Origin of the sequence: Staphylococcus sp. EG-SA-17, assembly GCF_017151845.1 — a bacterium.
Lineage (GTDB): Bacteria > Bacillota > Bacilli > Staphylococcales > Staphylococcaceae > Staphylococcus > Staphylococcus aureus.
Genome location: NZ_JACVZO010000006.1, coordinates 1 through 115,343 on the forward strand (window position 1 = coordinate 1; position 115,343 = coordinate 115,343).

General features: G+C 32.4%; 112 protein-coding genes, 3 pseudogenes and 1 riboswitch (1 of these 116 running past the window's edge). Of the genes and pseudogenes, 39 read left to right on the forward strand and 76 right to left on the reverse strand.

Annotation, left to right across the window (positions count from 1 at the left end; translation table 11 throughout):
- Positions 1–126: 126 nt before the first annotated feature.
- Together IDG65_RS04205 and IDG65_RS04210 are read right to left on the reverse strand one after the other, a co-directional pair.
- Positions 127–228 (reverse strand): annotated as a pseudogene (locus tag IDG65_RS04205) (fibrinogen-binding protein); the annotation flags it as partial.
- 258 nt (positions 229–486) lie between these two features.
- A complete protein-coding gene (locus IDG65_RS04210; protein WP_000584398.1) occupies positions 487–993 on the reverse strand; it encodes an SA1002 family membrane protein in 507 nt (168 codons plus the stop codon).
- A gap of 672 nt (positions 994–1,665) precedes the next feature.
- Here IDG65_RS04210 and IDG65_RS04215 point away from each other — a divergent pair.
- Together IDG65_RS04215 and IDG65_RS04220 are read left to right on the forward strand one after the other, a co-directional pair.
- A complete protein-coding gene (locus IDG65_RS04215) occupies positions 1,666–2,061 on the forward strand; it encodes an FPRL1 inhibitory protein FLIPr (RefSeq protein WP_000739573.1) in 396 nt (131 codons plus the stop codon).
- Positions 2,042–2,113: a hypothetical protein gene (locus tag IDG65_RS04220; RefSeq protein WP_031789496.1), complete on the forward strand. Its 72-nt coding sequence runs from the start codon at positions 2,042–2,044 to the stop codon at positions 2,111–2,113. Before IDG65_RS04215 ends, IDG65_RS04220 begins: the two co-directional genes overlap by 20 nt.
- A gap of 307 nt (positions 2,114–2,420) precedes the next feature.
- On the opposite strand, the gene ecb is transcribed toward IDG65_RS04220, so the two are convergent.
- The 9 genes from ecb to uvrC form a co-directional block, all read right to left on the reverse strand.
- On the reverse strand, positions 2,421–2,750 hold the full coding sequence (gene ecb / locus IDG65_RS04225; RefSeq protein ID WP_000739208.1) for a complement convertase inhibitor Ecb: 330 nt from the start codon (positions 2,748–2,750) through the stop codon (positions 2,421–2,423).
- Positions 2,751–2,943: 193 nt separating this feature from the next.
- On the reverse strand, positions 2,944–3,111 hold the full coding sequence (locus tag IDG65_RS04230) for a hypothetical protein (RefSeq protein WP_014667694.1): 168 nt from the start codon (positions 3,109–3,111) through the stop codon (positions 2,944–2,946).
- A gap of 128 nt (positions 3,112–3,239) precedes the next feature.
- Positions 3,240–3,743: a YfcE family phosphodiesterase gene (locus tag IDG65_RS04235; RefSeq protein ID WP_000049480.1), complete on the reverse strand. Its 504-nt coding sequence runs from the start codon at positions 3,741–3,743 to the stop codon at positions 3,240–3,242.
- On the reverse strand, positions 3,736–4,323 hold the full coding sequence (locus IDG65_RS04240) for an XTP/dITP diphosphatase (RefSeq protein ID WP_000659315.1): 588 nt from the start codon (positions 4,321–4,323) through the stop codon (positions 3,736–3,738). Before IDG65_RS04240 ends, IDG65_RS04235 begins: the two co-directional genes overlap by 8 nt.
- An 11-nt stretch (positions 4,324–4,334) precedes the next feature.
- The gene (gene racE / locus IDG65_RS04245; protein WP_001039659.1) at positions 4,335–5,135 is read right to left on the reverse strand and encodes a glutamate racemase; all 801 of its coding nucleotides are present in this window, start codon (positions 5,133–5,135) and stop codon (positions 4,335–4,337) included.
- A gap of 235 nt (positions 5,136–5,370) precedes the next feature.
- Positions 5,371–6,186, reverse strand: coding sequence for a succinate dehydrogenase iron-sulfur subunit (sdhB, locus tag IDG65_RS04250; RefSeq protein ID WP_000132055.1), 816 nt, complete (start codon positions 6,184–6,186; stop codon positions 5,371–5,373).
- Positions 6,186–7,952: a succinate dehydrogenase flavoprotein subunit gene (gene sdhA / locus IDG65_RS04255; protein ID WP_000818277.1), complete on the reverse strand. Its 1,767-nt coding sequence runs from the start codon at positions 7,950–7,952 to the stop codon at positions 6,186–6,188. Before sdhA ends, sdhB begins: the two co-directional genes overlap by 1 nt.
- A 51-nt stretch (positions 7,953–8,003) precedes the next feature.
- The gene (locus tag IDG65_RS04260) at positions 8,004–8,618 is read right to left on the reverse strand and encodes a succinate dehydrogenase cytochrome b558 subunit (protein WP_000079317.1); all 615 of its coding nucleotides are present in this window, start codon (positions 8,616–8,618) and stop codon (positions 8,004–8,006) included.
- 323 nt (positions 8,619–8,941) lie between these two features.
- Positions 8,942–10,723, reverse strand: a complete 1,782-nt coding sequence (gene uvrC, locus IDG65_RS04265) for an excinuclease ABC subunit UvrC (RefSeq protein WP_052997648.1) — start codon at positions 10,721–10,723, stop codon at positions 8,942–8,944.
- 165 nt (positions 10,724–10,888) lie between these two features.
- Between uvrC and IDG65_RS04270 the strand changes: the two genes are divergently transcribed.
- On the forward strand, positions 10,889–10,984 hold the full coding sequence (locus tag IDG65_RS04270; protein ID WP_001788625.1) for a hypothetical protein: 96 nt from the start codon (positions 10,889–10,891) through the stop codon (positions 10,982–10,984).
- Between the two features lie 62 nt (positions 10,985–11,046).
- Here the strand turns inward: IDG65_RS04270 and trxA are convergent, their stop codons facing one another.
- From trxA to zapA, 5 genes and pseudogenes are all read right to left on the reverse strand, one after another.
- Complete coding sequence (gene trxA / locus IDG65_RS04275; RefSeq protein ID WP_001018928.1) at positions 11,047–11,361, reverse strand: thioredoxin; 315 nt, start codon at positions 11,359–11,361, stop codon at positions 11,047–11,049.
- A gap of 172 nt (positions 11,362–11,533) precedes the next feature.
- Complete coding sequence (locus IDG65_RS04280; protein WP_001249288.1) at positions 11,534–13,882, reverse strand: endonuclease MutS2; 2,349 nt, start codon at positions 13,880–13,882, stop codon at positions 11,534–11,536.
- A gap of 9 nt (positions 13,883–13,891) precedes the next feature.
- Positions 13,892–15,604 (reverse strand): DNA polymerase/3'-5' exonuclease PolX, encoded by a 1,713-nt coding sequence (gene polX / locus IDG65_RS04285; RefSeq protein WP_052997647.1) that lies wholly within the window; start codon positions 15,602–15,604, stop codon positions 13,892–13,894.
- 72 nt (positions 15,605–15,676) lie between these two features.
- Positions 15,677–16,198 (reverse strand): CvpA family protein, encoded by a 522-nt coding sequence (locus IDG65_RS04290; RefSeq protein WP_052997646.1) that lies wholly within the window; start codon positions 16,196–16,198, stop codon positions 15,677–15,679.
- Positions 16,199–16,205: 7 nt separating this feature from the next.
- Positions 16,206–16,465: pseudogene (gene zapA, locus IDG65_RS04295) on the reverse strand (cell division protein ZapA).
- Between the two features lie 374 nt (positions 16,466–16,839).
- Between zapA and rnhC the strand changes: the two are divergent.
- Positions 16,840–17,778 carry a ribonuclease HIII gene (gene rnhC, locus IDG65_RS04300; RefSeq protein ID WP_001284270.1) on the forward strand — a complete coding sequence of 313 codons (939 nt, stop codon included), beginning with the start codon at positions 16,840–16,842 and terminating at the stop codon, positions 17,776–17,778.
- A gap of 434 nt (positions 17,779–18,212) precedes the next feature.
- Here rnhC and pheT read toward each other — a convergent pair whose 3' ends face one another.
- From pheT to isdC, 10 genes are all read right to left on the reverse strand, one after another.
- Positions 18,213–20,615 (reverse strand): phenylalanine--tRNA ligase subunit beta, encoded by a 2,403-nt coding sequence (gene pheT, locus IDG65_RS04305; RefSeq protein ID WP_000909001.1) that lies wholly within the window; start codon positions 20,613–20,615, stop codon positions 18,213–18,215.
- Positions 20,615–21,673, reverse strand: coding sequence for a phenylalanine--tRNA ligase subunit alpha (gene pheS, locus IDG65_RS04310; protein ID WP_000003566.1), 1,059 nt, complete (start codon positions 21,671–21,673; stop codon positions 20,615–20,617). The genes pheT and pheS overlap by 1 nt, the downstream gene beginning before the upstream one ends.
- 380 nt (positions 21,674–22,053) lie before the next feature.
- Complete coding sequence (locus tag IDG65_RS04315) at positions 22,054–22,794, reverse strand: TrmH family RNA methyltransferase (protein ID WP_000435380.1); 741 nt, start codon at positions 22,792–22,794, stop codon at positions 22,054–22,056.
- 239 nt (positions 22,795–23,033) lie between these two features.
- Complete coding sequence (locus IDG65_RS04320; protein WP_010956599.1) at positions 23,034–23,141, reverse strand: hypothetical protein; 108 nt, start codon at positions 23,139–23,141, stop codon at positions 23,034–23,036.
- A gap of 36 nt (positions 23,142–23,177) precedes the next feature.
- Positions 23,178–23,501: a staphylobilin-forming heme oxygenase IsdG gene (gene isdG / locus IDG65_RS04325; protein ID WP_000670950.1), complete on the reverse strand. Its 324-nt coding sequence runs from the start codon at positions 23,499–23,501 to the stop codon at positions 23,178–23,180.
- Positions 23,502–23,519: 18 nt separating this feature from the next.
- Positions 23,520–24,254 (reverse strand): class B sortase, encoded by a 735-nt coding sequence (srtB, locus tag IDG65_RS04330; RefSeq protein WP_001242418.1) that lies wholly within the window; start codon positions 24,252–24,254, stop codon positions 23,520–23,522.
- Between the two features lie 61 nt (positions 24,255–24,315).
- A complete protein-coding gene (gene isdF / locus IDG65_RS04335) occupies positions 24,316–25,281 on the reverse strand; it encodes a hemin ABC transporter permease protein IsdF (protein ID WP_206174028.1) in 966 nt (321 codons plus the stop codon).
- Positions 25,282–25,293: 12 nt separating this feature from the next.
- Positions 25,294–26,172, reverse strand: coding sequence for a heme ABC transporter substrate-binding protein IsdE (isdE, locus tag IDG65_RS04340; protein WP_001220197.1), 879 nt, complete (start codon positions 26,170–26,172; stop codon positions 25,294–25,296).
- Positions 26,169–27,245: an iron-regulated surface determinant protein IsdD gene (gene isdD / locus IDG65_RS04345; RefSeq protein ID WP_001246704.1), complete on the reverse strand. Its 1,077-nt coding sequence runs from the start codon at positions 27,243–27,245 to the stop codon at positions 26,169–26,171. Before isdD ends, isdE begins: the two co-directional genes overlap by 4 nt.
- On the reverse strand, positions 27,245–27,928 hold the full coding sequence (gene isdC, locus IDG65_RS04350; RefSeq protein ID WP_000789821.1) for a heme uptake protein IsdC: 684 nt from the start codon (positions 27,926–27,928) through the stop codon (positions 27,245–27,247). The genes isdD and isdC overlap by 1 nt, the downstream gene beginning before the upstream one ends.
- Positions 27,929–28,136: 208 nt before the next feature.
- Here isdC and isdA point away from each other — a divergent pair, with 208 nt between their 5' ends.
- Both isdA and isdB read left to right on the forward strand, forming a co-directional pair.
- A complete protein-coding gene (gene isdA / locus IDG65_RS04355) occupies positions 28,137–29,189 on the forward strand; it encodes an LPXTG-anchored heme-scavenging protein IsdA (RefSeq protein WP_000160858.1) in 1,053 nt (350 codons plus the stop codon).
- Between the two features lie 202 nt (positions 29,190–29,391).
- On the forward strand, positions 29,392–31,326 hold the full coding sequence (gene isdB / locus IDG65_RS04360) for a heme uptake protein IsdB (protein ID WP_001041590.1): 1,935 nt from the start codon (positions 29,392–29,394) through the stop codon (positions 31,324–31,326).
- A 153-nt stretch (positions 31,327–31,479) separates the two neighbouring features.
- On the opposite strand, the gene rpmF is transcribed toward isdB, so the two are convergent.
- Positions 31,480–31,653 (reverse strand): 50S ribosomal protein L32, encoded by a 174-nt coding sequence (gene rpmF, locus IDG65_RS04365; RefSeq protein WP_000290472.1) that lies wholly within the window; start codon positions 31,651–31,653, stop codon positions 31,480–31,482.
- Between the two features lie 79 nt (positions 31,654–31,732).
- Complete coding sequence (locus IDG65_RS04370; protein ID WP_000872158.1) at positions 31,733–32,290, reverse strand: YceD family protein; 558 nt, start codon at positions 32,288–32,290, stop codon at positions 31,733–31,735.
- A gap of 126 nt (positions 32,291–32,416) precedes the next feature.
- Between IDG65_RS04370 and IDG65_RS04375 the strand changes: the two genes are divergently transcribed.
- Positions 32,417–33,556 (forward strand): nucleotidyltransferase, encoded by a 1,140-nt coding sequence (locus tag IDG65_RS04375; protein WP_000843618.1) that lies wholly within the window; start codon positions 32,417–32,419, stop codon positions 33,554–33,556.
- A 61-nt stretch (positions 33,557–33,617) separates the two neighbouring features.
- Here IDG65_RS04375 and coaD read toward each other — a convergent pair whose 3' ends face one another.
- Positions 33,618–34,100 carry a pantetheine-phosphate adenylyltransferase gene (coaD, locus tag IDG65_RS04380; protein ID WP_000401377.1) on the reverse strand — a complete coding sequence of 161 codons (483 nt, stop codon included), beginning with the start codon at positions 34,098–34,100 and terminating at the stop codon, positions 33,618–33,620.
- 1 nt (position 34,101) lies between these two features.
- A complete protein-coding gene (gene rsmD / locus IDG65_RS04385; protein ID WP_001263796.1) occupies positions 34,102–34,644 on the reverse strand; it encodes a 16S rRNA (guanine(966)-N(2))-methyltransferase RsmD in 543 nt (180 codons plus the stop codon).
- 69 nt (positions 34,645–34,713) lie between these two features.
- Between rsmD and IDG65_RS04390 the strand changes: the two genes are divergently transcribed.
- The gene (locus IDG65_RS04390) at positions 34,714–35,103 is read left to right on the forward strand and encodes a DUF7147 family protein (RefSeq protein WP_000814565.1); all 390 of its coding nucleotides are present in this window, start codon (positions 34,714–34,716) and stop codon (positions 35,101–35,103) included.
- A gap of 2 nt (positions 35,104–35,105) precedes the next feature.
- On the opposite strand, the gene IDG65_RS04395 is transcribed toward IDG65_RS04390, so the two are convergent.
- Entirely contained in the window at positions 35,106–35,360 is a 255-nt protein-coding gene (locus IDG65_RS04395) for a YlbG family protein (RefSeq protein ID WP_001049150.1), read from the reverse strand.
- 238 nt (positions 35,361–35,598) lie between these two features.
- Here IDG65_RS04395 and IDG65_RS04400 point away from each other — a divergent pair, with 238 nt between their 5' ends.
- The gene (locus IDG65_RS04400; RefSeq protein WP_000757582.1) at positions 35,599–36,525 is read left to right on the forward strand and encodes a glycerophosphodiester phosphodiesterase family protein; all 927 of its coding nucleotides are present in this window, start codon (positions 35,599–35,601) and stop codon (positions 36,523–36,525) included.
- A gap of 62 nt (positions 36,526–36,587) precedes the next feature.
- Here the strand turns inward: IDG65_RS04400 and IDG65_RS04405 are convergent, their stop codons facing one another.
- From IDG65_RS04405 to cyoE, 4 genes are all read right to left on the reverse strand, one after another.
- The gene (locus IDG65_RS04405) at positions 36,588–37,022 is read right to left on the reverse strand and encodes a YlbF/YmcA family competence regulator (RefSeq protein WP_000606481.1); all 435 of its coding nucleotides are present in this window, start codon (positions 37,020–37,022) and stop codon (positions 36,588–36,590) included.
- A 15-nt stretch (positions 37,023–37,037) separates the two neighbouring features.
- Positions 37,038–38,075 carry a CAP-associated domain-containing protein gene (locus tag IDG65_RS04410; RefSeq protein ID WP_000733403.1) on the reverse strand — a complete coding sequence of 346 codons (1,038 nt, stop codon included), beginning with the start codon at positions 38,073–38,075 and terminating at the stop codon, positions 37,038–37,040.
- 326 nt (positions 38,076–38,401) lie between these two features.
- A complete protein-coding gene (locus tag IDG65_RS04415; RefSeq protein ID WP_000538766.1) occupies positions 38,402–38,863 on the reverse strand; it encodes a DUF420 domain-containing protein in 462 nt (153 codons plus the stop codon).
- A gap of 24 nt (positions 38,864–38,887) precedes the next feature.
- Positions 38,888–39,799 (reverse strand): heme o synthase, encoded by a 912-nt coding sequence (cyoE, locus tag IDG65_RS04420; protein ID WP_000031403.1) that lies wholly within the window; start codon positions 39,797–39,799, stop codon positions 38,888–38,890.
- A gap of 438 nt (positions 39,800–40,237) precedes the next feature.
- Between cyoE and IDG65_RS04425 the strand changes: the two genes are divergently transcribed.
- A complete protein-coding gene (locus IDG65_RS04425; RefSeq protein WP_000467123.1) occupies positions 40,238–41,149 on the forward strand; it encodes a COX15/CtaA family protein in 912 nt (303 codons plus the stop codon).
- 139 nt (positions 41,150–41,288) lie between these two features.
- Here IDG65_RS04425 and IDG65_RS04430 read toward each other — a convergent pair whose 3' ends face one another.
- The 3 genes from IDG65_RS04430 to IDG65_RS04440 form a co-directional block, all read right to left on the reverse strand.
- Positions 41,289–44,741, reverse strand: a complete 3,453-nt coding sequence (locus tag IDG65_RS04430; protein ID WP_000809512.1) for a pyruvate carboxylase — start codon at positions 44,739–44,741, stop codon at positions 41,289–41,291.
- 552 nt (positions 44,742–45,293) lie between these two features.
- Positions 45,294–46,520, reverse strand: a complete 1,227-nt coding sequence (ftsW, locus tag IDG65_RS04435) for a cell division peptidoglycan polymerase FtsW (protein WP_000787945.1) — start codon at positions 46,518–46,520, stop codon at positions 45,294–45,296.
- 313 nt (positions 46,521–46,833) lie between these two features.
- Complete coding sequence (locus IDG65_RS04440; RefSeq protein ID WP_001118970.1) at positions 46,834–47,109, reverse strand: Fpa/YlaN family protein; 276 nt, start codon at positions 47,107–47,109, stop codon at positions 46,834–46,836.
- 140 nt (positions 47,110–47,249) lie between these two features.
- On the opposite strand from IDG65_RS04440, the gene IDG65_RS04445 reads away from it, so the two are divergent.
- Positions 47,250–47,732 (forward strand): hypothetical protein, encoded by a 483-nt coding sequence (locus tag IDG65_RS04445; RefSeq protein WP_000614712.1) that lies wholly within the window; start codon positions 47,250–47,252, stop codon positions 47,730–47,732.
- A 1-nt stretch (position 47,733) separates the two neighbouring features.
- Positions 47,734–47,901: a YlaI family protein gene (locus tag IDG65_RS04450; protein WP_001250275.1), complete on the forward strand. Its 168-nt coding sequence runs from the start codon at positions 47,734–47,736 to the stop codon at positions 47,899–47,901.
- A 139-nt stretch (positions 47,902–48,040) separates the two neighbouring features.
- On the opposite strand, the gene typA is transcribed toward IDG65_RS04450, so the two are convergent.
- Positions 48,041–49,888: a translational GTPase TypA gene (gene typA / locus IDG65_RS04455; protein WP_000182654.1), complete on the reverse strand. Its 1,848-nt coding sequence runs from the start codon at positions 49,886–49,888 to the stop codon at positions 48,041–48,043.
- 101 nt (positions 49,889–49,989) lie between these two features.
- On the opposite strand from typA, the gene IDG65_RS04460 reads away from it, so the two are divergent.
- The gene (locus IDG65_RS04460) at positions 49,990–50,181 is read left to right on the forward strand and encodes a DUF5325 family protein (RefSeq protein WP_000810619.1); all 192 of its coding nucleotides are present in this window, start codon (positions 49,990–49,992) and stop codon (positions 50,179–50,181) included.
- Between the two features lie 153 nt (positions 50,182–50,334).
- Here the strand turns inward: IDG65_RS04460 and IDG65_RS04465 are convergent, their stop codons facing one another.
- Complete coding sequence (locus tag IDG65_RS04465) at positions 50,335–51,162, reverse strand: inositol monophosphatase family protein (RefSeq protein ID WP_052997645.1); 828 nt, start codon at positions 51,160–51,162, stop codon at positions 50,335–50,337.
- A 156-nt stretch (positions 51,163–51,318) separates the two neighbouring features.
- Between IDG65_RS04465 and IDG65_RS04470 the strand changes: the two genes are divergently transcribed.
- Both IDG65_RS04470 and IDG65_RS04475 read left to right on the forward strand, forming a co-directional pair.
- Positions 51,319–51,933: a YktB family protein gene (locus tag IDG65_RS04470; protein ID WP_000170603.1), complete on the forward strand. Its 615-nt coding sequence runs from the start codon at positions 51,319–51,321 to the stop codon at positions 51,931–51,933.
- Between the two features lie 183 nt (positions 51,934–52,116).
- On the forward strand, positions 52,117–53,469 hold the full coding sequence (locus IDG65_RS04475) for an Nramp family divalent metal transporter (RefSeq protein WP_001060841.1): 1,353 nt from the start codon (positions 52,117–52,119) through the stop codon (positions 53,467–53,469).
- An 81-nt stretch (positions 53,470–53,550) separates the two neighbouring features.
- Here IDG65_RS04475 and IDG65_RS04480 read toward each other — a convergent pair whose 3' ends face one another.
- From IDG65_RS04480 to IDG65_RS04540, 13 genes are all read right to left on the reverse strand, one after another.
- Positions 53,551–53,970 carry a DUF4064 domain-containing protein gene (locus tag IDG65_RS04480; protein ID WP_001080464.1) on the reverse strand — a complete coding sequence of 140 codons (420 nt, stop codon included), beginning with the start codon at positions 53,968–53,970 and terminating at the stop codon, positions 53,551–53,553.
- Positions 53,971–54,253: 283 nt separating this feature from the next.
- Positions 54,254–55,273: a lipoteichoic acid stability factor AuxB gene (gene auxB, locus IDG65_RS04485; protein WP_000145498.1), complete on the reverse strand. Its 1,020-nt coding sequence runs from the start codon at positions 55,271–55,273 to the stop codon at positions 54,254–54,256.
- Between the two features lie 73 nt (positions 55,274–55,346).
- Complete coding sequence (locus IDG65_RS04490; RefSeq protein WP_000819697.1) at positions 55,347–56,420, reverse strand: ABC transporter substrate-binding protein; 1,074 nt, start codon at positions 56,418–56,420, stop codon at positions 55,347–55,349.
- On the reverse strand, positions 56,420–57,229 hold the full coding sequence (locus IDG65_RS04495; protein ID WP_000872390.1) for an ABC transporter permease: 810 nt from the start codon (positions 57,227–57,229) through the stop codon (positions 56,420–56,422). Before IDG65_RS04495 ends, IDG65_RS04490 begins: the two co-directional genes overlap by 1 nt.
- A 5-nt stretch (positions 57,230–57,234) precedes the next feature.
- Positions 57,235–58,032, reverse strand: coding sequence for an ABC transporter permease (locus IDG65_RS04500; RefSeq protein ID WP_001246555.1), 798 nt, complete (start codon positions 58,030–58,032; stop codon positions 57,235–57,237).
- Positions 58,025–59,119, reverse strand: coding sequence for an ABC transporter ATP-binding protein (locus IDG65_RS04505; protein ID WP_000433551.1), 1,095 nt, complete (start codon positions 59,117–59,119; stop codon positions 58,025–58,027). The genes IDG65_RS04500 and IDG65_RS04505 overlap by 8 nt, the downstream gene beginning before the upstream one ends.
- A 12-nt stretch (positions 59,120–59,131) precedes the next feature.
- Positions 59,132–59,671, reverse strand: coding sequence for a helix-turn-helix domain-containing protein (locus IDG65_RS04510; protein ID WP_001020627.1), 540 nt, complete (start codon positions 59,669–59,671; stop codon positions 59,132–59,134).
- Between the two features lie 143 nt (positions 59,672–59,814).
- Complete coding sequence (locus IDG65_RS04515) at positions 59,815–60,090, reverse strand: UPF0223 family protein (RefSeq protein WP_000455597.1); 276 nt, start codon at positions 60,088–60,090, stop codon at positions 59,815–59,817.
- Positions 60,091–60,257: 167 nt separating this feature from the next.
- A complete protein-coding gene (gene lpdA / locus IDG65_RS04520; RefSeq protein ID WP_000260117.1) occupies positions 60,258–61,664 on the reverse strand; it encodes a dihydrolipoyl dehydrogenase in 1,407 nt (468 codons plus the stop codon).
- A gap of 3 nt (positions 61,665–61,667) precedes the next feature.
- Positions 61,668–62,960 (reverse strand): dihydrolipoamide acetyltransferase family protein, encoded by a 1,293-nt coding sequence (locus IDG65_RS04525; protein ID WP_000863442.1) that lies wholly within the window; start codon positions 62,958–62,960, stop codon positions 61,668–61,670.
- A gap of 90 nt (positions 62,961–63,050) precedes the next feature.
- Positions 63,051–64,028 carry an alpha-ketoacid dehydrogenase subunit beta gene (locus IDG65_RS04530; RefSeq protein ID WP_000068176.1) on the reverse strand — a complete coding sequence of 326 codons (978 nt, stop codon included), beginning with the start codon at positions 64,026–64,028 and terminating at the stop codon, positions 63,051–63,053.
- Between the two features lie 3 nt (positions 64,029–64,031).
- On the reverse strand, positions 64,032–65,144 hold the full coding sequence (pdhA, locus tag IDG65_RS04535) for a pyruvate dehydrogenase (acetyl-transferring) E1 component subunit alpha (RefSeq protein WP_000035320.1): 1,113 nt from the start codon (positions 65,142–65,144) through the stop codon (positions 64,032–64,034).
- Between the two features lie 170 nt (positions 65,145–65,314).
- Positions 65,315–65,941, reverse strand: coding sequence for a YkyA family protein (locus tag IDG65_RS04540; RefSeq protein WP_000668342.1), 627 nt, complete (start codon positions 65,939–65,941; stop codon positions 65,315–65,317).
- A 364-nt stretch (positions 65,942–66,305) separates the two neighbouring features.
- Here IDG65_RS04540 and def point away from each other — a divergent pair, with 364 nt between their 5' ends.
- The 4 genes from def to rnjA all read left to right on the forward strand — a co-directional run bounded on the left by def (position 66,306) and on the right by rnjA (position 69,254).
- The gene (def, locus tag IDG65_RS04545; RefSeq protein WP_000957036.1) at positions 66,306–66,857 is read left to right on the forward strand and encodes a peptide deformylase; all 552 of its coding nucleotides are present in this window, start codon (positions 66,306–66,308) and stop codon (positions 66,855–66,857) included.
- Between the two features lie 330 nt (positions 66,858–67,187).
- Positions 67,188–67,310, forward strand: coding sequence for a hypothetical protein (locus IDG65_RS04550; protein WP_001792047.1), 123 nt, complete (start codon positions 67,188–67,190; stop codon positions 67,308–67,310).
- 28 nt (positions 67,311–67,338) lie between these two features.
- Positions 67,339–67,557, forward strand: coding sequence for a DNA-dependent RNA polymerase subunit epsilon (locus IDG65_RS04555; protein WP_000257888.1), 219 nt, complete (start codon positions 67,339–67,341; stop codon positions 67,555–67,557).
- Entirely contained in the window at positions 67,557–69,254 is a 1,698-nt protein-coding gene (gene rnjA, locus IDG65_RS04560) for a ribonuclease J1 (RefSeq protein WP_000811375.1), read from the forward strand. Before IDG65_RS04555 ends, rnjA begins: the two co-directional genes overlap by 1 nt.
- Before the next feature lie 407 nt (positions 69,255–69,661).
- Here the strand turns inward: rnjA and IDG65_RS04565 are convergent, their stop codons facing one another.
- From IDG65_RS04565 to IDG65_RS04575, 3 genes are all read right to left on the reverse strand, one after another.
- The gene (locus IDG65_RS04565) at positions 69,662–70,324 is read right to left on the reverse strand and encodes a potassium channel family protein (RefSeq protein ID WP_000514288.1); all 663 of its coding nucleotides are present in this window, start codon (positions 70,322–70,324) and stop codon (positions 69,662–69,664) included.
- 132 nt (positions 70,325–70,456) lie between these two features.
- Entirely contained in the window at positions 70,457–71,476 is a 1,020-nt protein-coding gene (locus IDG65_RS04570; protein WP_000638453.1) for a cytochrome d ubiquinol oxidase subunit II, read from the reverse strand.
- Complete coding sequence (locus tag IDG65_RS04575) at positions 71,473–72,834, reverse strand: cytochrome ubiquinol oxidase subunit I (protein ID WP_000381849.1); 1,362 nt, start codon at positions 72,832–72,834, stop codon at positions 71,473–71,475. The genes IDG65_RS04570 and IDG65_RS04575 overlap by 4 nt, the downstream gene beginning before the upstream one ends.
- A 197-nt stretch (positions 72,835–73,031) precedes the next feature.
- Between IDG65_RS04575 and nrdH the strand changes: the two genes are divergently transcribed.
- Complete coding sequence (nrdH, locus tag IDG65_RS04580) at positions 73,032–73,265, forward strand: glutaredoxin-like protein NrdH (RefSeq protein WP_001289618.1); 234 nt, start codon at positions 73,032–73,034, stop codon at positions 73,263–73,265.
- A gap of 236 nt (positions 73,266–73,501) precedes the next feature.
- Here nrdH and ptsP read toward each other — a convergent pair whose 3' ends face one another.
- From ptsP to auxA, 5 genes are all read right to left on the reverse strand, one after another.
- Complete coding sequence (gene ptsP / locus IDG65_RS04585) at positions 73,502–75,220, reverse strand: phosphoenolpyruvate--protein phosphotransferase (protein ID WP_000040043.1); 1,719 nt, start codon at positions 75,218–75,220, stop codon at positions 73,502–73,504.
- Between the two features lie 2 nt (positions 75,221–75,222).
- Entirely contained in the window at positions 75,223–75,489 is a 267-nt protein-coding gene (locus IDG65_RS04590) for a phosphocarrier protein HPr (protein ID WP_000437472.1), read from the reverse strand.
- Positions 75,490–75,642: 153 nt separating this feature from the next.
- Entirely contained in the window at positions 75,643–76,185 is a 543-nt protein-coding gene (locus tag IDG65_RS04595) for a hypothetical protein (RefSeq protein WP_000505964.1), read from the reverse strand.
- Positions 76,186–76,238: 53 nt separating this feature from the next.
- Positions 76,239–77,411, reverse strand: a complete 1,173-nt coding sequence (locus IDG65_RS04600) for a class I SAM-dependent rRNA methyltransferase (RefSeq protein ID WP_000685065.1) — start codon at positions 77,409–77,411, stop codon at positions 76,239–76,241.
- A 424-nt stretch (positions 77,412–77,835) separates the two neighbouring features.
- The gene (gene auxA / locus IDG65_RS04605; RefSeq protein WP_000009071.1) at positions 77,836–79,131 is read right to left on the reverse strand and encodes a lipoteichoic acid stability factor AuxA; all 1,296 of its coding nucleotides are present in this window, start codon (positions 79,129–79,131) and stop codon (positions 77,836–77,838) included.
- A gap of 151 nt (positions 79,132–79,282) precedes the next feature.
- On the opposite strand from auxA, the gene graF reads away from it, so the two are divergent.
- The 4 genes from graF (at position 79,283) to IDG65_RS04625 (ending at position 82,705) form a co-directional block, all read left to right on the forward strand.
- Positions 79,283–79,417: a glycopeptide resistance-associated protein GraF gene (gene graF, locus IDG65_RS04610; protein ID WP_052997644.1), complete on the forward strand. Its 135-nt coding sequence runs from the start codon at positions 79,283–79,285 to the stop codon at positions 79,415–79,417.
- Positions 79,418–79,738: 321 nt separating this feature from the next.
- A riboswitch (TPP riboswitch) is annotated at positions 79,739–79,839 on the forward strand.
- Between the two features lie 76 nt (positions 79,840–79,915).
- Entirely contained in the window at positions 79,916–80,491 is a 576-nt protein-coding gene (locus IDG65_RS04615; RefSeq protein ID WP_000033477.1) for an ECF transporter S component, read from the forward strand.
- Between the two features lie 14 nt (positions 80,492–80,505).
- Positions 80,506–81,906 (forward strand): ABC transporter ATP-binding protein, encoded by a 1,401-nt coding sequence (locus IDG65_RS04620; RefSeq protein WP_000921972.1) that lies wholly within the window; start codon positions 80,506–80,508, stop codon positions 81,904–81,906.
- Entirely contained in the window at positions 81,899–82,705 is an 807-nt protein-coding gene (locus tag IDG65_RS04625; protein ID WP_000273262.1) for an energy-coupling factor transporter transmembrane component T family protein, read from the forward strand. The genes IDG65_RS04620 and IDG65_RS04625 overlap by 8 nt, the downstream gene beginning before the upstream one ends.
- A gap of 265 nt (positions 82,706–82,970) precedes the next feature.
- Here the strand turns inward: IDG65_RS04625 and purD are convergent, their stop codons facing one another.
- From purD to purE, 11 genes are read right to left on the reverse strand one after another with little or no spacing between them, the layout of a single operon-like run.
- Entirely contained in the window at positions 82,971–84,218 is a 1,248-nt protein-coding gene (purD, locus tag IDG65_RS04630; RefSeq protein WP_001024080.1) for a phosphoribosylamine--glycine ligase, read from the reverse strand.
- A 21-nt stretch (positions 84,219–84,239) separates the two neighbouring features.
- A complete protein-coding gene (purH, locus tag IDG65_RS04635) occupies positions 84,240–85,718 on the reverse strand; it encodes a bifunctional phosphoribosylaminoimidazolecarboxamide formyltransferase/IMP cyclohydrolase (RefSeq protein ID WP_000709275.1) in 1,479 nt (492 codons plus the stop codon).
- 14 nt (positions 85,719–85,732) lie between these two features.
- Positions 85,733–86,299 (reverse strand): phosphoribosylglycinamide formyltransferase, encoded by a 567-nt coding sequence (gene purN / locus IDG65_RS04640; RefSeq protein ID WP_000238674.1) that lies wholly within the window; start codon positions 86,297–86,299, stop codon positions 85,733–85,735.
- 2 nt (positions 86,300–86,301) lie between these two features.
- Positions 86,302–87,330 carry a phosphoribosylformylglycinamidine cyclo-ligase gene (gene purM / locus IDG65_RS04645; protein ID WP_000030811.1) on the reverse strand — a complete coding sequence of 343 codons (1,029 nt, stop codon included), beginning with the start codon at positions 87,328–87,330 and terminating at the stop codon, positions 86,302–86,304.
- Positions 87,323–88,807, reverse strand: coding sequence for an amidophosphoribosyltransferase (purF, locus tag IDG65_RS04650; protein WP_052997643.1), 1,485 nt, complete (start codon positions 88,805–88,807; stop codon positions 87,323–87,325). The genes purM and purF overlap by 8 nt, the downstream gene beginning before the upstream one ends.
- On the reverse strand, positions 88,786–90,975 hold the full coding sequence (gene purL / locus IDG65_RS04655; RefSeq protein ID WP_000032745.1) for a phosphoribosylformylglycinamidine synthase subunit PurL: 2,190 nt from the start codon (positions 90,973–90,975) through the stop codon (positions 88,786–88,788). Before purL ends, purF begins: the two co-directional genes overlap by 22 nt.
- Entirely contained in the window at positions 90,968–91,639 is a 672-nt protein-coding gene (purQ, locus tag IDG65_RS04660; RefSeq protein ID WP_000666805.1) for a phosphoribosylformylglycinamidine synthase I, read from the reverse strand. The genes purL and purQ overlap by 8 nt, the downstream gene beginning before the upstream one ends.
- A gap of 1 nt (position 91,640) precedes the next feature.
- Complete coding sequence (gene purS, locus IDG65_RS04665) at positions 91,641–91,904, reverse strand: phosphoribosylformylglycinamidine synthase subunit PurS (protein ID WP_000848350.1); 264 nt, start codon at positions 91,902–91,904, stop codon at positions 91,641–91,643.
- Positions 91,904–92,608: a phosphoribosylaminoimidazolesuccinocarboxamide synthase gene (purC, locus tag IDG65_RS04670; RefSeq protein ID WP_000174043.1), complete on the reverse strand. Its 705-nt coding sequence runs from the start codon at positions 92,606–92,608 to the stop codon at positions 91,904–91,906. Before purC ends, purS begins: the two co-directional genes overlap by 1 nt.
- 3 nt (positions 92,609–92,611) lie before the next feature.
- Positions 92,612–93,736, reverse strand: a complete 1,125-nt coding sequence (gene purK / locus IDG65_RS04675; protein WP_001010399.1) for a 5-(carboxyamino)imidazole ribonucleotide synthase — start codon at positions 93,734–93,736, stop codon at positions 92,612–92,614.
- The gene (gene purE / locus IDG65_RS04680; RefSeq protein WP_001670307.1) at positions 93,723–94,205 is read right to left on the reverse strand and encodes a 5-(carboxyamino)imidazole ribonucleotide mutase; all 483 of its coding nucleotides are present in this window, start codon (positions 94,203–94,205) and stop codon (positions 93,723–93,725) included. Before purE ends, purK begins: the two co-directional genes overlap by 14 nt.
- 200 nt (positions 94,206–94,405) lie before the next feature.
- Between purE and folD the strand changes: the two genes are divergently transcribed.
- Positions 94,406–95,266, forward strand: coding sequence for a bifunctional methylenetetrahydrofolate dehydrogenase/methenyltetrahydrofolate cyclohydrolase FolD (gene folD / locus IDG65_RS04685; RefSeq protein ID WP_000225834.1), 861 nt, complete (start codon positions 94,406–94,408; stop codon positions 95,264–95,266).
- 664 nt (positions 95,267–95,930) lie between these two features.
- On the forward strand, positions 95,931–96,248 hold the full coding sequence (locus IDG65_RS04690) for a DUF5011 domain-containing protein (RefSeq protein ID WP_001037831.1): 318 nt from the start codon (positions 95,931–95,933) through the stop codon (positions 96,246–96,248).
- A gap of 198 nt (positions 96,249–96,446) precedes the next feature.
- Here the strand turns inward: IDG65_RS04690 and IDG65_RS14780 are convergent.
- Positions 96,447–96,515, reverse strand: a pseudogene (locus IDG65_RS14780) (hypothetical protein); the annotation flags it as partial.
- A 304-nt stretch (positions 96,516–96,819) separates the two neighbouring features.
- Here IDG65_RS14780 and qoxA point away from each other — a divergent pair.
- The 4 genes from qoxA to qoxD are packed head-to-tail and all read left to right on the forward strand — an operon-like array spanning position 96,820 to position 100,790.
- Positions 96,820–97,920, forward strand: coding sequence for a cytochrome aa3 quinol oxidase subunit II (qoxA, locus tag IDG65_RS04695; RefSeq protein ID WP_000032836.1), 1,101 nt, complete (start codon positions 96,820–96,822; stop codon positions 97,918–97,920).
- Entirely contained in the window at positions 97,920–99,908 is a 1,989-nt protein-coding gene (gene qoxB, locus IDG65_RS04700; RefSeq protein WP_001010762.1) for a cytochrome aa3 quinol oxidase subunit I, read from the forward strand. Before qoxA ends, qoxB begins: the two co-directional genes overlap by 1 nt.
- A complete protein-coding gene (gene qoxC / locus IDG65_RS04705) occupies positions 99,898–100,503 on the forward strand; it encodes a cytochrome aa3 quinol oxidase subunit III (RefSeq protein ID WP_000017736.1) in 606 nt (201 codons plus the stop codon). Before qoxB ends, qoxC begins: the two co-directional genes overlap by 11 nt.
- Before the next feature lie 8 nt (positions 100,504–100,511).
- Entirely contained in the window at positions 100,512–100,790 is a 279-nt protein-coding gene (gene qoxD, locus IDG65_RS04710; RefSeq protein ID WP_001794576.1) for a cytochrome aa3 quinol oxidase subunit IV, read from the forward strand.
- A gap of 342 nt (positions 100,791–101,132) precedes the next feature.
- Here qoxD and fmtA read toward each other — a convergent pair whose 3' ends face one another.
- A complete protein-coding gene (gene fmtA / locus IDG65_RS04715; protein WP_000671256.1) occupies positions 101,133–102,326 on the reverse strand; it encodes a teichoic acid D-Ala esterase FmtA in 1,194 nt (397 codons plus the stop codon).
- A 440-nt stretch (positions 102,327–102,766) separates the two neighbouring features.
- On the opposite strand from fmtA, the gene IDG65_RS04720 reads away from it, so the two are divergent.
- The 4 genes from IDG65_RS04720 (at position 102,767) to atl (ending at position 109,103) form a co-directional block, all read left to right on the forward strand.
- On the forward strand, positions 102,767–103,993 hold the full coding sequence (locus tag IDG65_RS04720; RefSeq protein WP_001031973.1) for a polyisoprenyl-teichoic acid--peptidoglycan teichoic acid transferase: 1,227 nt from the start codon (positions 102,767–102,769) through the stop codon (positions 103,991–103,993).
- A gap of 47 nt (positions 103,994–104,040) precedes the next feature.
- Entirely contained in the window at positions 104,041–104,511 is a 471-nt protein-coding gene (locus IDG65_RS04725; RefSeq protein ID WP_000088437.1) for an osmotic stress response protein, read from the forward strand.
- 156 nt (positions 104,512–104,667) lie between these two features.
- Positions 104,668–105,102: a GNAT family N-acetyltransferase gene (locus IDG65_RS04730; RefSeq protein WP_000479222.1), complete on the forward strand. Its 435-nt coding sequence runs from the start codon at positions 104,668–104,670 to the stop codon at positions 105,100–105,102.
- 227 nt (positions 105,103–105,329) lie between these two features.
- Entirely contained in the window at positions 105,330–109,103 is a 3,774-nt protein-coding gene (gene atl / locus IDG65_RS04735; RefSeq protein WP_052997641.1) for a bifunctional autolysin, read from the forward strand.
- Between the two features lie 70 nt (positions 109,104–109,173).
- On the opposite strand, the gene IDG65_RS04740 is transcribed toward atl, so the two are convergent.
- Both IDG65_RS04740 and IDG65_RS04745 read right to left on the reverse strand, forming a co-directional pair.
- On the reverse strand, positions 109,174–109,284 hold the full coding sequence (locus IDG65_RS04740) for a hypothetical protein (protein WP_001788579.1): 111 nt from the start codon (positions 109,282–109,284) through the stop codon (positions 109,174–109,176).
- 26 nt (positions 109,285–109,310) lie between these two features.
- Positions 109,311–109,730 (reverse strand): MarR family transcriptional regulator, encoded by a 420-nt coding sequence (locus IDG65_RS04745; protein ID WP_000278015.1) that lies wholly within the window; start codon positions 109,728–109,730, stop codon positions 109,311–109,313.
- Between the two features lie 152 nt (positions 109,731–109,882).
- Between IDG65_RS04745 and IDG65_RS04750 the strand changes: the two genes are divergently transcribed.
- The 5 genes from IDG65_RS04750 to sspC form a co-directional block, all read left to right on the forward strand.
- On the forward strand, positions 109,883–110,893 hold the full coding sequence (locus tag IDG65_RS04750) for an acyltransferase family protein (protein ID WP_000202441.1): 1,011 nt from the start codon (positions 109,883–109,885) through the stop codon (positions 110,891–110,893).
- Between the two features lie 195 nt (positions 110,894–111,088).
- On the forward strand, positions 111,089–112,243 hold the full coding sequence (locus IDG65_RS04755; protein WP_000777571.1) for an aminotransferase class I/II-fold pyridoxal phosphate-dependent enzyme: 1,155 nt from the start codon (positions 111,089–111,091) through the stop codon (positions 112,241–112,243).
- A gap of 527 nt (positions 112,244–112,770) precedes the next feature.
- Entirely contained in the window at positions 112,771–113,835 is a 1,065-nt protein-coding gene (gene sspA / locus IDG65_RS04760; RefSeq protein WP_000676573.1) for a Glu-specific serine endopeptidase SspA, read from the forward strand.
- An 81-nt stretch (positions 113,836–113,916) separates the two neighbouring features.
- Positions 113,917–115,098, forward strand: coding sequence for a cysteine protease staphopain B (sspB, locus tag IDG65_RS04765; protein ID WP_001089094.1), 1,182 nt, complete (start codon positions 113,917–113,919; stop codon positions 115,096–115,098).
- Positions 115,099–115,135: 37 nt separating this feature from the next.
- On the forward strand, positions 115,136–115,343 hold the 5' portion of the coding sequence (sspC, locus tag IDG65_RS04770; protein ID WP_000284457.1) for a staphostatin B. Its footprint extends 122 nt past the window's final position; the window shows 208 of its 330 coding nt (coding positions 1–208); its start codon is at positions 115,136–115,138; its stop codon lies off the right edge, out of view.

A 115,343-nucleotide genomic window follows, 5' to 3' on the forward strand; every position in this document is an offset into this window, starting at 1 on the left:
CTCAATCAAATAACCTCCAATCGAAGATTGAGTTAAGACATGATTATATAATTTAAAAAAGAAAAAATGTAGGAAAAACAGCATTTTCATTTCGCCATTTTCCTACATTTTATAACCGCCATTTACACCGTATCCTTCGCTCGCATCTGCTGTTGACGCAATTGTAGTTGTAGTAATACCAATTGCCGCTATTGCTAATAAAGATTTTGCTATCAATTTATTTTTCATGTTAATTATCCTCCAAATCATTATCTTACATTTATTAAGTTATCCTATTTATACAACTTTTGAAATTAACTAATTATTAATTAACTATAAACACTTTATAATATAGACAAAATATAGCTATCTATCTTGTGACTCATCAGCACTTATACACTAGTCAAAAAATTCATGCCTCTACTTTTTCGAATTTCAAAAATAAAACCACACAACAAAAAAGACACCATTTGAATGTTGGTGTCTGATGGTATAATTTCATAGATTTTATTTGTAACTTCTCATTCTATAGTTAAATATTGTGACCCAGCTAATGATTAACGTTGGTAGAATTACTAAATTCAAATTAGACACGTCAAAAAAGACAGATTGGAAATTGTCGATATTAATATCATTAATGTCCATTTTTTCATTTACTGCTTGATAGATCGCAAAGTAAACTAAGAACCATTGAATTAAATGTTCTAAAACGACAACCTCTGTCAAATCTACATTCTTTTTTCTAAAAAGTAATCTAACTATAAATAATTGGAATATACTTGAAATCAAGATCAATATAATACCCATTAAGAAAAAACTACCAAAATCAATTGTGATAAATTGAATAATACCATAAATAATTACGGCAGATATTGCCAGTGAAATATATCCTATAAAGATAAATACCACACCCATAAAGAGTGTCTTTAAGAACAGAAAAGGCTTCTTTCTATTTGTAACCAAATAGCTCAATATACAAAGTAGTAATAGAATTGTTAAAATTTTAATTATCATCGTTTGACCTCAATATATTTATTTATATCTTTATTATTGACCACGAAAAAATAACAATCACTTAAGTGATTGCCAATAATACTCAATGCCTACTCTATAGTAATCTTGGCACGTGATTTTACACTATTTTATCTATTTAAAAATGTAAGTGTTGAATTATGCTTACTTCGAAAATGCATAATTCAACTAAATAGTATAATTTTTAACTTATATATTAATCATAACATATCAACCTTAATTAGAATATATCTCTTATTTCTTTATAAGTAAAATTATACATATTAATTACTTCTCTACTATGAATCATTTCTTTGTTTTATAAACATTAATTATCAAAACAGCTACATGTATAACAATTTAGAGTGTTTACCTACCCAATATTGCAAACAAAATGTAGAGAAATATAAATATCGTTTTAACAATAAAAATCATTCAATCATAGTTGAGTGACGTTTACTACTATTATTATACTATCAACAAATTCAATAATACCTCAAATAAAAATAATAACATCAAATTCATCATTATTCTTTTTCGGTTGCATTAAACCTTATTAATTTGCACTTAATTTTAATTAATGAAGTGTTAACTGGTAAATGTATGAAACCGTTTGTAAAATAGCAGTGTACTCGCATTAGTAAGTACAAATCTATTTTACAGGGAGAACTTATTATGAAAAAAAATATTACAAAAGTAATTATTGCATCTACAGTTATCGCTACAGGTCTTCTAACTCATTCAAATGATGCTAAAGCTTTCTTTAGTTATGAATGGAAAGGTTTAGAAATTGCTAAAAAATTAGCAGATGATGAGAAAAAAGATGAAGAACGTGCTGATAGATTAATTAAAGACGCCGAGAAAGAAAGAACTTATACAGGTAAAACGGTTGAAGATTTATATGTCATTGCTAAAAAATTAGGTAAAGGTAATACTATAGCTGTAGTGAGAATTATAGATGGTGGTAAAAACGGTTACTATACGTTTGATATCACGCGTCCATTAGAAGAACATAGAAAAAATATTCCCGTAGTTAAAAACGGCGAAATCGATTCAATTACTTGGTATTAAAAAACACACTGAATTAAATAGTTGCACGCCAAACGTTAGAAAAAAATGCTAACGTTTTGGCGTGCTTTTTTATATGCTGCAACTTCCAATTTATTTAGCATCTTTACGACTGCTTAATAAAGCACGTATGATTAACACGGTTGCCACTATATCCGTTACAATTTTTATGATTGTTAATACATTCGATTTCCTTTTCACAATAGCCACCTCGCTTGATCAAAACATAAACAACTATTGCATTCACTTTTAAATAATTATTTTTCCCAATAAGCTCACCATTCAAATGAACACAATATTATAAACTAATTATACCTTTGAATATAGCAAAAAGCCACACTCTAAAGCATGGCTTCTATCAATTATTTTAAAGTATTATATTTTAAAACTAGATCGATTTGTCTTTGTAATTTTTTCTTTTCATAGCTGTGTTGGAAATGAATTAAATTAACAGCTCTTTGTGCTTTACGGTGTGTTGCAACAGTTCTTGTACGTTTGAACAAGTTTACAGCTTTTTGTGCATCCACAACTTTTTTATTTACTTGTTTTTTAAAGTTTGTTTGATACTCGTTATATTTTTTTACAGTTTCAGCGTTTTTAGTTTGTGCATGAGATTCACCGGCAAACGTTGATACCGTTAAACTAATAGCAGCTATGCTTAAAATTGATTTCCCAATAAAATTCTTTTTCATAATTAATAACACCTATCCTCAAATATTTATTCTGTATATATTTATAATAATAGAGATATACAAAAAACTACATTAACTATTTATTAACTAAACATTAATATTTGTGTCACTACATTTCTGAATTTCAAGAATTTTGCTACTCCATATTTTAACCACCAAATTATTGATATAATTTATGCCTTTAGAAATCCTTTTAAATATGTATGCGATTCATGCTTTTAACTAAATTTTCAATTTTCCTGACTTCTTGGAATCTTAATTTTATACTTTTTAACAATACACTTTTAACCAAATAATCAACATGATTCAACCATATAGGACCATCAACAATCACATTCCTCAAAAGTACAATTCTTTTCATAACATAAATGTGTTATTCATTCCAGTTATCTTATAAAATTGTCAGAAATACTTTTAAACAAATATTCATGTCACGACCTCCTAGTTAAATCAGTCTATAAACTAAAAAAAGTCATAGCTACTTTCTATTTAAAAAGTAGTATGACTGATTGTTTCGTGATGTCGATTTTTGAAATTGACAGTGCCATGTAAAGTTTGATCATCAATCAAGACTTCAGCATATGTTTCTTCCATTGAACTTCTAGATTGAGATATACTTCCAGGATTAATCACATGAACACCATTAATATATTCATATTTTGCCACATGTGTATGTCCATAAAAAGCAAATACACAACCTAATTCGCGTGCTTGCTCAGCTAATAAATGTCTTGTTCGATTGACTTGATATAAATGGCCGTGAGTATAAAAAGCATACACGTCGTTACACTTTGCGACCGCTTCATTTTCAAATTCTGGGTAAAAATCACAATTGCCTTTTACTCTATTAAATAAGCTAAGTTCCGTATCATCATACGCGAATTCTGAATCTCCTAAATGTAAATATACATCTGCATCTGGGTGCATTTCATAAATTTGATATAAAACGCCTGATTCAGTATGGTTATCACTCACAATAATCCATTTAGACATGTTGATCACCCGCAAGATAAGCTTCTAATAAATTAATTGCATTTCGTCTATGGCTAATTTGACCTTTTTCTTCTTTAGAAAGTTGCGCCATGGTTTTATCTAATTTCGGCACATAAAATATCGGATCATAACCAAAACCATTATCGCCATATTTTCCATCTGCAATTTCACCTGAAACCGTACCTTTAAATACTTTTGTTTCCATATCAGGGCCACTCATACTTATGACACAAACAAATTGCGCACGACGATCAGTTGTATTACCAAGCTTATTTAATAATTTTTCAATATTTGCTTCATCGCTTTTATTTTCACCAGCATAACGTGCCGAGTATATACCTGGCTCACCATTTAATGCAAAAACTTCAAGTCCACTGTCATCAGCTATGACCGTTTTATTCAATGCTTTTGCTGCAGCTTCTGATTTTAATATAGCATTTTCTTCAAATGTTGATCCTGTTTCTTCCACATCAAAATCTGGTATTAGTTCTGAAATACCTATTACGTGGTAATCTGGAAATATCACTTTAAAGTCATTTATTTTCCCTTGATTATTCGATGCAATAACAATCTCTTTCATTAAAAATCCTCCTAGTCATTCACTGATATACGTTCCACATTGACAGATAAATTTAACCACTCTTTGATAATGTTAGTAATGTGAGTAGGATCACCTGTTGCAAAAAATCGATGATCTGGATGTTCAGTATAACTTGCATGTTCATTACTAAATGTTAGCAATGCACTAACTTCACGAGCCGTTTCTAATCCAGACGAAATCACTGTCTTTTTACCACCAAAATAATCATAGATAGGTTTATAGAGCAATGGATAGTGGGTACATCCTAAAATGACAGTATCAGACTCACTATTACGCCAACGTTTCAGTGTTTGATGAATGACAATGCTTGTAATTGTTGGATCACTATATCTCATTTGTTCTACAAGTGGCACAAAACCTGGACAGGCAACGCCATGTACCTCTACATGTGGATTGATACGTTTAATATGCGTACGATATGCTTCAGATTTAATTGTGCCTTCCGTTCCTAGTACTAATACATTTTGATTTCTAGTAGTCATTATTGCTGTTCTAGCACCTGGTTCAATTACGCCAATCACTGGGATTGATAAGGTCTTTTGTAAATATTCTAAAGCTACAGCAGTTGCTGTATTACAAGCAATCACGAGCATTTTTATATCAAATTCCATTAATTTACGAGCGATTTCAACTGTATATTGTTTTACTTGTTCTCCTGGTCTTGGCCCATATGGGCATCGCCCAATATCACCTAAGTAATAAATCGTCTCATTTGGCAACTGACGCATAATTTCTTTAGCTACTGTCAAACCTCCGACACCAGAGTCTATTACACCTATTGGTTTATTCATATTCGGTCATCCTTACTTTTAATTTAATTTTTAGTTTATCATAACTAAGCATTGGATTTTAGTATTATGCACTGTGTTTACCATTTTTGTCATTATAATATTTATTTTAAATCAGCCCACTATCATATTGTCATGTAATCTGCTTATTAAAAAAATCCCTTCCAAGTTATTGTGTATCTCCATTCAATTTAATTTTGAAAGGAACATAACATTTTAACTCAAAAGGGATTAATTTTTATTCTACTTCATGGTCTGAACCAAAGAAAGATTTAAACATGTGGAATGTTGTTTCTCTGTTCATTGCTGCAATGGATGTTGTTAATGGAATACCTTTAGGGCAAGCATTAACACAGTTTTGTGAATTACCACACTGCTGTAAGCCACCAGTACCCATTAATGCATTTAAACGTTCATCTTTAGTCATAGATCCTGTTGGGTGCAAATTAAACAAACGAACTTGCGAGATTGCTTGCGCACCAACGAATTTATTATTTTCAGTAACATTAGGACAAACCTCTAAACATACACCACATGTCATACATTTAGATAATTCATAAGCTGTTTGACGTTTTTTCTCTGGCATACGTGGTCCCGGACCTAAATCATACGTTCCATCAATTGGGATCCATGCTTTCATACGTTTTAAGTTATCGAACATTCTAGAACGATCAACTTGTAAGTCACGGATAACTGGGAATGTATTCATAGGCTCTAATCGAATAGGCTGTTCTAATTGATCAACAATCGCTGAACATGATTGTCTTGCACGACCATTGATAACCATTGAACACGCACCACATACTTCTTCTAAACAGTTCATGTCCCATACTACTGGCGTTGTTTTTTCGCCTTTAATATTAACTGGATTACGTCTAATTTCCATTAAACATGCAATGACATTTAAATTTTCACGATACGGAATTTCAAACGTTTCTTCATATGGTTTTGAATCACTTGTATCTTGACGTTTAATAATTAATTTTACTGTTTTTTGTTTCGGTTTAGATTGTGTTTCATGTTGTGGTGTGTCTTTTACTGGTTGGTCAGTCATTATTTTTTACCCCCTTTAGACTTACTTGTGTAATCACGTTTACGAGGTGGTATTAAACTCACATCGACGTCATCATAAGTAAACTGTGGTTTTTCAAATGCACCTTGGAATGAGGCCATTGTTGTTTTTAACCACTCTTCGTCATTACGCTCTGGGAATTCTGGTTTATAATGGGCACCACGTGATTCATTACGATTATATGCCCCAATCGTAATCACACGTGCAAGTACTAACATATTCCATAGTTGACGAGTGAAGAATACCGCTTGGTTACTCCAAGTTTGTGTATCTTCCATATCTATATTTTCATAACGCTTCATCAATTCAACAATCTTTTTATCTGTTTCTAACAGTTTTTCATTTTCACGAACAACTGTTACATTAGCTGTCATAATTTCTCCAAGTTCACGATGTAATTTATAAGCATTTTCAGTACCACGCATAGCCATTAATTTTTCAAAACGTTCTTGTTCTTCAGCTTTACGTTTTTCAAAAATACTTTCATCCATATCAGTATATGAACGATCAATATTAGCAATATAATCAATGGCATTCGGGCCTGCAACTGTACCACCGTAAATCGCTGACAATAATGAATTGGCACCTAAGCGGTTACCACCATGTTGAGAGAAGTCACATTCTCCAGCTGCAAATAACCCTTTAATATTTGTCATTTGATCATAATCTACATATAGACCACCCATTGAATAGTGGACAGCTGGGAAAATCTTCATTGGTACTTTGCGTGGGTCATCACCAGTAAATTTTTCATAAATTTCAATGATACCACCTAGTTTTACATCTAACTCATGTGGATCTTTATGTGACAAATCAAGATATACCATGTTTTCGCCATTAATACCTAATTTTTGGTTAATACATACATCGAAAATTTCACGCGTTGCGATATCACGAGGTACTAAGTTACCATAATCAGGATATTTCTCTTCTAAGAAGTACCAAGGCTTACCATCTTTATATGTCCAAATTCGTCCACCTTCACCACGTGCTGATTCACTCATTAGTCGAAGTTTATCATCACCAGGGATTGCAGTAGGATGAATTTGAATGAACTCACCATTAGCATAAATAGCGCCTTGTTGGTAAACAATGGAAGCCGCTGATCCTGTATTAATCATTGAGTTTGTTGTTTTACCGAAAATAATACCGGGGCCACCCGTTGCCATAATAACTGCATCTGAACCAAATGTTTCAATCTCAGCAGTTGTCATATTTTGTGCAACGATACCTCTTGCACTATCATCGTCACCTTTAACTATGCCAAGGAATTCCCATCCTTCATACTTCGTAACTAATCCATCTACTTCATATGCACGAACTTGTTCATCCAATGCATATAATAATTGTTGTCCAGTTGTTGCCCCTGCATATGCTGTTCTGTGGTGTAATGTACCACCGAAACGTCTAAAATCTAATAGACCTTCATTTGTTCTATTGAACATTACGCCCATACGGTCTAATAAATGAATAATTTTAGGTGCTGCCTCTGTCATCGCTTTAACAGGTGGTTGGTTTGCAAGGAAGTCGCCACCATACACTGTATCATCAAAGTGAATCCAAGGAGAATCGCCTTCCCCTTTAGTATTGACCGCACCATTAATGCCACCTTGGGCACAAACAGAGTGCGAACGCTTTACTGGTACAACTGAGAACAAATCTACATGTGCACCTTTTTCTGCCGCTTTAATTGTTGACATTAAGCCCGCTAGGCCACCTCCGACAACAATAAGATGTTTCTCTGCCATAAAAATTTCACTCCCCTAAATTTTCAATCTATATTTGTTAAATGCGATGTATTACATAAAGGCAATAATTGCAGTAACACCAATATACGAAATAACTAAGAATACGATTAATGAAACCCATGTAAATACTCGTTGTGATTTTGGAGATTGAAGTCCTCCCCAAGTAACTAAGAATGACCATAAGCCATTTGCAAAGTGGAACACAACAGCAATAATACAAATAATATAAAATATTGCCCATCCAGGATGTTGCAATGTTTCGTGCATTAAATCGTAATTCACTTCTTTGCCGTAAAATGCTTTTTGTAAACGTGTTTGCCATAAATGGATACCAATAAAGATAAATGTTAAGATACCACTCACTCTTTGGAAGAAGAACATCCAGTTTCTAAAAATCGAGTAATGTCCAACATTTTCTTTTGCTGTAAATGCAATGTGTATACCAAACAAACCGTGATATAACAACGGAATGTATATAAATAAAAATTCTACAATAATTAGAAATGGTAATGATTCCATAAAGTTAGATGCCTTATTAAACGCTTCAGCACCTTGTGTTGCTTGGTGATTCACTAATAAATGAACGACCAAAAATGCACCTATTGGGATAATACCTAATAACGAGTGAATACGTCTTAGATAAAATTCATTTTTTGATTGAGCCAAAAGGAGTCCCCCCTGTGAACGAATATTTAATTTATTGAGCTATTTATATTAAACGTACGCTTAACCCCCTAAAGTGATATCGTTTCTAGCGTTGTCATTATCATTAAGCGAAACATTTTAAAGACAAATACACACTGTACGATCACCAAACTGCATGTCGAACAATGTAACATTTGGATTCGATATTTAAAATTGCTTGTGATGATAAACTTTCTCATTTAGAAAACGCTTCCACGTACATTCAAAAAAATAACTTTGTTAACCATATTGTAACATTATTTCATATATTTTGGGGCATGAGAATGATTCTCACGCCCAGTAATTTATTTATGCAATTGTTCATGTAGGTTCTTTGCGACGTTTTCAGGAATACCTATATTTTTAAAATCTTCAAGTGTAGCTTCCTTCATTTTCTTGATTGAACCGAATGAACGTAATAATAATGTTTTACGTTTGCTACCGATACCCTCTATATCATCAAGGATTGATTTCAAGCCTGTCTTTTGACGTGTTTGCCTATGAAATGTGATTGCGAATCTGTGAACCTCATCTTGGATACGGTGCAACAAATAAAATGCTTGGCTATTTTTCTTCAGTGGTACTATTTCTGCACTAGCGCCATATAATAATTCAGATGTTTGGTGTTTATCATTTTTCTGCAAACCTGCAACAGGGATATCAAGACCTAATTCGTTTTGTAGCACATCAATAACCCCGTTCATATGTCCTTTACCACCATCTACTATTATTAAATCAGGTAATGGTAATCCTTCGTTTAAAACGCGAGAATATCGGCGTCTTACTACTTCTCTCATTGATTTGTAATCATCTGGACCTTTAACCGTTTTGATTTTATACTTTCTATAATTTTTCTTATCTGGTTTACCGTCGACAAATGTAACCATTGCTGACACTGGATCCACACCTTGAATATTAGAATTATCGAATGCTTCAATTCTAATTGGTGTTTGAATTCCCATTTGTGTTCCAAGTTCTTCAATAGCTTTAATTGTTCTGGACTCATCACGTGATATTAATTCAAATTTATTATTTAAAGATACTTTAGCGTTATGTGCAGCTAGGTCAACCATATCTTTTTTGGGACCTCGCGCAGGTTGAACGATTTTAGTGTCCACAACAGATTGAATCATTTCTTTATCCAAATTACGTGGTACATGAACTTCCTTAGGTAAAATATGTTGGTTTAAGCTATAAAATTGTCCAATAAATGTATAAAATTCTTCTTCTTCTGTTTGCTGTAATGGAATCATCGTTGTATCTCGCTTTATCATATTACCTTGTCGTATAAAGAAAACTTGGATACACATCCATCCTTTATCAACGCTATAACCAAAGACATCACGAATCGTTTTATCTGATGACATAATTTTTTGTTTGTTAGTTAGATTTTGAATATGTTGAATTAAATCTCTATATTCTTTAGCCCGTTCAAAATCAAGTGATTCACTTGCAGTTAACATTCGCTCTTCTAAACTTTTTAAAATTGTTTTGTCTTCCCCATTCAGAAAATCAGTAATTTCCTTCGTCATTTGTACGTATTTACTCAAATCAACGTCATATACACATGGTCCTAAACATTGTCCAATATGGTAATAAAGACATAATTTATCTGGCATCTTATCACATTTGCGATATGGATATATTCTGTCTAATAACTTTTTAGTTTCTTGAGCAGAATATGCATTCGGATACGGTCCGAAATATTTGCCAGTACCTTGTTTTACAGTTCTCGTCACTAGTAGTCTAGGATATTTTTCCTTCGTAATTTTAATGAATGGATAACTTTTATCATCCTTTAATAATATATTATATCTTGGTTGATATTGTTTAATCAGATTCAATTCCAGTAAAAGTGACTCTGTTTCACTTGACGTGACAATAAATTCAAAATGCCGTATTTCTCCAACCAGTCTCGTTGTTTTAGCATCATGAGCACCCGTAAAATATGATCTCAATCGATTTCTTAGCTTTTTAGCTTTGCCAACATATATCACTTGATCATTACGATCTTTCATTAAATAGCAGCCTGGTTCCATAGGTACGACATTTAATTTATTTTTAATTCGTTGCTTATAGTCTTCCAATAATATCCCCCCTTCTAATTTTAAAATGAATGATGCTACAAAAGTGCTTCAAATTTATCACCACTAATTCTAGCTCATAATCAACATCTTCGAGTATGACTTTTCATGCACATCATGTAAAATTGAACATTGTTTTATCAAACCAACTGCTACAAATCTATCAGCATGCTAGATTATCATTTAACGTTCATAGATTTATTAATCCCACCATTCTCAAGTCGTAAACAATATGATGACTTATCATTCAACTTTTTATATTAAAAACACAAACAAAAACTGGAGCAATTCATTAAAGAAATGCCCCAGTCGTCATTGGTTGTAACTTATAAATGTTTATCTAAAACTTCAGCTAAGTTTTCTTTTGGTTGGAAACCAACAACTTTATCAACTGGTTGACCGTCTTTAAAGACGATTAATGTTGGAATACTCATCACTTCATATTTAGCTGCAGTAGATGGATTTTCATCAACATCTAATTTTAAAATGTCAGCTTTACCTTCATAGTCAGCTGCTAATTCTTCTAATACCGGAGCGATCATTTTACATGGACCACACCATGTTGCCCAAAAATCTACTAATTGTACACCAGATTCTACTTTTGAATCGAAATCTGCATCTGTTACTTTTACGATTGCCATAAATGCCAATCCTCCTTAATTATTATTATGATGTTCAAATTATATCAGATAACATGCTTCATGTATTTCTATTTGCTCAATTTTTATGCTTATTTCAAATAACATGTTTGAAATGTATTCTTGTTGCTTTACATTATTTTAACTGCAGCTATTTAATTTATCAAATTATAATTTATTTTAGTGTTGCAACGGTAACGCCAAATCCACCTTCGCTTGGCATACCACCTCTAAAGTCACTAACACTTTTATGCTTTTTCAAATGTTGTTGTACACCTTTTTGAAGTGCACCTGTACCTTTACCGTGAATGATATAAACTTGTTCGTAATTACTTAAAACTGCTTGATCTAAATATTGATCTAGTTCAATTAAAGCATCCTCATAACGATAGCCTCGTAAGTCTAGTTCAGTTTTAATTGTTTGACGGTTTTGACGTGTAACCATTTTCGTTGGCTTAACTTTTTCTTTTTGTTTTTTCTCTAAATCTTCAATAGGTAACTTCATTTTAATAATTCCCATTTGAACAATTGCTTCTTCATCATTGACAATTTCTAAAACTTCACCCTTTTGACCGTAAGATAATACTTTTACTTCATCACCAGCAACAATTTTATCGTATTTTTGCTTTTGTACATTTTGCTTTATAGATTTCGCTTCATAATGATCATCTAATCGTTTCTTCTTATCAATCAATTCATGTTCTTTAACATCTGCACCTTTTTGTTCACGCAATTGTCTTAAGTCTTTAATAATATCGTCAGCTTCTTTTGTTGCAGCTTTAATCTTCTGATTTGCTTTTTCTTTCGCTTCCTCTATTAGAGACTTTTCATAATTTTGGAATTGTTGATACTGCTTAGATAAATCATCATGCACTTGCTCCGCTTCTTTTACAAGACGGTCCAGTTCTAACCTCTGTGTCTCTACACGTTTGTAATTACGCTCTAATGATTCAATCATTTCATTTATTTCTTTTTCATCAGTACCAATCATCGTCTTAGCCTTATTAATAATATTCAAACTAAGACCTAACTTTTTAGAAATGTCAAAAGCATTTGAACGACCCGGCACACCCATTAATAACTTATACGTTGGACTCAAAGTATCTACATCAAATTCTACACTCGCATTCATAACGCCTTCTCGATTATAACTATATGCTTTAAGTTCAGGATAGTGCGTCGTTGCCATTACTAGAGAACCAATTTTTCTAACATGATCTAAAATGCTCATTGCTAATGCAGCACCTTCACTTGGATCTGTACCTGCACCTAATTCATCAAATAAAACTAAACTATGTTTGTCTGCATGCTTTAAAATTTCAACTATATTCGTCATATGAGATGAAAAAGTTGATAATGATTGTTCTATTGATTGTTCATCTCCGATATCGCAATATACATTTTTAAATATACTTAACTGACTACCATCAAGTGTTGGAATCAACAATCCTGATTGAGCCATAACAATAATTAAACCTAATGTTTTTAATGTTACTGTTTTACCACCTGTATTCGGTCCTGTAATAATTACCGTTTCAATATCTTCCATAAATTCGATGGTATTAGCTACAACAGTCTCACGATTTAATAATGGATGGTATGCTTTAGGTAAATATACAGTACGTTCCTCTTTAAATATCGGCTTTGTTCCTTTAATACTTCTACTATATCTCGCTTTTGCGATTAAAAAATCTAACTGACCCATGACTTGTTCTGCCACAAGTAGTGCATCTTTGTCCGCAGCCACATAACCAGTTAGTTGCGTTAAAATGCGTTCTTTTTCAATTGCTTCATCATGACGTAATCGACTAATTTGATTATTCATTTCAACAACTGATGATGGCTCAATATACAATGTTTGTCCTGAAGCAGATTGATCATGTACAATCCCATTAAAATCTTGTCGATATTCAGCTTTGACAGGTATAACGTTTCTTTCATTCCTAACTGTTACAATTGCATCTGATAATTTTTTCTGATTTGCTTGGCTTTTAACAATACGGTCCAAATTTTGTCTAATACGTTGATTCGTGCTAGAAATTTTACTTCTAATCCCTTGCAATTCATAACTCGCATTATCATATAAATCATACGTATCGCATGTTTCATTTATTTGTTGAAAAAGATCGGTTAACACAGGTAATTGATTCATCTTGTCATCTAATATTGGGTATTTAACACCTTCATCTTCTTCAACCAATTGATTATAAAATGTCTTAAATTGATTTTGTACTTGAATTAATCTTTTTATCAAGTTAAGCTCTGATACATTTAAAACGCCGCCAATATCAGCGCGATGAATGAATGCTGATACTTTAGATAAGCCACTCAAGCTTGGTAAACGATGCTTATTATAGATTTGAGCAATCTCATCCGTTTCTTCCATTTGAAAAACAACCGTTTCAAAATTAGTAGCTGGCATCATTTGATTGACCTTTTCCAAGCCTAAGTCACTAATTGTTTCATTGGCAACGAGTGATTTTATTTTTTCAAATTCTAAGACGTCTAATGTTTTTTGTCTCATAAAATCCCTCTATTTCTTAAGTTTTATATTATTTTCAATAAAGTCTTTAAAAGCTTCACGCGATAATGCGTTAATCACTCTATCTTTTGTTACAAATCCTTTTTGCGCAGTTGCTACGCCATAATTCATAAAATCTAAATGATTTGTATGATGCGCATCAGTGTTAATAGTTAATTTCACATTTGGATATTTACGAACGATATCAGCGTTCAGATCCAATCGATGTGGATTGGCATTAATTTCTAATACTGTATTCGTTTCTTCAGCTAATGCCATTAATTGTTCAATATTCGGTTTATAACCATCTCTTCTACCTATAATACGCCCTGTTGGATGCGCTATATGTCGCACGTATGGATTGCGACATGCATTAGCTAATCGTTCCATAATTTGTTCTTCTGATTGGTTAAAGCTTTGATGAATAGCTCCAATTACATAATCAAGTTGTGCTAAAATTTCATCATCATAATCCAGCGAGCCATCAGTTAATATATCCATTTCTGTACCTGAATAAATATCAATTTCACTATATTCTTTATCTAAAGCCTTAATTTCTTCGTTTTGTCTTAAAAGTCTTTCTACTTGTAAGCCATTAGCAACACGTAAACTTTGTGAATGATCAGTAATTACCATGAATTTATAACCTTTTGCGATATTTGCTTCTACCATGTCTCGAATAGAAAACGCACCATCACTATACGTTGTATGCATATGAATATCACCATTAATATCATCTAATGTAATGATATTACTTAGATCTTTATCAAATTCGCTACCATCTTCTCGCATAGCAGGTGGTATAAAATTCACATTAAAATGTTCATATATCTTGGCTTCACTATCATATTGAATTAATGTACCATCAGCTTGTTCAATTCCATATTCACTTACTTTTTCATCACGTGCTTTAGCAAGTTGTCGAATTCTTATATTATGTTCTTTTGACCCAGTAAAATGCTGCAATGTATGATAAAAAGCACTTGGTTCAATTAATCGAAAATCGACACCAATCGTTTCATCATCATACGCTAATTCTAATGAAACTTTTGTGTTCCCCACTGCAACTTCTTTTACTTTATTGGGAGTATTTAATAATTGCTGCTGCACTGCTTTTGGGTTATCGGTACTTATTATGAAATCTAAATCTTTGCTCATTTCTTTAAAACGACGGAAGCTTCCTGCAGATGAATATTGATCGATATAATTTAATGTATCTATATAATCAATGATTTCTTGATTAAGTCTTCTCATTTGATCAATTGGATATCTATCTTTCTTAGCACCAAGTTGTTTCACAGCTTCTAATATGTTTTGTTCCGTTTTCTTAGCAAATCCGCTTAATTCACTAACTTTTCCATTTTCACAAGCAACTTGAAGTGACGCTTTATCAACAATATTCAACTCTTTATATAGCTTAGCAATTTTCTTGCTTCCAAGTCCTTGAATTTTCAAAAGTGGAATAAGACCTTCCGGAACTTCTTCCTGTAATTGCTGTAAATACTGAGATTCACCGGTCTCACGGTAATCATTGATTACTTCTGCAACACCTTTACCAATGCCTTTTAAGTCCGTTACATCAGATATTTCATCTAATGGTCGTTCATCTAATTCAAGACTTTGAGCTGCTTTTCGATACGCTGATATTTTAAAAGTATTTTCCCCTTTTAATTCCATATAAGTAGCAATTTGTTCTAATAGTTTGATAACATCTTTTTTTGTCATAATAACACTCCATAAAAAGAAGACCAGGACGTATCATTAATATATACCTTTGTCCTGACCTCTTATGATAATTTATAAATTAATGGTGAAAGCCGATAAATATGGGATGTGAAAAATCAATGAATGACTCACAATAGATATTTTAAGCTGATGTTGTAATGCTTCGTTAGGATATAATGCCAATAGATATAACGTAAAGTGTAAGATAATTATCGTCATAAACACACCAACTATCATTCCCATTGCACGACTGAAAATATGAATGTTTTGATACGCTATTATTTTATCAAAAGTTACGATAATTAGATACAAAATGAACTTACAAAACAATGTAATCATTAAAAAAGCTACAATCGCTTCAAATCGATTTTGTAGATGATTAAAATGAAACGCAAAAGTTGTATTAAATGCTGTTGTTTTAGGATATGGAATAAATACAATTAATCTTTCTACAATAGATTTGTAAAATTGACTGGCAATCCACAATGATACAATCGTTGCACTCAAATGTATCATAGATAACCAAAAACCTCGTCTGAATCCAACGATGACAAAATACACAAAGAAAATGATTATGATAAAATCAATGACCATTTATTGCTCACGCTGCTGCAATTTGTGAATTTGTTGTTTCAAACGTCGATTTTCTTCTTCTAGTAGTACTTTTTCATGCATAATATTCACAGCAGTTAATATTGCTTTTCTTGAAGTATCTAAACCTGCTGCTTTATACCCTAATTCTTTTATTTTATCATCAACTAAATGTGCTACATATCGTATGTGCTCTGGGTTATCTTCCCCAACAATTGTAAAAAGCTGATCATTAATTGATACATTTACCTTGTTTTTAAACTGTGCCATTTATAATTTCTCCTGATCCTTTTTTTAAAATCTAAATTCACGTTATAAAATATGACTGGATAGTTTGTCTGAATTTGATACTAATATTGTTATATTGCAATTATGATAAAACAACAACACAATCTCTATAGATGACTTAATGTTCTTTTTATAATGAAATGAAATAATGTAAAGAATTTTCTATTCAATACTTTATCATGTTTAAATTGTGTCACTATAACATTTTCATAAACATTATACATGACCACTATGTATTTTGTAAGTATCCGCAATTAATTCTTTACAACATATATAAATGTTTCTGACGTTATTATCATTTATGATATGATTATTTTTGCTAATGATAATGAAATTATATGAAAGGATTTACACAAATGGCGAATATCGTTTTTAAATTGTCGGATAAAGACATAACGACATTAATGTCACGAATTTCTTTTGATACTGAGAATTTACCTCAAGGTATGAAAGCACGTGCAAAGTATCAAAATACAACTGTAAATATTTACCAATCAGGTAAAGTCATGTTTCAAGGTAATCATGCAGAAGCTGTGTCTCAAGAACTTCTACCGCAGCATTCTCAATTGAATACTAATAAAACTAAAAAGAAAAATATGGCTAATTCTTTTCTTGAACAGTCTTTAATGTATGATCAATTTAACTGTATTGGTAGTGATGAGGCTGGAAGTGGCGATTACTTTGGTCCATTGACTGTATGTGCTGCTTTTGTTACCAAAGAGCATGTCCTTATTTTAAAAACTTTGGGTGTAGATGATTCAAAAAAATTAACCGATACTAAAATCGTAGAACTTGCTGAGCAATTGGTTACTTTCATTCCACATTCACTATTAACACTACACAATGAAAAATATAATATTCAGCAAGCAAAAGGCTGGACTCAAGTAAAAATGAAAGCTGTTCTTCATAATGAAGCCATCAAAAATGTACTTGAAAAAATTGATTCGTCTCAATTGGATTATATTGTGATTGATCAGTTCGCAAAACGCGAAGTGTATAGCCATTACGCATTATCAGATATACCACTTCCAAAGAAAACAAAATTTGAAACAAAAGGAGAATCAAAGTCATTAGCCATTGCAGTGGCAAGCATAATTTCTCGATACGCATTTGTTACATATATGGATCAAATATCAAAAAATATTAATATGACGATTCCTAAAGGTGCCGGTGCTAAAGTCGATGTAATCGCCGCCAAAATTATAAAAAAATACGGTCTTTCACGTTTAGATACCATTTCAAAAAAGCATTTTAAAAATCGTGAAAAAGCCCAAAAAATTTTAAAGCCTCTTTGATTTATAATCATTAGAGGCTTTTATGCAGTTGTGCAAAGCACCAACTGTAATCCGCTGTGCCTCTTTGATTTTTAATCATTATGAATCGGAACCTAATAGGTGATTCTATTAGGTAAGTCATACTAATTTGCTTTGCTCATAAGTATGACTTTATATGCAGTGATGCGAAGCATCATCTGTAATCCGCTGTGCCTCTTTGATTTTTAATCAAGATAAATTGGATCCTAATAGGAAATCCTATTAGGTAAGTCATACTAATTTGCTTTGCTCATAAGTATGACTTTATATGCAGTGATGCGAAGCATCAACTGTAATCCGCTGTTCCTCTTTGACTTTTTAAATGCATTGGAACCTAATTGGTGAACCCAAAAATAAAACCCCATGTTAGGGATATCAATCTACTTCAGATATCCTTATACATGGGGTTTAAATCATTATCTAATAACAGCACCTTGTTCAATTAATGCTGCTTCAATTTCCGCTTGTACTTTTGAAACGCGCTCATCTGTCAATGTTTCTTCTGTGTCTAAATAATTTAAACGTATTGCAATTGATTTTTTACCTTTTTCTAAATGTTCGCCCTGATATACATCAAAGACAAGTGTATCTTTTAATATATTGCCACCGTGTGCATGAATCGTTGATAATAAATCAGCTGCTGGAATATTTTGATCTACTTCTAATGCAATGTCACGAGACATGCCTGGGAATCTCGGAATTGGCTGGTAATTAATGTAACCTACCGACACAGCCATTAATGCATCAAAATTCAACTCAAAAACATACGTACGTTTTAAATCATTATCAGCTGCTAATGTTGGATGTAATTCACCAATAAAACCAACAACTTTATTCTCTAATAAGATTTCAGCAGTACGACCTGGATGTAATCCATCAATATCAGCACGACGATAACTAAATTCAAGGTTTAACTTTTCAGATACTCGATCCACGACACCTTTTGCTAAATAGAAATCAACCGTTTCTTTCTTACCTTGCCATTGATTGACTACATAATCTCCAGTTAAAATACCACTTAAATATTCAACTTGATCTGGTAGTTCACCTTCTCCATTAGCAAAGAAGACATTGCCGATTTCAAATAATTTTACATCTTTATTTTTGCGTGCCACATTATATGATGCCGCTTCGATTAAATGTGGTAATAAACTTTGACGTAATGACGCATGCGCTTCACTCATTGGCATCAATAAATCAATTGTTTGACGCTGTTGCATCGCAAATGCAGTAGCATCTTCTTTAGAAACTAACGAATACGTAATAGCTTGGTCTAATCCAGCACCTTCTAACACTTCTTTAACCATTCTCGTTTTATATTGGCGATCAGTTAGCTGACCACTAGTAACTTTTTCGAAGACAGGTAACGTTGATGGAATATCGTCGTACCCATAAATACGTGCAACTTCTTCAATTAAATCTTCTTTAATTGTAATATCTTTACGACGTGATGGTACTTGCACTGTAATAACATCATCATTTATTTCTGTATCAAACCCTAGTTGATTAAAAATAGTAACAATATCATTTTGTGACAAATCAAATCCAATAGTGCGATTAATTTTATCAGCAGTGATGTCGATTGGTGTAATAAATGCACCAAGTTCTCCTGAAGACACTCTATCTTTTAGCACTTTTCCGTTTGCATAAGTTTGTAATAAATAACATGCACGGTCGACTGCTTCATCTACAAATTCAGTAGCTATTCCTTTTTCAAAACGACTAGATGATTCACTGCGTAAATTTAAACGTCTTGATGTATGACGAATTGAAACTGGATCAAAAATAGCACCTTCAATCACTATATTTGATGTATGTTCTTTAACTTCTGAAAAATCGCCACCCATAACACCAGCTAATGCAATTGGAGTTTGTCCATTAGTAATGACAATATCGCTCGTTAATAATTCACGTTCTGTATCATCTAATGTTGTCATTTTTTCGCCTTCATTCGCTTGACGAACAACAATTTGTTGTGAACCAATCGCATCTTGATCAAACATGTGCAATGGTTGACCGTATTCTAATAACACATAATTTGAAATGTCAACAACATTATTAATAGGACGTATACCCGCTTTTATTAAGCGTGCTTGCATCCAAATTGGCGAAGGTTCAATTGTCACGTCGTGAACAACACGTGCACTATAATATGGTACTTTATCTTCATTTTCAATTGTCACAGTCAGTTCATCATTTGCAGATAACTCAAGCTCATTTGATGTTGTGTCTGGCTTAGTCATTTTTGTATTATATAATGCTGCAACTTCATAAGCAGTACCTATCATACTTAAAGCATCAGCACGATTCGGCGTTAAATCAAATTCCATTACTTGATCATCTAAATATAAAGCTTGTAAGGCATCTGTTCCTGGAACTTGGGATTCACTAAAAACATAAATGCCTGATTCAAAACTTTTCGGTACATAGTTACTTGAAATACCAATTTCTTGTAACGAACAAATCATACCTTCTGAACGTTCACCGCGTAATTTGGCACGCTTAATTTTAATACCACCAGGCAATCTTCCACCTACTTTAGCAACAATGACATATTGTCCTGCATCAACGTTCGGTGCACCACATACGATTTGTACAGGTTCGTCTTCTCCGATATCAACTTGGCAAACATTTAATTTATCAGCATCAGGATGTTTCTCTTTTGACTTAACGAAGCCGACAACTAAATTTTTGATATCTTTTGTGTAGTCAATTAAATCATCCACTTCAATACCTGTGCGCGTAATACGTTCTGCCAAATTACTTACAGAATCATCGATTGTTACATATTCTTTCAACCATTCATTTGATATCAACATTACATGTCACCTCTATCTTCTACCGCTTTAAATTGATCTAAAAATCTCACATCATTAGTATAGAAATGACGAATATCTTCTATACCATATTTTAACATTGCAATACGGTCTGGTCCCATACCAAATGCAAATCCAGAGTACTCTGAAGAATCAAAACCAGCCATTTCTAATACATTAGGATGTACCATTCCAGCACCTAAAATCTCAATCCATCCTGTGTGTTTACACACATTACAACCTTTTCCTTTACATTTAAAACATGACACATCAACTTCTACAGAAGGTTCAGTGAATGGGAAGTAACTTGGACGTAAACGAATTTCACGATCAGCACCAAATAATTTCTTAGCTAACAATTCTAAAGTACCTTTCAAATCACTCATTTTAACGTTTTTATCAACAACTAATCCTTCAATTTGTGTAAATTGATGACTATGTGTCGCATCATCAGAGTCACGACGATACACTTTACCAGGGCAAATAATTTTAACTGGACCTTGACCATGACGTGATTCCATCGTACGTGCCTGCACTGGTGATGTATGCGTACGTAATAAAATTTCATCCGTAATATAGAAACTATCTTGCATATCACGTGCAGGGTGTGATTTAGGTAAATTCAGCATTTCGAAGTTATAATGATCTTGTTCAACTTCATATCCATTCACAATTTCATAACCTAAACCTAAGAATAAGTCTTCAATTTCTTCTATTGTACGTGTTAATGGATGCTTTGAACCGATTTCAATATGACGACCTGGTAATGATACATCAATTGTTTCTTCAGCCAATTGCTTATTTAATTTTTCTTTAACTAACATCTGTTGTCTTTCATCTAATTCATTTTGAATTGTTTGACGCAATTCATTCACTTTTTGACCAAATGCAGGTTTCTCTTCATTCGGCAAATCCTTCATCAATTTCATTAGTCCGCTAACTGACCCTTTTTTACCTAAGTATTTCACTTTAACTTCTTGCAGTGCACGTTCATCATTTGCTTCATTAATATCTACAAGCGCTTGTTGTTTTAACTCTGACATTGTTTGTTGTTCAGACATATGTCACTGACCTCCCTATTCGAACTATTCATTTTCTATTTATCATATTTGTTGTTTAACTAAAAAAAGACTTTCATCCTCTTAAAAAATAAGGGACGAAAGTCATTTCCGTGGTACCACCCAAATTTATGCCTAAGCATACACTTGTTTAATATTGATAACGGATTGTCTTTCCGACTTAAATCTCTTTAAGTAACCAAAAAGGTGAAAAGACTTTAAATAATTGGAATAACTTGCAGTCACGATTATTCTCCCTAAAACAATTATTTATATAAATGTCCATGCCTTTTTATTGGTTTATATTCAATTGTGTATGCAATCACGTAGAAATGTTCTGTTAAACAATTAATTATAATTATATCGGAAAACTTTCAACACGGTCAACCTTTCAAATGATAAAGTAAAATACTACCTGCAATCGCTACATTTAAACTTTCAGCTTTACCATAAATAGGTATGATTAAATTTTGTGTAGTATGTGCTAATAATTCAGGATTAACACCTTCTCCCTCATTACCTAATAGTAATGCAAAAGAATCACTTGAAGTAACTTCTTTGTATGCCACTGCGTTTTCAAGTGCTGTACCATAAACAGGACCATTAAATTGAGTAATAAACGTATCGAGATCTTGAGTCATAACTGGCAAATGAAAAACACTACCTTGACTCGCTCGCAATACTTTATCTTGATAAGGATCTGTCGTACCCTTCTCCATTATTACAGCATCCATTCCAGCAGCATCCGCAGTTCTAATTAATGTGCCTAAATTTCCAGGATCTTGAACACGATCGATAAGCAATACTTGTTGTGCTTTAGAAATATCATATTGTGGCTTCTCAATGATTGCGAAAAACCCTTGTGGTGTCACTGTACCTGATAAAGATTCAGCAACTTTCATGTTTATTTCAAAAACTTCTTGCGCGTATGCGATAATTTGCTGATCTAATCTTGCCGGTTCAATTGCAAATAATTGTGTAATTACAATCCCACTTTGATAAGCTTCTTCAATTAAATGCACACCTTCAATTAAAGCTAATCCAGTTTTATCCCTCTCACGTTTCTTTTTTAGCTTGTTCGCTTGTTTAATTCTATTATTTTGTGCAGAAGTAATTTGTTCCATAGATAGCTCCTCGCTTTATTTTTAAAAATAAAAATATTAATCATTAATAAGATGAAAACATTTGATTGTATAGTTAATATTAATTAATCGATTTTATCACTCATATTATTTCAAATTGTATAAATTTCTTTTATCGATACTACTACTATAAATCATACGCCCCAAAATATCATTATTAATTCTTTTCTTCTTCAAAATAAATCAAAATGATATAATTGATGATTATTTTCAAAGCACATTCAAATCAAACTACGCTTTAGCAATTTGTTGTTAGCATGTTTGTGTTCATTAAAAAAACGACCATCATCGGTATCATGTATGGTCGTTACAAAAGCTAACAATACCAATTGTCATAACAAGTACTGCAACCTCTTTAAATTCAATTATTTCATGTAACTATAGCCTATATCATATGTAATTACTTTGTTATTGATAATCGGGCTACTTTCATCTTCATTTTTACTTCTAACATGTTTATGTGCTGCTTTAAAGACATCAGATTTTAACCAATCCGTAAAAGCTTGCTTTGATTTCCAAACTGTTAAAATTTTCACTTCATCAAAATCTTCTTGTTCTAAAGTTTGTGTAACAAACATGCCATCAAAGCCTTCTAATGTTTCAATCCCATGTCTCGTGTAAAATCGTTCTATAATATCTTTTGCTGTTCCTTTTGTTAACGTCAGCCTATTTTCTGCCATGAATTTCATAATTATCCTCTTTTCTGTTTAACTTACCTTAATTATTTTTGCGACAACAACAATTCTTTTCGTTGTTTCACTATATGCATCTTCGCACGTTGATAAAGTTATTATTTTATCTTTTACCGTTACATTAACATCTGAATTAATTACAGATTTACGTTTTGTCTCATCTAAAAATTGTTGATAATCTTGATCATTTTCAAAATCTGTACGTATGTAATTATCTTTAGTAGTAGTTTTATATGCACTAAATACTTGCAATTGATATTTACCATATTTATTGTCAAATTCAATTATCTTGTGTTTTTCATAAAAAGATTGCTTTAAATAATCTTCTAACACATCAAACATCGTATTATCACCGACATGGTGCCCATATAAAATAGTATTATGATTTAAATTCTTCAATTCATTTCTAAAATCCATAAAAATACTACCTTTACGTCGATGTTCTCGCTCAAAATCTAAATTTAAATAATCGTGATTTGTCTTACCTTGTAGTACTGGATAATTTAATGATGTTCCTGATAATTTTATCCATCCAACAATGTCTTTATTTATTTTTTCAAGTGATTCAAATTGTGGTCTCACATGTGCTTGATGTTTGCTCATCAGCATTTGAAATTTTTGTTGTAATTTCTCATAATTTGCGCGTTCTTGCTTGTCTTCAATATATGTTTGAACAATTTTGTAACCAAAAATGATAATAATTACAACCAATAAAATTTGTACAATAGTTAAAAATCGCTTCATTCTCATAAAAATCCTCTTTTATTAACGACGTTTCTTCAGTCACTACTAAACCAGTTATTGTACCGTTTTAGATTCGATTTCGTTGACTTTGACAAATTAAGTAAATTAGCATTGGACCACCGACAATCATTAAAATAGCATTGGCTGGAATTTCTAAAGGAGGCTGTATCACTCGTCCTAATAAATCAGCCACTAACAATAGCCATGCACCAATAACTGTAGAAAATGGAATAAGTACTCTGTAATTGCCCCCAACTAGCTTTCTAACCACATGTGGCACAATAATACCTAAAAAGGCTAGTTGTCCAACAATCGCAACAGTTGCACTTGCTAAAAATACTGCTAATAAACCTGTTAACCATCTGTAACGATCAATATTGAAACCGATACTTCGCGCTTGTACGTCATCTAAATTTAGTAAATTCAATTTAGTGGACAATAGTAATGTTAATATTAATCCCAATAATGCTGATACTGCTAATATGTATACGTCGCTCCATATTTTCATTGTTAAGCCTTGAGGAATTTTCATTAAAGGGGTTTGAGTTAAAATTTCTAAAACACCATTTAATAATACGAATAACGCAACACCTACTAATATCATACTTACAGCATTGAATCTAAATTTAGAATGCAACAATATAATTATTAAAAATGGTATTAAACCTCCAATAAAACTTAATAATGGTAAGTAAAAGTACAATTGTGGAATAAACAACATACAAAGTGCTCTCATTATAAGTGCACCTGAAGAAACGCCAATGATATTCGCCTCTGCCAAAGGATTTTGTAGTGCTGCTTGTAATAATGCTCCAGAAACTGCTAACATTGCGCCAACCATTAATGCAATTAATATACGTGGCAATCGCAAATCAATGATTGAATCCACTGCTTCATTGCTACCAGTTGTAAATTTTGTAAATAGGTCATTAAATGACAATTTAATTGTACCGGTTACAAACGAAATATAAGCAGTTGCGATTAAAATGACTAACAAACATAAAAATAGTAGTTTCTTTTTATTTTTTATCATCATATCAACTCACTATTTTTTATCCTTATAAAATAAATCATATAATTGAGTCATTGCCTTATCAGCATCAACATTTGCTGTAATACCGAATGGCACTTCCTCTAAGTCATAAACATGATTATTTTTCACAGCTTTAAAATGTTTCCAAATATCATTTTGTTTAAATTCTTTTTGAAACATTTTCTTAACTTCTTCAGGCATTCCGTGTGGTAATCGTAAAATAATATCTGGATTTATATTCAACAAATTTTCAGTATTAGACGAAATATATTGACGATCTTTCACTTTAATAACATTTTCTCCACCTGCTATTTTAACTAAATCACCAATATATGATTTATCAGTTGCTACTAAATAGCTACCAGGTACACCCATTAATATTAATACTTTGGGATGTTTCTTTTGTTTAGCTGCTTTATTTTCAATTTTTTGCTTTACAGAATTTAAATGGTCATTTAATTCTTTTGCTTGTGCTTTACGATCAAATTGATCACCTAATTGTGTAATCGACTTTTGCATCCCTTTTAAACTATCAAAATCATAAAAGTAGCCTTTCATATTTAATTGTTTGTAAAATGGTTGCATTTCATCTTTAATCGTTGACACACTCAAAACATGTGTTGGTTTTAACTTTTTAACAGCTTCAACATTCGGCTCCATTGGTTGACCAATTTCCGGTACATCTTTATAGCGATTAGGCAATGTCTTATATGACGTGGGTTTGCCGACAATTGGTAAATCCAATTTGTCCAATGTCATTGTCAATGCGACAGTTGTTGGTACGATTCTGAATTCGCCGGATTTAGTTGATTCTTGAGAACTGGAAGATTGACAGCTGGTTAAGATAACGACGCTTATCACTAAAATGGTTAAATACTTTATGATTCTCAAACTTGGTTACCTCTCTTTCTGCTGTATAAATGTGCCGAAATAAGTAAAATGGTTGCTAACACAATGCCAGCTGCAAATAACATATATTGCTTTTTATGATTTGGTTCATCAAGTTCTTTAATATCACTAGATAATTGACTACTATTCTTGCTATCATCATCTCTATTAAAAGCTGGTAACGCTTTTTCTTTTTCAACTACTTTTTTCTTTTCCTTTTTTGATTTTTCATCTTTATGTTTCGGTTGCTCTTTGTGATTATTTTCAACCTTTTTTACTGTTGAAGGATTATTTTCAACTTTTAATGTACCTGATGCTTTAGGTCGCTCATTTTCAATCTTTTTATTACTGTCTTGTTGCACTTTATCTTTTTGTACAGGAATATCATTTAAGCCTTTTTCAGTAAAAAGGCTAGTACGTCTTTCCTTAATGTCTGATTTTTGACTATCTTTTTTGTCATCAATATCTTTTTTAAGCTGATCTTGATTATTTTCTTGACTTTGATGTTTTGAAGGCACTTCTTTTGCATCATCATGTTGTACTTTTTTCTCTTTAAAATGAATAGAATACACCATTTCTTTGTTATCTAGATTTTTCTTTTCAGCCAACGTTTTAACATGCATATTGATTTTATCCATATGCTGTTCAATTAAAATTCTTACTATTGTGTCATCCTTTTCATCTTTTATAACAAAAGGAAATTCTTCATTTTTGTCATTTTGAAAAACAAGTTGTTCTTTATCAATTTGACCTTTTAGCTTTACTTGCAAGTAAATTTTACCAGTCATATCTGAAATCAATTGCGCCTTTTCGTCAACTAGTTGTTGTTCCTCAGTTACATTTTTATTTTCTTGATTAAAAATTACTAACTCTAACGCTTTATTCTCTTTTATCTTTTCATCAAAAATTGATGTAGTTAATTCTGTTTTATCTTTTGCTTCAGGTTGATTAAATTTGGCTGATGGATATTTTATCTCATCAGCCAACACGCTACCAATCATTGTTGTATATGTAAGTATACCTAAGCTAATAATAGCTATAATAGATTTTGTAGCAATTTGTTTAACATTTCTCATTATTCCACATTGCCTTTAGATTTTTTTCTAACAAACAATGTGATTGCGATTAATAATGCTAAGGATGCAACTGGTATTGCATATATATATGCAGGTGTACCAGCATTTGTTTGTGGATTTTCTACTTTGTCTTTATTCGAACTGTTAGATTCACTTTGACCAGTAGTCGTTCCATCAGATCCTTTGTCACTACCTGAAGCAGAATTTTTATCATCTTTACCTGGTGCATTAGCACCTGCTACATCAGTTGGTCCATTAAATTTATATGTAATGTTGTAATGATGGTCATATTTGAATGGCTTACCATTTACTTTTTCATCGATATAAACGTCAATTTTTCCATCTATTTTACCGTTCAACTTACTTACTTCAAATTCAGAAGTGCGTTCATCTTTGGCAGTGTTTTTACTAATAATATTTTCTTTATGTCCTTCGATACTCATTCCAGTAATCCAATGACTGTGGTTGACAGTTATTTGAACATACAATTTACCATTTTTCTTAATGTACTTTGCCGGTTTATTAAAATAGTCATTAGCAATTGACGTGTCATTGGTATTGTATTTGTAAACCTCATAATTCAAAGTACCGCTATCTGCGGCATTTGCAGAATTACTGAATGTCGCGATGATGATAATTAACGCTAAAATCGTTGTATTAAAAACTTTTAAAATATTTTTCAAAACATAATCCTCCTTTTTATGATTGCTTTTAAGTCTTTACTAAAATCATAAATAATAATGATTATCATTGTCAATATTTATTTTATAATCAATTTATTATTGTTATACGAAAATAGATGTGCTAGTATAATTGATAACCATTATCAATTGCAATGGTTAATCATCTCATATAACAACACATAATTTGTATCCTTAGGAGGAAAACAACATGACAAAACATTATTTAAACAGTAAGTATCAATCAGAACAACGTTCATCAGCTATGAAAAAGATTACAATGGGTACAGCATCTATCATTTTAGGTTCCCTTGTATACATAGGCGCAGACAGCCAACAAGTCAATGCGGCAACAGAAGCTACGAACGCAACTAATAATCAAAGCACACAAGTTTCTCAAGCAACATCACAACCAATTAATTTCCAAGTGCAAAAAGATGGCTCTTCAGAGAAGTCACACATGGATGACTATATGCAACACCCTGGTAAAGTAATTAAACAAAATAATAAATATTATTTCCAAACCGTGTTAAACAATGCATCATTCTGGAAAGAATACAAATTTTACAATGCAAACAATCAAGAATTAGCAACAACTGTTGTTAACGATAATAAAAAAGCGGATACTAGAACAATCAATGTTGCAGTTGAACCTGGATATAAGAGCTTAACTACTAAAGTACATATTGTCGTGCCACAAATTAATTACAATCATAGATATACTACGCATTTGGAATTTGAAAAAGCAATTCCTACATTAGCTGACGCAGCAAAACCAAACAATGTTAAACCGGTTCAACCAAAACCTGCTCAACCTAAAACACCTACTGAGCAAACTAAACCAGTTCAACCTAAAGTTGAAAAAGTTAAACCTACTGTAACTACAACAAGCAAAGTTGAAGACAATCACTCTACTAAAGTTGTAAGTACTGATACAACAAAAGATCAAAGTCAAACACAAAGTGCTCGTACAGTGAAAACAACACAAACAGCTCAAGAACAAAATAAAGTTCAAACACCTGTTAAAGATGTTGCAACAGCGAAATCTGAAAGCAACAGTCAAGCTGTAAGTGACAATAAATCACAACAAACTAACAAAGTTACAAAACAAAACGAAACGCCTAAACAAGCATCTAAAGCTAAAGAATTACCAAAAACTGGTTTAACTTCAGTTGATAACTTTATTAGCACAGTTGCCTTCGCAACACTTGCCCTTTTAGGTTCATTATCTTTATTACTTTTCAAAAGAAAAGAATCTAAATAAATCATCGTCACACTCATAACTTAATATATTTTTTATTTTAAATTTTATTTAACCTATGTCATAGATATTTCATAATCTATAACATAGGTTATTTTTTTATAAAATAACGTTGCAATTAACTACCATTTCAATGTACAATACAAGTAATCAATTGATAATGATTATCAGTTGATAATATGCAATTAGGAGTTGTTTCTACAACATGAACAAACAGCAAAAAGAATTTAAATCATTTTATTCAATTAGAAAGTCATCACTAGGCGTTGCATCTGTAGCAATTAGTACACTTTTATTATTAATGTCAAATGGCGAAGCACAAGCAGCTGAAGAAACAGGTGGTACAAATACAGAAGCACAACCAAAAACTGAAGCACTTGCAAGTCCAACAACAACAACTGAAAAAGCTCCAGAAACTAAACCAGTAGCTAATGCTGTCTCAGTATCTAATAAAGAAGTTGAGGCCCCTACTTCTGAAACAAAAGAAGCTAAAGAAGTTAAAGAAGTTAAAGCCCCTAAGGAAACAAAAGCAGTTAAACCAGCAGCAAAAGCCGATAACAATACATATCCTATTTTGAATCAGGAACTTAGAGAAGCGATTAAAAACCCTGCAATAAAAGATAAAGATCATAGCGCACCAAACTCTCGTCCAATTGATTTTGAAATGAAAAAAGAAAATGGTGAGCAACAATTTTATCATTATGCCAGCTCTGTTAAACCTGCTAGAGTTATTTTCACTGATTCAAAACCAGAAATTGAATTAGGATTACAATCAGGTCAATTTTGGAGAAAATTTGAAGTTTATGAGGGTGACAAAAAGTTGCCAATTAAATTAGTATCATACGATACTGTTAAAGATTATGCTTACATTCGCTTCTCTGTATCAAATGGAACAAAAGCTGTTAAAATTGTTAGTTCAACACACTTCAATAACAAAGAAGAAAAATACGATTACACATTAATGGAATTCGCACAACCAATTTATAACAGTGCAGATAAATTCAAAACTGAAGAAGATTATAAAGCTGAAAAATTATTAGCACCATATAAAAAAGCGAAAACACTAGAAAGACAAGTTTATGAATTAAATAAAATTCAAGATAAACTTCCTGAAAAATTAAAGGCTGAGTACAAGAAGAAATTAGAGGATACAAAGAAAGCTTTAGATGAGCAAGTGAAATCAGCTATTACTGAATTCCAAAATGTACAACCAACAAATGAAAAAATGACTGATTTACAAGATACAAAATATGTTGTTTATGAAAGTGTTGAGAATAACGAATCTATGATGGATACTTTTGTTAAACACCCTATTAAAACAGGTATGCTTAACGGCAAAAAATATATGGTCATGGAAACTACTAATGACGATTACTGGAAAGATTTCATGGTTGAAGGCCAACGTGTTAGAACTATAAGCAAAGATGCTATAAATAATACTAGAACAATTATTTTCCCATATGTTGAAGGTAAAACTCTATATGATGCTATCGTTAAAGTTCACGTAAAAACGATTGATTATGATGGACAATACCATGTCAGAATCGTTGATAAAGAAGCATTTACAAAAGCCAATACCGATAAATCTAACAAAAAAGAACAACAAGATAACTCAGCTAAGAAGGAAGCTACTCCAGCTACGCCTAGCAAACCAACACCATCACCTGTTGAAAAAGAATCACAAAAACAAGACAGCCAAAAAGATGACAATAAACAATTACCAAGTGTTGAAAAAGAAAATGACGCATCTAGTGAGTCAGGTAAAGACAAAACGCCTGCTACAAAACCAGCTAAAGGTGAAGTAGAATCAAGTAGTACAACTCCAACTAAGGTAGTATCTACGACTCAAAATGTTGCAAAACCAACAACTGCTTCATCAAAAACAACAAAAGATGTTGTTCAAACTTCAGCAGGTTCTAGCGAAGCAAAAGATAGTGCTCCATTACAAAAAGCAAACATTAAAAACACAAATGATGGACACACTCAAAGCCAAAACAATAAAAATACACAAGAAAATAAAGCAAAATCATTACCACAAACTGGTGAAGAATCAAATAAAGATATGACATTACCATTAATGGCATTATTAGCTTTAAGTAGCATCGTTGCATTCGTATTACCTAGAAAACGTAAAAACTAATAAATCGTCTTTATATTTAATTATTAAATTAACAAATTTTAATTGACGGATGAGGTATCCAGTTACCTCGTTCGCCAATTATTTTTCGCAATATAAAAAGTCCCACTTAAAACAATCATTTTAAGCGGGACTTTTTATATTGAGTAACTAAAATTATTTAGCTGCTACTTCTTCGCCATTGTAAGAACCACAGTTTTTACATACACGGTGTGATAATTTGTATTCGCCACAGTTTGGGCATTCAGTCATACCTGGTACTGAAATTTTGAAATGCGTACGACGTTTGTTTTTTCTAGTTTTAGAAGTTCTTCTTTTTGGTACTGCCATGATATATCCTCCTTAGATTATAAACGAAAAATACTAAATGTTAGTTTAATTAACAACATTATATCATTAATTAAACTACTTATTGCTCTTTATCATATAATTGTTGTAATTTTTGAAGCCTTGGATCAACTTGTCGTGATTCTGAATCATCTTGTTCTTGCTGTTTAGCAAGCTCATCTAATTGATCCTCATCGATTACTTCCCAACCATTACCTACTGTCAACATTTGGTCACTTTGCTCTGAATAAGCTCTCATTGGTTTCTCAATAATAACTATATCCTCGACAATATCCTGAAGATTAACCATACCATCTTTAATAATGTGATAGTGTTCATCTACATCATCTTGATCATCGTTATACTGATTGTACCCTTCTAAATCAAATACTTCTGTAGTAGTTACATCTAGTGGGACTTTAACTGGTACAAGAGTACGTGCACAAGGCATTGTATACGTTCCAGTAATGTGAATATCCGCAACGACTTCTGTTGACTTAATGGTTAACTGACCTTGGATTGTAATTGGAGATAAATCAATTAAATCTAATGATTCTTTTAAATTGTCAAAACTCACCGTTTGATCAAATTCAAATGGCTTACCTTGATATTTCCTTAATTGCGTAATTGACCATTTCATATGGCTTCACCTCTAACAAGCACAAAATTTATTTTAACTTTCTAAGAACAAGTTGTCAAGATTTTTTCTTAACATATCATGTTCTGTTACAATATTAATAATGAATACCGAAAGGACGAATTGCAAATGAAAAGCGTTGGCTTAATCACAGAATATAATCCCTTTCATAATGGGCATCAATATCATATTAATCAATCTAAAAAACTTACAAATGCTGACGTTACTATTGCAATAATGAGTGGTAACTTTGTCATGCGTGGCGAACCGGCAATCTATAATAAGTTTACTCGTGCAAAAATGGCATTATCAACAGCTGATTTAGTTATCGAACTACCAGCAACTGCCAGTTTATCATCTGGCGATCATTTTGCCGAACTAGCAGTTAAAGTCGCAGATTATATGAGTGTCGATACAATTGCATTTGGTAGTGAAAATAATGATATCAAAACATTAAAGCAATTAGCTCACAGCATTAATGAAATTGAACAATCCGAATCCTTTTCACAAAAAGTAAAAGAAGGTAAAAGCTACCCTCGTATCATTAGCGAATTATTAGAGCATCATGAAGCACTAGAAAGTCCTAACAACATACTTGGTATTAGTTATCTGAAAGCAATTGCTAAACATGCTAAAAACATCAATGCAATTTCTATTAAACGAGAAAATGCTCAACATCATGATTCATTAATTCAACACCATCAGTTTGCAAGTGGTACATCTATTAGAACATCAATCATTAGTCAAGATGATCATTGGCATCATGTGGTACCTAAAGATATTCAACACCTGTACGTAACACCTCATATTACATTAAATCAAATATTTCCATATTTGAAATATCAAATCATAGCTATGACTACAGAGTCATTAAAAAATATTTATACTGTTACTGAAGGTTTTGAAAATCGTTTGAAATCTAACATTTATGAAGCAACTGATTTTCATCATTTTATAAAATTACTAAAAACAAAGCGTTATACATATACGCATATCCAAAGACTGTTAATGAATGTATTATTAAACATTAAACCTACAGATGTTACGAGAAACATTCACGCAGTTAAAGTATTAGCGATGAACGACCGTGGCAGACAATATTTAAAGCATTTAAAAACAGCGTTCCCAGAAAGACAATATATAACCAATATTAACAAAAGCAATGCACATTACTTCACAAATGAAATCAAAGCAACACACATATACAATGCAATAAGCGGGCAACAACAAACAGATTTCAACACGCCTGTCATACAGCAATATCGTTAACAAATGAAAACAGTATTTTAGGATTGTAAACCATGATAAACCTAAAATACTGTTATTTTTATTACTTAAATTTCTTCTTCAATGCCTTTTCAACATAAGGTGGAACGAATTCAGAAATATCTGCTCGATAAGCTGCAACTTCTTTAACAATACTTGAACTTATAAATGAATAATTAGTACTAGACATCATATATAACGTTTCAATTTCATTGTTCAACTTTTTATTCATTGAAGTTAAGCGTAATTCATATTCAAAATCACTGACTGCTCTTAAACCACGTATGATTGTTTTAGCTCCTACTTGTTCACAATAATCGACTAGTAAACCACTAAATTGATGAACCTTGACATTAGGTAAATGTTTAACAGATTGTTCAATTAAATCCATACGCTCTTCTAAACTAAACGTACCTTCTTTTTTACTATTTTTAAGAACACAGACATGAATTTCATCAAATCTATCTGTACTTCTCTCAATAATGTCTAAATGACCATAAGTAATGGGGTCAAAACTACCCGGAATGACCGCTATTGTATGTTCCATGCTATTCTCCCTTTTCTAATAACAATGTGTCTGTCAACCCATAATGGTAACGTTTAATCATATTAAACGGTTGATAGTCTATTTCTTCATGATTGCTAAATTCACAAACGATGATACCATTTTCTTTCAATAAATTAAACTCTGAAATTAGTTTTAAAGCTTTATCAATGAGACCTTTATTATAAGGTGGATCTAAGAAAATGACATCAAATTGAATATCACGTTTTGACAATGCTTTTAAAGCTCTATCTGCATTATTTTTATAAACTTCAGATTGCGCCTCTAAATCCAAATTCGCAAGATTTGATTTAATAACTTTTACAGCTTTAAAATTCTGATCAACAAAGATAACCTTATCCATACCTCGAGAGAGTGCTTCTATTCCAAGCGCCCCGCTTCCTGCAAATAAATCTAAACCTATACCTGACACATCATATAAACTATTAAAGATGCCTTCTTTAACTTTATCCATAGTTGGTCTCGTATTACGGCCTTCCATACTTTCTAAAGCTTTACTTTTATGTTTACCTGCAATGACGCGCATGTTGTTCACACTTCCAATTCATTTAGTTATTTAATATAATTTATTGAGAAAAAGGAGAATGATAAACCAATGAAACAAACATTTATTACACTAGGTGAAGGTCTAACAGATTTGTTCGAATTCATGACGATGATTGAATATAACCATCAACGTATTGATAAAATTATCTATTTTCATTCACCACAAGCTGAAAATAAAAAGTCATCTGTAGCAATCATTATGAATCCTACAACTGGCAATCATTTCCAAGCATTTTATATCATGATAAACGCTATTAAATATCCATATCCAGATTCAAATAAAAAGTTTCAAATGATTAATGATTGTGCTGAAAAATTCGACATACCTATTTTAGGTATCGATGTACAGCCCCCTCAAGCATTTCATGATTTATCGTTATATTATAATTATTTAATTAGTGTGTTAAGGCTCCAAAAATGGATACCAGAACTTCAATAATATTAATTGTATATTTCGTGTTTCTCTTTTTCGTAAGTTTTCTTTAAGTATTTATATGGTGAGCCATCAATGTGTCTAACGTATTTAAGTTGCATTAGTTTATGTACAATTTGATCAACATCTTGCTCATTCACATACATAATTACAAATTTACGATCTCTATTTGAATGAACGATATGTCCATATTTTCGGATTTGTCGTTCATGTTTCATATGTTTTAAATAAACTACAATACTAGTTCTTGGGATTAAATTCATTTAAACCTCACTCCATTTATTTTCAGCATTAATCATATCATGTCTTTATTAATTTTAAAATATTAAGCTACCTTAATTATGTCTTATGTAATTGCTCGATAAATGTATTTAGATTATATTAAACATCATTATATTAATTCAATTCTCAAGAACACCACTATATGATTAACCACACATTTCGCTGTAGTCAGAACTATGAATTTGTTAAGCTATAAAAGTAAACGAGGAGGAATTTTTTATGAAAAAAGTAAACAGAAACATTTTAAATGCGGTACTAGTCGGTGCTGGATTTGTAAGTAGTTTATTAATGATAAATAAAAATAAAGTGATTACTAAAAAGCAAACCATCCCTGCTTTTTTCAAAGGCAATGCACCATATATATTTGCGCATCGCGGTGGTATGGCTTTAAGACCAGAGCAAACGCAACTTGCATTTGACTATGCTAAACAATTAGGCGTTGATGGCTTTGAAACAGATGTGAGACTCACAAAAGATCAACAGCTTATCGTTTTTCATGACGCAACTGTTGATAGAACGACGAATGGCTCTGGAAAAGTTAGTGCCCATACATTAGCAGAATTAAAGAAATTAGACGCAGCTTATCACTTCAAAGATATCAATGGACTAACACCATATCGTGGTCATGCACACACAGCTATACTAACCTTCGATGAGTTGCTGAAGCAATATCCTGATATGTATATAAACGTAGACTTAAAAGATGCTCCTGAATCCTATGAAGGTTCTATCGCACCACAAATTATGTTTGATACAATTGCAGAGAATCAAGCATTTGACCGCGTTCTTGTGACAAGTTTTTATAAAGAACAAATCGTCCGTTTTAATAAAATTGCACAAGGATCCGTTGCAATTGGTGCTAGCCAACAGGAAGTTACAGAGGCATTTTTAAAATATCATTTATTAGGTGGCAGGTACTACCAACCATTAGCACAAACGTTCCAAATGCCTACTCATTTTAAAGGCATTGATTTGACTTCATCTCGTTTTATCAAATGGTTAAATGATATGAATGTCATTCCAGGCTATTATGGCGTAAATAGTATAGATCTGATGAATGATTTATACCAAAAAGGTGCACACACGATTGTGACAGATCGACCAGATTTAGCACAACAATTCAAACAAACAATCCCGAAAAAATAAAAACATCGAGTCAGATGCTAGTTAGTGGTTTCAATAACCATCTTTTTCTGACTCGATGTTTTTTATAATGAACAATTACAGGATCCGCCCGTCGTACAACCACTATGTGATGTTTGAAAGAATGGATTACCTGTTTCTATTTTGACATGCTCTGAAACAGCGTACGCAATTTTCGTAACAACTTCATCAATTAAATGTTGAAGTGCCATTTCCCTAGCTTTATAATGCATCACAACGTCAAGCATCTCATATGCTCTTTTGCGTTGTCTTGTCTCTAACATAACTTTCTTATAATCAGGATGATATTTCCCGAATCGCATTACTTCATCATATTTCTCTTTTGATTTTAAAAATGATTGATAAAGTAAATGTGCTTCGTCATTGTTTTCGAGCGCCTGTTTAGCTTGCTCAAATGATGCATAAATATCTGATGCAACTATCATATCAGCTAGTTCATCAATATCATCTAATATCGCTAGTGAAGCTTCATTAATCATAAATACCCCTCATTGTTATTTTTCTAAGAAAATTAGTGAATAATAATCTCTCATTACATCTCCACCCATCTCATCGTATTTTGAATTTAATAGACGAGATCGATGTATATCTGAATTCATCCAACTATGGATTAATGTTGGTACATCATTAAACGCATAACCAACATTTTGAGCAGTTGTTTTATAAGTAACGTGATTTTTATCTAATTGCCCTCTTAATGCGTCCTCTGTAAATTCAACACTATCAGAACCATTAGAGGTCGCTTCATATAAGTTATTAGATGCAATATGTGCTAAATCGCTATTGATTTTCAATGGTTTTAATCCTTTTAATTTTCTCATTTCATTCGTTACTTCATAAAGAGAAATTAATTGATTTGGATTTTGCTCAACTGGACGCTTATTATGCTCTTCTGACGTAGAATTAGAATTTAATTGATAAGGTTCAATATCTGCTAACATTTCTTTTGTTAAAAATCGTACACTTAGCACCTTTTTCGATTGTTGATCAGAATACACTTGTGCATATATGTCGCCATATTTAATCAGTGTTTGTGTTTTTAAATCTTCATCTGAAAGTTCAAATTCATATTTTTTACCATCAACTTTAAAGGACGGTTCTGGATTAATACTTGTATGATTAAAAATTTCTGCAGAATGTTGTCCTATTTTTAACGGACTAACATTGACTTTCTCACCTGTAGCATACACTGAAACGATTTCTTCACGTTTAGTTGAAACAATGTAATAACTGTTTTTGTCTTTAAACACATAATTTTTGTAACCATCTCTAAAAGGGTAGACACGATCTGCTTGTCCAAATTTAGAAGTAAGCACTTTAATATTTTTACCTACCCATGTACCAACACCTTCTTTAGGCTTTGGATTTTCAGCATGGTTATTTGATTTATTCACCTGTTCAGATCTATTTACTTTATTACCTTTATTCGGGTTCTCTAATACATCAAATTTTAATCTCGGTGAATAAAAAAGATATATTAAAAATCCAATTAAAAATAATACACCGACGACTCTTATAATTAACTTTTTCATCAATCAACCACCTAAAAAGTATTAATACTATTGTAAAAAACAACACATTAATTAGCAAATTTTCAACACTGACATAACTGTGTCGTTTCGATAAAACAAAATCATCTTCAGGCATAATTTTAACGTCATAAAGATTTTCCCTACACTCTATATCATAACCTATCTTTATGTTTTCAGGTTGAATTTCATTATTAAGATTAAAATATGTATAAAAAAATGGACAGTTAAGGTATCAAATGAATACCATCAACTGTCCGACTATTCTTCATCAAAAAACCTGATAAAACAAATTGCCTTATCAGATTAGTATCATTTGTATAAGCATATTAATGACCAAATGTTGCTTTAATCAGTGATGTCGTTTCTCCACCTGGATATAATACATATAATAATAAGTAAACTGCTACACCTGTAATTGCAGTACAGAACCATATAACTGAAGCGAATGGCCCGAATTTGCGGTGTACATTATATTTATCTTTAAATGCAGTAATAATTTGAACTAGACCTAGAATACCACCAATTGTTGCTAAATTAATGTGGAAAAATAAGAAAATCGTATAATATTTCTTAATTGATGCTGGTCCGCCAAATGCTGTATTACCGATAAAAATCGTTCTACTTGCATAGATTAAGAAAAAAGTTAAAGCAAAAACAGCTGCAGCTAACATAACATTTTTGTGTTTATTTATTTCCCTTTTCCAAATAAGTCTCCAACCAATGGCAATTAAAATTGCACTAATGACAATACATGTCGTACTAATCGTTGGTAAAATTGGAACGCCCATATTTTTCATCCTAACTTAATTAATCTAGATCAAAGTAAGTAATGAAACAATCACAGCTAACACGAAAAAGATCACTAAATAATTTAGTGAATATATAAACATTTGTGTTGCCCATTTTGTTTGATCTGAATTTTTCTTAAATGTTGTTAAACCTAATGCAATCCATCCTAAATTTAATAATGTAGCTAACACTACGAATACGACACCTAAATTTATTAGTAATAAAGGTACTGGCAATAAAATAATCAACCAGATAAACATACTGACACGTGTACGTTTAAAGCCCTTAACTGATGGTAACATTGGAATATTTGCAAGTGCATATTCATCTTTACGTTTAATAGCTAAGGCATAAAAATGAATTGGTTGCCAACAAAATACAACTAAAAACAGCGCAATCGCTGTTAAACTAATTTGTCCTTCAATTGCAACCCATCCAATTAGTGGTGGTACTGCTCCAGGAAAACTCCCAATCACTGTGTTCCATGTTGTATGTCTTTTAGACCATATTGAGTAATAAGACACATAACCTACAATCCCCATAAGACCAAGTACGCCTGATGGTATATTCAATAAAAACAAACAAATTTCTCCAACTAACATCATACCAAAACTTAATAGTAATAAATTTTGATCTGTAATTCTATTATTTACAGTTGGTCTATTTTGTTTACTAGGCATAATACGATCAATATCTTGGTCGTAATAATTATTTAACGCACATGCGCCACCCATAATTAAAGTAGATCCTAATAGCATTAATAAAATTTGAGGTATTGATGATAAGAAGGAATGATTTGTCATTACAACTGCTAGCCATGCGCCCGCAAAAGCCGGAATTAAGTTACCTTGAACAAGTCCCATTTTAATTATCTGTTGCAATTCTTTGAAGTTAACTCTGCTAATATTTTGTGACAAAGTATGCTCTTTGCTCATAATCCCCCTCCTTAAATTTGTTCATATAAGATTATGATATCTTAGATTGCATAAAAAGACTAGGTTTAATAAAATTAAAATGTGACAAATTAACGACAAGAGAAAATGTCAATTTTGTGACACAAATAACATTTAATTTATTGCTATAATGTATATGTTAGAAAATTTTAATAAGTAGAATCATGCATCTAAAAGAGATTAATATTTAAGCTTCAAATTTGAGTAAACGTGGATTACATAATTATCCCAATAAAAAATCATTACGATTAAGTTCTTTTTATGTCGTCCACATACAATACTTGTAAAATTAAATCATATTTCCTGCGTTGGATCCCATCTTTTCATATCCTACAATCAGGTCAATTTATAGTATCATCTCAAATCCGGCTATTAATTCTAATTCTCAGTGATGCGTTTTTTTATGATGGGGTGTATAAATTGTTTGGCAAAAAGAATTTAAAATGGTTAGGTGTCGTAGCAACGTTAATGATGACATTTGTACAACTTGGTGGAGCCTTAGTTACCAAAACCGGATCAGCTGATGGTTGTGGTTCTTCTTGGCCACTATGTCATGGTGCGTTGATTCCAGAATTCTTTCCTATTGATACGATTATTGAGTTAAGTCATAGAGCCGTTTCAGCTTTGTCTTTATTAATGGTCTTATGGTTAGTTATCACTGCATGGAAACATATAGGCTATATTAAAGAAATTAAACCTTTATCAATCATTAGTGTTGGATTCTTATTATTGCAAGCATTAATCGGAGCTGCCGCTGTTATTTGGCAACAAAACGATTACGTTTTAGCATTGCACTTTGGTATATCATTAATCAGTTTCTCATCTGTATTTTTAATAACATTGATTATTTTCTCTATAGATCAAAAATATGAAGCTGACGAATTATATATCAAAAAGCCATTAAGACGTTTAACATGGTTAATGGCAATCATCATTTATTGTGGTGTTTATACTGGTGCACTAGTGAGACATGCGGATGCAAGTTTAGCATATGGTGGTTGGCCATTGCCATTCCACGATCTTGTACCACATTCAGAACAAGATTGGGTTCAACTCACGCATCGTATCATGGCTTTTATAGTGTTTACGATTATTATGATTACTTATATTCACGCTGTTAAAAATTATCCAAATAACCGTACTGTTCATTATGGTTATACAGCTGCATTTATACTTGTTATATTACAAGTTATCACAGGTGCATTATCTATTATGACAAATGTTAACCTGATAATCGCACTTTTCCATGCATTATTTATCACTTATTTATTTGGTATGACAACATACTTTATCATGCTAATGTTACGATCAGTAAGAAGTGACAAGCAATAACAAAAAAGCAAACCGTAATTTTAATGGCACGCCCATTAAAATTACGGTTTTTTATATCAATATTTAAAATTAAACCTAAGACATGTAAAAACGAGATTACACGTCAATTGTTGTGTAATCTCGTTTTATTTTAATCATTTTAGTCAGTTGCTTTTTCAATTTCGATTAATAAATCGCCTGTCGCTATTGTGTCACCATTATTTACAGTTACTTGTTTAATCACACCGTCAAATGGTGCTTGAATTGTTGTTTCCATTTTCATAGCTTCAGTAATTAGCAACGGCTGGTTAGCTTTCACAGATTCACCTACACTAACCTTGACTTCAGTTACTGAACCTGGCATTTGCGCACCTATATGACTTGGATTACTCTTATCTGCTTTTGGTTTAACGTTCGCATTTGTATGTACATTTTCATCTTTAATGTAAATACGTCTCGCTTGACCATTCATCGCATAGTAAATCGTTCTATTACCATTTTCATCTGGTTCACTAATCGTTTCTAGTTTAATAATTAATCGTTTACCTTTATCGATTTCGATTTCTACTGTTTCACCATTACGCATTCCAAAGAAGAATGTAGGCGTATCAAGTAACGATAAGTTTCCGTATTGATTTCTAGTTTGAATATATTGTTCATATACTTTTGGATATAGTACATAACTAATAATATCTTGCTCCGTAACAGGACCTTGTTGCTCTTCTTCAAGCAACTCACGGACTTTTTCAAAATCAACCGGCTCTAGATATTCACCTGGACGAGCTGTTAGTGCTTCTTGGCCTTTTAAAATAACCGCTTGTAAATCTTTATTAAAACCATTTACAGGTTGTCCTATTTCGCCTTTGAAGAACGACACTACTGATTCTGGGAAATCTAATTTATAGCCATCTGTAATCACGGATTGTTCATCAAGATCATTTTGTACCATATAAAGTGCCATATCACCAACTACTTTAGACGATGGTGTTACTTTTACGATATCACCAAATAAGAAATTCACTCTGCGATACATATCTTTAACTTCATCAAATCTTTCGCCTAAACCTAAACTTTTAGCTTGTTGGCTTAAATTCGAATACTGTCCACCAGGCATTTCATGTTGATAAATTTCAGTATTCGGTGATTTGATATCACTTTCAAAGTCTGAATAATAAGTACGTACAGTTGACCAATAATGACTAAGTGACTCCATACCTTCAATATCAGTTCTAAGGTGGCGTGGGAAGCCATTCAATGCATAATATAACGAATTGGCGCTTGGCTGACTTGTTAAACCACTCATTGAAGCAACAGCAGTATCAATGATATCGACACCAGCATCTATTGCTTGTTTGTATGTTAATAAACCATTACCACTTGTATCATGAGTGTGAAGATGAATTGGTAAATCTACAGCTGATTTTAACTCACCAATCAATTCGTAAGCGGCTTTAGGTTTTAATAAGCCTGCCATATCTTTAATCGCTAAAATATGGAAACCTTCACGTTCTAACTCTTTAGCTAGTTTGACATAATACTCTAAAGTATAAATGTTTGATCGCTCAGGATTTAAAATGTCACCTGTATAACAAATAGTACCTTCAGAGATTTTGCCCGCTTCTTGTACTGCTTCATTGGCAACTTTCATTTGATCTACCCAGTTTAATGAATCGAAAATTCTAAAGACATCTATGCCTGCTTTAGCACTTTCTTGTACGAATTTATGAATAACATTATCAGGATAGTTTTTATAACCAACTGCGTTTGAAGCACGTAACAACATTTGGAATAATACATTTGGAATAGCTTTACGTAGACGTTCAAGTCGTTCCCATGGGTTTTCCTTCAAGAAATTATATGCCACATCAAATGTAGCACCGCCCCACATTTCTAGTGAGAAACCATCTTTAAATACGTCCGCTGTTTTGGATGCGATATTAATCATATCCTTAGTTCTAACTCGTGTAGCTAATAATGATTGGTGTGCATCTCTAAAAGTTGTATCTGTTAGTAAGACATCATCCTGCTTTTTAACCCATTCAGCTACACCTTTTGGACCTACTTCATCAAGCAATTGTTTCGTACCACTAAATGAAGCGATTTTACTTGAAGATACAGTTGGAATTGATGCTAATTCATAGTCTGGTTTCGGACGTTTCTCAACATTTGGGAAACCATTAATTGTTACATTACCTATATATTCTAATGTTTTAGTACCTCTATCTAGAGACGGCTGAATGTCGAAAAGTTCTGGTGTTTCTTCAATAAATTTAGTTGTGTAATCACCACTTGTGAACTTTTTATTCTTCATTACATTAATTAAGAATGGAATATTAGTTTTAACACCACGAATACGCATTTCTCGTAATGAACGTACCATTTTTTCTTCTGCTTGTTTAAATGATATCGCGTGTGTAGATAATTTTACGAGTAATGAATCATAATAAGGTGATATCTCAGCACCTTGGAAACCATCTCCAGCATCAAGACGTACACCAAAGCCACCGCTTGAACGATAAGCAATGATTGTTCCAGTATCCGGCATGAAATCATTTAACGGATCTTCTGTTGTAATACGACATTGGATGGCATAGCCCAATGTTGTAATATCTTTTTGTTGCGGCATATTAATTTCTTCACCAAATAAATCGGCACCTGCTGCAACTAAAATTTGTGTCTTAACAATATCAATTCCTGTTACCATCTCTGTAATTGTATGCTCTACTTGTACACGAGGGTTAACTTCTATAAAGAAGAATTCGTCACCAGATACTAGAAATTCAACAGTACCTGCATTGACATATTTAATATTTTCCATCAATTGAATTGCAGCATCACAAATACGTTGACGTAATGTTGGTGATAATCCAACTGATGGTGCAACTTCTACAACTTTTTGATGACGACGTTGTACTGAACAATCACGTTCAAATAAGTGTACGATATTTCCATGTTCGTCACCTATAACTTGTACTTCAATATGCTTTGGATTATCAATGTATCTTTCTATGTAAACTTCACTATTACCAAATGATTTTTCAGCTTCTGATTTTGCTCTATGGAAAGCATCTTCTAATTCACTTTCTTCACGAACGATTCTCATACCTTTACCGCCGCCACCACTTGTGGCTTTAATCATTAGCGGGAAACCAGCTTCTTCTGCAAATTCTTTTGCTAATTCATATGATTTAATTGGACCGTCTGTACCAGGAATAACTGGTAAATCTGCCTTGATAGCCGTTGTACGAGCTTTAACTTTATCTCCAAACATATCTAAATGTTCTAAATGAGGACCAATAAATTTAATTCCTTCTTCTGCACAACGACGCGCAAATTGTTCATTTTCACTTAAAAATCCATAGCCAGGATGAATCGCATCCACATTCGCTTGTTTTGCTACATCAATGATACGCTCAATATTTAAATAACTTTCAGCAGGACCTAAATCACTTCCAACTAAATAGGATTCATCTGCTTTATATCTATGTAATGAACTTTTGTCTTCATTCGAATAAATTGCAACTGTGCTGATGTCTAATTCTGCTGCCGCTCTGAATATACGAATTGCAATTTCTCCACGGTTAGCAACAAGTAACTTTTTTATTTGTTTCAATAGCGATACACTCCTCAAACTATTAGAATTTTCTAACTAATTAGATAATAAAATTTTATCTTAAAGCGCTCTGTTTTGCTATAGTTATGTTTCAAATTTTCAAAATTTAACATTCTTGAGACAATTAAAACCTCCGCTTCAAAAATAATAATTTCAAAAATGACTATGCAACAACAGGTAGTTCACGTTTTTGTTGTGAAACATTTTCGATTTCTACAACTCTAAAAAATTAAAAATAAAATTGCAAAACATCAACATTTATTATCAATAGCGATAACTTTATCTTATCATCATGATTCTAATTTCGCCACCACATTTAGTAATTTTTAGTCATAAAATTTAGTTATAATTATACGTTGTTTCGTTTATAAAATTTGATAATCATGAGTAATCTCGTAATATCAAAACAAAAAGGAAGTTAAGCGTTGTTTGGTTGCCTAACTTCCGTTATTTAACTCATCAGTCCAATTTAACAAAGAGTATATAAATAGCCAATGTTTAGCATCGATTTATGACAGAAGTCATCTCGTACTAAATATTGGCTAGTATTTTTTAATTAAATTGTCTTCTTATATCAACTTTTTGTTGTTGTTTCTTTCGTTGCTGGTCTACTTTGATTTGTTTACCTACAATCAGAAGTAATCCCATAGCAATACTTAAACTAATCATTGATGATCCACCAAAACTGATAAATGGCAATGGCACACCAGTTAATGGAATTGTTGCCGAAATACCGCCAATGTTTACAAACGTTTGGCTTCCAAAGTATGTGGCAATCCCAACACACACAAGTTTATAAAAATATGATGATGTTTTATTTGCAAACTGAAAGGCACGATATACAATAAAGAACTCTAAAGTAATAACTAGCAATCCTCCGATTAAACCTAATTCTTCGCAAATAATTGCAAAAATAAAATCTGTATGTGGTTCTGGTAAATAGCCCAATTTCATTGCACTATTTCCTAATCCTTTTCCAAATACGCCACCGTTACCTATCGCAAGCAATGAATTGGAAATATGGTATCCAGTTCCTGATTCGAATTGGAATGGATCTGTTAGCGTACTAAATCTGGCTGTTAAATAACTTGGTAACCAACCAGCCATTAATGCAATGACAAATACTACTAAGAATCCTAGCACTGCTGGTATACCAAATCTTAGGACTTTGTTTACCCCAATTCCTGAATAAAAAATGATCGCAACTAAAATAATTAATATTAGTAATGTTTGCCCTACGTCTTTTTGTAGGAAAACTAAAAACGTACAACCTAATGCTAATACAATAGGACTTAAAATTAATTTTGGTTTACTTAATACTCTAGGCATTTTTTTACTGATCATAAATGGGATATATAATATGATTGCAATTTTTAATAACTCAGATGCCTGTAAGTTCATAAATCCTAAGTTTATCCAACTTTTAGAACCATTAATATCTTTACCGATTACTAACGTCAGTAATAATAGCGAGACGATAGTTATAATCATACCTTTTTGCACTTTAATATTACTCAGTAATTTAACATTCATTAAAAATGCAATAAAAAATACAATCATAAAACTCATTATGACATATGCTAATTGTCGGTTGTAAAAATACGTTCCTGGAACATCGATACCACCAGTCAATGTGCCTTTAGTTGCTGGAACCATACTGGCACTATATACCATCACTAATCCAATTAAACTCAATACAATATATGTAACTAATAACGGGTAATCAATAAACTTTGAGGTTTTACCAATATACCGTAAAATACTTCTAAAATTCTTCATATATTCAGTCATCCAATTCTACAATTTATACTTCAAATGATTTCGTTTTATACTTTAATTTTAAAAATCCATGTTACTTATTATATACATGACATCGTCATAATCACAAATATTAACAGGTATCTTGAGGTAATTTATAGAATATTTGTTTACTTAATATCGTGAATTGCTAAAACCCAATAAAAGTGACTGACATGTCATCAAGAAGACAACATAACAGCCACTTTAATCAGTAATTAAACTATAAATATAAAATCGGCGCAGCTCAATTGTCGATATCTCACGCCGTTTTAATATGCTTATATATTAAACCTTAAACAAGTGTAAAAGCTTCATGTAATTTTGAAAGTTCTTTCTCAAGACGTAACATTATTTGTTTGCCATCTTCGCGGTCAACTAAACCTAATTTAACAGCAAAATCAACTTCTTTTTGAAGTCCAAACATTTGTGTATCTAGTACTTCTTCATATAATGGGCATGAAGGTAATGTTAAATTATCTAGTTGAACTTTAATCAGATGTAAGATTTCATCAGCATCTTTAGTCAATTGTTTCAAAGCTGCATTTTTCATTGTTGTTTGTTTCGCCATGACACGCTCCCCCTCTATATAAATTCTCAAGTCTTACTAAAAGTTTATCTTACTAAATATTAAAAAGCAAGTAGATTTAAAATGTGTCGTTAGCAATTTGTGTTAAAATAATGCTATATACATTGATAGGGAGTGGGAAAATGATACAAATTAAAGGAGCCGTAAAGTTTCCTATAACATTAGATAGTACGACTTGGATTTTCGATGATAGAAAAGTTAGCATCGAAGATTTAGAAAAAGGTGTATTTGATGGTTCAAAACCAATCGACTTTGAAGATAATCATGAATGGAATCGTGCTATCCTAGAAGGACAAACTAATCCGCCTACTTTAAATTCAGAAATAAAATATAAAAAACGTGCCATGTTAGAAGGTTCATTTGTCATTAATATGACACCATTTTTCAAACATTCCGAACCACATGACTCTGCAACTACTATTCGATTATCAAATGAGCATGATCATTTAGATATACCGATAGATCTATTACCCTATTTATTTTTCCAATTTGCAAAAGACGGTAAACGACTTTACAGCGATAATGGTGTAGATAGTTTTATTTACAATCAAGAAGATGGTTATTCATATCGAATCAACCATGTAACTCATATTGAGGTGATTTAATTTGAGACAAGTGCAATGCATTATCTGTGATGCAAAAGTATTTATAGATGAGCGCACAACTGAGTCTAAACGACTTAAAAACAATCCTATTCGAACATTTATGTGCGATGATTGTAAAAGTCGATTAGACACACCTAAACAACGTGCGCAACACTATCCGCTCGATTAATATCTGAATAAACAAGTTAGAAATTTGAAAATGTGAAAGTAACAGGAAATAATAGCATTTAAACACTTTTTCAAATATTATATGCCAAAAGAGAAGCTAAGCAACTTTCATTGCTCAGCTTCTCTTTTATTATGTTAAATTATTCGTTTTCTTGCATCATTTGTTTGATACGCTTTGCTTCTTTTTCACGAACATTTTTGTTTAAAATTTTCTTTCTTAAACGTATGCTTTCTGGTGTAACCTCAACAAGTTCATCATCATTAATGAATTGTAACGCTTCTTCCAATGTTAGAATACGCGGTCTATTCATTGTTTGTGTTTGGTCTTTCGTTGCAGAACGTACGTTAGTTTGATGTTTTGTTTTAGTGATGTTAACAGTTAAATCATTTTCACGATTATGTTCACCAACAATCATACCTTCATAAACTTCAGTACCAGGTTCCATGAAGTTTACACCTCTATCTTCAAGTCCTAAAATGGCATAAGTACTTGCAGAACCTTGATCCATTGAAATTAATGCACCATTACGACGACCGCCAATTTGTGCTTTAATACGTGGTCTAAATTCTTCAAATGTATGGTTAATAATACCGTAACCTCTTGTCATTGACATAAATTCAGTCGTATAACCAATCATACCACGAGCCGGTACATTAAAGATTAAACGTGTAAGTCCATTATCAGTTGTAGTCATATCAACCATTTCACCTTTACGTGCACCTAATGATTCAATAACCGCACCTGCATTTTCTTGTGGCACTTCACATTGCACACGTTCAAATGGTTCACACATTACACCATCAATTTCTTTAATAATTACTTGTGGTTTTGAAACTTGTAATTCATAACCTTCACGACGCATATTTTCAATAAGGATTGATAAATGCAATTCACCTCGACCAGCAACTACCCATGTATCTGGAGAATCTGTGTTAGAAACTTTCAAAGATACATCTGTTTCTAATTGTTGATTTAAACGTTCTTGAATTTGACGCGCTGTTACAAAGTCACCTTCACGGCCAGCAAATGGTGAATTGTTAACTTTAAATGTCATTTCAAGAGTAGGCTCATCAATACGTAGAACTGGCAATGCTTCTTGATGGTCATGTGGTGTTACAGTTTCACCAACATTAATGTCTTCCATACCTGAAACAGCAATTAAATCTCCAGCTTGTGCTTCTTCAATTTCTAAACGTTTTAATCCAAAGTAACCAAAGATTTTAGTTACACGGAAGTTTTTCACTGTACCGTCTAATTTAATTAGTGATACATTATCTCCGACACGCATTTTACCTCTGAATACACGACCAATACCAATACGTCCAACATAATCATTGTAGTCCAACAATGCTACTTGGAATTGTAATGGCTCATCACTGTTATCAATTGGAGCTGGTACATAATCAATAATTGTTTCATATAATGATTGTAAATTATCATCTTGTTTTTCAGGATCTAAGCTAGCTGTACCATTTACTGCTGAAGCATAAACAACAGGGAATTCTAATTGTTCATCGTTTGCTTCTAATTCAATAAATAAATCTAAAACTTCATCTACAACACCCTCTGGACGTGCTGATGGTTTATCAATTTTATTAACAACAACAACAGGTTTCAGGTTTTGTTCTAGCGCTTTTTTAAGTACAAAACGTGTTTGAGGCATTGTACCTTCATACGCATCTACTACTAAGACAACCCCATCAACCATTTTCATAATACGTTCTACTTCTCCACCAAAGTCTGCATGTCCTGGTGTATCCAAAATATTAATACGTGTACCTTTATAATCAACAGCCGTATTTTTGGCTAGAATCGTAATTCCACGCTCTCTTTCAATATCGTTAGAGTCCATTGCACGTTCATCGACATGTTCATTTTCTCTGAATATACCAGATTGTTTTAACAACTCATCTACTAAAGTTGTTTTACCATGGTCAACGTGAGCAATAATTGCTATATTGCGGACATCTTCTCTTTTATTAGTCATATAAATAGTTTCCTTCTTTCTTAAGTAAAATCCCACTTTTAATTACAACTTTTTTATTATATCATATAATTGAGAAAAGATAAGCAAAAGGTGGGGATAGGATGAAACAAAAAAAATCTAAAAATATCTTTTGGGTATTTTCTATATTAGCTGTTATTTTCTTAGTATTATTTAGTTTTGCTGTTGGTGCATCAAATGTACCAATGATGATTTTAACATTTATATTACTCGTTGCAACCTTTGGAATTGGATTTACTACAAAGAAAAAATATCGAGAAAACGATTGGCTATAAGTTATATCGACAATAACACGCGTTGATTAAAGACCACGCATGTTCATGATGAACATTTAAATGGTTTTATATTGGCGCGTGTTTTTATTATTTAAGATATAAAAGCGTAATATGTTACCTAATTGTTAGGACTACATATTACGCTTTTGGTAATTATTTTGATTTTCTTTTAAATCGTCGTTCATGTAATTGTATTAACGCATCGCGATGTGGCTCTAAATATACATCGAGGATCTCTCTATGAACACCACGATTACCAACTAAAACTGAGTTTGGACCACCAATTGTTAGCGGTTCACCCAATAAATTTGAAGCTTGTCCATTTACTTCATATAAAATAACCAATCCTCCAGCAAAATCCCACGGTTGGAGTCTAGGTGTCATATATGCTTCTAAATTACCGGTAGCAACAGAAACAATTTCAAGCGCTGCACTACCATATGCCCTTGCACTTCTAGAATCATTAACAATTTCTTTAAAGATTTCTCCTAAAATTGGTTTAGTTAACCAGTTCGGATTGATCCCAATAATGCTTTGTCTTAGATTAGAATCATTCAATGGTTTCAAGGGTTGGCTACCTCGATATGCACCTTCCCCTACTTTAGCATGATATAAGACATCAGCCATAACATCATATACAAAACCTGCATAAGGTTTACCATCGATATAAATACCAATTGAAATCGCGAAATTTTCTTGTTGATGAACAAAATTCAATGTACCGTCTATTGGGTCAACAACCCATACCGTACCTTTGGAAGTATCGATGTCATGACCATGCCTTTCTTCACCTAATACTTGATGATTGGGATATGTTTCTAAAATTGTATCAAAAATAAAATCTTCTGTTGCTTTATCTACATTTGTAACAAGGTCATTCGGATTTGACTTTGTTTCAATTGTTAAATTTTGCTCCATCAATTGTTTAATTCTAATTCCTGCTTCTTGAATAAGTCCTTGGGCAAATCCATAAAGTGCCATAACATCATCTCCTAACATCTTTATTATACATCAACATTTTATAAAAATAACTTCTTATGATAAAAATGAAAATACTAATTTTAATGAGAGCGTCTTAAGCCGCAATTGATAAAACATATGCTACAATATTTTTAAACACTATACAGGAGGTACTCTATGACAAAATATACATTTAAACCTAAAGATTTCAAAGCGTTCAACGTAGAAGGTTTAGACGCACGAATGGAAGCTTTAAACGAATACATACGACCACAACTCCATGAATTAGGAGAATATTTTAGTGACTTCTTTACAAGTCAAACTGGTGAAACATTTTATCCTCACGTAGCAAAACATGCTAGAAGAAGTGTGAATCCTCCTAAAGATACATGGGTTGCTTTTGCTACAAGCAAACGAGGCTATAAAATGTTACCTCATTTCCAAATTGGTATGTTTGAAGATCAACTGTTTGTTATGTTTGGAATCATGCATGAAGCAAAAGATAAAGCAACACGTGCAAAAGTTTTTGAAAGAAAATTTAAAGCTATTCAACAATTACCTGATGATTATCGTGTTTGCTTAGATCATATGAAACCTGATAAACCATTTATTAAAGATTTAACGGATGATGATTTAAAAGAAGCGATACAAAGAGCCATCAATGTAAAAAAAGGTGAATTCTTTATAGCGCGTGCAATCACACCACAAGATAAAAGATTAAAAAGTGACAAAGCATTTATTGCATTTTTAGAAGAAACCTTCGATCAGTTCTTACCATTTTATTCTGCATAAATAACTTTGTTTAAATAATAGAGCACTAAATCACATCCATGATTTCGTGCTCTTTTTTCTTAATATTAAATCGAACGTTCAACATAATAATTCATACTTTTAAAAAAAATAAAATAATTTTAGGTTGACCTAAACATTTTATTAGGTTATTATATTGTCCATAAGAAGTAGAGGTGAGTCAAAATGAATAATAAACGACATTCAACAAATGAACAATTAAGTTTAGACGAAATAAACAATACAATTAAATTCGATCATCGCAGTTCAAATAAACAGAAATTTTTATCATTTCTTGGGCCTGGGTTATTAGTCGCTGTTGGTTACATGGATCCCGGAAACTGGATAACATCAATGCAAGGTGGCGCGCAATATGGCTATACTTTGCTATTCGTAATTCTTATTTCAAGTTTATCAGCAATGTTACTTCAAAGCATGACAGTGAGATTAGGAATAGCAACAGGTATGGACTTAGCTCAAATGACACGACATTATTTATCAAGACCTATTGCTATAATCTTTTGGATTATTGCAGAACTAGCAATTATCGCCACAGATATTGCTGAGGTTATTGGTAGTGCTATTGCTCTTAATCTCCTATTTAACATACCTTTAATCGTCGGTGCACTAATAACTGTACTTGATGTATTTTTACTACTATTTATAATGAAATATGGTTTTAGAAAAATTGAAGCTATTGTTGGTACATTAATTTTCACAGTGTTATTCATCTTTATATTTGAAGTCTATATTTCATCACCACAGTTGAACGCTGTGTTAAATGGATTTATACCACATAGTGAAATCATTACAAATAACGGCATTCTCTATATTGCATTAGGTATTATTGGCGCTACAATTATGCCTCATAATTTGTACTTACATTCATCAATTGTACAATCTAGAACATACTCAAGACATAACAATGAAGAAAAGGCGCAAGCGATTAAATTTGCTACGATAGATTCGAACATTCAGTTATCAATCGCATTTGTAGTCAATTGCTTATTATTAGTGTTAGGAGCATCACTATTTTTCAACTCGAACGCTGACGATTTAGGTGGTTTCTATGATTTATATCACGCCTTAAAAACTGAACCTGTACTAGGTGCAACAATGGGTGCAATCATGAGTACATTATTTGCAGTTGCATTATTAGCGTCAGGTCAAAATTCAACGATTACTGGTACTTTAGCAGGACAAATTGTAATGGAAGGATTTTTAAGATTGCACATACCAAATTGGTTAAGACGTTTAATTACACGTTCCCTTGCTGTCATTCCTGTTATCGTATGCTTAATCATTTTTAAAGGTAATGCAGCTAAAATTGAGCAACTACTTGTATTCTCTCAAGTATTTTTAAGTATTGCTCTGCCATTCTGTTTAATACCATTACAATTAGCTACTAGTAATAAAGACTTGATGGGGCCTTTCTATAATAAAACATGGGTTAATATCATTTCATGGACACTTATTATTATTCTAAGTATTTTAAATGTCTATTTAATCGTTCAAACATTCCAAGAACTACAAGGTTAAAAATAAAACCATTAAAATGTTGGTTGTATCTAATAATTAACAACTTAACATTTTAATGGTTTTTCTTTTGCTATGAACATATTAATGATAAATATACTCATCGTCCTTATGTGTAGTTTCTTTTGATTCTTTTTTAGAAATCAACATAATCATCACGATAATCCATAAGACAATTGCAATTAAATTAAGAGCCATCAAACTTACAATTATCGCGATAACAAAAAGTATAATCGATAATTTTCTACGCCCTTTAATACAAATTGTCGCAAATATACCATAAAGTGTTGAAATTAATAAAATAATTGCTAATGCACCAATTGTTGTCTGAAGCATATCTAAAGAAACATTGCCACCGTTCTGAGATAATTGCTTCGCTAATTCTTCGCGTTGTGATGCATTACCACTTTTTAAAGAAAAATAGGATAGCCCCATAACTAATAAATAAATAATACTAATACTATTTGCAATCCAAGCCATGATTAATTCAGGTTTTCTATTCATCTTAAAATCCTTTCTTTGTTTAATATTTTAATAAGTATACTACGAGCCTATAGATATACGCACATTAATTTACTTGTATATTAACATATTTTTCATCTAATTTTTATAATAAACATCTGAATTCAGATTGATGGTAATTTAGGTGTATGGTAATGAGAAATCGTCATTTAAAATTTTGACACCTAAACACTTTAATTAGACATTATCGATAATTAACCTCATATAAAAACCCAGATTAATAAGCAAAAGACCTCTACTTACTAAATCTGGGTATCATCAATATTTATTCTTGCTCTTTTTTGTCCTTAACTTCACTTGAATTGCGTTCTTCAGAAATATCATTGTTGTAAATTTGACGTCGCTCTTCAAAATTCATTCGACGTTGACTAACTGCGCTAGGTTGATTTTTCCTACGTTCTTTCATTCGTTGGTTATAAGCTTTACGCTTTTCTTTTTTCTTAGCTTTAATTTCAGCTTTTTCTCGCTTTTGTTGTGCTTTCAATTCTTTTGGATCAACTTCAGGTTCTGCATAATAACCATCATCTTCAATACCTAGTTCTTCAGTACTTTTTTGTTTGTATTTAGCCTGTCTGGATAATACTGATGGTTCTTCCTCAGTGTGCTCATCATGATTATATTCACTTTCAACTGCACGTTTAGGAAATTGATCATATTTATCTCTTTCCTGTTCTTGATCATATACAGTATTTGATTTATCCAATTCTTTTTCATATTTAGGCACATCATAATAATCATCTTTCGGTTGTGGGCGCTCATACACAGGTTCACGATAATCATAAATCGGTCCGTTATACTCTTCATAATATTGTGGCGCAACCATTTCAACTTTATCTTTTCTTATAAATAGCATCATCGCAATAATAAAGAATAATATCGGAATGATTAAAGTAACGATAAGTAAAACTAAAGGAATCGTTACAATTGCTGATATTAAGAATAAGAAACCTGACAAGATTCTTATATTCATAGATATGAGAGCTAAAAATGAAATCAACAAACAAACAATAAAGTAAACGATAATAGCCCATATACCATTTTGTAACCATATTACAAATTGTGTTGTATTATAGCCATTTCCAGCTAATAATTGCTGGATAAATGCATTATTGTTTAATGTATTTTCAAGATTAGCAATCGATGTGTTATTACTGAATGAAACAAGTGCTATAAACATCGTAATGACAGTAAGCACTAATAACATCACCCAACATAACCAACCTAGAACTTTTTCAGTTAATCTACTTACTGGACGTTTAATTTGAGTAAATTGTTCTCCAGTCATTCGTTACAACTCCTTATAGTACTTATCCCGTTATTATAACTAAATATACAGTAAATAACTACTATTTATGATTTTATTTTAATGACATTTTGAAATTCAAAAAGTTTTCATTGTATTCACTTAAAACTTCAGGTCCTAAATCTTTATAAACTTCAAGGCGTTCTTGCTCTTTCTTAGTCGGATAGAAACGATGGTCGTCTTTAATCTCTTTAGGCAACAATTGTCGAGCAGCCTTGTTTGGCGTTGCATAGCCTACGAATTCTGTATTTTGCTTGTTATTTTTAGCATCTAATAAAAAATTCATAAATTTATATGCACCCTCTTTATTTTGTGCCGTTTTTGGAATTACCATATTGTCGAACCATAAATTCGATCCTTCTTTAGGAATAACATAATTATATTTATCCCCTTCTTGCACTAGAGGTGCTGCAACACCACTCCAAACAACCGCTATGTTACCTTCATTTTGTTGAAGCATCATGGTAATTTCATCACCTACGACACCTCTTACTTGTGGTGCTAGTTTGGTTAAATCTCGCTCTGCTTCTTTTAAATGGTGCGAATTACGGTCATTAAGATTATACCCAAGTTTATTCAAACTCATGCCTATAATCTCTCTAGCACCGTCAACTAGTAAAATTTGGTTTTTAAATTTAGGATTATACAATGACTTCCAACTATCAAATGATTCATTTGGATACTTTTCTTTATTATATAAAATACCTACAGTTCCAAAGAAATAAGGTAAAGAATATTTATTGCCTTTATCAAATGACATATTCATATAATCTGAATCTAAATTTTTAATATTAGGTACCTTATTATGATCTATTGGTAACAATAAATGATCTCTTTTCAATTTTTGAACTGTATATTCACTAGGAAAAGCAACATCATAATGTGTACCGCCATTACGAATTTTGGCTTCCATCGCTTCATTTGAATCGAAAGTTTCATAAACGACTTGAATGCCAGTTTCTTTTTCAAATTTCTTAATTAACTCTGGATCAATATATTCGCCCCAATTGTATACGTAAATTTTTTGATTTGTATGCACTTGTTCTTTAGATTTAAACCAATGACTTAAAGTAAGACAAAGCATACCCACAACTAATGAACCTATAATGAGTTGTAAAAAACGTTTCATTATTTTACACCTCGCTTGATTAGTTTTTTCTTATTAATCACGTATTGAATCAAATAATATCCTAGTATTCCTAATACAATAACAGCAAACAATAATGTTGAAATCGCATTAATTTCCATACTAATTCCTTTTCTCGCCATAGCATAAACTTCAACTGATAACACACTAAAGCCATTACCAGTAACGAAGAAACTTACTGTGAAATCGTCTAGTGAATAAGTTAAAGCCATAAAGAAACCTCCTATAATAGAAGGTAAAATATTAGGAATAATAATGTTGCTTAATAATTGTGGTTCAGTCGCTCCTAAATCTCTTGCAGCATTTAACATATTATTATTCATTTCATACAGTTGTGGTAAGACGATAATCACAACTATAGGTATGCAAAATGCAATATGAGATATTAGAACTGTCCAAAATCCTAAACCAAGACCAGTAAAATGGCCAATCGTTGTAAACATAATTAAGAATGATGCACCTATGACAACGTCGGATGATACCATCAAGACATTATTCAATGTTAGTAAAGTTACTTTAAACTTTTTATTTCTTAAATAATAAATAGCAATGGCACCAAATGTACCAATAACTGTAGAAATTGAGGCTGCTAAAAGTGCTACAGCTATCGTATTAAAAATGACCGACATTAAATGATCATTTTGAAATAATGATTGATAATGCTCTAATGTAAAATGTTCAAAGTGAATCATATTACCAGCCGAATTGAATGAATAGAACATTAAAAAGAATATTGGGATGTATAAAATCGCTAAAAGTATCCCGATATACAGCTTTCCATACCATTTCATATGATTCACCCTCTCCCATTAGATGATTTTGTAATGATTAAAATGAATGCCATAAATACAATTAAGAATATAGCTATAGTTGATCCCATACCATAATTTTGAATTGTTAAAAATTGTTCCTCTATTGCCGTACCTATATTTATGACTTTATTACCTGCAATTAATCTTGTAATCATAAATAATGAAAGTGATGGAATAAAGGTTACTTGAATCCCAGTCATAACACCTTCTTTTGTTAACGGCATGATTACTTTTCTAAAAGTATAAAAAGGACTAGCACCTAAATCACTTGAGGCCTGCAATAAATTATTAGGAATTGCTTTCATGCTATTAAATATAGGTAAAATCATAAATGGTATATAAATGTAACTTGCCACTACTAAAAACGCACCAGTTGTAAATAACAAATTGAATGATGGTAAATTAAATAAGTGGAAAAATTGATTAATCACGCCATCATGACTTAATAAACCTATAAAAGCATATGTCTTTAACAATAAATTTATCCATGTTGGAATAATCATTATCATTAATAAGATATTTTGAAATTTCGAACGAGTAATATAATAGGCAGCTGGATAACTTATAGCCAACGTAATAATTGTTATTAAAGCGGCATATAAAATTGAATATGCAAACATTTTTAAATATTTTGTAGTAAAAATTTGTTGATAATTCGTGAAACTAAAATGTCCATTGATATCTAAAAATGAAAAATAAATGAGTAATACAACTGGTACAATAATAAATATAACCATCCATAATAAATACGGGATTAAGAGAAATTTATTAGTATTACGCATTGTCTACTTCCTCATAGCTTTCAATACGTTTATCAAACTCTTCTTCTGTTTCTCCAGGAACCATAATATGAATGGCTTCAGGATCAAAATAAAGACCAACTTCACTGCCTACTTCAGCTTTTTTAGTCGTTTGTATTACCCATTCATAACCTTTATTGTCTATACAACATATTTCATAGTGGACCCCTCTAAATAACATAGAATCAACAGTTGCTTTAAATAATCCTTCTTCAGCTTTGATTAATGATATATCTTCTGGTCGAATAACGACTTCTACTTTTTTATTTTCAGGAATACCCATATCGACACATTCGAAATCTTGCCCATAAATATTCACGACATAATCTCTAACCATGCGTCCTTCAACAATATTAGATTCTCCAATAAAATCAGCTACAAATCGATTCACTGGTTCGTCATATATATCCGTTGGCGTACCAAATTGTTGAATTTTCCCATCTTTTAATACAAAAAGAAAGTCACTTAGTGCTAACGCTTCTTCTTGATCATGTGTTACAAATATAAATGTAATACCTAATCTAGATTGCAATTCCCGTAATTCATATTGCATTTCAGTGCGCAATTTCAAATCTAATGCGGATAAAGATTCATCTAATAATAATATTTCTGGTTCATTTACGATAGCACGTGCAATTGCAACACGTTGCTTTTGTCCGCCACTCATTTCATTAATATTTCTTTTTTCATAACCTGAAAGCTTAACTAATTTTAATGCCTCAGTTACTTTTTGATCAATTTCGGTTTTTGATAATTTTTTTAATTTCAAACCGAAAGCGATATTATCATAGACGTTTAAGTGTGGAAATAATGCATAATCTTGAAAGACTGTATTCACTTTACGTTTATTTGGTGGTAAATTACCAATTGGTTTGTTTTGATAAATCACTTCACCACTGTCAGGATATTCAAACCCTGCAATTAATTTTAAAATTGTTGTTTTACCACAACCTGAAGGACCTAATAATGTATAAAAGTATCCTGATTCAATATCAATATCTATGTCATCTAAGATATTAAGATCATCATAGCTTTTACTAACTGATTTTAATGATAATAACGGTTCCAAATAAGATCCCCCCTATAAATATGAAGCTGTCGCTACAATAAGTATTCGTGTTTCATTGTTTGATTCATTTGACAAACGATGATTATCTCGTGCTTTAAAATACAAAACGTCTTCTTCTTGTGCTTGATATACCTCTTTGCCTAAATTAAGTGTTATCTGACCTGACATACAATAAATAAACGTATCAGACTCTGATGGATTAAAATTTTTATATGATGCGCCAGGCTTTAAAGTTAATATTAATGGCTCCATATCATATTCATTTGACTTTGAAACTAACCAATTTAATATATAACCTTCATCATACTCATCATAAATAACTTGTTCTTCCTTCTTGTATAATACTTTTTCATTTTCACTGTCTTTAAAAAATTCACTTGGCGTCGTTCCTAACACCTCTATAATATTTAAGAAAGTTTCCATACTTGGTGAGGCATGTTCACTTTCTATTTGTGAAATGTAGCCTTTCGATAAGTCTGTACGTTCAGCAAGTTCTTCTTGCGTTAAATTTTTAATTCTTCTAAGATTTTTAATTTTATTACCTATGTTCATTTATTTTTCCACCTAAAAAAGCTATATTAAGTTTACTTTTATCAAACATTTTGTTTAACACTTGATAAAGGTATCAAAATATAGCTTTATTAGCAATAGTTTTAAAGAAAAATTCCTATTAAATTGTGTTAATTTCGAACGAATTATTTTTTAGCTGTTACTCTTTGTTCTTCAGAGTGAGTTTTTACATCTTGAACTGCTTTGTAACTATTATAGCCACTACTTTTTTCGAAAGTATTAAAAATTTGTTTTTCCTCTGCTTTAGCAGGCACAATTTCTTTAAATCTTTTATATGCACCCATAAAGTCGCCTGCCGTCACGCCGGATTCATAATACTTCTCTACATGATTAAAGAAATTTATCACTGAAATCATCTCTTCATTACTCCAGTCTAAATCAATTGGATACTCATATTCCATTGTTGAACCCTCCATTTCAATTCTTTTGTTAGCATCGCTAGTATAACATGCATGTCACATGTTAACGATATCTCAAATCAATTTCCTTACATTACTTTACCTAAAACAAAAAAGCCGTAGCATATGCTACAGCTTTTAATGACTGAATCTTTATAGATAATCAGTTATTACATTGTATGGATTGGGTATCCGATAGCTTTTTCTGCTGCTTCCATAGTCATCTCACCTAATGTTGGATGTGCATGGATTGTTAATGCGATATCTTCAGCATTCATACCAGCTTCAATTGCTAAACCTAATTCAGAGATAATATCTGATGCACCAGTACCAACTACTTGAGCACCGATTAAAGTATCATCTTCTTTAAGTGTAATAAGTTTAACAAATCCGTTAGTATCATCTAATGATAATGCACGACCATTTGCTGCATATGGGAATTTAGAAGCTTTAATTGCTAAACCTTCTTCTTTAGCTTGCGCTTCTGAATAACCAACTGTAGCTAATTCTGGTTCAGTAAAGCATACTGCTGGCATACCAATGTAATCAACTTCAGCAGCTTGACCATCAATTGCTTCAGCAGCAACTTTAGCTTCATAGCTAGCTTTGTGAGCAAGTGGTAAACCTGGAACGATATCACCAATTGCATAGATATTGCTGATAGACGTACGGCTTTGTTTATCAACTTCTAATAATCCACGGTCAGCGAATTTAACACCTAATTCTTCTAGGCCTAATTCGTCTGTGTTTGGACGACGACCTACAGTTACTAATACATAATCAGCTTCGATTGTTTTCTCTTCGCCTTTAGCTTCATAAGTAACTTTAACTCCGTTATCTGTTTCTTCAGCAGATTTAGCCATAGCTTCAGTAACGATTTCAACACCTTTTTCTTTCATACCTTTTTTAACAGGTTGTGTCATTTGTTTTTCGAAGCCACCTAAGATATCTTTAGCACCTTCAAGGATTGTTACTTCTGAACCAAAGTTAGCAAATGCTGTACCTAATTCTGATCCAATGTATCCTCCACCAACTACAACTAATTTACCTGGTACTTCTTGTAAGTTTAAAGCACCTGTTGAGTCGATAACACGTTTACCGAATTTGAAATTAGGAATTTCAATTGGTCTTGAACCTGTTGCAATGATTGCATTTTTAAAGTTGTATGTTTGTGCGCTCTTTTCGTCCATAACACGTAAGCTATTGTTATCTACGAAATATGCTTCACCTTTAACGATGTTTACTTTGTTACCTTTAAGTAAGCCTTCAACACCACCAGTTAATTTATTAACAACTGATGATTTGAATTCTTGAACTTTTTGGAAGTTTAAAGAAACACTTTCAGCAATAACACCTAAGTTTTCAGAATGTTGTGCTTCAACAAAACGGTGAGAAGCATGTAGTAATGCTTTTGAAGGAATACATCCTACGTTTAAGCAAACACCACCAAGATTACCTTTCTCAACGATTGTTACTTTTTGTCCTAATTGAGCTGCACGAATTGCTGCAACGTATCCACCAGGACCTGCTCCGATTACTATAGTATCTGTTTCAATTGGGAAATCTCCAACTACCATGTTTTACCCCTCCATTAATAATAATTCTGGATTATTTAATAAACGTTTAATGTGATTCATTGCATTTTGGCCAGTTGCACCATCAATTTGTCTGTGGTCAAAGCTTAATGATAATGCTAATACTGGTGCTGCAACAATTTCTCCATCTTTAACGATAGGTTTTTGAGCAATACGGCCAATTCCTAAGATTGCTACTTCTGGGTGATTGATAACTGGAGTGAACCATTGTCCACCAGCTGAACCGATATTACTGATTGTGCATGTTGCACCTTTCATTTCATCGGCTGTTAATTTACCATCACGTGCTTTAACAGCTAATTCATTAATTTCATCAGAAATTTGGAAAATAGATTTACGGTCAGCATGTTTCACTACAGGTACTAATAAACCTCTATCAGTGTCCGCCGCAATACCGATATTCCAGTAATGTTTATGCACAATTTCACCAGCTTCTTCATTGAATGAAGTATTAAGTGCTGGGTATTTTTTCAATGCAGAAACAAGCGCTTTAACAACATATGGTAAGAATGTTAACTTAGTACCTTGTTCAGCTGCGATTTCTTTAAATTTCTTACGGTGATCCCATAATGCTTGAACATCAATTTCATCCATTAATGTTACATGAGGTGCAGTATGCTTAGAGTTAACCATTGCTTTCGCAATTGCTCTACGCATAGCAGGGATTTTTTCAGTTGTTTCTGGGAAGTCGCCTTCTAATGATACTGCTGCAGGTGCTGCAGGAGTTTCAGCAACTTCTTCACTTGTAGTTGAAGCAGCTGATTCATTTGAAGCTGTTGGTGCACCACCATTTAAGTATGCATCTACATCTTCTTTTGTAATACGACCATTTTTACCAGATCCTGAAACTGCTTTAATGTTAACACCTTTTTCACGTGCGTATTTACGTACTGAAGGCATTGCTTTAACAGTTCTGTTTTCATCTACTTCTTCAGTTTGAGTAGCTACAGGTGCTTGCTCTGCTGGCGCTTCCTCTTTCGCAGGTTCTTCTTTAGATGATGAATCATCATCATGACCTTTAAATTGCATATCTTCTGCATCAGGTGCATCGATTTTAACAATAACGTCACCAACTACAGCTACTGTACCTTCTTCTACCATAACTTCTTCAACAGTACCAGATACTGGTGATGGGATTTCTACTACTGATTTATCGTTTTGTACCTCAGCTAAAACATCGTCTTCTTCAATAGTATCTCCAGCTTTAACAAACCATTTTACAATTTCACCTTCGTGGATACCTTCCCCGATATCGGGTAATCTAAATTCAAATGCCACGTTTTTGCCCTCCTAAGATTTCGTAAATTAAACATTTCATTTTAATCAATGAGACTAAAATACGCTAACTTCGTTAACTTTTAAAATGTATTAAAATTCTAAAGTTTCTTTTGCTTTTTCGATGATGTCATTTTTGTTTGGTAACCAAACATTTTCAGCTTGAGTGAATGGATAAATTGTATCTGCTGCTGCAACTCTTCCAATAGGTGCTTCTAATGAAAGGATTGCACGTTCACTTAATTCAGCTACAACTGCTGCACCAACACCAGCTTGACGTTGTGCTTCTTGAACTACAACTGCACGACCAGTTTTTTCAACTGAAGCTACAATTGTGTCAACATCGATTGGTTGAACAGTACGTAAGTCAATTACTTCAACAGAATAACCATCTTTTTCAAGTTCTTCTGCAGCTTTCATTGATTCTTGAACCATTGCACCGTATGTGATGATTGAAATGTCATTACCTTCTTTTTTCACATTAGCCTTACCAATGTCAATTGTATATTCTTCTTCAGGTACTTCTTCACGGAATGAACGATACAATTTCATATGCTCTAAGTATACGACTGGGTCATTACTTCTAATAGAAGAAATTAATAAACCTTTCGCATCGTATGGGCCTGAAGGAATAACAACCTTTAGACCTGGAGATTGAGCTAAAATACCTTCTAAGTTATCTGCGTGCAATTCAGGTGTGTGTACGCCACCACCAAATGGGCTACGAATTGTTACAGGTGCAGTTTTAGTACCGCCTGAACGGAAACGAGTACGTGCAATTTGTCCAGCAATCGCATCAAATACTTCGAATACGAAACCTAAGAATTGTACTTCCATAACCGGACGGAATCCTTCAACTGCAAGACCCATTGCTAAACCACCAATACCTGATTCAGCTAAAGGTGTATCGAATACTCTATCTTCACCAAATTCTTTTTGTAGTCCTTCAGTAACACGGAAAACACCGCCGTTAACACCAACGTCTTCACCAAAAATTAAAACATCTTGGTCATTTTTAAGTTCAGTTTTAAGCGCATCATTAATCGCTTGAACCATTGTCATTTGTGCCATGGCTTACTTCGACTCCTTCTCTTTGTAAATTTCATATTGTTCTGCTAAGTTTTGAGGCATATCTTCATACATAATTTCCATTAGAGAAGTAACAGTTTGTTTTTCAGTGTTATCAGCCTCTTTAATTGCTGCTTTAATATCAGCTTTTGCACGTTCAATAACTTCATTTTCTTTGTCTTCATTCCATAAACCTTTGTTTTCAAGGAATTTACGGAAACGTACTAATGGGTCTTTTTTCTCCCATTCAGCATCTTCGTCTGAAGTTCTGTAACGAGTTGGATCGTCACCAGCCATTGTATGAGGACCATAACGATATGTCATAGTTTCAATTAATGTTGGACCTTCACCTGCAACTGCGCGGTCACGTGCTTCTTTAGTTGCTTGATATACAGCTAACGCATCCATACCATCAACTTGGATACCAGGAATACCTACAGCAATTGCTTTTTGAGCTAATGTTTCAGCAGCAGTTTGCTTGCTTCTTGGTGTTGAAATTGCATAGTTATTGTTTTGAATAACGAAAATTGCAGGTGCTTTATAAGCTGCTGCAAAGTTAATACCTTCGTAGAAATCACCTTGTGAAGAACCACCGTCACCAGTGTAAGTGATTGCAACTGCATTTTTACCACGTTTTTTAAGTGCAAATGCAACACCAGCAGCTTGAATGTATTGTGCACCGATAATAATTTGTGGGCTCAAAGCATTAACGCCTTCAGGGAATTGATTTCCTTTGAAGTGACCTCTTGAGAATAAGAAAGCTTCAGTTAATGGTAAACCATGCCAAATAATTTGAGGAACATCTCTGTATCCCGGTAAAATGTAATCTTCTTTTTCTAAAGCGTATTGTGACGCTAATTGTGATGCTTCTTGACCAGCAGTTGGTGCATAGAAACCTAAACGTCCTTGTCTGTTTAATGAGATAGAACGTTGATCAAGGATACGAGTCCATACCATTCTTTCCATTAATTCTACTAATTGTTCATCCGTAAGATCAGGTACTAAGTCTTCATTTACGACGTTACCATTCTCATCCAAAATTTGAACCATTTCAAATTTCGATTGAGTATCATTTAAAACTTTTACTGCATCGAATTGGGCTTGTAACTTAGGAGCCATTCAATTCACCATACCTTTCCCATAATTGTATAGAAATTCATTTTATCCTTACTAATTGTACCACAAATAAATGGGACTGTTAAACCATTTGAAAAAGTTCTGTTTTAATAAAAAAAGATACAGATAATAGGAACTGTATTAGTTGTTTCCTACCATCTGTATTATATTAATTATTTAAATTGATCAACGTCTTGCTTTTCTTTACCAACCTTATTTAGTACTTTCGTATACTTATCTGATACTTCTTTTAACTTTTTATAGTTCTCTTCTATTGCTTTTGATTTTTCGTTAACACCTTGTTGTGTCGCGTCATTTTGATTTAAATATTTAAATAATGTTTTCTCTGAGTTTACAGCCTTTTTATATGCTTTCGCGTAATCACTGTGTAACTTATATTTTTCTTTTAATACATCATCTAATTGTTTTACTTCTTTACGTTTAACATCATTATCAATGTTATCAACGTGACTTTTTGCTTTCTTAAAGTCTTGTTCAGACTTCTTAATTGCGTCTTCTTCTTTTTCAAATTCCTTTAGACGATCATCAGCATTTTTAATTAAATCTTTTACTGCTTTACCGCGAACTGTTGTATCTTTACTATTGACATCTTCAGTTAATTTTTTCTTTTTCTCATCTAATTCAGCAATTTTCTTACCAACAGTTTTAATTGGTTCTTCATCGTCTTTAATTTTATCCACTTGCTTTAAATATGCCTTAATTTCTTTTTTATCCGTAGTACATCCTGCAAGCAAGACACTAGATGCTAATACTACTGCGATTGTTTTTCCAAATTTCATTACTTGTACCTCCACTTGCTATTTAAATTAAATGATAAATAAAATCTGCTTGGAAATCAATTTTAAACAATTACATTACACATCTTCATTACTAAGTATATCTGTTGACAGTTACGTCATTTATAATATAATTTTTAAAGTCAAGATGATAAATAAATTTCTAAAGTATCATTGCTTGAAATCAACATTTTAATCATTTTTTAAGCAATTAGCATATCTGAAAATTTACATATACTATCTAAAATAAACATTGGCAGTAGTTGGTTAACTTTGTAGATATTTACACATAAAAATGTATGAGTATCTTAACAACCTTTTTACTGTCATTCAACTAAAACAAATTAAAATAAGGAAGGTGCAATATATGTTAACAATGAAAGACATCATTAGAGATGGTCATCCAACTTTGCGTCAAAAAGCAGCTGAGTTAGAATTACCATTAACTAAAGAAGAAAAAGAAACATTAATCGCCATGAGAGAGTTTTTAGTAAATAGTCAAGATGAGGAAATCGCGAAACGATATGGTTTACGTTCAGGCGTTGGTTTGGCTGCACCTCAAATTAATATTTCTAAACGTATGATTGCTGTTTTAATACCAGATGATGGCAGTGGCAAATCTTATGACTATATGCTTGTGAACCCAAAAATTGTAAGTCATAGCGTTCAAGAAGCTTATTTACCAACTGGTGAAGGTTGCCTTAGTGTCGATGATAATGTTGCTGGTCTAGTTCACCGTCATAATAGAATTACAATTAAAGCCAAAGACATCGAAGGTAATGATATACAATTACGTCTAAAAGGATATCCAGCAATTGTTTTCCAACATGAAATTGACCATTTAAATGGTGTAATGTTCTATGATCACATTGACAAAGATCACCCATTACAACCACATACAGATGCTGTAGAAGTTTAAAGCACATTTTTACTAATTATCAAAGCTTAGGATAAATATGATGTCCTAAGCTTTTTCTTGTACAACTTTTTCGAATAAACAACAGTTAAATATATTCACCTTTCTACCAAACTTTTTATCCCCTCATTTAAATTTTACCGTTTCATATAAAATCCTTTAATTCTTTCTTAACATTAATTTTTAATCTCTACATTTATTTTAAGAAATAGAACTGCACATTTATTCGAAATACTTAGATTTCTAGTGAGATAAACTGCTTTATTTATTATCATTCATCATGTAAAATAAGATTTAACTGAAATTTTAGTGTTATTTCACTAATTTTTTAAAATGAACGACATGATGAACCTAGTTATTAACCAAATCGTTATTAAGTTAAATTATAGAGATGATTGGAATGAATTTATCGATATATACTCCAATACGATTTTACTAGGGTTAACAATAAATTAAACAAACATTCTTAGGAGGAATTTTTAACATGGCAGTATTTAAAGTTTTTTATCAACATAACAGAGACGAGGTAATTGTGCGTGAAAATACACAATCACTTTATGTTGAAGCTCAAACAGAAGAACAAGTACGTCGTTACTTGAAAGATCGTAATTTTAATATCGAATTTATCACTAAATTAGAGGGCGCACATTTAGATTACGAAAAAGAAAACTCAGAACACTTTAATGTGGAGATTGCTAAATAATGAAACAATTACATCCAAATGAAGTAGGTGTATATGCACTTGGAGGTCTAGGTGAAATCGGTAAAAATACTTATGCAGTTGAGTATAAAGACGAAATTGTCATTATCGATGCAGGTATCAAATTCCCTGATGATAACTTATTAGGGATTGATTATGTTATACCTGACTACACATATCTAGTTCAAAACCAAGATAAAATTGTTGGCCTATTTATAACACATGGTCACGAAGACCATATAGGCGGTGTGCCCTTCCTATTAAAACAACTTAATATACCTATTTATGGTGGCCCTTTAGCATTAGGTTTAATCCGTAATAAACTTGAAGAACATCATTTATTACGTACTGCTAAACTAAATGAAATCAATGAGGACAGTGTGATTAAATCTAAGCACTTTACGATTTCTTTCTACTTAACTACGCATAGTATTCCTGAAACTTATGGCGTCATCGTAGATACACCTGAAGGAAAAGTAGTTCATACCGGTGACTTTAAATTTGATTTTACACCTGTAGGCAAACCAGCAAACATTGCTAAAATGGCTCAATTAGGCGAAGAAGGCGTTCTATGTTTACTTTCAGACTCAACAAATTCACTTGTGCCTGATTTTACTTTAAGCGAACGTGAAGTTGGTCAAAACGTAGATAAGATCTTCCGTAATTGTAAAGGTCGTATTATATTTGCTACCTTCGCTTCTAATATTTACCGAGTTCAACAAGCAGTTGAAGCTGCTATCAAAAATAACCGTAAAATTGTTACGTTCGGTCGTTCGATGGAAAACAATATTAAAATCGGTATGGAACTTGGTTATATTAAAGCACCACCTGAAACATTTATTGAACCTAATAAAATTAATACCGTACCGAAGCATGAGTTATTGATACTATGTACTGGTTCTCAAGGTGAACCAATGGCAGCATTATCTAGAATTGCTAATGGTACTCATAAGCAAATTAAAATTATACCTGAAGATACCGTTGTATTTAGTTCATCACCTATCCCAGGTAATACAAAAAGTATTAACAGAACGATTAATTCCTTGTATAAAGCTGGTGCAGATGTTATCCACAGCAAGATTTCTAACATCCATACTTCAGGGCATGGTTCTCAAGGTGATCAACAATTAATGCTTCGATTAATCAAGCCGAAATATTTCTTACCTATTCATGGTGAATACCGTATGTTAAAAGCACATGGTGAGACTGGTGTTGAATGCGGCGTTGAAGAAGATAATGTCTTCATCTTTGATATTGGAGATGTCTTAGCTTTAACACACGATTCAGCACGTAAAGCTGGTCGCATTCCATCTGGTAATGTACTTGTTGATGGTAGTGGTATCGGTGATATCGGTAATGTTGTAATAAGAGACCGTAAGCTATTATCTGAGGAAGGTTTAGTTATCGTTGTTGTTAGTATTGATTTTAATACAAATAAATTACTTTCTGGTCCAGACATTATTTCTCGAGGATTTGTATATATGAGAGAATCAGGTCAATTAATTTATGATGCACAACGCAAAATCAAAACTGACGTTATTAGTAAGTTAAATCAAAATAAAGATATTCAATGGCATCAGATTAAATCTTCTATCATTGAAACATTACAACCTTATTTATTTGAAAAAACGGCTAGAAAACCAATGATTTTACCAGTCATTATGAAGGTAAACGAGCAAAAAGAATCAAACAATAAATAATCAAAAAGCTACTAACTTTGAAGTGAAGTTTTAATTAAACTCACCACACATTGTTAGTAGCTTTTTCTTTATATATGATGAGCTTGAGACATAAATCAATGTTCAATGCTCTACAAAGTTATATTGGCAGTAGTTGACTGAACGAAAATGCACTTTGTAACAAGCTTTTTTCAATTCTAGTCAGGGGCCCCAACAAAGAAGCTGACGAAAAGTCAGCTTACAATAATGTGCAAGTTGGGGATGGGCCCCAACATAGAGAATTTCGAAAAGAAATTCTACAGGCAATGCGAGTTGGGGTGTGGGCCCCAACAAAGAGAAATTGGATTCCCAATTTCTACAGACAATGTAAGTTGGGGTGGGACGACGAAATAAATTTTGAGAAAATATCATTTCTGTCCCACTCCCGATTATCTCGTCGCAATATTTTTTTCAAAGCGATTTAAATCATTATCATGTCCAATCATAATTAAAATATCACCTATTTCTAAATTAATATTTGGATTTGGTGAAATGATGAACTCTTTGCCTCGTTTAATTGCAATAATGTTAATTCCATATTGTGCTCTTATATCTAAATCAATGATAGACTTCCCCGCCATCTTTTCAGTTGCTTTCAATTCTACAATAGAATGCTCGTCTGCCAACTCAAGATAATCAAGTACACTTGCACTCGCAACATTATGCGCAATACGTCTACCCATATCACGCTCAGGGTGCACAACAGTATCTGCTCCAATTTTATTTAAAATCTTTGCATGATAATCATTTTGTGCTTTAGCAGTTACTTTTTTTACACCTAACTCTTTTAAAATTAAAGTCGTCAACGTACTTGATTGAATATTTTCACCAATTGCCACAATGACATGATCAAAGTTACGGATACCTAAACTTTTCATAACTGCTTCATCTGTTGTGTCTGCAACAACCGCATGAGTAGCGATATCACTATATTCATTCACTCTATTTTCATCATGGTCGATGGCCATTACATCCATGTCTAATGCATTCAACTCACGAACGATACTACCTCCAAAACGACCTAGACCGATGACTACATATTCTTTACCCATACTCGCCCTCCATAAAATGATTTTCATCAATTCATTGAAAATATAAATTTAAAATTATTATAAATGAGCACCCCAACTAAATTATCTAAATGCAGTAATGCAAGTAAATGAAAGTTGGGGTATCGTCTCAACTTATGATTTCTTTCCTTCAACATATTCTTTGTCGAAAACAAATAATCTTAATAATAATATTAACGATGGAAGTAATAAAAGTAAACCTAAAATAAAGACAATCACTAATGTCCAGCCCATTTCTGGATTAACATATGCATCTGTAATTTTTACAAACGGATATAAAAGGTAAGGCAATTTACTAATTCCATAGCCAAAGAACGCGAACATCATTTGTAAAATAACAAATACAAAAGCCAAACCATGTTTTTTCTTAAAGAATGTTAACAATGAAGCTAATGCAAAGAATAAGAAACTTATAGCAAACATCCACCAGTAGTCAAAAACAGCTGAATAAAAATGTTCAGAATTTTGAATGCGTAATGATAGAAATACGAATAAACAAATGATAATCATCGGCGGCCCTAAAAATATGTGCCATTGTCTTGTTAAATTATATGCTGGTTCGTCATTTGCTTTTTTAGCATAATATGTCAAAAATCCTGATGAAATATATAAAACTGAAATAATTGCCAAGAATACTACAGACCAAGCAAATGGGCTTAATAGTAACTGCACCCAATCTAGATCGATAACATTGTTTCGAACATTAATATAGCCACCTTCTGTAATAGTTAAAGCAGTAGATAATGAAGCTGGAATTAATAATCCACTTACCCCATACATGATCATCCATGCTAATTTTGTATCTTGACCATAATTTTCAAATGCATAAAAACTGTTTCTCAACGATATCATAATCAGTGCTATCGAACCTGGTATTAACAATACCGTGCCTAAATATTTGATTGACTCTGGAAAGAAACCTACGAATCCTACGAAGAAGAAAACAAAGAATACATTCGTAACTTCCCAAACTGGGTTCAAATAACGTGAAATTAAGTGATTAATTTTCTTTTCATCACCAGTTAACTTTGAATGCAATGCGAAGAAACCTGCCCCAAAATCTATAGAAGCAATAATGATATAGCAAAATAAAAACAACCATAACACTGTTATACCTATAAATGCATAAATCATTTTTCTATTTCTCCTCCTTGCTTCTTGGCTAAGCGATTTACATCTTCATACGCCGGTTTATTTTTAAACATACGAATTAATACGTATGCACATGTATACATTAAAATGATGTACAATATGCCAAATAAAATTGTAACGAAGGTTATTCCGCCTGCTTGTGTTGCTGCTTCTGCCACGCGCATATAACCACGAACAATCCAAGGCTGTCTACCCATCTCTGTTAAGAACCATCCAAATTCTATAGCTAGCATTGAAGCTGGTCCGGTTAATAATATTCCGTAAAGCATCCATTTATGAGTAGAAAACTTTCTAAGCTTTTTAAACATTAAAGTTAAGACATAAACACCTGAAATGACAAAACATAAAATTCCCATCGTTACCATTAAATCAAAGAAATAATGGACAATCATAGGCGGATGTAAACTTTTTGGAAAATCATTTAACCCTTGCACTTTAGTTTTGACACTATTATCTGCTAAGAAACTCAATAGTCCAGGTAATTCAATCGCACCTTTAACTTGCTGAGTCTTTTCATCTAACACACCAAATAATAATAATTTGGCATGGGAAGATGTATCGAAATGCCATTCATAAGCTGCTAATTTTTCAGGTTGGAATTTATGCAAAAATTTTGCAGATAAATCCCCTGCCAACATAGAAAGTAATGTTGAAAAGAATCCAACTATCATAGACATTTTCAAAGCTTTCTTATGGTAGACAGTATCTTTAGGTTGACGATTACGCAATAATTTAAAAGCTGCTATTGATGCAATAACAAATGCCATCGTCATACCAGCTGTAGTAATTACGTGAAATGATCGAACTATAAACGATGGGTTAAACATCGCTTCTATAGGTTGTACATTGACCATCTTTCCATTCTTCAACTCAAAACCTGCAGGCGTATTCATAAATGAATTCACTGAAGTAATGAAGAATGCTGAGAAAGAGCCACCAATAATTACTGGTATACTAATTAAGAAATGTGTCCATTTATTTTTAAAACGATCCCAAGTATATAAATATATACTTAAGAAAATAGCTTCAAAGAAGAACGCAAATGTTTCCATAAATAATGGAAGTGCAATAACGTGTCCACCCATTTCCATAAATGTAGGCCAAATCAATGATAATTGAAGTCCTATAATTGTACCTGTAACAACTCCCACTGCTACAGTAATTGTATAAGCTTTAGCCCATCTTTTGGCCATAGCTATATATTGAAGATCATTTTTGCGAATACCTAAAAATTCTGCAATTGCGAACATTAAAGGCATACCAACACCAATCGTTGCAAAAATGATATGAACTGCTAAAGTCATAGCTGTCAAAAACCGACTGATTTCAACTGTATCCATTTAAAAACATCACCTTTTTCTTTTTTTGATGACAACACAATGAACTTAATTATAATTGCTATAATGTGTATTTTTAAAACATTATGCGCTATGAAATTGTGTATAATTTATGTCAGTCCACAATGTGTTCACAAATTTGAATTTCAATGTATAATTGTGTATATTACATTAGAATAAAGCACGAAGGAGCATGATACATGTCAGAAATAATCGTTTATACGCAGAATGATTGTCCACCTTGTACATTTGTAAAAAATTATCTAAATGAGCATCAAATTGATTTTGAAGAGAGAAATATCAACAATCAACAATATCGAAACGAAATGATAGATTTTGATGCTTTTTCAACTCCGTTTATTTTGTTGAATGGCAATCCAATGTACCATGTTGATCTTGATGAAATCAACAAAGTATTAAATATCCAAGATTAATTTTCATCTAAATCAACTTCATCATTTATAGCTATCATAAATTAAATATCGATTTTTAAATTAACTAACATTAATTAAAGAACAACATTTTGTTAATGACACATAGTTGTTTAATTAGTTAGCAACAACATTCCATTGAAATTAACATAAATCATAAAAAAGAACCCGAAGTATTCATAATTACTCACAATGAATACTTCGGGTTTATTTATAATTCTGTCTTTCGAAAGAATTAATTATTTTACGTAGTTGTTAACTAATTCAATAACTTCTTCTTGCGTTGCACAGTCGACTGCACGGTTAGCAAGTTCAGTCATTTCATTTTTACTTAAACCATTAATTTGTCTTCTTGCTTTCAGAATAGACGTTGCACTCATAGAGAACTCATCTAAACCTAAACCAAGCAATAATGGAATAGCTGTTTCATCTCCAGCCATTTCACCACACATACCTGTCCATTTACCTTCTTTATGTGACGCTTCAATAACTTGTTTAACTAAACGTAAGATTGAAGGGTTATATGGTTGGTACAGATATGATACACGCTCTGACATACGGTCAGCAGCTAATGTGTATTGAATTAAATCATTTGTACCGATACTGAAGAAATCTACTTCTTTAGCAAAAACATCAGCTAATGCTGCTGTTGCAGGTATCTCTACCATGATTCCTAATTCTATATCATCCGAAATGTCATGACCTTCATTTTTAAGGTTTTCTTTTTCTTCTAATAATATAGCTTTAGCTTCTCTAAATTCGTTAATTGTTGCAACCATTGGGAACATGATATTTAACTTACCATAAACTGATGCACGTAATAATGCACGTAGCTGTGGTCTGAAAATATCTTGTTGCGCAAGGCATAAACGAATCGCACGGTAACCTAAGAATGGATTCATTTCTTCAGGCAAGTTTAAGTATGATAATTCTTTATCTCCACCTATATCTAAAGTACGTACAACAACACGTTTACCGTCCATTGCTTCTAATACTTCTTTATAAGCTTCAAATTGTTCTTCTTCTGTAGGCATTTGGTCACGACCCATATATAAAAACTCAGTTCTATATAAGCCGATACCTTGTGCACCATTTTCAATAACACCTGGCAAATCATTAGGTGTACCAATATTTGCAGCAAGCTCTGCGTGAACACCATCAACTGTAACAGTATCAGCATCACGTAGTTTTTGTAATTCTTTCTTGTCAGCAAAATAACGCTCACGTTTATCTTGATAAGCGATTAACTCATCTTCAGTTGGATTAACGATTACATCACCATTTAATCCATCTACGATAATCATGTCGCCTTGTTTAACTTCTTGAGTAATTGATTTTGTACCAACAATTGCTGGAATTTCTAAAGAACGACTCATAATTGCAGAGTGACTTGTTCTTCCGCCAATGTTTGTAGCAAAACCTTGTACGAATTCTTTATTTAATTGAGCAGTATCAGATGGCGTTAAGTCATTCCCTACAATAACAACGCTTTCATCAATCATACTCGGATTCGGTAATTCTACACCTAAAATATGTGATAACACACGTTTAGAAACGTCGCGAATATCAGCCGCACGTTCTTTCATGTATTCGTTATCCATAGATTCAAAAATTGTAACAAATTGTGTTGTTACATCCGTTAATGCTGAAGCAGCATTAGCGTTTTCATTTTTAATCTTATCTTGAATTGGTTGAATTAATTCAGGGTCATCTAAAACTAATAAATGTGCATCAAAGATAGCAGCTTTATCAGCACCCAATTGAACCTCTGCATTATTTCTAATTTTAGTTAACTCAACTTTAGAAGCTTCGATAGCGTTATTGAACTTAGCAACTTCTCCTTCAACATCAGTGACTTTTTCATTTTTGTCGAATGTTAAGTCTGGCTCAACTAACAAATAAGCTTTAGCAATTGCAACACCATCAGATGCAGCAATTCCTTTAATTAATTTAGACATAATTATTTAGTCAATCCTTCTTTTGATAAGACGTCACTGATTGCTTGAATGGCGTCAGATTCATCACTACCGTCAGCATAAATTGTAATTTCAGCATCTTTACCAACACCAAGGCTCATAACACCCATGATTGATTTTAAGTTAACCTTTTTACCGTTATATTCTAATTGAATATCAGAATCGAATTTTGAAGCTGTTTGTACTAACATTGTTGCTGGTCTAGCGTGAATACCAGTCTCGTCGATGATTACATATGAATTTTGTTCCATAATTACATTTCTCCTTCGTATAGTTAGAATCTTCAATATTATTACAATACTAACTTAGTTTTATACCTTAACTTTACCAAAACCATGCTTTAAATTCAATTCGTTTAAAACCGGTTTCAGTAAAATTTGCAAATTGCAAAACTATTATAGCACCTACATGACATTTTTAATAACATTTTCGCATTTTTGAATGTGATCTTTTCCAATTTTATTCATAAAATAGTAACTAATAGATGCAGACACAGCTTGTCCTACAACAGGAAACCATTTTGTTTGTTTAGCTGCAGTTCGTTTTGCTACATCTCTAATTACAATTTTTAAAAATGCACTTGAAATTCTTTTACCAATAAATTGACTACCTTGAATTGCTGCTGCAGACATAATTCTTTCTTTTACATCATCCCCAAGGCTATTAACTTGCTTATGATCTAATCCGTATATTTTATTTACATCTTCGATAATATCTTTCATTAATTTTAAATCAACACCAAAATCTAAACCCGGAATTGGAACAACGCTCATTGTTGATGACATTAAAGACTTTCTCTTTACAATTGCTTCAGCACGTTCGCGTCTTTCTCTCAATTCTTGAATCGTCGTTGGCATTGCACCTTTTCCGTCAACATTTTCTATTTTAAAAACTGAATTACCAATTTTATTTGTTAAATTTGATGTTAAATTGTTTTTGAATCCCATTGTATCATCACCCTTCTTTTTCTCAATAAGATACTATACCCCTTTTTATCAAATTAATGTCTAATATTTACAAAAACAGCTTTTAAATATTTAGATGGCTTATAATGTGGATGTGTTTTAAAATCTTTTGGTAATCCCATAACTTCAGTTAATTCATAATCAACGCCACTCTCTTCAAGCGTCTTTTTAATAGTATTTTTAAATTGCTTTAATGGATATACACTTGCGTTTGTACATAATAATAATGTTCCTTCAGATGATAAGATATTTAAGGCGCCAGTAATTAATTTGTCATAATCTTTTTGCACTGAAAATGTACGTTTTTTGTTGCGTGCAAAGCTAGGTGGATCGATCACGATTGTGTCATAACTATGTCCATGTCGTGCAGCATATTTATAGAAATCAAAAGTGTCCATGACATAAATATATTGAGATTTAGGATCAATAGCATTTAATCCAAAATTTTCTTCAGTTAAACTACGAGAACGATTAGCCAAATCTACACTTGTTGTTGAAGATGCCTCACTTGCTGCTATTACAGAAAAAGCACCTGTATAACTAAATAAGTTTAAAACATGGCGTTCTTTGGCATATTGATCCCTTAATTTCTTGCGCACTTCTTTTTGATCTAAAAAGATACCTGTCATCAAACCATCTTCAAGGTCTACATTATAAAATGTGAAGTTTTCTTCGATAACAATTGGAAACTCAGGTGCATCGCCTTCAACAAAACCACCACTATATTCGCTGTCTTTAAATCTTACTTTTTCGTAAATAGATTTATAATCAAATACTTTTCTAACCGCTTCAAGAATGGCATATTTAAATTTATAAATACCTTTTGAGTACCATTGAATCAACAAATGACCATCGTAATTGTCGATTGTTAATCCCCCAACACCATCACCTTCAGCATTAAATAATCTAAAAGCATTTGTTCCATCTATATTAAAATAATAATCACGTTCTGCTAATGCAGTATTAAACAATTTCACAAAGAAAGCTGTGTTGATTTCTTGAGCTTTATCGTATGTTAGAACCCAACCTAATCCTTTATGTTGGCGACCAACATAAGCCGTTGCAACATATTGTGATTTATCAGTCACAATTTGAAAAATATCTCCTTCTTTTAAATGATCTTGTGAATAGATATCCTCTTCTTCAATTAAAGGATATCCATTAAAATATTTTGTTTCTTTGCCTTTGTTCAGAGTTGCTATTTTCATCTGACAACTTCCTTTCTGTGTTTCGTTGTAGTTTTATATAGATTAAATTGTTTGCCAAATTTCAATATCATCTACTTCTAATCTTACTGTTGATTTTAACAAATTAGTAATTCGAATGATATATGTTAAATTTCTACAAAGGAAATACTATATATCGTTTCGCAAATTCCATAAGTCGCTTCAACTATTTACTAGTTTTCTTGATTTTACAAATGGATAACTTTTCAACTATTTTATTTGCACTAAAACTTTGTATACAATTTTCAATACTTAATTCACATCACCTGAATCAATCAAATCTAGTTACAAAAAAAGTACTATCCATAAACTTCATTGACATGTATCTAAGTAAGTTAGAGATATATCTAACTTATAGCGTACACATCAAAATGTTTAATAGATAGTACTTTTATAATGCTTTTAATTATGGTCGCTCTCGTAATTGTAACGAATAAGAAATGATGATTGCCAATAACATTAATAGTAATGTTGGCGTAATGAACACTGAAAGTAGTAGTCCGTGAATCATTATATTTATAAATTCCGTTAACAATTTAAAGAATAAAATGCTCCCCATAAATAGTTGTAAATAATAAAACTTACCTTTCAAGTGGAAAGTTAACGTTGTAGCGATATATGCGATAATAATGAATAACAGAATTAGTAATGTAACCCATTCAATAACATATTGTGTCTGTGATAATTTCCAATCACCATATACAAATAATGCATTACGATTATTAAATTCTAAAAATGTGAATAAAAAGATGACGACACCACAAAATAGTTCGACATACATTGGTTTAACCCATTTCGGTTTTCTCATCCAATCAGGAATATCGTCTTCTTGAATATCGATAATATCATTAACTTTCTTTTTGAATTTATCTCTTTTAGCTCTAATTTTATCTAAATCGACACTTCTTCTTGTCTTACGTGCATATTCTGTAGTCTTATCTTGGAGTTGTTTCAAGTGAATTTTAGTTTGATTCGTGACATTCCCTTTACTTGTTCTTGATAATTCTGGCTCCTCTTCACCTAATTCTTGCTTTGTTAAAGGTAAAGCTCGGCGCAAGAACAAGAAATTCCAAATAGCCATTTGACCAAGTAACCACATAATTATAAAGAAAGCATTGACACTTAAGATATCAATTGACTCTATTTCATTAGCATCAATTCTGCCATACAATGCAATTTGTGTAATTAAGTAACTTATACCATAACTCACAATTATCCACATGAAATGATTTTTTACATTTTCCTGATTCAATTCATCTTTATAGACGATATATCCTATATGAATTGTAAATGGAATAATGAAAATCACTGCAAAGAATCCATAAACTTGAGTCATTAATATAAGAGTAATAATAAAATACATGATACCGATAACTAAGAAAAAGATAGAAATATCATAGTCATACTTAATAGTTCTAAGTAATGTATGACCAATCAACATAACTAAAATACCGAATATAATTATCACAATTGCACTAACTATAGGGAAATTACCTATAAATCGACTCATTACTTTAATAATTTCACTGAAAAATGCATTCAGAAATTCCCACACATTATGAACATGTGTATCAACTTTTTTACCACCATTTAATTGTTTAATTAATGGCAAGTTAATTAAAATAATGAGACCAGTGAAGAGTGAAACGATACCGATTAAATAGCTAAAAATAATTTCGGCGTGTTTCCTAAGAAAAGACATTATGTTCACCTCAAAATCATTATATATTAATCTAATGTTGTTGTCTTTAGATAAATGAATAAATAGTGCTATAGACTTAGAAAAGTTTAACGAAAGTACAACCGGGTAAGATTTATATATAAATAATTATCCAATTTGGGAGGAATTAATCATGTCTAATGAAAATCAAAATAAAAAAGCAGCAGAAAAAGCTAAAGAAGTTGAAGAAAAATTAAAAGATAAAAAAGAAGAAAAACCAGAAGATATTAATCAAACAAAACAAGATATCCAAGATACACTAAATTAATTTAGAGCCCCTTACAACTTTTAGTTGTTAGGGGCTTTTTTGCATGTGCTCGGCGCATGTATCCCTCTCCTACCTTACAAGCTTTAGTTGTTAGGGGCTTTTTTGCTTGCGCTCGGCACATGTATCCCTCTTCATTTATCAGCTCAATATTATTACATGTCACATATTTTTATATCTTTAATTACTAACATTCCTACTACATCTTCAATTTAAATCCAATGCCAATATTATAAATTCTAAATCGAATTAAACGAAATTTCATGAAGACAACCTATTGACATAAGTTTACAAACGTCTTACAGTATAATTAATTAAATAAATCGCACACACTAGGGGTGTTTTATACTGAGATGAGGCTTGCCCTCAAACCCTTTGAACCTGATCTAGCTTGAACTAGCGTAGGAAAGTGTTACTATACATATGTTTTACTAATATATATTGTGAACGCATAACTTTCCTATGGATGGTTGTGCGTTTTTTTATTAGGAGGATGTAAAAATGTCAAAAGGTTTAAAGCTATCTGAAATACTAGTAACCGTTCTTATTTCAGTAGTATTCGCAGTTATTTACAATTTATGGTGGTTTGTTTACAATGGTGTGCAAGCTACAGGCCTTCACCTCGAACAATTAACAAACGGGGTTTGGTTCATGGCAGCTATTGTCTGCTATCTAATTATCCCAAAGCCAGGTATTGCTTTACTGGCTGAATTTGCTGCAGGTGCAGGCGAAACTATCATTATGGGTCGTTTCGATATTCCGACAATCGTTTACGCTTTTATACAAGGTTTAGCGTGTGAACTTGTCTTTGCAATTTTTAAATATCAATCACGTTCAGTTATGGTAGCTATGTTAGCAGGTTTTTGTACAGCAATCGCAGCTTTCCCGATAGATTATTTCTATGGGTATTTAAATGAAGTTGCAGGTTGGAACTTAACATTATTCATCGTATTTAGATTAATTAGTGGTGCAGTAGTCGCCGGCGTCCTATCTTACCTTTTAGTAAAAGCTTTAGATAAGACAGGCGTAACAAAATTATTTAGACCAGCTGCTAAAGAAGATTACGACAACTTATAAGAGGAGCATTCAGAGTGTTAAAAGTAAGTGATTTACGATTAAAATATCCAAGTGGTCAGCGTAAAATTTTCGATCATTTAAATATCACTATTCAAGACAAAGAAAAAGTACTTTTACTCGGTCCTTCTGGTTGCGGTAAAAGTACACTTCTGAATGTATTAAGTGGTATTGTTCCTAATTTAATTGAATTACCTATGAAATATGATGAACTAATCGTTGACCCATTAAGTGGCGTTATTTTCCAAGACCCTGATAGCCAGTTTTGTATGCCAAAAGTATACGAAGAACTTGCATTCGTTTTAGAAAATAGACAAGTACCACGTGAAGACATGGATGCGTTAATTATCAATGCTTTAAATATGGTCAATTTAAATGTTACCCCTGAAACGTATATCAAAGATTTAAGTGGCGGGATGAAACAGAAATTGGCAATTGTTGAAACCATTCTTCAACAATCAAAAACATTGTTTTTAGATGAACCGACAGCAATGTTAGATGTTCAAGCAACGGAAGATTTATGGACTAAACTAATTGAACTTTGGGAAGATCAAACTGTTGTAATCGTTGAACATAAAGTTAAACACATCTGGAATCATGTCGACCGCGTCATTTTGATGGATTATAACGGAAATATCATTGCCGATGAATGTCCTGAAATCATATTACAGAAGTATGTTCATTTACTCAGTGAATACGGTGTGTGGCATCCACGTGCATGGGAATTCGCACCAAGTCGTGTTGACTTTCCAACAACAAACTCACACTTATTACAATTTAAAAATGGACGTATTATTCGCGGTAAATCAACGTTGCTTTCATTCTCAGATTTAGAAATTGGTTTAGGTGAGTGGATTACAATTACAGGGGCAAATGGCAGTGGTAAAACTACCTTGCTTGAATCAATTATGCAATTGATTAAATATCAAGGTGATGTTTATTTTGAAAATCAACGTTTAACAAAAATTAAACATGCAGCAAAACACATGTATCTAGTTTATCAAAACCCAGAATTACAATTTATAACAAATTCGGTTTATGATGAAATTAACATTCATTTTAATCACCTTTCTAAAGATCAAAGTGATGATGAAACGATACAACTTTTAAAACTTTTAGATTTAGAAAATGTTAAAGATCAACATCCTTATGAGTTGTCTATTGGTCAAAAACGACGCCTTAGCGTAGCTACCGCACTAAGTTCTAAAGCTGATATCATCTTTTTAGATGAACCGACATTTGGACTTGATAGCCATAATACATTCCAGTTGATCAAACTTTTCCAAAAACGAATTAATTTGGGACAAAGTATTGTCATGGTTACACATGACGATGAAATAATTGAACGTTATCCATCAAGAAGACTTAAAATTTCAGATGGTACGTTACTAGATTGTGATGGTGATACGAATGTATGAGCAATGGAAAGTTCGGCAATCATTTGTTGATGATGTCAACATTATAACGAAACTATTTCTTGGAATTATACTATTTTTCTTTATTATATTTGTGCATAATTTCGATTTTATGCTTTATATCACTATCTTAATGTTAGTTTTCTTATTGATGTTTAATGGTACTCAGTTTAAAATTACATCAATTTTTATAACTATAAGTATTGGCTTTGCATTACTCTCTTCCCTATTCATGATTTTATACGGGAATGGTAGCCATACAATTTTGAAATTCGGATTTATCCATATTACAACAGAAAGTTTAGTTCGTGGTTTACATGTATCATTAAGAACCATTGCTATATCATTTTTCGGTATCTTAATCGCACTTACATCTCAGGTTGTCATGATATTTTATAGTTTAATGCAGCATTTAAAGGTTAAATCAAAAGTTGCTTATGCATTCATGGCTGCCATTCGTATGATACCTTTAATGATTAGTTCTTTAATACAGCTTCGCAGATCTTTAAAAATGCGCTATCAGATGATAGACGCGGCAAATTATAGAGGGTTAAAGCGATTTAAGCATTTAATTATACCTCTATTAAGCCAAAATATTAGAAAGGCACATCAATTATCAGTTGCGATGGAGTCGAAAGGATTTAGAGATGGTCCTCGTACTTACTATTACAACGTACCTTTCTCATATAAAGATATAATCTTTATTATAGTTTTAATTGCCATTATTACTTTGGCATATTATTGTTCAATCACCTTACCCATCACGGGCATAGATGATGTTCGTCTTGGTCGTGTAGGTTAAATTTTATCCATAATTGTATAGATACTAAATTAGAAATTCATTGTATAGAAAAAGAAAACCATTTATTCCATACTAAACAAAAGAGGTGCCACAAACATGTTATTTTGTTCATCCAAACATGTTGTGGCGCCTCTTTTGTATTACATATGAATAATCACAAATTTGGTACAGAAATCAATGTCCTAGACTCTACAACTAAAAAAGCTATGAAAAAACTATCGTTATAGATTTCTTCATAGCTAATCTTAGTATTTTTTAAATATACTTATTTAAGTTGTAGTGCTTTATTCGCAATGTCATGACGATAGAATAAATGGTCACTTTGTATTTGTGATACTTTTTCGTATGCGTCTCGCTGTGCATCTTGTACATTGTCACCTTTTCCGATGGCAAGTATAACTCTACCACCTGAAGTAACAAAGGTATTACCTTGCTTCTTTAATCCACTAACAAAATAGTTTTCATTTAAATCAAAGCCACTTACTTTATGCCCTTTTTCATATGCATCAGGATATCCTTTTGATGCCAACATGACCCCTACAATAGATTCATTTTTCCATTTGAATTCAGTACGTTTTCCTTCATCTAAATCAATAATATGCTGCATTAAATCACTTTCCATGCGACTTAATAATACTTGAGCTTCAGGATCACCAAAACGGGCATTAAATTCTATTACTTTTGGACCATTTTTAGTTAAAATAGCACCAATGTATAATACACCGAAGAATTGATAACCTTCATTAAGCATTGCCTTTGCAATGGGTTGTGCAATTGTTTCATTTGTAAGTTTTAAAACATCGTCACTAATATGTGGTACTGGACAATAAGCCCCCATACCACCAGTATTTGGTCCTTCATCATGATCAAATGCGCGTTTATGATCTTGTGCAATACAGTCGAAAGGAACTGCTAAATCACCATTAACAAATGTCATTAGCGAGAACTCTTCACCTTCTAAAAACGTTTCAAATACAACAGTACCTTCTTCTTCATCACCATACATAATCTCAATAGCACTTCTGGCTGCTTCAATAGTATCTGCAATAATAACGCCTTTCCCAGCAGCTAACCCATCTTTCTTGACAACAACGGGCAATTCACAGTTTTCAATATATGTTAAAGCATCCTTTTTTCGCTCAACTTCTTTATAATCAGCAGTTGGAATATTATATTTTTCCATTATCTTTTTAGCAAATAATTTTGAGCCTTCGATTTGAGCTGCTTGCTTATTTGGACCAAACACTTTGAAACCATTCGCTCGTAAAATGTCTGCTAATCCATCAATTAGCGGCTGTTCTGGACCTATAACTACCCAATCAACATTTTGCTGTTTAGCAAAATCTAGTATCCCTTGATGATTAGATTCTGAAATTTCAGTGTGTACTTCAGCTATAGGTGTCATTGCCTCATTACCTGGAATGACAAACACTTGTTTAACTAGATTCGATTGATTAAGTTTATATGCAAGTGCATGTTCTCGTCCACCAGCACCAATTACTAATATATTCATTTATGTTACGCCCCTTTAAAATTAGTGTTTAAAATGTCGAGTGCCTGTGACTACCATTGCAATACCATGTTTATTAGCCATATCAATTGAATCTTGATCTTTAATCGAACCACCCGGTTGGATAATTGCCTTTATACCATGTTGTGCTGCAAGTTCAACTGTATCTCCCATAGGGAAAAATCCATCAGATACTAACGCTACATGATCATTGATTTCAATAGCTCTCTCTAACGCAATTTTAGCAGCACCGACACGATTCATTTGTCCAGCACCTATACCTACAGTTTGTTTATTATTACTTAAAATAATTGCATTACTTTTTACTGATGGTACAACTTTCCATCCTAATAACATTGCTTCCCATTGTTCATCTGTAGGTACTACTTCTGTAACAACTTTCATTTCATCTTTTGGTACGACATAATTATCTTTATCTTGAACTAAATATCCGCCAGATACTGAAACAAACTCTTCTTCGTTACTGTCTATAGTCATATCAATTTCTAATAATCTTACATTCTTCTTTTGTTTTAAAATATCTAATGCTTCATCTGTAAATTTTGGTGCAATAATGACTTCCAAAAAGATACTATGCAATTGCTCTGCTAACTCAGGTGTTACAGCTCGGTTTAATGCAACAATTCCACCAAATATTGATTGACTATCCGCTTCATACGCATGTTGAAATGCTTGCTCTATCGTGTCACCGATACCAACACCACATGGATTCATGTGTTTAACCGCAACTGCAGCAGGTGTATCAAACTTTTTAACTAAAGCTAGTGTAGCATCTGCATCTTTAATATTGTTATAGCTTAATTGTTTCCCATGTAATTGTTTAGCGCCTGCAATCGTGTGCTTAGCATTCGAAGTTCTCACAAAATACGCTGATTGTTGTGGATTTTCTCCATATCTTAAAGTTTCTTTATCCCCTTTAAAGAAACGTACAATCGCTTCATCATATTCTGCAGTATGCTCAAAAACTTTAATCATTAATGATTGTCTATATGACTCATCTAACGAATCGTTTCTTAATCGCGTCAATACTTCATGATAATCTGCCGGATGTACAATTGTTGTTACATGTTTATAGTTTTTAGCTGCAGCACGTAACATTGTTGGACCACCAATATCAATATTTTCAATTGCTTCGTCCATCGTCACATCAGGGTTTGCAACAGTTTGTTGGAATGGATATAAATTAACTACTACCATATCAATTAAATCTATATGTTGTTCTGATAATTCATTTAAATGCTGCGGTTTATTTCGATCAGCTAAAATGCCACCATGAACAGCCGGATGTAATGTTTTAACACGGCCATCCATTATTTCTGGAAAATGTGTTAAGTCTGAAACAGAACGAACTGGTACATTTGCTTCATCTAATATACGTTTAGTACCACCTGTTGAATATAATTCATAATTTAATTGCGTTAACGCTTTAGCAAACTCTACAATACCTGTTTTATTTGATACGCTCAAAATAGCTTTCTTCATCACATACATACTCCTTATTTTACAATTTTAGCAATAACACTTGGATATAACTCATATTCCAATTTTTTTACTTTCTCTTCTAATTGTTCTTTTGAATCGTCCGGTCTAATATCACATTTTCTCTGTTCAATAATTTCTCCCGTATCCATACCACTATCAACATAATGTACTGTCGAACCAGTAATAGTATCGCCACTATGATATGCTTGGCCTATTGCGTCAATCCCCTTATATTTCGGCAATAGAGATGGATGTATATTCAATATTTTACCTGCAAATGAAGCTAATAAATCTGGACCAATTAGACGCATGTAACCAGCTAAAATAATCCACTCTACCTTATCTTTATTTAATAATGTTACTAAATGTTGTTCATACGCTGCTTTTGAATCAAATTGTTTTGGTTCATTAATATAAACAGGAATACCGTGCTTTTTTGCTCTATCTATACAAAACGCATTTTGATGATCCGTATATAGCGCCGTAACTTCAATATTTTCAAGTTTTCCTGATTCAACATGCTCAACTATATTTTCAAAGTTACTTCCTGAACCTGATGCAAAAATCGCAATTTTAACCATTGTTATACCCCCAACAATTCAATTGCAGTTGACTCATTTTTCACAATATGTCCAATTTGATAGGCTTCCACATTTTGTTCTGCTAAAATCTTCAAAGCGCGTGATGCATCTTTTTCATCAACGATAACCGTATAGCCAATACCCATGTTAAAAATGTTATACATTTCATTTGTATCTATATTGCCTTGTTGTTGTAACCAATCAAATATTTTTGGCGTTGGAAATGATGTAGTATCAATTCTAGCAGCATATCCGGCTGGCAATGCACGTGGAATATTTTCATAAAAACCTCCACCAGTAATATGATTCATTGCCTTAATAGAAACTTCTTTTTTCAAAGCAAGTACAGGTTTGACATATAATTTAGTTGGTTCTAAAAAGACATCTATAAATGGACGATTATCGAAGTTTGATGCCAAATCAATGCCTGATTCATTAATTAATTTGCGCACTAAACTATATCCATTTGAATGAATGCCACTTGACGCAAGTCCTATAACAACTTGTCCCTCTTTCACTTCTGAACCATCTACATAGTCATCCTTTTCAACTGCTCCAACAGCAAATCCGGCTACATCATATTCGCCTTCGTGATACATTTCACCCATTTCAGCAGTCTCTCCACCGATAAGTGCAGTATTCGTTTCAACACATGCATCACTAATACCTTTAACAATTTGTTCAATAACTTCAGGAACAACTTTATTTGTAGCGATGTAATCTAAAAAATATAATGGTTCTGCACCTGTCGTTAAAATATCATTAACACACATTGCGACTGCATCGATACCTATCGAATCATGTTTACCATAGTCGATAGCTAGTTTTAATTTCGTTCCTACTCCGTCTGTTCCAGAAACTAAAACTGGTGCTGTCATATTTAATTGTGATAAATCAAATGTAGCACCGAATCCACCTAAACCACCGATAACTTCTTTACGCATCGTACGTTTAACATGACTAGACATTCTTTCTACAGCTTCATAACCAGCATGAATATTTACACCAGATTGTTCATATGCTTTAGACATTTAAATTTCCCTCACTATCAAAAAAGTGTTTATTTTTAGAAATATATTGCTTTTGTCGATGACTTAAATGTGCTTTATAATTTGCTTCATAATCGTATAACCCTGCAGGATAATCTCCAGTGAAACTTTCTACACATAAGCCACTATATGGCGCGTCATAATCTAAACCAATTGATTCAATTAACCCATCTACAGATAGATATGCTAATGAATCAGCGCCAATATAATCTTTAATTTCTTCAGGTGATTTGCTTGCAGAAATTAATTCTGCCGTAGTTGAAACATCGATTCCATAAAAACTTGGGAACATAAATTCCGGTGATGCTATACGCACATGCACTTTATTTGCACCAGAATCTTTTAACATTTTCACAATGCGTCGAATTGTCGTACCGCGAACAATAGAATCATCAACAAGAATGATATTTTTCCCATCTACTATATCTTTTACCGCAGATAACTTCACTCTCACACCTTGCTCACGTAATTCTTGAGTTGGTTGAATAAATGTTCTTGCAACATATTGATTTTTAACTAGTCCCATTTCATATGGCAAACCTATTTCTTCAGCATAACCACTCGCAGCTGATAACGATGAATTGGGTACACCGATGACCATATCAGCATTTACAGGGCTTTCTTGGGCTAATTTTTTACCAGAAGCTTTACGTACTGCATGGACATTTTTACCAGCTATTGTTGAGTCTGGTCTAGCAAAATAAATATATTCCATCGCAGAAATTGCAGTTGTCGTATGATGTGTATAAGATTTAACTGTAATACCTTTATCGTTAATCACGACATATTCACCTGCATGAATATCTTGAACGAATTCTGCACCTAACACATCTATTGCACATGTTTCACTTGCAAGGATGTATGTCCCATCTTTCATTTTACCTACAACAAGTGGTCTGATAGCATTTGGATCTACTGCGCCATATAACGCATCCTTTGTTAAAATTGCAAATGTAAAACCACCTTTAATTTTTCGAAGACTTTCTCTTAATGCTTCTTCAAAAGTTGGTGCCTTACTGCGTCGAATCAAATGCATAATGACTTCAGTATCAGAAGACGAATGGAAGATAGCACCTTGTTTTTCTAAATTCTGACGCAATGATTTAGCATTAATGAGGTTACCATTATGACAAATACCTACACTCATATCATAAAAGTGATACAGAAACGGTTGAATATTTTCAATACCTTTATTACCTGAAGTAGCATAACGGACGTGACCAATTGCATGTTGATATCCTTTTAATCGTTCCATTTGATCATCTTTAATCGCTTCAGTTAGTAAGCCTAATCCTCGCTCGCCTTTTAATTCATTTTGATCAGAAACAACTATACCTGCACCTTCTTGACCACGATGTTGCAAACTATGAAGTCCCATATATGTTAGTTGCGCTGCTTCAGGATGATTCCAAATACCAAACACGCCACATTCTTCGTTTAATCCTGAGTAGTTAAACATTGAGCAATTGCCCCTTCCCATATTTGTTTAATATCTGAAACATTTTCACTAATCTCTGTATATGGTGTTGTTACTTTGAAATTATCACTATCTGTTAAAAGTCCAATTTCTATTGCATTATCAATATTTAAAGTTTTACCTGATTTAACAGAAACAACATATCGGCCTTGTGTCTCACTAAACAATTGTGCATTTGTTATATCTATTGAAGATTTTAATCCTAAACCGTAATGCGCACTTAGTTTAGCTAAGGTAATCAGTAAGCCACCTTTACCAACTGTTTGAACATGTGATAATAGTCCTTCACGAATAGCGGTCTTGATTGATTCACCTTTTTCAACTTCTGAACTCAAATCTAATGACTCAAATTCATGATTAACTTTGCCATAAATTAACTTTTCAAGTTGACTACCACCAAAGTCGTCCTTAGTATCACCGATTAAATATAATTTATCTCCAACTTGAGGTTCAAAATCATTTAAATAATTTACATTTTCAATCAAACCTACCATTCCAACAACTGGTGTTGGGAAAATAGAAGTACCTTTCGTTTCGTTATATAAAGATACATTTCCAGAAACTACTGGTGTCTTAAGAATGTCGCATGCTTCTGCCATACCTTTCGTTGAATCTATCAACTGTTGATAGATTTCTTTCTTTTCAGGAGAACCATAATTTAAACAATCTGTCATTGCTAATGGTGTTGCACCCACGGCAATTAAATTTCGATAAGCTTCAGCTACTACCATCTTTCCACCTTCATATGGATTGTTATATACATAACGCGCTTCACCATCAATTGTTGAAGCAATCGCCTTATTTGTGCCTTCCACACGTACTACCGATGCTTGAAGTCCTGGCTTAATTATCGTATTGGCACCAACTTGTTGGTCGTATTGATCATATAAATAGTGTTTAGATGCTATAGTCGGATGCTTAAGTAATTTAAAGAAAGTATCTTTAACATCGATGTGTGTATAATCATTTTTAGAAGTATTATAATCTTTTTCTTCTCCTTCTAAAATATATACAGGTGCTTCATCAGCTAGTGGTTCAACTGGAATGTCAGCATAAACTTCGTCATCATATGTTAAAACAAAACGATTTGTATCTGTAACTTCACCTATAACAGCACTATCCAATTCGTGCTTATCAAATAAATCTAAGAATTTTTGTTCAGTACCTTTTTCAACAACTAGTAACATACGTTCTTGAGTTTCTGAAAGCATCATTTCATAAGGAGAAATACCTGGCTCACGTGTTGGCACTTGTTCTAATCTCAAATGTAACCCACTACCACCTTTTGCCGCCATTTCAGACGATGAAGATGTTAAACCAGCAGCACCCATATCTTGAATACCAACTAATTCATCAAATGTAATTGCTTCAAGTGTTGCTTCCATTAATTTTTTACCTACAAATGGATCACCGATTTGTACAGAAGGTCGTTTACTTTCGCTTTCTTCCGTCAATTCTTCAGATGCAAAAGTAGCACCATGAATACCATCTCGACCAGTTTTCAAACCAACATAAATGACCGAATTACCTACACCTTTTGCTGTGCCTTTTTGAATCATGTCGTGATTGATAACACCAACACACATTGCATTAACAAGTGGATTGCCATCATAACGTTCATCAAATTCGATTTCACCAGCAGTTGTTGGAATACCAATGCAGTTACCATAACCTCCGATACCCTTTACAACACCTTTAAGTAATCTTTGGTTTTGTTTATTATCTAATTCTCCAAATCTAAGACTGTTTAACAAATTAATAGGTCTAGCCCCAATAGAGACAATGTCACGAATGATTCCACCAACGCCTGTAGCAGCCCCTTGATATGGTTCAATTGCTGATGGATGATTGTGAGACTCTACTTTAAATACTACGGCTTGATTATCACCTATATCGACTACCCCTGCACCTTCACCAGGCCCCATAAGCACATGCTCACCTGACGTAGGAAATTGCTTTAAAAACGGTTTAGAATGTTTATAAGAGCAATGTTCACTCCACATAACAGAAAAGATACCTGTTTCTGTAAAGTTAGGTTGTCTGCCTAAAATATCGCAAACTTTTTCATATTCTTGATCACTTAATCCCATATCTTGATATACTTTTTCAAGTTTAATTTCTTCAACGCTTGGTTCGATAAATTTAGACATGTTGTTCCCTCCAACTTTTTACCATCGCTTCAAATAATTTCACACCACTATCAGTACCTAACAACGTTTCTAAAGCTCTTTCAGGATGTGGCATCATGCCACATACATTGCCTTTTTCATTAACAATTCCTGCAATATCATCATATGAACCGTTCGGATTATTCACATATTTCAGAATAATTTGATTGTTAGCTTTTAATTGTTGATATATTTCATCAGTACAATAATAATGACCTTCACCGTGAGCTACAGGATATATAACTTTTTCACCTTGTTCATAAAGATTTGTAAATGCCGTTTGATTATTCACTATTTCTAACTTTTCATTTCTACTAATAAATAAATGTGAATCGTTATGCAATAATGCACCAGGTAATAAGCCTATTTCAGTTAAAATTTGAAACCCATTACAAACACCTAATACTGGCTTACCTTCAGCTGCAAGACGTTTAACTTCCGAAATAATCGGCGCTACACTAGCCATTGCCCCAGATCTTAAGTAATCCCCGAATGAAAATCCACCAGGAATAAGTACGCCATCAAATCCACTTAGTGATGTTTCTCTATAATCTACATATTCCGCTTCAACACCACTTTTAATAGCAGCATTAAACATGTCTCTATCACAATTCGAACCTGGAAAAACAAGAACCGCAAATTTCATTTTATGCATTCTCCTTTTCATCATCTAACACTTTATAGCTATATTCTTCAATCACTGTATTTGCAAACAATTTTTCACTTAGAGTTGTAATAATGTTGTGTACCTTTTCATCACTAACCTCATCCACTGTCATATATAATACTTTTCCTACACGAATATCATTCACTTGTGCATAACCTAAGTCATGTACAGCTCGAGTAAGCGTTTGTCCTTGCGTATCTAATACTTGTGGTTGTAATGTGATATGTAGTTCAATTGTTTTCATTATTTTAAATCCTCCAATTTGTTTAAAAATATTTGATATGTTTCAATCAGTGATCCAGTGTTATTTCTATATACATCTTTATCAAAGTTTGCATTGGTAGCTTTATCCCAAATTCGACATGTATCTGGAGATATTTCATCCGCTAACAAAATTTGACCAGTCTCAGTCTTTCCAAATTCGATTTTAAAATCTACTAATTTTAAATTCATCGCATCCATTAATTGTTTTAATACTTGATTAATTTCTAGCGCTTTCGTTTTTAATGTTTCAATATCTTTATCTGTCGCAATATTCAGTAATTTGATGTGATCATCTGTAATCAAAGGATCATTTAATGCATCATTTTTATAGAAAAATTCCACAAGTGGTTCTCTAAAAACTTCACCATTTTCAAAACCTAAACGCTTTGTAATAGATCCACTAGCAATATTACGGACAACTACTTCTAATGGAATTATTTTCACAGGCTTAACTAATTGATCTGTTTCAGATAATTGTTTAATAAAGTGACTTTCTATTCCATTTTCTTGTAAATATTTAAATATAATAGAAGTAATTTGATTATTTAATCGCCCCTTACCTGCCATTGTGTCTTTCTTAGCCCCGTTTCCAGCAGTAACTTCATCTTTATATTCAACTCTTAATTCATTTTCTTGATTTGTTGAGAAAATACGCTTCGCTTTTCCTTCATATAATAATGTCATGCTTTAATTACTCCCCTCAAATTTAGCGTACATATCTTGTTCAGTTTGGTTTACATCATTCGTTAGTACAGTCATATGCCCCATTTTTCTACTATCTTTACGCTCAGACTTACCATAAATATGTAAGTGCCACTCTGGATGTTCATTAAATTCATTTTCCAATAAATCTAAGTCTTTACCTAGTAAGTTCATCATGACTGCAGGCTTTAATAATTCAATTGAATTTGGTAATGATTGTCCGGTAACTGCTAAAATATGAGTATCAAATTGTGAATAATCACATGCTTCAATTGAATAATGTCCGGAATTGTGAGGCCTTGGTGCAATCTCGTTCACATACAATTGGTTGTTACTATCTATAAAAAATTCAACTGTAAATGTTCCAATGAAATGAATCGATTGGATAATTTTATTAACTTGCTCTTTCGCCTCAGCTGTTTTATCTATTCTCGCTGGAACAATTGTTTTGAAAAGTATTTGATTTCTATGCTCATTTTCTTGTAATGGGAAATAAGTAATTTGATTGTTGTTTCCTCTTGTAACAGTAAGTGATACTTCTTTCTTGATATTCAAATATTTTTCAGCTACGCATTCACTAGTTTCAATTAATTTAAAACCTTCTTGTAAGTCTTTTTCGTTGTTAATTAAAACTTGACCTTTGCCATCGTAGCCACCAAATCTAGTTTTTACAATAAAAGGATATCCTAATGTTTCAATTGCTTTGTCAATATCTGTAGATTCTTTTACTGAAATGAACGGGACAACTTTGGTACCAGCACTTTTTAATGTTTCTTTTTCAGTTAAGCGGTCTTGTAATAACTGTATAGCTTGGTAACCTTGCGGAATATTGTACTTTTCACATAATAGTTTTAATTGTTGGGCTGAAATGTTTTCAAATTCATAAGTAATCACATCACATTTTTGTCCTAATTGATTGAGTGCCTTTTCATCGTCATACTTGGCTTGTATAAATTCGTGTGCAACGTATCTACATGGACAATCTTCAGCAGGATCCAATACAGCCACTTTATAACCCATTTTTTGAGCTGATTGTGCCATCATCTTTCCAAGCTGACCACCACCAATAATGCCAATAGTCGCACCAAACTTTAATTTATTGAAGTTCATTTTGCATGTCCTCCACTTTTTGAATTAACGAAGATTCATAATGATTTAGTTTTTCAACTAAAGAAGGATTTTGAATACTTAACATTCTTGCTGCAAGTATACCTGCGTTTTTAGCACCTGCTGCACCAATTGCAGTCGTTGCAACCGGAATACCTCCTGGCATTTGAACAATTGATAATAAAGAATCTATACCCTTTAAACTTTTTGTTTCAATCGGCACTCCAATAACTGGTAGCGTCGTTAATGATGCAACCATACCTGGTAAATGTGCCGCACCGCCAGCGCCTGCAATGATAATGTCTATACCGCTTTCTCTCGCTTCAGAAGCAAATTGAACCATCATTTTTGGCGTACGATGTGCCGATACTACTTGTTTTTCGTACGGAATTTCAAAATAATCCAACATGTTACAACTCTCTTGCATAATTTTCCAATCGGAAGAACTGCCCATAATGACTGCTACTTTCACTTTGTACACCCTTTCAAAAGTTTGAATTGTGAATTACTTTAGTTGTATATTATAGATATAGCATAACAAGCAATTTCTGCTTTTTCAATCAAAAATCGAACTTTATTTTGATTTTTTGTTTGAATTTACGTCTTTTGCTATGTAAATTAGTTTTATAAACTAACAAAGTTAGGATATTGACAATAGGAGGAGAAGTTTTTATGGTTGCTAAAATTTTAGATGGTAAACAAATTGCCAAAGACTACAGACAGGGGTTACAAGATCAAGTTGAAGCGCTAAAAGAAAAGGGTTTTACACCTAAATTATCCGTTATATTAGTTGGTAATGATGGCGCTAGTCAAAGTTATGTTAGATCAAAAAAGAAAGCAGCTGAAAAAATTGGTATGATTTCAGAAATCGTACATTTGGAAGAAACAGCTACTGAAGAGGAAGTATTAAACGAACTAAATAGACTAAATAATGATGATTCTGTAAGTGGTATTTTGGTACAAGTACCACTACCAAAACAAGTTAGCGAACAGAAAATATTAGAAGCAATCAATCCTGATAAAGATGTGGACGGTTTTCATCCAATAAATATAGGGAAATTATATATCGATGAACAAACTTTTGTACCTTGCACACCGCTCGGCATCATGGAAATATTAAAACATGCTGATATTGATTTAGAAGGTAAAAATGCAGTTGTAATTGGACGAAGTCATATTGTCGGACAACCAGTTTCTAAGTTACTACTTCAAAAAAATGCATCAGTAACAATCTTACATTCTCGTTCAAAGGATATGGCATCATATTTAAAAGATGCTGATGTCATTGTCAGTGCAGTTGGTAAGCCTGGTTTAGTAACAAAAGATGTGGTCAAAGAAGGAGCAGTAATTATCGATGTTGGCAATACGCCAGATGAAAATGGGAAATTAAAAGGTGACGTTGATTATGATGCGGTTAAAGAAATTGCTGGAGCTATTACACCAGTTCCTGGTGGCGTTGGTCCATTAACAATTACTATGGTATTAAATAATACTTTGCTTGCAGAAAAAATGCGTCGAGGTATTGATTCGTAAATTCACATTAGTCATGTAATGTGAATGAATAACAAGAAAAATCTGGGACATTAATCGATCAAATGCTCCCTTCAAAGTAGACATTGAATAAATGAAGGCTTTGAAGGGAGCATTTCACTTTGTTCTTGGCTCAACAATTTTATATAGACAGTTGTTAATTGAATGAAAATAAGCTTGTAACAAGCATTTTTCAATTATAGTCCGGGGCCCCAACATAGAAGCTGGCGGAAAGTCAGCTTACAATAATGTGCAAGTTGGGGATGGGCCCCAACAAAGAGGAATTGGATTTCCAATTTCTACAGACAATGCAAGTCGACGAGGCCCCATCACAGAAGCTGTGACTATGATAAAGTACTACTACATAATTAATCAATAGTGGTTCTTTATCATTTTCGCCTCCCTTTTCTTATTGTTTTGATACACAAAAATTTATGTTCAAACTGTCGAATAAAGTTATATTTGATTTCAAATTATCCCTGAATTATTAATTTTACAATTGTGGCAGATTTTCAAAATAATAATTATTTCCTCATTATTTATAAATTTATATTTAAATTTCATTCTTTATAGGGTAAGATTAGGACTATAGTATGATGTGTAAATAATATAAATTAAGGTATAGTAAAGCTAACTCAGAAATGACTTATCATTCGGAGGTTACATTATGAATAAACTATTACAGTCATTATCAGCCCTCGGTGTTTCTGCTACACTAGTAACACCAAATTTAAATGCAGATGCAACGACGAATACTACACCACAAATTAAAGGCGCTAATGATATCGTTATTAAGAAAGGTCAAGATTATAACCTTCTAAACGGCATAAGTGCATTTGATAAAGAAGATGGAGATTTAACCGATAAAATTAAAGTCGATGGCCAAATTGATACATCTAAATCTGGTAAATATCAAATTAAATATCATGTCACTGATTCAGATGGTGCAATTAAAATTTCCACTAGGTATATTGAGGTTAAATAGCCCTCATCACTATACTGCAAATAAAATGGTAGCAAACGTACATGTTTTGCTACCATTTTATTTGTTATTCCAACTTCATCTGCAACTTTAACCCAAATATTGTATTTTTTCTGTATACCAAAGGACTACCTTTCAAATTATTAAAACTTAACTGCTCTTTTTAAAAGAATATTTTGATTTTGAACAAACAAATTTCTACTTTTCATTGTTTAACGATAAATTACTTTTGGCAAATTCCTTATTAAAATGTTTGCGCTTCCTTTCAATGAACTAGCCATCATTTTCAATTTATTAGACAATTTCAAACTTTTTTTATTTTCATTCAATTAACCTTTAATTGAAAGCTATTCTCAACTTCCCTTTTAAATATGAAGCAATTTTTTCAAAAACGCTATTAGTCACAAAATGTACACATAATTTTAACAAATGTGTGAACCCACGTCACACCTTGATTTATCAACATTTTTGATACAATTTTATTAATTTTTTTCCCATAAGCCCTTGTAAATATTGTGTAATAACTTAAAATTAATGTTAAGCCCTACATTTGTAGTATTAGGAGGTCAAAAAAGTGTCAAAATTTAAGTCTTTGCTTCTATTATTTGGCACACTAATTTTACTTAGTGGTTGTTCAAATATAGAAATTTTCAACGCAAAAGGGCCAGTAGCAAGTAGTCAGAAGTTCTTGATTCTTTATTCAATCGTCTTCATGCTTGTTATTTGTTTCGTTGTACTTGGCATGTTCGCCATTTTTATTTACAAGTATAGTTATAATAAGAATGCCGAATCTGGTAAGATGCACCATAATGCCATCATTGAAACAATATGGTTTGTAATACCTATCATAATCGTTGCTGCTTTAGCTATTCCTACAGTTAAAACTTTATACGATTACGAAAAACCACCGAAGAGTGAGAAAGATCCAATGGTTGTATATGCAGTAAGTGCAGGATACAAATGGTTCTTTGCTTATCCAGATGAACATATAGAGACTGTTAATACATTAACAATCCCTAAAGATCGTCCTGTTGTATTTAAGCTTCAAGCTATGGATACAATGACAAGTTTCTGGATTCCACAATTAGGTGGTCAAAAATATGCCATGACTGGCATGACAATGAATTGGACGTTAGAAGCATCTCAAACTGGTACGTTCAGAGGTCGTAACTCTAACTTCAATGGTGAAGGATTCTCACGTCAAACATTTAAAGTAAATGCCGTTAGTCAAAAAGACTACGACAAATGGGTGAAAGAAGTTAAAGGTAAGAAAACGTTAGATCAAGATACATTTGATAAACAATTATTACCAAGCACACCTAATAAAGCTTTAGAATTTAATGGTACACATATGGCGTTTGTTGATCCAGCAGCCGATCCAGAATACATCTTCTATGCATATAAACGTTTCAATTTCGAATTGAAAGATCCAAACTTCACTAGTGAAGAAAATATGTTTAAAGATGTATCAGACAAACCATTAATACCTGCTCGTAAAGCTCAAATTACAAATGCGAACTATAAACGACATGGTATGAAATTGATGATTCTTGGAAATGACGAACCATATAACAATGAGTTCAAGAAAGATGAATCGAAAAATGCGAAAGAAATGAAGAAAATTTCAAAAGATGCGCAAGATCAAGACAATGATGATCATGGAGGTGGACATTAATGAATTTTCCATGGGATCAATTACTAGTTAAAGGTAACTGGATGATTACAATGGCACAAATTGGTGCCCCATTCTTAGTTATTGGTTTAATCGCAGTAATTACTTACTTTAAATTATGGAAATATCTTTACAAAGAATGGTTCACATCTGTAGACCATAAGAAAATCGGTATTATGTATTTAATCTGTGCCGTATTAATGTTCGTCCGTGGTGGTATTGATGCGTTACTTATTCGTGCGCAATTAACAGTACCTGATAACAAATTTTTAGAATCTAACCACTATAACGAAATTTTTAGTACACATGGTGTAATCATGATTATCTTCATGGCAATGCCATTTATCTTTGGTTTATGGAATATCGTTGTTCCATTACAAATTGGAGCACGTGATGTTGCATTCCCAGTATTAAACAACGTAAGTTTCTGGCTATTCTTTGCAGGTATGATTTTATTCAACCTGTCATTTATTATTGGTGGTTCACCAGCAGCTGGTTGGACAAACTATGCGCCACTAGCAGGTGAATTCAGTCCTGGTCCGGGTGTTAACTATTACTTAATAGCTATACAAATTTCAGGGCTTGGTACCTTAGCTACAGGTATCAACTTCTTTGTAACAATTTTAAGATGTAAAACACCAACTATGAAGTTTATGCAAATGCCAATGTTTACAGTAACAACATTTATTACTACATTAATTGTTATTCTTGCTTTCCCTCCTTTAACAGTAGCGTTAGCATTAATGACAACTGATAGAATATTTGACACAGCATTCTTCACAGTTGCACATGGCGGTATGCCAATGCTTTGGGCTAACTTCTTCTGGGTATGGGGGCACCCTGAAGTTTATATCGTTATCCTTCCAGCATTTGGTATTTACTCAGAAATTATCCCGACATTCGCTCGTAAGCGTTTATTCGGACATCAAAGTATGGTATGGGCAACTGCCGGTATCGCGTTCCTTAGTTTCTTAGTTTGGGTTCACCATTTCTTCACAATGGGTAATGGTGCGTTAATCAACTCATTCTTCTCAATTTCAACAATGCTGATTGGTATTCCAACTGGTGTGAAATTGTTTAACTGGTTATTAACATTATATAAAGGACGTATTACATTTGAGTCACCAATGCTATTCTCATTAGCATTTATCCCTAACTTCCTTTTAGGTGGTGTTACGGGTGTAATGTTAGCAATGGCATCAGCTGACTATCAATATCACAATACGTACTTCTTAGTAGCTCACTTCCACTATACATTGGTTACTGGTGTTGTATTTGCCTGCTTAGCTGGTTTAATCTTCTGGTATCCAAAGATGATGGGTTACAAATTAAACGAAACATTAAACAAATGGTGCTTCTGGTTCTTCATGATCGGATTTAACGTTTGTTTCTTACCACAATTCATTCTTGGATTAGATGGTATGCCACGTCGTTTATACACTTATATGCCATCAGATGGTTGGTTCTTATTAAACTTAATTTCAACTATCGGTGCATTATTAATGGCAATCGGATTCTTATTCCTTGTTGTTAGTATCGTATACAGTCACTTCAAATCTCCACGTGAAGCAACTGGAGATAACTGGGATGGCCTTGGTCGTACTCTAGAGTGGACTACTGCATCAGCAATTCCACCTAAATACAACTTTGCCATTACACCAGATTGGAATGACTACGACACATTTGTTGATATGAAAGAACATGGTCGTCATTACTTAGACAACCATAATTACAAAGACATTCATATGCCAAACAATACTCCTGTTGGATTCTGGATTGGTATCTTTATGACTATCGGCGGTTTCTTCTTAATTTTCGAAACTGTAATTCCAGCATTAATTTGTTTATTCGGTATTTTTGGTACTATGATTTATCGCAGTTTCCAAATCGATCACGGATATCATATCCCTGCTGCTGAAGTTGCTGAAACTGAAGCTAGATTAAGAGAAGCGCGTATTAAAGAAAGGGAGGCTGTAAGTCATGAGTCATGATACAAACACTATTGATTCACGCACACATGAAGGCGAATTAAATAAGCTTGGCTTTTGGATTTTCATTACAGCCGAATTTGCGTTATTCGGTACCCTATTTGCGACACTATTAACTTTGCAACATGGTGGCGATTATGCAGGTAAAATGACTACTGAGTTATTTGAATTGCCTCTTGTTTTAATAATGACGTTTGCATTATTATTCAGTTCTTACACATGTGGTATTGCTATTTACTACATGCGCCAAGAAAAACAAAAGTTAATGATGTTTTGGATGATCATTACGTTACTTTTAGGTTTAGTCTTTGTTGGATTCGAAATTTATGAATTCGCACACTATGCATCAGAAGGCGTTAACCCAACAATTGGTTCTTACTGGTCTAGTTTCTTTATCCTATTAGGAACGCATGGTTGTCACGTATCGCTAGGTATCGTTTGGGCCATTTGTTTATTAATCCAAATCCAACGACGCGGATTAGACAAATATAATGCGCCAAAATTATTTATAGTAAGTTTATACTGGCACTTCTTAGATGTTGTTTGGGTTTTCATCTTTACTGCCGTATATATGATAGGGATGGTGTATAGCGGATGAGTACAATAATGAAACATACTGTAGGATTTATCGCATCTATCGTATTAACGCTTTTAGCAGTTTACGTAACACTATACACGTCATTAACATTCCACGCGAAGTTGACAATTATCTTTGGCTTTGCATTCATCCAAGCTGGACTTCAATTATTAATGTTCATGCATTTAACTGAAGGTAAAGATGGACGTTTACAAACATTCAAAGTTATCTTTGCTCTTGTAATTACACTTTGTTTCGTTGTCGGAACATATTGGGTTATGCAAGGCGGTCACTCTTCACACTTATAAACAACATTTTAATAATGTAAAGTTTAACCAGCTAACACTTTTGTTAGCTGGTTTTTATTTTCCTTCAATTTTTAAATGGTTAAGTCCCCTTCTATATCTTAAAAGACAATCATTATTATCCATTCAATTAATACATTCTTATACAATCATTTATATACATTTTTATATTGACATTTACATCAATTGTTTATATCTTTTTAACTTAACGCAAATTTATCATCCTACTACTTCAACCTTATACTTTAAACTTTTCACCTCTATAAAAAAGAAGATATAACTCGTATACTAGTCAAATAAGGTCAATGCCTTAATGCCATATACAAGTTATATCTTCTATATTAATTATTGAACAATAACACCCTTCGTATTGTAAGGTTTATTTTGTTTTAAAATATCATTATAAATATGTTTGATTCGAACTTCATTGTTTCCTTTTACATTTAATGCAAGTACAACTACATACTTATCATTATAGTAAACAGTAAAGACTTGTCCAAAGAATCCCCCGTTAAGTCTATTCAATGTTGGCTTAACATAGAAACCATATCGATATTCATCTGGATACTGTTTCGTACCAAACTCATGTAATAATGGGTTGGTTATTTTAGGACTAAATAATTTATATTGTTGCATTTGAGTAATTAATTTACCCATATCTGTTGGTGTCATATATATATTACCTGCACCATAATATTGTTCTAAAACATTAGGCTTCAAGAAAGAAAGTCCTGTACTATTATAAGAATAACCTTTTGCTAAATATTTTCTAAATGATTTTTCATCATAAAATGCTGAATGCTGAAGTTTTAGAGGATCCCCTATTTTTGTATAGTAATTCTCGGCATATGATTTGCCGGTAACTTCTTCGATAACTTTAGCTAGCACCAAATAATTCCCATCATTATACATATGCTTTTTGTATTTCTTAGGATCAATGCCACGTTTTTGAATTGCTCTCACTGCTTGATCTAAGTTCTTATAGTCTTTTGAAGATTTATATTTATATAATCCACTTTGATGCAGCATCAAGTCTTTTAAAGGAATGGGCTTAGATGTTTTAAACCATGGAATATATTTGCTTACTGGATCATTAATATTAATTTTATGTTCTTCTTCTAACTGTTTTAACAGTAATCCTGTTGAAAATTTTTGAGCTGAACCAATTAGAAACATCGTATTTGGTGTATTTTTAATTCCTTTTTCAAAATCTTGATATCCATAGCCTTTACTCATTTTCAATTTGCCATTTTCATATACCGCTACTGAACCATTAAATAATGAATTTTGTAAATACTGGTCAATCTTCTTATACTTTGGATCTTTACTATTGTATACTTCCTTTAATTTCGATGGCTCACCTTTGCCTTTATTACGATCAACCAAATATTTCGCATTATCCGATAATTTTGTTTCCTTATGTATAGGTTCTATAGAGTTCGTTTTCGTTTGTAATCGATGAAAAACTAATCCTATAGAGATAATGATGAACAAAAGCACGCATGCATGTATAACCAATTTCACTTTATTAAATTTCATTCGCTAATAGCCTCTCATTGTATTCAAATTAAATAATTAAAACAATAACCTTAACTTCGTTATAATATCACTTACAATTTTATCTGTCACCCACTTATGCGTTATGCTACTTAGTAATATTTTCTTCATATAAGTTCTTATTACAACAAATTTAATTATACCTTATCACATTGTATAAATCACTCAAATTTATATTACCCCTTTAATTTTTTTTAGACATCATACTAAAGTCGCATTATATTTTTTAAAATGCTTTTTGATTTTAACAAAACATTCAAATTACAAGGAACTTTGACATAACATTTGTATTTTTTACTATAAAGTACTACAATTTAAGGCTATAATGTATTAGTAATGAAGTTGTATAAATATCGTTCAACTAATTATATTTTAAAATTATGATTATGATTTAACAAAAATTTAATATAGGAGCATCAATCATGAATAAATTTTTAAAATACTTTTTGATCCTTCTAGCATTGGTTCTTATTGTTGTTCCAATTGTCTTCGCTACGTTACTTTTTAAAACGTCTCAAGATGCATTTGAATCTTCTCAAGATAGTAAAAATGCTAATCGTCAATCAAATTTACGAGACAATAAAGTTAATCCTGAAGAACAACCTATCTCTATTCTCTTCTTAGGTATCGATGATAATGACGGAAGAAGAAAAAAAGGCCAAGATGCTGAACACTCTAGATCAGACGCTATGATTTTAACTACTTTTAATCAATCTAAACACCAAATTCGAATGCTTAGTATTCCTCGTGATACAATCAGCTACATTCCTAAAGTCGGCTACTACGATAAAATTACCCATGCACATGCATATGGTGGTCCAATTGCAGCAATGGACTCTGTTGAAGCAACGATGAATGTTCCAGTTGATTACTATGTACGCGTTAATATGAAGGCCTTTGTAGAAGCTGTAAATGAACTTGGTGGCATATACTATGATGTACCATATGATTTAAATGAGCCAAATACAGATGATACTGGTAAGATTAAAATTAAAAAAGGGTACCAAAAATTAAATGGTGATGAGGCTTTAGCAGTTGCTAGAACTAGACATCATGATTCAGACTTGAAACGTGGACAACGTCAAATGGAATTAATTAAGATTTTATTCCAAAAAGCACAGGAAGTTGATTCTATTGATAAACTTGATAACGTGATTCAAATTGTAGGTAAAAATGCAAAGCATAATTTAACTAACTCTGAAATTAAAGCTTTAGCAAAAATGTACTTAACAAATGATGTTGAAATTAAAACTGCGCAATTAAAAGGTAAAGATGATATGTTAAATGGTATTTACTATTATCATCCAAGTGTAGACAGCATTCAAAAATATGCAAACTTACTTCGTAAAGACTTAGAATTATCACCTATTAATGATAAAAATGATTTCTTAGATCAACGTGTCATCAATCATTATGGTTCATTAATACCATTAACGCCTTTAGATAGTAGTTTATTGAGAAAAGAACAAAACGATACGACTGATAAAGATAAATCTTCGAATAATAGCGACGACAGTAATAACAGTAATAGCAACAATAGCGTCAATAATCAACAACAACCTGCTACAGATCAAAACTTAAATCAAAATCAAGGTGGCACTCAACAAACGCCACAAGCTTCAAATAACCAAAATGGTGTTGTAAACTAATATTATATGACGATTAACATTTACTATTTATGAAAGGAGCATCATACATGAGTAGAAAAACATACGAAAAGATTGCAAATATAAATGGGATGTTTAATATGTTAGAACAACAAATTATTCATAGCCAAGATATGGCTCATTTTAGAAGTGAATTTTTTTACGTCAATCATGAGCATCGAGAAAACTATGAAGCACTCCTAATTTATTACAAAAATAGTATCGAGAATCCTATTGTAGATGGTGCATGTTATATTTTAGCCCTACCTGAAATTTTCAATAGTGTTGATGTTTTCGAATCAGAGTTACCATTTTCATGGGTATATGATGAAAATGGCATTACTGAAACAATGAAATCACTTAGTATTCCATTACAATATTTAGTCGCAGCAGCTTTAGAAGTGACAGATGTAAATATCTTTAAACCTTCTGGGTTTACAATGGGGATGAATAATTGGAATATTGCTCAAATGCGAATCTTTTGGCAATATACAGCAATTATTAGAAAAGAAGCATTATAACAAATACACTCTATCTAGCTATAAAGATGGTTCCTATGAATCATTTTTATAGCATTTTTTATGTCTAATTATTTTTGTGAAAAATAACAATCGTTATTCTATGTTATTATTAGTAAATTAAATATAAATGATTTTGTTGGGATATGGAGGGATTTTATGTTTTTAAAAGTAAACAATCAAAAGATGTTAGAAGATTGCTTCTATATAAGAAAGAAAGTGTTTGTAGAAGAACAAGGCGTCCCAGAGGAAAGTGAAATTGATGAATATGAATCTGAATCTATTCACCTGATTGGGTATGACAATGGGCAGCCAGTTGCCACTGCTCGAATACGCCCTATTAATGAAACAACTGTCAAAATAGAACGAGTAGCTGTGATGAAATCACATCGCGGACAAGGCATGGGTAGAATGCTTATGCAAGCTGTAGAGTCATTAGCTATAGATGAAGGTTTTTACGTAGCTACCATGAATGCCCAATGTCATGCAATTCCATTCTATGAAAGTTTAAATTTTAAAATGAGAGGTAATATATTTCTTGAGGAAGGCATCGAGCATATTGAAATGACAAAAAAGTTGACCTCGCTTAATTAAAAAAAGTTGTATCTATTATAGAAACATTTGTAATAAACCAATTCTTAAATTGACATCAATTCTATTTGATTTGTCACGTCACCATTGAGATTCAAAATTTTTTTCATTTTTTTACAGTGAAAATATAAATTAAGAGTATATTACAAATTGGTTAAATACGCACAGGTGTATAAAACAGGTACTATAATGAGATTAATAATTAATAAATGTTAGGAGTAATAAATAGAATGGCGAAAAAATTTAATTACAAACTACCATCAATGGTTGCATTAACGCTTGTAGGTTCAGCAGTCACTGCACATCAAGTTCAAGCAGCTGAGACGACACAAGATCAAACTACTAATAAAAACGTTTTAGATAGTAATAAAGTTAAAGCAACTACTGAACAAGCAAAAGCTGAGGTAAAAAATCCAACGCAAAACATTTCTGGCACTCAAGTATATCAAGACCCTGCTATTGTCCAACCAAAAGCAGCGAATAAAACAGGCAATGCTCAAGTAAATCAAAAGGTTGATACTACACAAGTAAATGGTGACACTCGTGAGACTCAATCAACTACATCAAATAATGCGAAACCTGTTACAAAAACAACTAACACAACAGCATCTAAAACGAACAATAATGTTACAAGTGCTGGATATAGTTTAGTTGATGATGAAGATGATAATTCAGAAAATCAAATAAATCCAGAATTAATTAAATCAGCTGCTAAACCTGCTGCTCTTGAAACGCAATATAAAGCCGCAGCACCAAAAGCAACACCTGTTGCACCTAAAGCTAAAACTGAAGCTACACCAAAAGTAACTACTTTTAGTGCTTCAGCACAACCAAGATCAGTCGCTGCAGCACCAAAAACGAGTTTGCCAAAATATAAACCGCAAGTAAACTCATCAATTAACGATTACATTCGTAAAAATAATTTAAAAGCACCTAAGATTGAAGAAGATTATACATCTTACTTCCCTAAATACGCATACCGTAACGGCGTAGGTCGTCCTGAAGGAATCGTAGTTCATGATACAGCTAATGATCGTTCGACGATAAATGGCGAAATTAGTTATATGAAAAACAATTATCAAAATGCTTTCGTTCATGCGTTTGTTGATGGGGATCGTATAATTGAAACAGCACCAACGGATTACTTATCATGGGGTGTAGGTGCAGTCGGTAACCCTAGATTCATCAATGTTGAAATCGTACACACACACGATTATGCTTCATTTGCACGTTCAATGAATAACTATGCTGACTATGCAGCTACACAATTACAATATTATGGTTTAAAACCAGACAGTGCTGAGTATGATGGAAATGGTACAGTATGGACTCACTACGCTGTAAGTAAATATTTAGGTGGTACGGACCATGCCGATCCACATGGATATTTAAGAAGTCATAATTATAGTTATGATCAATTATATGACTTAATTAATGAAAAATATTTAATAAAAATGGGTAAAGTGGCGCCATGGGGTACGCAATCTACAACTACCCCTACTACACCATCAAAACCAACAACACCGTCGAAACCATCAACACCATCAACTGGTAAATTAACAGTTGATGCTAATAATGGTGTCGCACAAATCAAACCAACAAATAGTGGTTTATATACTACTGTTTACGACAAAACTGGTAAGGCAACTAATGAAGTTCAAAAAACATTTGCTGTATCTAAAACAGCTACATTAGGTAATCAAAAATTCTATCTCGTTCAAGATTACAATTCTGGTAATAAATTTGGTTGGGTTAAAGAAGGCGATGTGGTTTACAACACAGCTAAATCACCTGTAAATGTAAATCAATCATATTCAATCAAACCTGGTACGAAACTTTATACAGTACCTTGGGGTACATCTAAACAAGTTGCTGGTAGCGTGTCTGGCTCTGGAAACCAAACATTTAAGGCTTCAAAGCAACAACAAATTGATAAATCAATTTATTTATATGGCTCTGTGAATGGTAAATCTGGTTGGGTAAGTAAAGCATATTTAGTTGATACTGCTAAACCTACACCTGCACCAACACCTAAGCCATCAACGCCGACAACAAATAATAAATTAACAGTCTCAGCATTAAATGGTGTTGCTCAAATTAATGCTAAAAACAATGGTTTATTCACTACAGTTTATGACAAAACTGGTAAGCCAACGAAAGAAGTTCAAAAAACATTTTCTGTAACAAAAGAAGCAAGTCTAGGTGGAAACAAATTCTACCTAGTTAAAGATTACAATAGTCCAACTTTAATTGGTTGGGTTAAACAAGGTGACGTTATTTATAACAATGCAAAATCACCTGTAAATGTAATGCAAACATATACAGTAAAACCAGGCACTAAATTATATTCAGTACCTTGGGGTACTTATAAACAAGAAGCTGGTGCGGTTTCTGGCACAGGTAACCAAACTTTTAAAGCGACTAAGCAACAACAAATTGATAAATCTATCTATTTATATGGAACTGTAAATGGTAAATCCGGATGGATTAGTAAAGCATATTTAGCTGTACCTGCTGCACCTAAAAAAGCTGTAGAACAACCAAAAACAGCTGTAAAAGCTTATGCTGTTACTAAACCACAAACGACTCAAACAGTTAGCAAAATTGCTCAAGTTAAACCAAACAACACTGGTATTCGTGCTTCTGTTTATGAAAAAACAGCGAAAAACGGCGCAAAATATGCGGATCGTACATTCTATGTAACAAAAGAACGTGCACATGGTAATGAAACATATGTATTATTAAATAATACAAGTCATAATATTCCATTAGGTTGGTTCAATGTTAAAGACTTAAATGTTCAAAACTTAGGCAAAGAAGTTAAAACGACTCAAAAATATACTGTTAATAAATCAAATAACGGCTTATCAATGGTTCCTTGGGGTACTAAAAACCAAGTCATTTTAACAGGCAATAACATTGCTCAAGGTACATTTAATGCAGCGAAACAAGTATCTGTAGGCAAAGATATTTATTTATACGGTACTATTAATAACCGCACTGGTTGGGTAAATGCAAAAGATTTAACTGCACCAACTGCTGTTAAACCAACTACATCAGCTGCCAAAGATTATAACTACACTTATGTAATTAAAAATGGTAATGGTTATTACTATGTAACACCAAATTCTGATACAGCTAAATACTCATTAAAAGCATTTAATGAACAACCATTCTCAGTTGTTAAAGAACAAGTCATTAATGGACAAACTTGGTACTATGGTAAATTATCTAACGGTAAATTAGCATGGATTAAATCGACTGATTTAGCTAAAGAATTAATTAAGTATAATCAAACAGGTATGACATTAAACCAAGTTGCTCAAATTCAAGCTGGTTTACAATATAAACCACAAGTACAACGTGTACCAGGTAAGTGGACAGATGCTAACTTTAATGATGTTAAGCATGCAATGGATACGAAGCGTTTAGCTCAAGATCCAGCATTAAAATATCAATTCTTACGCTTAGACCAACCACAAAATATTTCTATTGATAAAATTAATCAATTCTTAAAAGGTAAAGGTGTATTAGAAAACCAAGGTGCTGCATTTAACAAAGCTGCTCAAATGTATGGCATTAATGAAGTTTATCTTATCTCACATGCCCTATTAGAAACAGGTAACGGTACTTCTCAATTAGCAAAAGGTGCAGATGTAGTGAACAACAAAGTTGTAACTAACTCTAACACGAAATACCATAACGTATTTGGTATTGCTGCATATGATAACGATCCTTTACGTGAAGGTATTAAATATGCTAAACAAGCTGGTTGGGACACAGTTTCAAAAGCCATCGTTGGTGGTGCTAAATTCATCGGCAACTCATATGTAAAAGCTGGTCAAAATACGCTTTACAAAATGAGATGGAATCCTGCACATCCAGGAACACACCAATATGCTACAGATGTAGATTGGGCTAACATCAATGCTAAAATCATCAAAGGCTACTATGATAAAATGGGCGAAGTCGGCAAATACTTCGACATCCCACAATATAAATAAGCAACATGAACATAGGATCAAAAGTCATCCCCCCACTATCAATCATGGGGGATGACCTTTGATCCCTTTTTTATACATACACAAGCAAAAATAGCGGTGATTGTTTACCATCAATTTTAACAATCACCGCTACTTTTGCTTGTAATTCATGATTCAATTTTTGTTGTGTGCACAATGACACTAAATTATGTGTTTGCTATTGTCGTGTTACAACGATATGCGTCGTTGATTTAACTTATCAAGTAATTGATTTAAATTATCTAATTCGACTTCCGATAAACATTGACATCTTGCTTCAATCAATTCGCAACGTGCATTATTTATTTGTGAAATTAATGTACGTGCTTGATCAGTCAAAATTAATTCTTTACATCTTAAATCTTCGCTAGATTGTTGACTTGTGATGTACCCTTTCAAAACTAATTTCTTAATCCACCTTGAAACTATAGATTGTTCCCTGCTAATCTTCATCGTCAAATCATACTGTGATAAGCGATCGTAATTAAATAAAATACGGAGAAGTTCTAGCTGTTCAGATGTGATATCCGTGCGTTGTCCAAATCTTCTATTCACTAAGTTTAAGTCATTGTTAGTCAGTGTAATAAGTTTTTCAAGTTGTTTATACATGTTGTTCTACTCCACTACATATTATTTATAATATTATATGCTTTTTTTATAATTTTTACAATACTATTCGACACAATAGACAAATTTGTTGCATAACTAATACAAAATATAATAAATTAGTAAGAGTCTTATAGACATAAAGGAGATAAAATATGACTTCATTAAAAGAGAGAGATTATTTTTTTGACAACGCAAGAGCAATTTTAATATTATTAGTCGTATTTGGACATATGTTACAACCCTACACTAGTGGCGATAAATATTTATCAGCATTATACCTAGTTATTTATAGTTTCCATATGCCAACATTTTTGTTTATATCTGGTTATTTCGCGAAAAATATTGATAAACCATACTATTTAGAAAAAATTTCAAAACGTTTGATAGTACCTTATATGATATTTTTTGCATTCTTTTCAATATATTATTTCTTAACAGGTAAAAGTGACGAATTACAACTTGATCCTTTTAACCCAGTATTTGCGTTATGGTTTTTGATCACGCTATTTTTCTTTCATGTCATTTTAGTAATAGTTAGAAGATTTAATCCATATAAAGTGCTATCAGTTTCAATTATTATATCTATTGGAGCAGGTTTTTCAGGAAACATCGATAGCTACTTAAGCATTTCAAGGACAATCGTATTTTTCCCAATATTTTACCTAGGTTACATTTTCACCAAAAAACATACGGCTATTTTTAAAAATAAAAAACTAATACCAGTATCTATCATTACGTTTATTTTGTTTTTTATCATTTACGTGATTCATCCTATCAATGCAGATTGGTTATTAGGAAGTTCACCATATACTTCACTTGAAAATGAAGGACAGAGTGTATTCAGTCCTTTTAAACGACTTATATTATATGGAATTATATTAATCGCAATGACTGCGTTTCTAAATTTAATATCAACAAAGAAAAAATTATATACTTATATTGGTAGTCGTACGCTATACGTATATTTATTACATGGTTTAATTATTGGCATTGTTAGAGGATTTGAATGGTACCCATTCGATAATCCTATATCATTAATGACGTATCTTTATTTAATAAGTATATCTGTAATCATCGTATATGTATTATCTACAAACTTTGTTTGTAAATGGACAAATCCAATAATTAATTTACAAAGACCATCACAGTTTAAAGACTCATAATTATATAATGTCTAAGTACATTAACTGTAACCACTTTATTCATTTTGAAAAGTAGTTACTACAGTGTATTTAGACATTTTTCGTTTTTCAAATAAAGCTTAAGTAATTTACCCTTTTTTGCTTTAAAAGTATGTTATGATATTATTAATTTCTAAATTTTTAGACAATATTTGATTTATATTTGAGGTGTCACAAATGAAACTTTCTTTAAATTCTAATTCTAAATATTTAAGAGCCCCAAGTATTCGCCAATTTTCAAACCGCATGAAAGGTCTTGATGATTGTGTTAATTTAACAATTGGGCAACCTGACTTTCCTATGCCAGACGTAGTGAAACGTGCATATATCGATGCCATAAACAATAATCAAACTTCATACTCTCACAATAAAGGGTTATTAGAAACTCGCGAAGCAATTAGTCAATACTTCAAAAATCGTTATCATTTTTACTATGATCCTGAAGAAATTATTGTGACAAATGGAGCTAGTGAAGCAATAGACACAACGTTACGTTCTATCATAGAGCCTGGAGATGAAATTATAATACCGGGACCAATTTATGCAGGCTACATACCACTCATCGAAGTACTAGGTGGTAAACCAATTTATATTGATACAACAGCAACACAATTCAAAATTACACCTGATGCGTTAGAAAGTCATATTTCTCCAAAGACAAAAGCTGTCTTGTTAAATTATCCGACTAATCCAACTGGCGTAGTTTTAAAAAGAAATGAAGTTTTAAATATCGTAAATGTATTAAAAAAATATCCGATATTTATTATTAGCGATGAGATTTATGCTGAAAATACATTTAGTGGTAAACATGTATCTTTCGCTGAATTTGAAGACATTCGTGATCAATTAATATTAATTGGTGGTTTAAGTAAATCACACTCAGCAACTGGAATAAGAATTGGTTTTCTATTAGGACCTCAATATCTCATTGAAAAATTAACATTTATGCATGCGTATAATTGTATTTGTGCCAATGTTCCAGCTCAAATAGCATGTATAACAGCACTTAACGAAGGATTAGAAGCTCCTAAATATATGAACGAAGCTTATGTAGAACGAAGAAATTATTTAGTATCTGAATTAACTAAATTAGGTTTTGAGATTACCGCTCAACCTGAAGGCGCGTTTTATATTTTCCCAAGTATTAAACATATCACCGATGACGATTTCGAATTTTGTGTCGATTTACTTGAATCAACACATTTAGCAATCGTTCCAGGCTCATCCTTTACAGAATTCGGTAAAGGATTTGTAAGGATTTCCTATGCTTATGAAATGGATGTTTTAAAAGAAGGTATGAAGAGACTTGCTAAATATTTAAATACTAAATAAAAATAATATGTTGAACTGGACGTCGTGAACTAAATTCATAGTACGTTCAGTTTTTTATTTTCTATAAGTTTTAAATAATACTCTATAGAGACTGTAAATACTACCGAGTTACATTCCTCTCCTTTAAACACCTCACTCAAAATGATTCTATCAAAAGGTTTTAATATGCTAACTTATAATTGTTCTTCGAAACTTAAGCACTCAAATAATATATCACCATTCATATAAATCTACCTTTGGCTAAACAATTATTATTCAAAAGTTACTATTTATTATTATAATCAAATACTTTCCCTTAGTCCTCAATTGCTTACCTATTTATTCTTTTAGATAAATGCAAACAATTGACAACCTTATCAATTTAACACAATCGAATAAAGTATAATACAATTCAATTTTAATTCCCTTAATGTTTTTGTAAACTCTAATCTTTACAAAAACTTTTTAATTTATTTATATATTCTTATTGACTTAAAAAATTTTAGTGTTATATTTAACTTGTAAATAAATTTTTTGGAGGTTTTTAGATGAAAGGTAAATTTTTAAAAGTTAGTTCTTTATTCGTTGCAACTTTGACAACAGCGACACTTGTGAGTTCTCCAGCAGCAAATGCGTTATCTTCAAAAGCTATGGACAATCATCCACAACAAACGCAGACAGACAAACAGCAAACACCTAAGATTCAAAAAGGCGGTAACCTTAAACCATTAGAACAACGTGAACGCGCTAATGTTATATTACCAAATAACGATCGTCACCAAATCACAGATACAACGAATGGTCATTATGCACCTGTTACTTATATTCAAGTTGAAGCACCTACTGGTACATTTATTGCTTCCGGTGTAGTTGTAGGTAAAGATACACTTTTAACAAATAAACACGTCGTAGATGCTACGCACGGTGATCCTCATGCTTTAAAAGCATTCCCTTCTGCAATTAACCAAGACAATTATCCAAATGGTGGTTTCACTGCTGAACAAATCACTAAATATTCAGGCGAAGGTGATTTAGCAATCGTTAAATTCTCCCCTAATGAGCAAAACAAACATATAGGCGAAGTAGTTAAACCAGCAACAATGAGTAATAATGATGAAACACAAGTTAACCAAAATATTACTGTAACAGGATATCCTGGTGATAAACCTGTAGCAACAATGTGGGAAAGTAAAGGAAAAATCACTTACCTCAAAGGCGAAGCTATGCAATATGATTTAAGTACAACTGGTGGTAACTCAGGTTCACCTGTATTTAATGAAAAAAATGAAGTAATCGGAATTCATTGGGGCGGTGTACCAAATGAATTTAATGGTGCGGTATTTATTAATGAAAATGTACGCAACTTCTTAAAACAAAATATTGAAGATATCCATTTTGCCAACGATGACCAACCTAATAACCCAGATAATCCTGATAACCCTAACAACCCAGATGAACCAAATAACCCAGACAATCCTAATAATCCGGACAATCCTAATAATCCGGACAATCCTAATAATCCGGACAATCCTAATAACCCTGACAACCCTAATAACCCTGATAATCCAGACAATGGCGATAACAATAATTCAGACAATCCAGATGCAGCTTAATTAACAATTAAGTTCGTCTAGATAAAATATAAGCAAAGTCTTAGCAACGCAAAATATTTTGATTTAAATGGAGGGTATTATATGAATAGTTCATATAAATCTAGAGTATTCAATATTATAAGCATCATAATGGTTTCAATGCTTATTTTATCACTAGGCGCATTTGCTAATAACAATAAAGCCAAAGCCGATTCACACTCTAAACAGCTAGAAATTAATGTTAAGAGTGACAAAGTACCTCAAAAAGTAAAAGATCTAGCACAACAACAATTTGCTGGTTATGCTAAAGCATTAGATAAACAAAGTAATGCAAAAACTGGTAAATATGAACTTGGCGAAGCTTTTAAAATTTATAAATTTAATGGTGAAGAAGATAATAGTTACTATTATCCAGTTATAAAAGACGGTAAAATTGTTTATACTTTAACACTTAGCCCTAAAAATAAAGATGATTTAAACAAATCAAAAGAAGACATGAATTACAGTGTTAAAATTTCAAACTTCATCGCTAAAGATTTAGACCAAATTAAAGATAAAAATTCAAATATCACTGTTCTTACTGATGAAAAAGGGTTTTATTTTGAAGAAGATGGCAAAGTTAGATTAGTAAAAGCTACGCCACTACCTGGTAATGTAAAAGAAAAAGAAAGTGCTAAAACAGTTTCAGCAAAATTGAAACAAGAGTTAAAAAATACAGTAACACCTACTAAAGTTGAAGAAAACGAAGCGATACAAGAAGATCAAGTTCAATATGAAAATACATTAAAAAACTTCAAAATTAGAGAACAACAATTCGATAACTCATGGTGTGCAGGTTTCAGTATGGCAGCATTATTAAATGCAACTAAAAATACAGACACTTATAATGCACATGATATTATGCGTACATTATACCCAGAAGTAAGTGAACAAGACCTTCCTAATTGCTCAACATTCCCTAATCAAATGATTGAATACGGTAAATCACAAGGCAGAGATATTCATTATCAAGAAGGCGTACCATCATATGAACAAGTTGATCAACTTACAAAAGATAATGTAGGAATTATGATCCTTGCACAAAGTGTATCTCAAAACCCTAATGACCCACATTTAGGACATGCGCTAGCAGTTGTTGGTAATGCTAAAATTAATGACCAAGAAAAACTTATTTACTGGAATCCTTGGGATACAGAATTATCAATCCAAGATGCAGATTCAAGCCTATTACATTTATCATTCAATCGTGATTATAACTGGTATGGTTCAATGATAGGTTACTAAAAAGTAATATAGATATTGATTAAAGGCAGGTAAAACTATGTATCAACTACAATTTATAAATTTAGTTTACGACACAACCAAACTCACACATCTAGAACAAACCAATATCAATTTATTCATTGGTAATTGGAGTAATCATCAATTACAAAAATCAATTTGTATACGTCATGGCGATGATACAAGTCACAATCAATATCATATTCTTTTTATAGATACGGCACATCAACGCATTAAATTTTCATCTA

Bases quoted from the DNA above. Each gene is read 5' to 3' on its own strand.
- IDG65_RS04210 (WP_000584398.1), bottom strand. From the start codon at position 993: ATGATAATTAAAATTTTAACAATTCTATTACTACTTTGTATATTGAGC.
- IDG65_RS04215 (WP_000739573.1), top strand. From the start codon at position 1,666: ATGAAAAAAAATATTACAAAAGTAATTATTGCATCTACAGTTATCGCT.
- ecb (WP_000739208.1), bottom strand. From the start codon at position 2,750: ATGAAAAAGAATTTTATTGGGAAATCAATTTTAAGCATAGCTGCTATT.
- IDG65_RS04230 (WP_014667694.1), bottom strand. From the start codon at position 3,111: ATGAAAAGAATTGTACTTTTGAGGAATGTGATTGTTGATGGTCCTATA.
- IDG65_RS04235 (WP_000049480.1), bottom strand. From the start codon at position 3,743: ATGTCTAAATGGATTATTGTGAGTGATAACCATACTGAATCAGGCGTT.
- IDG65_RS04240 (WP_000659315.1), bottom strand. From the start codon at position 4,323: ATGAAAGAGATTGTTATTGCATCGAATAATCAAGGGAAAATAAATGAC.
- racE (WP_001039659.1), bottom strand. From the start codon at position 5,135: ATGAATAAACCAATAGGTGTAATAGACTCTGGTGTCGGAGGTTTGACA.
- sdhB (WP_000132055.1), bottom strand. From the start codon at position 6,186: ATGACTGACCAACCAGTAAAAGACACACCACAACATGAAACACAATCT.
- sdhA (WP_000818277.1), bottom strand. From the start codon at position 7,952: ATGGCAGAGAAACATCTTATTGTTGTCGGAGGTGGCCTAGCGGGCTTA.
- IDG65_RS04270 (WP_001788625.1), top strand. From the start codon at position 10,889: ATGCTAGATTATCATTTAACGTTCATAGATTTATTAATCCCACCATTC.
- trxA (WP_001018928.1), bottom strand. From the start codon at position 11,361: ATGGCAATCGTAAAAGTAACAGATGCAGATTTCGATTCAAAAGTAGAA.
- IDG65_RS04280 (WP_001249288.1), bottom strand. From the start codon at position 13,882: ATGAGACAAAAAACATTAGACGTCTTAGAATTTGAAAAAATAAAATCA.
- polX (WP_052997647.1), bottom strand. From the start codon at position 15,604: ATGACAAAAAAAGATGTTATCAAACTATTAGAACAAATTGCTACTTAT.
- IDG65_RS04290 (WP_052997646.1), bottom strand. From the start codon at position 16,198: ATGGTCATTGATTTTATCATAATCATTTTCTTTGTGTATTTTGTCATC.
- rnhC (WP_001284270.1), top strand. From the start codon at position 16,840: ATGGCGAATATCGTTTTTAAATTGTCGGATAAAGACATAACGACATTA.
- pheT (WP_000909001.1), bottom strand. From the start codon at position 20,615: ATGTTGATATCAAATGAATGGTTGAAAGAATATGTAACAATCGATGAT.
- pheS (WP_000003566.1), bottom strand. From the start codon at position 21,673: ATGTCTGAACAACAAACAATGTCAGAGTTAAAACAACAAGCGCTTGTA.
- IDG65_RS04315 (WP_000435380.1), bottom strand. From the start codon at position 22,794: ATGGAACAAATTACTTCTGCACAAAATAATAGAATTAAACAAGCGAAC.
- isdG (WP_000670950.1), bottom strand. From the start codon at position 23,501: ATGAAATTCATGGCAGAAAATAGGCTGACGTTAACAAAAGGAACAGCA.
- srtB (WP_001242418.1), bottom strand. From the start codon at position 24,254: ATGAGAATGAAGCGATTTTTAACTATTGTACAAATTTTATTGGTTGTA.
- isdF (WP_206174028.1), bottom strand. From the start codon at position 25,281: ATGATAAAAAATAAAAAGAAACTACTATTTTTATGTTTGTTAGTCATT.
- isdD (WP_001246704.1), bottom strand. From the start codon at position 27,245: ATGAGAAATGTTAAACAAATTGCTACAAAATCTATTATAGCTATTATT.
- isdA (WP_000160858.1), top strand. From the start codon at position 28,137: ATGACAAAACATTATTTAAACAGTAAGTATCAATCAGAACAACGTTCA.
- isdB (WP_001041590.1), top strand. From the start codon at position 29,392: ATGAACAAACAGCAAAAAGAATTTAAATCATTTTATTCAATTAGAAAG.
- rpmF (WP_000290472.1), bottom strand. From the start codon at position 31,653: ATGGCAGTACCAAAAAGAAGAACTTCTAAAACTAGAAAAAACAAACGT.
- IDG65_RS04370 (WP_000872158.1), bottom strand. From the start codon at position 32,290: ATGAAATGGTCAATTACGCAATTAAGGAAATATCAAGGTAAGCCATTT.
- IDG65_RS04375 (WP_000843618.1), top strand. From the start codon at position 32,417: ATGAAAAGCGTTGGCTTAATCACAGAATATAATCCCTTTCATAATGGG.
- coaD (WP_000401377.1), bottom strand. From the start codon at position 34,100: ATGGAACATACAATAGCGGTCATTCCGGGTAGTTTTGACCCCATTACT.
- rsmD (WP_001263796.1), bottom strand. From the start codon at position 34,644: ATGCGCGTCATTGCAGGTAAACATAAAAGTAAAGCTTTAGAAAGTATG.
- IDG65_RS04390 (WP_000814565.1), top strand. From the start codon at position 34,714: ATGAAACAAACATTTATTACACTAGGTGAAGGTCTAACAGATTTGTTC.
- IDG65_RS04395 (WP_001049150.1), bottom strand. From the start codon at position 35,360: ATGAATTTAATCCCAAGAACTAGTATTGTAGTTTATTTAAAACATATG.
- IDG65_RS04400 (WP_000757582.1), top strand. From the start codon at position 35,599: ATGAAAAAAGTAAACAGAAACATTTTAAATGCGGTACTAGTCGGTGCT.
- IDG65_RS04405 (WP_000606481.1), bottom strand. From the start codon at position 37,022: ATGATTAATGAAGCTTCACTAGCGATATTAGATGATATTGATGAACTA.
- IDG65_RS04410 (WP_000733403.1), bottom strand. From the start codon at position 38,075: ATGAAAAAGTTAATTATAAGAGTCGTCGGTGTATTATTTTTAATTGGA.
- IDG65_RS04415 (WP_000538766.1), bottom strand. From the start codon at position 38,863: ATGGGCGTTCCAATTTTACCAACGATTAGTACGACATGTATTGTCATT.
- cyoE (WP_000031403.1), bottom strand. From the start codon at position 39,799: ATGAGCAAAGAGCATACTTTGTCACAAAATATTAGCAGAGTTAACTTC.
- ftsW (WP_000787945.1), bottom strand. From the start codon at position 46,520: ATGAAGAATTTTAGAAGTATTTTACGGTATATTGGTAAAACCTCAAAG.
- IDG65_RS04440 (WP_001118970.1), bottom strand. From the start codon at position 47,109: ATGGCGAAACAAACAACAATGAAAAATGCAGCTTTGAAACAATTGACT.
- IDG65_RS04445 (WP_000614712.1), top strand. From the start codon at position 47,250: ATGATACAAATTAAAGGAGCCGTAAAGTTTCCTATAACATTAGATAGT.
- typA (WP_000182654.1), bottom strand. From the start codon at position 49,888: ATGACTAATAAAAGAGAAGATGTCCGCAATATAGCAATTATTGCTCAC.
- IDG65_RS04460 (WP_000810619.1), top strand. From the start codon at position 49,990: ATGAAACAAAAAAAATCTAAAAATATCTTTTGGGTATTTTCTATATTA.
- IDG65_RS04465 (WP_052997645.1), bottom strand. From the start codon at position 51,162: ATGGCACTTTATGGATTTGCCCAAGGACTTATTCAAGAAGCAGGAATT.
- IDG65_RS04470 (WP_000170603.1), top strand. From the start codon at position 51,319: ATGACAAAATATACATTTAAACCTAAAGATTTCAAAGCGTTCAACGTA.
- IDG65_RS04475 (WP_001060841.1), top strand. From the start codon at position 52,117: ATGAATAATAAACGACATTCAACAAATGAACAATTAAGTTTAGACGAA.
- IDG65_RS04480 (WP_001080464.1), bottom strand. From the start codon at position 53,970: ATGAATAGAAAACCTGAATTAATCATGGCTTGGATTGCAAATAGTATT.
- auxB (WP_000145498.1), bottom strand. From the start codon at position 55,273: ATGACTGGAGAACAATTTACTCAAATTAAACGTCCAGTAAGTAGATTA.
- IDG65_RS04490 (WP_000819697.1), bottom strand. From the start codon at position 56,420: ATGAAACGTTTTTTACAACTCATTATAGGTTCATTAGTTGTGGGTATG.
- IDG65_RS04495 (WP_000872390.1), bottom strand. From the start codon at position 57,229: ATGAAATGGTATGGAAAGCTGTATATCGGGATACTTTTAGCGATTTTA.
- IDG65_RS04500 (WP_001246555.1), bottom strand. From the start codon at position 58,032: ATGCGTAATACTAATAAATTTCTCTTAATCCCGTATTTATTATGGATG.
- IDG65_RS04510 (WP_001020627.1), bottom strand. From the start codon at position 59,671: ATGAACATAGGTAATAAAATTAAAAATCTTAGAAGAATTAAAAATTTA.
- IDG65_RS04515 (WP_000455597.1), bottom strand. From the start codon at position 60,090: ATGGAATATGAGTATCCAATTGATTTAGACTGGAGTAATGAAGAGATG.
- lpdA (WP_000260117.1), bottom strand. From the start codon at position 61,664: ATGGTAGTTGGAGATTTCCCAATTGAAACAGATACTATAGTAATCGGA.
- IDG65_RS04530 (WP_000068176.1), bottom strand. From the start codon at position 64,028: ATGGCACAAATGACAATGGTTCAAGCGATTAATGATGCGCTTAAAACT.
- pdhA (WP_000035320.1), bottom strand. From the start codon at position 65,144: ATGGCTCCTAAGTTACAAGCCCAATTCGATGCAGTAAAAGTTTTAAAT.
- IDG65_RS04540 (WP_000668342.1), bottom strand. From the start codon at position 65,941: ATGAAATTTGGAAAAACAATCGCAGTAGTATTAGCATCTAGTGTCTTG.
- def (WP_000957036.1), top strand. From the start codon at position 66,306: ATGTTAACAATGAAAGACATCATTAGAGATGGTCATCCAACTTTGCGT.
- IDG65_RS04550 (WP_001792047.1), top strand. From the start codon at position 67,188: ATGAACGACATGATGAACCTAGTTATTAACCAAATCGTTATTAAGTTA.
- IDG65_RS04555 (WP_000257888.1), top strand. From the start codon at position 67,339: ATGGCAGTATTTAAAGTTTTTTATCAACATAACAGAGACGAGGTAATT.
- rnjA (WP_000811375.1), top strand. From the start codon at position 67,557: ATGAAACAATTACATCCAAATGAAGTAGGTGTATATGCACTTGGAGGT.
- IDG65_RS04565 (WP_000514288.1), bottom strand. From the start codon at position 70,324: ATGGGTAAAGAATATGTAGTCATCGGTCTAGGTCGTTTTGGAGGTAGT.
- IDG65_RS04570 (WP_000638453.1), bottom strand. From the start codon at position 71,476: ATGATTTATGCATTTATAGGTATAACAGTGTTATGGTTGTTTTTATTT.
- IDG65_RS04575 (WP_000381849.1), bottom strand. From the start codon at position 72,834: ATGGATACAGTTGAAATCAGTCGGTTTTTGACAGCTATGACTTTAGCA.
- nrdH (WP_001289618.1), top strand. From the start codon at position 73,032: ATGTCAGAAATAATCGTTTATACGCAGAATGATTGTCCACCTTGTACA.
- ptsP (WP_000040043.1), bottom strand. From the start codon at position 75,220: ATGTCTAAATTAATTAAAGGAATTGCTGCATCTGATGGTGTTGCAATT.
- IDG65_RS04590 (WP_000437472.1), bottom strand. From the start codon at position 75,489: ATGGAACAAAATTCATATGTAATCATCGACGAGACTGGTATTCACGCT.
- IDG65_RS04595 (WP_000505964.1), bottom strand. From the start codon at position 76,185: ATGGGATTCAAAAACAATTTAACATCAAATTTAACAAATAAAATTGGT.
- IDG65_RS04600 (WP_000685065.1), bottom strand. From the start codon at position 77,411: ATGAAAATAGCAACTCTGAACAAAGGCAAAGAAACAAAATATTTTAAT.
- auxA (WP_000009071.1), bottom strand. From the start codon at position 79,131: ATGTCTTTTCTTAGGAAACACGCCGAAATTATTTTTAGCTATTTAATC.
- graF (WP_052997644.1), top strand. From the start codon at position 79,283: ATGTCTAATGAAAATCAAAATAAAAAAGCAGCAGAAAAAGCTAAAGAA.
- IDG65_RS04615 (WP_000033477.1), top strand. From the start codon at position 79,916: ATGTCAAAAGGTTTAAAGCTATCTGAAATACTAGTAACCGTTCTTATT.
- IDG65_RS04625 (WP_000273262.1), top strand. From the start codon at position 81,899: ATGTATGAGCAATGGAAAGTTCGGCAATCATTTGTTGATGATGTCAAC.
- purD (WP_001024080.1), bottom strand. From the start codon at position 84,218: ATGAATATATTAGTAATTGGTGCTGGTGGACGAGAACATGCACTTGCA.
- purH (WP_000709275.1), bottom strand. From the start codon at position 85,718: ATGAAGAAAGCTATTTTGAGCGTATCAAATAAAACAGGTATTGTAGAG.
- purN (WP_000238674.1), bottom strand. From the start codon at position 86,299: ATGGTTAAAATTGCGATTTTTGCATCAGGTTCAGGAAGTAACTTTGAA.
- purM (WP_000030811.1), bottom strand. From the start codon at position 87,330: ATGTCTAAAGCATATGAACAATCTGGTGTAAATATTCATGCTGGTTAT.
- purF (WP_052997643.1), bottom strand. From the start codon at position 88,807: ATGTTTAACTACTCAGGATTAAACGAAGAATGTGGCGTGTTTGGTATT.
- purL (WP_000032745.1), bottom strand. From the start codon at position 90,975: ATGTCTAAATTTATCGAACCAAGCGTTGAAGAAATTAAACTTGAAAAA.
- purQ (WP_000666805.1), bottom strand. From the start codon at position 91,639: ATGAAATTTGCGGTTCTTGTTTTTCCAGGTTCGAATTGTGATAGAGAC.
- purS (WP_000848350.1), bottom strand. From the start codon at position 91,904: ATGAAAACAATTGAACTACATATCACATTACAACCACAAGTATTAGAT.
- purC (WP_000174043.1), bottom strand. From the start codon at position 92,608: ATGACATTATTATATGAAGGAAAAGCGAAGCGTATTTTCTCAACAAAT.
- purK (WP_001010399.1), bottom strand. From the start codon at position 93,736: ATGAACTTCAATAAATTAAAGTTTGGTGCGACTATTGGCATTATTGGT.
- folD (WP_000225834.1), top strand. From the start codon at position 94,406: ATGGTTGCTAAAATTTTAGATGGTAAACAAATTGCCAAAGACTACAGA.
- IDG65_RS04690 (WP_001037831.1), top strand. From the start codon at position 95,931: ATGAATAAACTATTACAGTCATTATCAGCCCTCGGTGTTTCTGCTACA.
- qoxB (WP_001010762.1), top strand. From the start codon at position 97,920: ATGAATTTTCCATGGGATCAATTACTAGTTAAAGGTAACTGGATGATT.
- qoxC (WP_000017736.1), top strand. From the start codon at position 99,898: ATGAGTCATGATACAAACACTATTGATTCACGCACACATGAAGGCGAA.
- qoxD (WP_001794576.1), top strand. From the start codon at position 100,512: ATGAAACATACTGTAGGATTTATCGCATCTATCGTATTAACGCTTTTA.
- fmtA (WP_000671256.1), bottom strand. From the start codon at position 102,326: ATGAAATTTAATAAAGTGAAATTGGTTATACATGCATGCGTGCTTTTG.
- IDG65_RS04720 (WP_001031973.1), top strand. From the start codon at position 102,767: ATGAATAAATTTTTAAAATACTTTTTGATCCTTCTAGCATTGGTTCTT.
- IDG65_RS04725 (WP_000088437.1), top strand. From the start codon at position 104,041: ATGAGTAGAAAAACATACGAAAAGATTGCAAATATAAATGGGATGTTT.
- IDG65_RS04730 (WP_000479222.1), top strand. From the start codon at position 104,668: ATGTTTTTAAAAGTAAACAATCAAAAGATGTTAGAAGATTGCTTCTAT.
- atl (WP_052997641.1), top strand. From the start codon at position 105,330: ATGGCGAAAAAATTTAATTACAAACTACCATCAATGGTTGCATTAACG.
- IDG65_RS04745 (WP_000278015.1), bottom strand. From the start codon at position 109,730: ATGTATAAACAACTTGAAAAACTTATTACACTGACTAACAATGACTTA.
- IDG65_RS04750 (WP_000202441.1), top strand. From the start codon at position 109,883: ATGACTTCATTAAAAGAGAGAGATTATTTTTTTGACAACGCAAGAGCA.
- IDG65_RS04755 (WP_000777571.1), top strand. From the start codon at position 111,089: ATGAAACTTTCTTTAAATTCTAATTCTAAATATTTAAGAGCCCCAAGT.
- sspA (WP_000676573.1), top strand. From the start codon at position 112,771: ATGAAAGGTAAATTTTTAAAAGTTAGTTCTTTATTCGTTGCAACTTTG.
- sspB (WP_001089094.1), top strand. From the start codon at position 113,917: ATGAATAGTTCATATAAATCTAGAGTATTCAATATTATAAGCATCATA.